The sequence below is a fragment of the Acidovorax sp. SUPP3334 genome, assembly GCF_030159055.1.
In the GTDB taxonomy this organism is placed as follows: Bacteria; Pseudomonadota; Gammaproteobacteria; order Burkholderiales; family Burkholderiaceae_C; genus Paracidovorax.
In genome coordinates this window covers 1-115,256 of the sequence record NZ_BQXQ01000014.1, presented here as the reverse complement: position 1 = coordinate 115,256, position 115,256 = coordinate 1, and the positions used below count along the sequence as shown (strand labels likewise).

The 115,256-nt window shown below is 67.5% G+C and carries 85 protein-coding genes, 6 pseudogenes and 1 riboswitch; of the genes and pseudogenes, 34 read left to right on the top strand and 57 right to left on the bottom strand.

What is annotated here, in order from left to right; all coding sequences use genetic code 11:
* The 6 genes and pseudogenes from AVHM3334_RS10285 to AVHM3334_RS10260 all read right to left on the bottom strand — a co-directional run.
* A pseudogene (locus AVHM3334_RS10285) lies at positions 1–106 on the bottom strand (IS630 family transposase); the annotation flags it as partial.
* A gap of 226 nt (positions 107–332) precedes the next feature.
* A complete protein-coding gene (locus AVHM3334_RS10280; RefSeq protein ID WP_284411969.1) occupies positions 333–2,009 on the bottom strand; it encodes a hypothetical protein in 1,677 nt (558 codons plus the stop codon).
* Entirely contained in the window at positions 2,009–3,016 is a 1,008-nt protein-coding gene (locus AVHM3334_RS10275) for a hypothetical protein (RefSeq protein WP_284411967.1), read from the bottom strand. Before AVHM3334_RS10275 ends, AVHM3334_RS10280 begins: the two co-directional genes overlap by 1 nt.
* Complete coding sequence (locus AVHM3334_RS10270; protein ID WP_284411965.1) at positions 3,013–3,375, bottom strand: DUF4150 domain-containing protein; 363 nt, start codon at positions 3,373–3,375, stop codon at positions 3,013–3,015. Before AVHM3334_RS10270 ends, AVHM3334_RS10275 begins: the two co-directional genes overlap by 4 nt.
* A gap of 33 nt (positions 3,376–3,408) precedes the next feature.
* Positions 3,409–4,698 (bottom strand): DUF2169 family type VI secretion system accessory protein, encoded by a 1,290-nt coding sequence (locus AVHM3334_RS10265; protein ID WP_284411963.1) that lies wholly within the window; start codon positions 4,696–4,698, stop codon positions 3,409–3,411.
* Between the two features lie 8 nt (positions 4,699–4,706).
* Positions 4,707–7,025 carry a type VI secretion system Vgr family protein gene (locus AVHM3334_RS10260; RefSeq protein WP_284411961.1) on the bottom strand — a complete coding sequence of 773 codons (2,319 nt, stop codon included), beginning with the start codon at positions 7,023–7,025 and terminating at the stop codon, positions 4,707–4,709.
* Positions 7,026–7,306: 281 nt separating this feature from the next.
* On the opposite strand from AVHM3334_RS10260, the gene AVHM3334_RS10255 reads away from it, so the two are divergent.
* Positions 7,307–8,356 (top strand): AP2/ERF family transcription factor, encoded by a 1,050-nt coding sequence (locus tag AVHM3334_RS10255; protein WP_284411959.1) that lies wholly within the window; start codon positions 7,307–7,309, stop codon positions 8,354–8,356.
* 27 nt (positions 8,357–8,383) lie between these two features.
* A complete protein-coding gene (locus AVHM3334_RS10250) occupies positions 8,384–8,878 on the top strand; it encodes a hypothetical protein (RefSeq protein ID WP_284411957.1) in 495 nt (164 codons plus the stop codon).
* A gap of 662 nt (positions 8,879–9,540) precedes the next feature.
* Here AVHM3334_RS10250 and AVHM3334_RS10245 read toward each other — a convergent pair.
* From AVHM3334_RS10245 to glnE, 9 genes are all read right to left on the bottom strand, one after another.
* The gene (locus tag AVHM3334_RS10245) at positions 9,541–10,347 is read right to left on the bottom strand and encodes an ABC transporter ATP-binding protein (protein WP_284411956.1); all 807 of its coding nucleotides are present in this window, start codon (positions 10,345–10,347) and stop codon (positions 9,541–9,543) included.
* 17 nt (positions 10,348–10,364) lie between these two features.
* A complete protein-coding gene (locus tag AVHM3334_RS10240) occupies positions 10,365–11,702 on the bottom strand; it encodes an acyl-CoA dehydrogenase family protein (RefSeq protein ID WP_284411954.1) in 1,338 nt (445 codons plus the stop codon).
* Between the two features lie 44 nt (positions 11,703–11,746).
* Positions 11,747–13,078 (bottom strand): ABC transporter substrate-binding protein, encoded by a 1,332-nt coding sequence (locus AVHM3334_RS10235; RefSeq protein WP_284411952.1) that lies wholly within the window; start codon positions 13,076–13,078, stop codon positions 11,747–11,749.
* A 64-nt stretch (positions 13,079–13,142) separates the two neighbouring features.
* Positions 13,143–14,213: a branched-chain amino acid ABC transporter permease gene (locus AVHM3334_RS10230; protein WP_284411950.1), complete on the bottom strand. Its 1,071-nt coding sequence runs from the start codon at positions 14,211–14,213 to the stop codon at positions 13,143–13,145.
* A 4-nt stretch (positions 14,214–14,217) separates the two neighbouring features.
* On the bottom strand, positions 14,218–15,114 hold the full coding sequence (locus AVHM3334_RS10225) for a branched-chain amino acid ABC transporter permease (RefSeq protein ID WP_284411949.1): 897 nt from the start codon (positions 15,112–15,114) through the stop codon (positions 14,218–14,220).
* Positions 15,114–16,100: an ABC transporter ATP-binding protein gene (locus AVHM3334_RS10220; RefSeq protein WP_284411947.1), complete on the bottom strand. Its 987-nt coding sequence runs from the start codon at positions 16,098–16,100 to the stop codon at positions 15,114–15,116. The genes AVHM3334_RS10225 and AVHM3334_RS10220 overlap by 1 nt, the downstream gene beginning before the upstream one ends.
* Before the next feature lie 116 nt (positions 16,101–16,216).
* Positions 16,217–17,380 carry a dimethylsulfone monooxygenase SfnG gene (sfnG, locus tag AVHM3334_RS10215; RefSeq protein WP_284411945.1) on the bottom strand — a complete coding sequence of 388 codons (1,164 nt, stop codon included), beginning with the start codon at positions 17,378–17,380 and terminating at the stop codon, positions 16,217–16,219.
* 52 nt (positions 17,381–17,432) lie between these two features.
* Positions 17,433–18,011, bottom strand: coding sequence for an FMN reductase (gene msuE / locus AVHM3334_RS10210; protein WP_284411943.1), 579 nt, complete (start codon positions 18,009–18,011; stop codon positions 17,433–17,435).
* A 417-nt stretch (positions 18,012–18,428) separates the two neighbouring features.
* A complete protein-coding gene (gene glnE / locus AVHM3334_RS10205; RefSeq protein ID WP_284411941.1) occupies positions 18,429–21,254 on the bottom strand; it encodes a bifunctional [glutamate--ammonia ligase]-adenylyl-L-tyrosine phosphorylase/[glutamate--ammonia-ligase] adenylyltransferase in 2,826 nt (941 codons plus the stop codon).
* Positions 21,255–21,356: 102 nt separating this feature from the next.
* On the opposite strand from glnE, the gene AVHM3334_RS10200 reads away from it, so the two are divergent.
* Genes AVHM3334_RS10200 through AVHM3334_RS10185 form a run of 4 tightly spaced genes read left to right on the top strand, consistent with a single transcriptional unit; the run spans position 21,357 to position 29,102 of the window.
* Positions 21,357–25,622 (top strand): YhdP family protein, encoded by a 4,266-nt coding sequence (locus tag AVHM3334_RS10200; protein ID WP_284411940.1) that lies wholly within the window; start codon positions 21,357–21,359, stop codon positions 25,620–25,622.
* Positions 25,619–26,434: a carbon-nitrogen hydrolase family protein gene (locus tag AVHM3334_RS10195; protein WP_284411938.1), complete on the top strand. Its 816-nt coding sequence runs from the start codon at positions 25,619–25,621 to the stop codon at positions 26,432–26,434. Before AVHM3334_RS10200 ends, AVHM3334_RS10195 begins: the two co-directional genes overlap by 4 nt.
* Entirely contained in the window at positions 26,431–28,473 is a 2,043-nt protein-coding gene (locus AVHM3334_RS10190) for a two-component system sensor histidine kinase NtrB (protein ID WP_284411936.1), read from the top strand. The genes AVHM3334_RS10195 and AVHM3334_RS10190 overlap by 4 nt, the downstream gene beginning before the upstream one ends.
* A complete protein-coding gene (locus tag AVHM3334_RS10185) occupies positions 28,473–29,102 on the top strand; it encodes a response regulator transcription factor (RefSeq protein WP_284411935.1) in 630 nt (209 codons plus the stop codon). The genes AVHM3334_RS10190 and AVHM3334_RS10185 overlap by 1 nt, the downstream gene beginning before the upstream one ends.
* 115 nt (positions 29,103–29,217) lie before the next feature.
* On the opposite strand, the gene AVHM3334_RS10180 is transcribed toward AVHM3334_RS10185, so the two are convergent.
* Together AVHM3334_RS10180 and AVHM3334_RS10175 are read right to left on the bottom strand one after the other, a co-directional pair.
* On the bottom strand, positions 29,218–29,865 hold the full coding sequence (locus AVHM3334_RS10180; RefSeq protein ID WP_284400730.1) for a YiaD family glycine zipper/OmpA-like lipoprotein: 648 nt from the start codon (positions 29,863–29,865) through the stop codon (positions 29,218–29,220).
* A 268-nt stretch (positions 29,866–30,133) separates the two neighbouring features.
* On the bottom strand, positions 30,134–30,280 hold the full coding sequence (locus tag AVHM3334_RS10175) for a hypothetical protein (RefSeq protein ID WP_284411933.1): 147 nt from the start codon (positions 30,278–30,280) through the stop codon (positions 30,134–30,136).
* Here AVHM3334_RS10175 and mltA point away from each other — a divergent pair.
* Both mltA and AVHM3334_RS10165 read left to right on the top strand, forming a co-directional pair.
* Entirely contained in the window at positions 30,213–31,439 is a 1,227-nt protein-coding gene (mltA, locus tag AVHM3334_RS10170) for a murein transglycosylase A (protein ID WP_284411973.1), read from the top strand. The two genes, AVHM3334_RS10175 and mltA, sit on opposite strands and share 68 nt — an antisense overlap.
* 155 nt (positions 31,440–31,594) lie before the next feature.
* Entirely contained in the window at positions 31,595–32,794 is a 1,200-nt protein-coding gene (locus tag AVHM3334_RS10165; protein WP_284411931.1) for a hypothetical protein, read from the top strand.
* Positions 32,795–32,808: 14 nt separating this feature from the next.
* Here the strand turns inward: AVHM3334_RS10165 and AVHM3334_RS10160 are convergent, their stop codons facing one another.
* The 3 genes and pseudogenes from AVHM3334_RS10160 to AVHM3334_RS10150 form a co-directional block, all read right to left on the bottom strand.
* Positions 32,809–34,167 (bottom strand): hypothetical protein, encoded by a 1,359-nt coding sequence (locus AVHM3334_RS10160; RefSeq protein ID WP_284411929.1) that lies wholly within the window; start codon positions 34,165–34,167, stop codon positions 32,809–32,811.
* 129 nt (positions 34,168–34,296) lie between these two features.
* Positions 34,297–35,297 (bottom strand): annotated as a pseudogene (locus tag AVHM3334_RS10155) (MFS transporter); the annotation flags it as partial.
* Between the two features lie 381 nt (positions 35,298–35,678).
* Entirely contained in the window at positions 35,679–36,176 is a 498-nt protein-coding gene (locus AVHM3334_RS10150; RefSeq protein WP_284411927.1) for an Lrp/AsnC family transcriptional regulator, read from the bottom strand.
* Between the two features lie 183 nt (positions 36,177–36,359).
* Between AVHM3334_RS10150 and AVHM3334_RS10145 the strand changes: the two genes are divergently transcribed.
* The 9 genes from AVHM3334_RS10145 (at position 36,360) to AVHM3334_RS10105 (ending at position 49,124) form a co-directional block, all read left to right on the top strand.
* A complete protein-coding gene (locus AVHM3334_RS10145) occupies positions 36,360–39,995 on the top strand; it encodes an indolepyruvate ferredoxin oxidoreductase family protein (protein WP_284411925.1) in 3,636 nt (1,211 codons plus the stop codon).
* 396 nt (positions 39,996–40,391) lie between these two features.
* Positions 40,392–40,988, top strand: coding sequence for a hypothetical protein (locus tag AVHM3334_RS10140; protein ID WP_284411923.1), 597 nt, complete (start codon positions 40,392–40,394; stop codon positions 40,986–40,988).
* Positions 40,989–41,111: 123 nt separating this feature from the next.
* The gene (locus AVHM3334_RS10135) at positions 41,112–41,705 is read left to right on the top strand and encodes a hypothetical protein (RefSeq protein ID WP_284411921.1); all 594 of its coding nucleotides are present in this window, start codon (positions 41,112–41,114) and stop codon (positions 41,703–41,705) included.
* A gap of 114 nt (positions 41,706–41,819) precedes the next feature.
* A complete protein-coding gene (locus AVHM3334_RS10130; RefSeq protein ID WP_284411920.1) occupies positions 41,820–42,401 on the top strand; it encodes a hypothetical protein in 582 nt (193 codons plus the stop codon).
* 42 nt (positions 42,402–42,443) lie between these two features.
* Complete coding sequence (locus AVHM3334_RS10125; protein WP_284411917.1) at positions 42,444–43,298, top strand: hypothetical protein; 855 nt, start codon at positions 42,444–42,446, stop codon at positions 43,296–43,298.
* Between the two features lie 215 nt (positions 43,299–43,513).
* The gene (gene yajC / locus AVHM3334_RS10120) at positions 43,514–43,849 is read left to right on the top strand and encodes a preprotein translocase subunit YajC (protein ID WP_092742652.1); all 336 of its coding nucleotides are present in this window, start codon (positions 43,514–43,516) and stop codon (positions 43,847–43,849) included.
* A gap of 91 nt (positions 43,850–43,940) precedes the next feature.
* Positions 43,941–45,839, top strand: coding sequence for a protein translocase subunit SecD (gene secD, locus AVHM3334_RS10115; RefSeq protein WP_284411914.1), 1,899 nt, complete (start codon positions 43,941–43,943; stop codon positions 45,837–45,839).
* A gap of 12 nt (positions 45,840–45,851) precedes the next feature.
* Positions 45,852–46,805 (top strand): protein translocase subunit SecF, encoded by a 954-nt coding sequence (secF, locus tag AVHM3334_RS10110; RefSeq protein ID WP_284411912.1) that lies wholly within the window; start codon positions 45,852–45,854, stop codon positions 46,803–46,805.
* Between the two features lie 36 nt (positions 46,806–46,841).
* Entirely contained in the window at positions 46,842–49,124 is a 2,283-nt protein-coding gene (locus AVHM3334_RS10105) for a DUF1631 family protein (RefSeq protein WP_284411910.1), read from the top strand.
* Between the two features lie 84 nt (positions 49,125–49,208).
* Here the strand turns inward: AVHM3334_RS10105 and recX are convergent, their stop codons facing one another.
* Positions 49,209–49,676 carry a recombination regulator RecX gene (gene recX / locus AVHM3334_RS10100; protein ID WP_284411909.1) on the bottom strand — a complete coding sequence of 156 codons (468 nt, stop codon included), beginning with the start codon at positions 49,674–49,676 and terminating at the stop codon, positions 49,209–49,211.
* 78 nt (positions 49,677–49,754) lie between these two features.
* Positions 49,755–50,858 carry a recombinase RecA gene (gene recA / locus AVHM3334_RS10095; RefSeq protein WP_284411907.1) on the bottom strand — a complete coding sequence of 368 codons (1,104 nt, stop codon included), beginning with the start codon at positions 50,856–50,858 and terminating at the stop codon, positions 49,755–49,757.
* 143 nt (positions 50,859–51,001) lie between these two features.
* Between recA and AVHM3334_RS10090 the strand changes: the two genes are divergently transcribed.
* The 4 genes from AVHM3334_RS10090 to AVHM3334_RS10075 all read left to right on the top strand — a co-directional run bounded on the left by AVHM3334_RS10090 (position 51,002) and on the right by AVHM3334_RS10075 (position 55,735).
* The gene (locus AVHM3334_RS10090; protein ID WP_284411905.1) at positions 51,002–51,529 is read left to right on the top strand and encodes a MarR family winged helix-turn-helix transcriptional regulator; all 528 of its coding nucleotides are present in this window, start codon (positions 51,002–51,004) and stop codon (positions 51,527–51,529) included.
* Between the two features lie 125 nt (positions 51,530–51,654).
* Positions 51,655–53,310: a methyl-accepting chemotaxis protein gene (locus AVHM3334_RS10085; protein ID WP_284411903.1), complete on the top strand. Its 1,656-nt coding sequence runs from the start codon at positions 51,655–51,657 to the stop codon at positions 53,308–53,310.
* A 211-nt stretch (positions 53,311–53,521) separates the two neighbouring features.
* Positions 53,522–54,196, top strand: coding sequence for a response regulator (locus tag AVHM3334_RS10080; protein ID WP_284411901.1), 675 nt, complete (start codon positions 53,522–53,524; stop codon positions 54,194–54,196).
* Positions 54,197–54,277: 81 nt separating this feature from the next.
* The gene (locus tag AVHM3334_RS10075; protein ID WP_284411899.1) at positions 54,278–55,735 is read left to right on the top strand and encodes a sensor histidine kinase; all 1,458 of its coding nucleotides are present in this window, start codon (positions 54,278–54,280) and stop codon (positions 55,733–55,735) included.
* Between the two features lie 53 nt (positions 55,736–55,788).
* Here AVHM3334_RS10075 and AVHM3334_RS10070 read toward each other — a convergent pair whose 3' ends face one another.
* Positions 55,789–56,115 (bottom strand): DUF4148 domain-containing protein, encoded by a 327-nt coding sequence (locus tag AVHM3334_RS10070; protein WP_284411897.1) that lies wholly within the window; start codon positions 56,113–56,115, stop codon positions 55,789–55,791.
* 227 nt (positions 56,116–56,342) lie between these two features.
* Positions 56,343–56,681 (bottom strand): DUF4148 domain-containing protein, encoded by a 339-nt coding sequence (locus tag AVHM3334_RS10065; RefSeq protein WP_092742669.1) that lies wholly within the window; start codon positions 56,679–56,681, stop codon positions 56,343–56,345.
* A 296-nt stretch (positions 56,682–56,977) separates the two neighbouring features.
* On the opposite strand from AVHM3334_RS10065, the pseudogene AVHM3334_RS10060 reads away from it, so the two are divergent.
* Positions 56,978–57,367 (top strand): annotated as a pseudogene (locus AVHM3334_RS10060) (transposase); the annotation flags it as partial.
* Here the strand turns inward: AVHM3334_RS10060 and AVHM3334_RS10055 are convergent.
* Positions 57,358–57,579, bottom strand: a pseudogene (locus AVHM3334_RS10055) (transposase); the annotation flags it as partial. The pseudogenes AVHM3334_RS10060 and AVHM3334_RS10055 sit on opposite strands and share 10 nt — an antisense overlap.
* A gap of 220 nt (positions 57,580–57,799) precedes the next feature.
* Between AVHM3334_RS10055 and AVHM3334_RS10050 the strand changes: the two are divergent.
* Together AVHM3334_RS10050 and AVHM3334_RS10045 are read left to right on the top strand one after the other, a co-directional pair.
* Entirely contained in the window at positions 57,800–58,954 is a 1,155-nt protein-coding gene (locus AVHM3334_RS10050; protein ID WP_284411971.1) for a GGDEF domain-containing protein, read from the top strand.
* Between the two features lie 54 nt (positions 58,955–59,008).
* Positions 59,009–59,830 (top strand): SOS response-associated peptidase, encoded by an 822-nt coding sequence (locus AVHM3334_RS10045; protein WP_284411894.1) that lies wholly within the window; start codon positions 59,009–59,011, stop codon positions 59,828–59,830.
* A 91-nt stretch (positions 59,831–59,921) separates the two neighbouring features.
* On the opposite strand, the gene AVHM3334_RS10040 is transcribed toward AVHM3334_RS10045, so the two are convergent.
* The 7 genes from AVHM3334_RS10040 to AVHM3334_RS10010 all read right to left on the bottom strand — a co-directional run bounded on the left by AVHM3334_RS10040 (position 59,922) and on the right by AVHM3334_RS10010 (position 68,603).
* Positions 59,922–60,845, bottom strand: coding sequence for an alpha/beta hydrolase (locus AVHM3334_RS10040; protein ID WP_284411892.1), 924 nt, complete (start codon positions 60,843–60,845; stop codon positions 59,922–59,924).
* A 29-nt stretch (positions 60,846–60,874) separates the two neighbouring features.
* Complete coding sequence (locus AVHM3334_RS10035) at positions 60,875–62,365, bottom strand: M20 family metallopeptidase (protein ID WP_284411890.1); 1,491 nt, start codon at positions 62,363–62,365, stop codon at positions 60,875–60,877.
* An 80-nt stretch (positions 62,366–62,445) separates the two neighbouring features.
* Positions 62,446–63,666 carry a GGDEF domain-containing protein gene (locus AVHM3334_RS10030; RefSeq protein ID WP_284411888.1) on the bottom strand — a complete coding sequence of 407 codons (1,221 nt, stop codon included), beginning with the start codon at positions 63,664–63,666 and terminating at the stop codon, positions 62,446–62,448.
* A gap of 182 nt (positions 63,667–63,848) precedes the next feature.
* Positions 63,849–65,816 carry a methyl-accepting chemotaxis protein gene (locus AVHM3334_RS10025; RefSeq protein ID WP_284411886.1) on the bottom strand — a complete coding sequence of 656 codons (1,968 nt, stop codon included), beginning with the start codon at positions 65,814–65,816 and terminating at the stop codon, positions 63,849–63,851.
* A 305-nt stretch (positions 65,817–66,121) separates the two neighbouring features.
* Positions 66,122–66,706: a methionine biosynthesis protein MetW gene (metW, locus tag AVHM3334_RS10020; RefSeq protein WP_092742452.1), complete on the bottom strand. Its 585-nt coding sequence runs from the start codon at positions 66,704–66,706 to the stop codon at positions 66,122–66,124.
* Positions 66,703–67,881: a homoserine O-succinyltransferase MetX gene (metX, locus tag AVHM3334_RS10015; RefSeq protein ID WP_284411884.1), complete on the bottom strand. Its 1,179-nt coding sequence runs from the start codon at positions 67,879–67,881 to the stop codon at positions 66,703–66,705. Before metX ends, metW begins: the two co-directional genes overlap by 4 nt.
* A 155-nt stretch (positions 67,882–68,036) precedes the next feature.
* Complete coding sequence (locus AVHM3334_RS10010) at positions 68,037–68,603, bottom strand: TMEM165/GDT1 family protein (protein ID WP_284411882.1); 567 nt, start codon at positions 68,601–68,603, stop codon at positions 68,037–68,039.
* An 8-nt stretch (positions 68,604–68,611) separates the two neighbouring features.
* Positions 68,612–68,803, bottom strand: a riboswitch (yybP-ykoY riboswitch).
* A 230-nt stretch (positions 68,804–69,033) separates the two neighbouring features.
* Between AVHM3334_RS10010 and rbp (AVHM3334_RS10005) the strand changes: the two genes are divergently transcribed.
* Positions 69,034–69,426 carry an RNA-binding regulator gene (gene rbp, locus AVHM3334_RS10005; RefSeq protein WP_284411881.1) on the top strand — a complete coding sequence of 131 codons (393 nt, stop codon included), beginning with the start codon at positions 69,034–69,036 and terminating at the stop codon, positions 69,424–69,426.
* 250 nt (positions 69,427–69,676) lie between these two features.
* Positions 69,677–70,234 carry an RNA-binding regulator gene (rbp, locus tag AVHM3334_RS10000; protein ID WP_284411879.1) on the top strand — a complete coding sequence of 186 codons (558 nt, stop codon included), beginning with the start codon at positions 69,677–69,679 and terminating at the stop codon, positions 70,232–70,234.
* A 115-nt stretch (positions 70,235–70,349) separates the two neighbouring features.
* On the opposite strand, the gene AVHM3334_RS09995 is transcribed toward rbp (AVHM3334_RS10000), so the two are convergent.
* Genes AVHM3334_RS09995 through AVHM3334_RS09980 form a run of 4 tightly spaced genes read right to left on the bottom strand, consistent with a single transcriptional unit; the run spans position 70,350 to position 73,387 of the window.
* Positions 70,350–71,144: an SDR family oxidoreductase gene (locus tag AVHM3334_RS09995; protein WP_284411877.1), complete on the bottom strand. Its 795-nt coding sequence runs from the start codon at positions 71,142–71,144 to the stop codon at positions 70,350–70,352.
* A gap of 52 nt (positions 71,145–71,196) precedes the next feature.
* On the bottom strand, positions 71,197–71,814 hold the full coding sequence (gene lptC / locus AVHM3334_RS09990) for an LPS export ABC transporter periplasmic protein LptC (protein WP_284411875.1): 618 nt from the start codon (positions 71,812–71,814) through the stop codon (positions 71,197–71,199).
* Positions 71,811–72,386 carry a KdsC family phosphatase gene (locus tag AVHM3334_RS09985; RefSeq protein WP_284411873.1) on the bottom strand — a complete coding sequence of 192 codons (576 nt, stop codon included), beginning with the start codon at positions 72,384–72,386 and terminating at the stop codon, positions 71,811–71,813. Before AVHM3334_RS09985 ends, lptC begins: the two co-directional genes overlap by 4 nt.
* Positions 72,386–73,387 carry a KpsF/GutQ family sugar-phosphate isomerase gene (locus tag AVHM3334_RS09980; protein WP_284411871.1) on the bottom strand — a complete coding sequence of 334 codons (1,002 nt, stop codon included), beginning with the start codon at positions 73,385–73,387 and terminating at the stop codon, positions 72,386–72,388. Before AVHM3334_RS09980 ends, AVHM3334_RS09985 begins: the two co-directional genes overlap by 1 nt.
* Before the next feature lie 58 nt (positions 73,388–73,445).
* Between AVHM3334_RS09980 and AVHM3334_RS09975 the strand changes: the two genes are divergently transcribed.
* The 3 genes from AVHM3334_RS09975 to AVHM3334_RS09965 all read left to right on the top strand — a co-directional run bounded on the left by AVHM3334_RS09975 (position 73,446) and on the right by AVHM3334_RS09965 (position 78,993).
* On the top strand, positions 73,446–75,431 hold the full coding sequence (locus AVHM3334_RS09975) for a monovalent cation:proton antiporter family protein (RefSeq protein WP_284411869.1): 1,986 nt from the start codon (positions 73,446–73,448) through the stop codon (positions 75,429–75,431).
* 135 nt (positions 75,432–75,566) lie between these two features.
* Positions 75,567–76,121, top strand: a complete 555-nt coding sequence (locus tag AVHM3334_RS09970) for an adenine phosphoribosyltransferase (RefSeq protein ID WP_284411868.1) — start codon at positions 75,567–75,569, stop codon at positions 76,119–76,121.
* A 166-nt stretch (positions 76,122–76,287) separates the two neighbouring features.
* Positions 76,288–78,993 carry a PepSY domain-containing protein gene (locus AVHM3334_RS09965; RefSeq protein WP_284411866.1) on the top strand — a complete coding sequence of 902 codons (2,706 nt, stop codon included), beginning with the start codon at positions 76,288–76,290 and terminating at the stop codon, positions 78,991–78,993.
* A 34-nt stretch (positions 78,994–79,027) separates the two neighbouring features.
* Here AVHM3334_RS09965 and AVHM3334_RS09960 read toward each other — a convergent pair whose 3' ends face one another.
* The 8 genes from AVHM3334_RS09960 to rpmH all read right to left on the bottom strand — a co-directional run bounded on the left by AVHM3334_RS09960 (position 79,028) and on the right by rpmH (position 86,655).
* The gene (locus AVHM3334_RS09960; protein WP_284411865.1) at positions 79,028–79,891 is read right to left on the bottom strand and encodes a hypothetical protein; all 864 of its coding nucleotides are present in this window, start codon (positions 79,889–79,891) and stop codon (positions 79,028–79,030) included.
* Positions 79,892–80,009: 118 nt separating this feature from the next.
* A complete protein-coding gene (locus AVHM3334_RS09955) occupies positions 80,010–80,504 on the bottom strand; it encodes a Crp/Fnr family transcriptional regulator (protein WP_284411863.1) in 495 nt (164 codons plus the stop codon).
* Between the two features lie 83 nt (positions 80,505–80,587).
* Positions 80,588–82,027: a tRNA uridine-5-carboxymethylaminomethyl(34) synthesis GTPase MnmE gene (gene mnmE / locus AVHM3334_RS09950; protein ID WP_284411861.1), complete on the bottom strand. Its 1,440-nt coding sequence runs from the start codon at positions 82,025–82,027 to the stop codon at positions 80,588–80,590.
* Between the two features lie 206 nt (positions 82,028–82,233).
* Positions 82,234–83,823 (bottom strand): ABC transporter substrate-binding protein, encoded by a 1,590-nt coding sequence (locus AVHM3334_RS09945; RefSeq protein WP_284411859.1) that lies wholly within the window; start codon positions 83,821–83,823, stop codon positions 82,234–82,236.
* Positions 83,824–83,965: 142 nt separating this feature from the next.
* Positions 83,966–85,672 (bottom strand): membrane protein insertase YidC, encoded by a 1,707-nt coding sequence (gene yidC, locus AVHM3334_RS09940; protein ID WP_284411858.1) that lies wholly within the window; start codon positions 85,670–85,672, stop codon positions 83,966–83,968.
* The gene (yidD, locus tag AVHM3334_RS09935) at positions 85,669–85,965 is read right to left on the bottom strand and encodes a membrane protein insertion efficiency factor YidD (RefSeq protein WP_284411856.1); all 297 of its coding nucleotides are present in this window, start codon (positions 85,963–85,965) and stop codon (positions 85,669–85,671) included. The genes yidC and yidD overlap by 4 nt, the downstream gene beginning before the upstream one ends.
* Positions 85,962–86,477: a ribonuclease P protein component gene (locus AVHM3334_RS09930; protein ID WP_284411854.1), complete on the bottom strand. Its 516-nt coding sequence runs from the start codon at positions 86,475–86,477 to the stop codon at positions 85,962–85,964. Before AVHM3334_RS09930 ends, yidD begins: the two co-directional genes overlap by 4 nt.
* 43 nt (positions 86,478–86,520) lie before the next feature.
* The gene (gene rpmH, locus AVHM3334_RS09925) at positions 86,521–86,655 is read right to left on the bottom strand and encodes a 50S ribosomal protein L34 (RefSeq protein ID WP_005798102.1); all 135 of its coding nucleotides are present in this window, start codon (positions 86,653–86,655) and stop codon (positions 86,521–86,523) included.
* A 308-nt stretch (positions 86,656–86,963) separates the two neighbouring features.
* Here rpmH and dnaA point away from each other — a divergent pair, with 308 nt between their 5' ends.
* From dnaA to AVHM3334_RS09905, 4 genes and pseudogenes are all read left to right on the top strand, one after another.
* The gene (dnaA, locus tag AVHM3334_RS09920; RefSeq protein ID WP_284411852.1) at positions 86,964–88,385 is read left to right on the top strand and encodes a chromosomal replication initiator protein DnaA; all 1,422 of its coding nucleotides are present in this window, start codon (positions 86,964–86,966) and stop codon (positions 88,383–88,385) included.
* A 131-nt stretch (positions 88,386–88,516) separates the two neighbouring features.
* Positions 88,517–89,635, top strand: a complete 1,119-nt coding sequence (gene dnaN, locus AVHM3334_RS09915) for a DNA polymerase III subunit beta (protein ID WP_284411850.1) — start codon at positions 88,517–88,519, stop codon at positions 89,633–89,635.
* A 138-nt stretch (positions 89,636–89,773) separates the two neighbouring features.
* A complete protein-coding gene (gyrB, locus tag AVHM3334_RS09910; protein ID WP_284411848.1) occupies positions 89,774–92,389 on the top strand; it encodes a DNA topoisomerase (ATP-hydrolyzing) subunit B in 2,616 nt (871 codons plus the stop codon).
* 180 nt (positions 92,390–92,569) lie between these two features.
* Positions 92,570–93,229: pseudogene (locus AVHM3334_RS09905) on the top strand (transposase); the annotation flags it as partial.
* A 55-nt stretch (positions 93,230–93,284) separates the two neighbouring features.
* Here the strand turns inward: AVHM3334_RS09905 and AVHM3334_RS09900 are convergent.
* The 8 genes from AVHM3334_RS09900 to AVHM3334_RS09865 all read right to left on the bottom strand — a co-directional run bounded on the left by AVHM3334_RS09900 (position 93,285) and on the right by AVHM3334_RS09865 (position 107,714).
* Positions 93,285–93,872, bottom strand: coding sequence for a glutathione peroxidase (locus tag AVHM3334_RS09900; protein WP_284411847.1), 588 nt, complete (start codon positions 93,870–93,872; stop codon positions 93,285–93,287).
* A 140-nt stretch (positions 93,873–94,012) separates the two neighbouring features.
* Positions 94,013–95,215 carry an HD-GYP domain-containing protein gene (locus AVHM3334_RS09895; RefSeq protein ID WP_284411845.1) on the bottom strand — a complete coding sequence of 401 codons (1,203 nt, stop codon included), beginning with the start codon at positions 95,213–95,215 and terminating at the stop codon, positions 94,013–94,015.
* Positions 95,216–95,366: 151 nt separating this feature from the next.
* Positions 95,367–100,445 carry a hypothetical protein gene (locus AVHM3334_RS09890; protein WP_284411843.1) on the bottom strand — a complete coding sequence of 1,693 codons (5,079 nt, stop codon included), beginning with the start codon at positions 100,443–100,445 and terminating at the stop codon, positions 95,367–95,369.
* A gap of 247 nt (positions 100,446–100,692) precedes the next feature.
* Complete coding sequence (locus AVHM3334_RS09885; protein WP_284411841.1) at positions 100,693–103,827, bottom strand: efflux RND transporter permease subunit; 3,135 nt, start codon at positions 103,825–103,827, stop codon at positions 100,693–100,695.
* A gap of 87 nt (positions 103,828–103,914) precedes the next feature.
* Positions 103,915–105,213, bottom strand: coding sequence for an efflux RND transporter periplasmic adaptor subunit (locus tag AVHM3334_RS09880; protein ID WP_284411839.1), 1,299 nt, complete (start codon positions 105,211–105,213; stop codon positions 103,915–103,917).
* A gap of 66 nt (positions 105,214–105,279) precedes the next feature.
* The gene (locus tag AVHM3334_RS09875; protein ID WP_284411837.1) at positions 105,280–106,770 is read right to left on the bottom strand and encodes an efflux transporter outer membrane subunit; all 1,491 of its coding nucleotides are present in this window, start codon (positions 106,768–106,770) and stop codon (positions 105,280–105,282) included.
* A 17-nt stretch (positions 106,771–106,787) separates the two neighbouring features.
* Positions 106,788–107,522: a CerR family C-terminal domain-containing protein gene (locus AVHM3334_RS09870; RefSeq protein WP_284411835.1), complete on the bottom strand. Its 735-nt coding sequence runs from the start codon at positions 107,520–107,522 to the stop codon at positions 106,788–106,790.
* A gap of 24 nt (positions 107,523–107,546) precedes the next feature.
* Complete coding sequence (locus AVHM3334_RS09865; RefSeq protein WP_284411833.1) at positions 107,547–107,714, bottom strand: hypothetical protein; 168 nt, start codon at positions 107,712–107,714, stop codon at positions 107,547–107,549.
* Between the two features lie 11 nt (positions 107,715–107,725).
* On the opposite strand from AVHM3334_RS09865, the gene AVHM3334_RS09860 reads away from it, so the two are divergent.
* A complete protein-coding gene (locus tag AVHM3334_RS09860) occupies positions 107,726–109,657 on the top strand; it encodes a methyl-accepting chemotaxis protein (RefSeq protein WP_284411831.1) in 1,932 nt (643 codons plus the stop codon).
* 157 nt (positions 109,658–109,814) lie between these two features.
* Here AVHM3334_RS09860 and ssuD read toward each other — a convergent pair whose 3' ends face one another.
* From ssuD to AVHM3334_RS09835, 5 genes and pseudogenes are all read right to left on the bottom strand, one after another.
* A complete protein-coding gene (ssuD, locus tag AVHM3334_RS09855; RefSeq protein ID WP_284411829.1) occupies positions 109,815–110,993 on the bottom strand; it encodes an FMNH2-dependent alkanesulfonate monooxygenase in 1,179 nt (392 codons plus the stop codon).
* Positions 110,990–112,204: a sigma-54 interaction domain-containing protein gene (locus tag AVHM3334_RS09850; protein ID WP_284411827.1), complete on the bottom strand. Its 1,215-nt coding sequence runs from the start codon at positions 112,202–112,204 to the stop codon at positions 110,990–110,992. The genes ssuD and AVHM3334_RS09850 overlap by 4 nt, the downstream gene beginning before the upstream one ends.
* Positions 112,205–112,263: 59 nt before the next feature.
* Entirely contained in the window at positions 112,264–113,484 is a 1,221-nt protein-coding gene (locus AVHM3334_RS09845; protein ID WP_284411825.1) for an acyl-CoA dehydrogenase family protein, read from the bottom strand.
* A gap of 601 nt (positions 113,485–114,085) precedes the next feature.
* Positions 114,086–114,630: pseudogene (locus AVHM3334_RS09840) on the bottom strand (acyl-CoA dehydrogenase family protein); the annotation flags it as partial.
* A gap of 227 nt (positions 114,631–114,857) precedes the next feature.
* Positions 114,858–115,256: transposase (locus AVHM3334_RS09835; RefSeq protein WP_284411821.1), on the bottom strand; the 399-nt coding region annotated here is incomplete at its 5' end.

The following is a 115,256-nucleotide window of genomic DNA, read 5'->3' as shown; positions in this document are numbered from 1 at the left end:
AAGCCGCCACCGCTGCTGGCGACTCTCCTTCGCGCATGCGCTGTACGGCCAGCATGCGCATTTCTTCCAACACATTGTGGGCCAGGGTGCGTCCGTCTCGTTTCATGCCGTCAATGAAAGCACCGATGGCCGCTCTGCGCAAGAGAGTGTTCTCTAAGTTGCTGACTTATGAGTAACTGACTGGCATTGGGACTTTAGCCGCGCTTGCATAGATGGAGCCAGTGTGCCCAGCCCTTGCCGAATCGTTTGCCCAAATGATGAAGCGCACTACATCGCCTTCATGCACAAACACAAGGGCTGGGCAAAGCGTCCGGGAAGCTGGGGCACGGATCTCATACGCTCGCCTGCCACGGCAAATACTCGCCCAAGTGCATGACTTTCAGATGCTTGAGGCGTTGCAACTGCGGGGTTAGCTCAAGCTCGATCACCCACTGCGCGCCGTAGCTGCCATCGACAAAGAAACTGGTATGCAAACCCTGGCTCGTGGTTTCGTGACCCCAGATCCCTCGTGCCTGCTCAAGGATTGCAGGCTGTGAAGGATCCAGTCCACCGGGCCAAGGACCGCTCCAAGGCCAATTGCCGACAGCCAGCAACGCGATCTCGGCCAAGGCCCAATGCGCTGGTTGGCCAATCGCCTGCTCCTGGCTTTGCTTGGGCCCTTTGTATTGCATGACGAGCGTCAGGCCCAGCTTGGGCAAACTGACGCTGTACCGTTGTTTGCGGTTGATCTGCAGCAACTCTGCAGGCTGTGCTCCATAAGGTTGTAGCAAATCCAGGATGCGCCCACCGACTCCACTATGACCCACCAGGGCCAGCAGCGCGGCGATGTCGGGCAGTCCGCGGGTTGCAGCACCGCCCTGCGCTTTGGGGGTCTGCTCCAGCCATGCGGGCAGTGCCAGTACGCTGGCCTGCGCAGCATTCTCTGTTTGCTGCTGCGCAAGCGCAACCGTGGAAGCTGCAGGACGCGCTTGCGCTTGCCCGATACGCGCATTGTCCGGATGGTGTACCCGCACCCAAAGACGGTTGCCATCCGCACTGTCCCAATAAGCCAAGTCCTTGTAGCCGAAACTCCATAGCACCCCATCCTTGGCCTCCAGCAAGTGGGCATCCTGCAGTTCAGGTTCTAGGCCTGTGGCAAATCTTTGCAGGCGCTGGCTTTGTGGCTCATAGGTAAAGATCCCCTTGTCCGTCGCTACGAACAGTCGATCATCGAACCATTCCAGCCCTGTAATGGTCGCGTTGTCGTCCAGATGGCTGATGTTTCGAAACCCCTCGCGCGCATTGCCCATGAACAGGTAGCCGTTGCTGCCCCCAATCAATACACGCTGGGCATCAAACACCTTGACGACGTGCATGGTCTCATTGATTACCGGCAGGGCAATGGGTCGCCAAACCTGCCCATCGAAGTGGGCTGTCTGGTCGCCAACTGCATAGATGTCCTGTTCGCTCGTACCCGCGATGTCGTTGAACATCACGATGTCTTTGTCAGCCCAGGCGCTGAACTCCGGCCCTTGCTGTGATGGTGCCTTGCCCAACGGGGGTTGGCGCATGGCGCCCGCTACATCAACGAATTGACCGGACAGCGGATTGCGCTCTCCAGGCTGATACCGATAAACCTGCCGGTTGGCCCCGCATACGTACAGGCCTTGGCCGATGGCGCGGATGCGGTTGACGTAGCCGTAGCCCGCCGCGCCGGGGCGAAAAACCCCAGCGTCTGGGATTTGGAACGTGCGGTCTGGCTTGCCGCCTGGGCCATAGATGTTGACTTGGCCTTCTTCGCTCAATATGCATCGAAAGTCCATATTGTCAAAATGCCAAATGCATGCACTACACATGTCCCAATTCTCAATTAATTGAGTGGTCCACGGCGCAGCTGGCTTCAGCAAAGGCGTAAAGGTAGAGACAACTCCGGAATGATCAAAATTGTCCAGAGACTCGACGATCAGCACGAACATTTGATCTACCAAAACTGCGGACTGCATGGTCCTGTGCAGGTCATTTTTATTCATCACATCTTTCCGCCATTTAGGATCTGTCTTATCTCATCAGTCACCTTGCGAGAGTCCTTCACTCCCCGCAACAAAGCGTCATCCGAAGTCTTCATTTTTCTATCAAGCTGCTTCTTGATGTTCTTGGGATTGCAACCAGACTTCTTGGCTGCCTCCGTCGCACTGATCTCCTTGGTCTTTCCAGCGCTGATGGTGCCGTTGGGGCTGGCAGCGCCTTGAATCTTCTGGTCCACCGTCTTGTGCAGTCCCCGATGCTCCTCGGCACTGATGCAGATGACCAGCCCATCGTCATAGCCGGGGGTTCCTGGAATACGGGTGCTGGGCTCATGCTTTTGCTTGGACGTTCCCGTGCGCAAGGTGTAGTCAGGCACCACATGGTGCTTTTCCCCCTTGCATAGCATGTCCTTGTATTTCAGCAGCTCACATTTGTGCTTGGGATATCGCGCTTTTCCTGTGCTGTAGAGCCCTCCGCCTCCATTGGCAGGGGCCGGCTTGGCGAGAGCCGAAGGCGGTGGGGGATGAGCAGGCGCAGGAGGTTTGGACGGCTGTGGCTTGGCAGGTGCCGTGCCCCTCGAACCGCCACGCCCGCCTTTTCCGCTGCCAAGTGCACCCAGGATCGTGCCGATGATTCCGCCGGCTTCACCGGCCACGTCGCCCAACGTCTTGGGCTCATCCATCACTTGGGCAATTTTGAGGTCAGCATCCTCCGCGGCCTTTTTGTCACCACGCTTCAAAGCGTCTTTACGCTCTTGTTCATGATGGGCGATATCGCGGTCGCGCTCAGCCTTTGTCCGCGGCTTCGCCTTGGCGGCTGCGCCTGCGGGGTTGGGCTCGGTTTTTGGAAGTATCTTCCCCGTGGTGTTGGCACTGGCAGGTGGCCGATCGTTGGCAGGTTTGACTTTTGCGGACTGCGTGGGTGCAGAGCTTGAAGTCTGCGCAACAGGCTCAGGTGACGACGTGGCAGGTTTGGGCGGCGCCCGTGGCTTTTGGGGCTTGGGTGGACTCATGGCTTGCGCGTGTTCATGTAAACCTTGTCTCCCGTGCGCACTGCAGGCTTGCCATTGACGAACACGCTGGGGCTGTGTTGCAGACTGTGGCTCACTTTCATGTTAACGCCGGTCACTACGCCACCCTTTGTGCCTGGCTCATCTCCTCGTACGTTGTCCACATAGCTGTTGGCATGCAAGTAAGCGGGTTTGCCTTCTACAAACACGTTCCTGGAACATTGCTGCGCCTGGTCCATGCTGTGCGCAATCGCATAGGGAATAGGAACAACCTTCTTGCCGATCGGTGTCCAACAGACATCGGGCGCCATGCACACGAGTACAAACTGTGAATCCTTGGCGGTAAATTTTTCGTCAGCCATTTGTTTGTGTGGCGGCACACGCCACCGTACTGGTCATATCTCAAGCGATGAAAGCTCATCAGGAGGCACGGCGTCGTAAGGTCTGCCAGCAGGCGAAACCCATGTCTCCAACCCTTCAATCTTTTGTTCCTGCAAGGCGGAATTTGCAATGGCGTGGCGGAAGGTGGCGTAGATCTTTTGACTGGCAAGGTCCACAACCAGCGTGTCCAGTGCCATGTCGGAGTCGTGGACAAGTCTTTCACCACCAATGCGCAGGGCAAGCCTCAGCGATAGCTGGTGGCTGGGCAAGCGACCTCCCCATGACTGAACCCAAGAGTTGCCCGCGTCGCTCACATCCCGCGGTGGATAAAGGTTCACCAGTGTCAACTGCGTACTTGGCGCGAGATAGTCCACTTGTTGATCCTGTGGTGCGCAATTCCAATACGCGTCGTCAAAGTCCAAAGGCGGTAGGGGCCACTGCTCCTTGAGCCAGGCCTCGTCGTACGTCCCCGCCAAAAGCCTTCGGGGAAGCCATGCCTTACCAAGCGCACTCAAGCCGACGGGGGGATAGTCATCCTGTCCAAATCCAGCGGTGTAATGCTGCTGCATCAACTCCAGTTGCGGTCCCGGCTGTCCCATAGCCTTGTTGAAACCTACGCCGACAGGATTGCGCTCATCGACGTCCCATCGGACGCTGCCTGCAGCTTTTTTCACACTTCCATCTGGGCGGATTTCGGCAGTGTGCGGGCGCTTGATCTGTCCGCCAAAGCCATTGCACCAGTCGATTGCTACTTCATCGGTATGCGCTGGAGCTGAAAGGCTGATCAACCCAAACTGTCGCGGACCGGTGACAGTAAGGCTCTTGCTCCAGGTTTGTTTTTCCCCATCATCACCTACCCACTGAAGTGCGATGCCGCAAGGCCAGCGCTCCGCGTCGAGATGTTCTGGTGGAGGGCGACTGACAGCGTTGACGACCAGCACGTCGCATTTGGGTTTGTAGGGTGCGAAGTCACTCTCCCATAAAGGACTGCTCTCGTTGACCGCACCAGACCACACATCTTGTGCTTCAAGTGGGGTCTGCGGCGCCGCATAGGCCAGACAGCCGTCCGGGAGTGTCCGGTGCATGTCGTAAGTCACACGCAGCACCACTACGTGAAAGACCTCGCCATGCTGATCCACGCTTTGAAAATACTGGCTTGGAAATGGCGTGTGATTGATGTGAACCGCCAGCGGTACATCAGGAATGGTGCGACCAGCCGTGCCTTGGGCGGCATCCTCAAAGTGCTTAGTGACGATGGCTGAATCGTGCACTGCAGGCGCATTTTCTTTATGGAGCAAACTCATCTCGCGTCTCAATTGATGTCAATGCGCTTGGACTCCAGTCCCATGTGTTCGCTGCCCACCACGTCCACGGTCTTGCCATTGATGGTGATGGTGCCGTCGGCCTTCATCACCATGACGCTTCGCCCCACCTGCAGGGTGATGCTTTCCGCCTCCATGGTGATGTTGGACTGGTTGCCGCCGCCCGCGCCATTTCCTTGGCCCCCGGATGGCGCCACGATATTCTTCGCCCCTCCTGCTCCCGCCGCACCACCACCAGCCCCGGCACCACCGCCGCCCCCGACGGTCAGTGTGTATTTCGTCCCCACCGTGGTGCTCTGGTCACTGCCGACCTTTGTGGTCTGCGTCTTGCCGACCAGCGTGGCCATGACTGCGCCCACGTTCAGGTTGTAGGCCACGCCCACGTTCTCCATACGCCCCACCCCCACGTTCTGCATGTAGGCGATGCCGATGGTCTCGGTCTTGAACTTGCCCACCTTGATGGACCAGTTGCTGCCGATCTTGTCCTTCTCGTTCTTGCCCACCGTCTTGGTGCGGTTGATACCGATCTTGAAGGTCTGGTTGTCGCCGATGTCTACGGCCTCGTTGTGATCCACGCGTTCCGCCCGGTTGCTGTGGACGGTGATGGTCTCGTCGCCATCGACTTCTTCCGTGCGCCAGCCGTGCACGGTGATCTTCTCGTTACGGTCCACGGTCTCGGTGCGGTCGCGCTGGATGTGGTTGGTCTCGTCCCGGTCGATGGTCTTTTCCCGGTCACGACCCACCCAGTGGGCTTCGTCATTTTCGACCTCGATGAGCTGATCCTTTTGCGCGTGCAGCCACAGTTGCTCCTGCCCTGCCTTGTCTTCAAACCGCAGGGCGTTGGCGTCGCCTGCACCGTTCTTCAGGCCAGGTCCAGCGGCCCCGCCTTTGCTTGATCGGGTCTTGATACCGCTTTGCGTGGCGTTGCCGGGCAGACTCCATGGGGGCATGTTGTCGGCGTTGTAGACCACGCCCACGATGATGGGCCGGTCAGGGTTGGCGTCGATGTGGTCCACCAGCACTTCCATGCGGATGCGCGGTATGGCAATGGCTCCGAAGTTCGACCCTGCCCAACTGCTGGAGAACCGCATCCAGCAACTGGAGTTCTCGTCCATGGCGCCGATGCGGTCCCAGTGGAACTGCACTTTGACGCGGCCGTACTTGTCACAATAGATTTCTTCCCCGGGCGGGCCGACCACCCAGGCCGTCTGCAAGCCCTGCGTGCGCGGCTTGGGCGTGATGCGCGCGGGCCTGAACGCCCGCGTGGTGGGCAATGCCTCGATGGCAAAGCGCTGTGTAGAACCGATGCTGGAATCGCTGACCTGCACGTTCTCCGTGAAGTGGTAGGTGACCGAGATCAGCAGGTGTTGCACGTTCTGGTCTTCTCGCGGGTAGTTGCGCAGCGTCATGAAGCAGCCTGTGGCGCCCACCAGGTTTCTGGCATTGCCCTGGCCTGCTACCCGCTCGTGCGCGGCGATGTGCTCTTCGACGCGGACCTTGGCGTAGTGCTCGCCTTCGGCGTATTCCGTGAATTGGCCTGGAAACTCGTAGGTCTCAAAACCGTCGTGCGCGTGGCCCGGTGGCATCTTGCGCGTGTGTGTCAGGTCGGCGCGGGGTTTTTTGAAGTCGAAGTCGTCCGTCGCGGCCTTCCCCGACTGCAATCCCTGCGTGAAGTCCCAATCGTCCAAGTTTTCTTCTCGGGCGACAGCCGCTTTCTCCGGGGGATAGAACGGCAGGCCACCCCCAGCCATGGGCTCGTGCGAGCCTACGGTGTCGTCGCAGAACACCAGGGTATGGCTGCCGTTCGTGTGTTTGAAGTGAAAATAGATGCCCAGGTCTTCGGCCAGTCGGCAGACCAGGTTGCAGTCGCTTTCGGAGTATTGGACGAGGTACTCCACCGACGGGTAGGACTTGGTTAGCCGAAACTCCATCGGCTCGCCGTATTTGCCAAGCACATCACGAATGATGTCGGGCACGGTCATGTTCTGGAATATCTTGAAATCCGTTTTGCGCGTAGCCAGCCACAGCCAGGGACGCATCTCCAAAAAATAGCTGTACTTGGATGCGTCCTGCCCACGCATTCCAAAGCGGCTAATCACGCCATTGAGATACCGTTTACCTCCGCCGTCCGTCTCCACCTCGACCGTTGCCGACTTGCCCAATAGCGCCTTGGGGTCCACCGTTTTGGAGTCGCTGATCACCTGCACGTTGAAAGCAAAGAGCCTGCTGAGTTCTTCCGTACCATGAAGTTGGCGCAGTTGCAGGGTTTCACCCAAAGGGGTGTTGATCTTGGTTCGGCGTTGGCTCATGGAAAAAGAGGGGCAAAAGTCGATGGAGCAGGCATAAGGAGGCGCGTGCTGGAATGGCGCCGGGGATGCTAGCAGCAGTAACTTGCTGTGCCACTGCGCGTGCCCGCGTATTTGTTGCAACTGTTCGCAACGGTATGGTGGCTGTGATGTTGTGCTTGCCTATTCATGTCAGTTTTCTGTATTCTCTCGGCCCGTGGCATTTGCCCGGTATTTTTTGGTCTTGTTGCTCAGGATTGCCAATTTCTTCTGACGCCTGTTATTTTTCGCATTAAAAACAGAAAATGTTTTCAGAATTCAATAATCAGCACGATTCTTTGATCGAGAGCCCTCAAAAAGCCAGGAATCGCTTTTACGGTATTTACCGCTCGTTATCTCCCGCTGGGGGTATCGCGTGGAGGGTTTCCATGATCCGGCGCGGGCGGTCATTTGCGCGAACGTTCTCGATCAAGCGCTACGGCAGCAATGAGGCCGCCATTGAGGCTGCCTTGGCCTATCGCAACCAGCTGATCAGTGAGCATGCGATGGTGAGCAGGCGAGAGAGCCATGTGATCTTGCGCGCCAACAGCCATTCGGGAATACCCGGTGTACGCCTGAATGACGATCGACCGCCCGGCCGCTGGGTTGCCAGCATCGTCCTGAATGGCCGCTCGATGTCCAACTCGTTCAGCGTCAAGCGCTATGGTTACGACCAGGCATTCGAGTTGGCACTGCAGGCTCGCAAGCAGATGCTGCGCTTGGTCGTGGACCGGAAAACCATACGCCCGCCATGCGACCCCGCTCTGGAACTGGCGCCCGAGCATGTGGTGACGGATGTGGTGGTGCCGCCCTCTGTGTTCGTGGCCGTGCTGAACCACAGCAGCGATGTGCCGGGGGTGTTTCGCTTCCTGTTTCGCAGACAACGCCCTGACGGCAGTTGGCTGGAGACGCCCACCTGGGGCGCGGAATACCGCTGGCCGGACAAGATGGTCGTGAGGCGCACCTATTCGGTCACGCGGTTCGGGGAAGACGGTGCCAGGCAAATGGCCTTTGACCAGCATGCCGCGTGGAGCCGCAGCCCGCCCGCCCGATTGGTCAGGGATGGGAAGAGGAAGAAACATAGTCAGAGCCGCAAGCCCATCTGCAGCGTGGAGCGCAAGATTCAGCACGCTCGCTCCGATGGGCGTCCTCTGGCCTACTGGCAGGTGATCTATCGCTTTCCCGACGACGGTCAGCAGCGCAGCGCCACCTACAGCGTGGCGCGGTATGGGGAGGATGGAGCACGCGCCCGCGCCGATGACAAATGCCTGGAGTGGCAGAGCGCACCGCCGGCCAGACTTCGCACAAATGCATGAGCTTCAGGGCAAGTCCGAACCACTGCCATGGCCGCCAACGCACTTGGACATCCATGGACGCATGCACAATTGCCCGCAAAGCGAGCTAGAAAAAACATGACCGAATTCCTGCGCCCAGGCCCGTTGGGTACCAATGAACATGACAGTGCTGGTGACTTCTCCAAGATGGGGCCGCACCAACCTTCCCATACCTTCATTGGCAAAGGGCATGCGCCTGTTCCATGGGGCACTCATGCATCCGAAGGGGAATCGCAGCGGCCTGCAAGAGGCTTTCCAGCGCCAGCGCGCAGCGTGTCGTCTGGTCAGAGAGCCAGCAACATCGCGCAGTTGACCTCCGCAGTCGGGATTTCTGCACCCTTGCAATCGCCCAGCAGCAGCCCCCATGGCGGCAATGGCCCGAGCGTCCAGCCCATCCTGCGCGTCGTCGATACCGACGAGCAGGTGAAAGCTTGGCTGCAGGCGGCGCTGTCCAACGCCAGAGACAACGAAGCTCCTGCAACAAGCGGGCTCAAAGAATCCTGACGCGCAGACGGTGTTCGGCAAAGCGAGAGACGGCAATGCTGAGTTCATCGAGAAATGGGGCCACCTTGGGAATTCTTACCACCAACTAGGAATGACCTCGCAAGCCGCCTGCGAGGCTGCGATGAAACACAGGTTCTCTCGCAAGTGACGCCGGTCCTGCTTCGTCGTTGGGCAAACCGCTTCGCTGGGTTTTGTTCGCGGCTCTAAATGACCGCAGCCTTGCGGCAATTACCTAGAAGACGGGGCCTCCCTGCAGTCTGCAGGTTTCTGCATGACTGCTCCCGGATCTATGCTTTACCCAACACTCCTTGCGGCATATGCCGCTCAGGATGTCGCGTTACTCATAAGACGGTAACTTGCCGAGCACGCCAAGACAAGAAAGCCAGCATTCATGCGGTTTTCGAGGCGATCAATGTTCCCCAAGTTACTGACTTCTCAGTAACTATCTGGACCCGCTGTGTGAGCTGACCACTTAAGACGGGCGTCGTTCAGCGACTGGGGTTGGCGCTTGCTGCCGTTTAGACTCTGGGCTGTAAGTGGCTCAGATCAGCCTTCAGCAGACTTCGAGGTGAACTGGGCTGCATTGATCTACCTGTTCACGCAGCCTGCCGCGCTGCTCCAGTCCACCTCCACGTAGGTAATGGCTGCGCCACCCGGCTCGGTCAGACGGCGGCGCGGGTGCCCCCGGCGCCGGGATGGCTGAGGTCCGTGTGATGCGCGTTCTCCCCAAAGTAAAACTGCCGAATATCATCCCGCTCCCGCAGCGCATCCGCCGGCCCCGACAGCACCGCCCGCCCCGCATCCAACACCGTAGCCCGGTCCGCATACTGCAGCGCCAACGCAGAGTTCTGCTCGGCCACCAGCAGCGTCAAACCTTCCTCGCGGTTCAGGCGCTTGAGCTGCGCGAAGATCTCCTGCACCACGCGCGGCGCCAGGCCCATCGAGGGTTCGTCCAGCACCAGCAGGCGCGGGCGTGACATCAGTGCGCGGCCGATGGCGGTCATCTGCTGCTCGCCGCCGGATGCAAGTCCGGCGGGCGTGCGGCGCTTGTCGCGCAGGCGCGGGAAGAGCGCGTACACCCGCTCCAGGTCGTGCGCGATCTCGCCGCGCCGCGCGCTGCGGCCGAGGGCGCCGGTGACGAGGTTGTCTTCCACCGACAGATTGGGAAAGCAGTGCCGGCCTTCCAGCACCGGCACCAGGCCGGCGCGCACCAGGGTGGCGGGGCTGGCCTGCGCCACGTCTTGGCCGCCGTAGGTGATGTGCCCGGCCGTGACCTGCCCGCGCTCGGCCGGCAGCAGGTGCGACACGGCCTTGAGCGTGGTGGACTTGCCGGCGCCGTTGGCGCCCAGCAGCGCGTGGATCTCGCCGGCACGCACCTCGAAGCCCACGCCGTGCAGGGCGGCGATGGCGCCCTTGTAGACGGCCTGCACCGCATCGACCGTGAGCAGTGCGGGGGCTGGGCTTGCCATGGCGTTCACTCACCCACTCAGGCCGCGCGGGCCAGGGGCCGCGCCTGCGCTGCATTGGCCGCGCCGGCATCGGTGGCCGGTGCGGGCGCCACCGCCGCGGGCCGGCCGGAGCCCGCGCCGATCTGCCACACATAGGGCGGCTCGGTGCCGTTGATGTGCCAGTCGCCCACGATGCGCGCCTTGTAGATCACCGGGTTGTGCGATGCCACGGTGCGCGCGTTGCGCCAGTGGCGGTCCAGCGACTGCGAGGTGCTGGCGGCCGAGGCGCCCAGGCCGTTGAAGAACTGGCTGGCCGCGCGCAGCACCAGGTCGGTGAGCGCCACCTGGCCCTGCGCGGATTCCAGCTCGGCCTCGATGTTGGCCTGGCGCTCTTCGTCGGCCGTGCCGTGCCAGTGCGCGTCGTAGGCGCGCTGGGCGGCGAAGGCGGCGCGCACGGCGGTGGCTTCGGCTGCATAGGCAATGGCCGAGACCTCGCCCACGACCTGCTGCACCTGCACGTCCTGCGCCACGCTGGGCGCGTTGCCGGTGCTGAAGATGCGCTTGCGGCCGCGCACCTGGGCGGCTGCGTCGCGCGTGATGGCGCGGGCAATGCCGGCCAGCGTGGCCAGGTGGAACAGCTGGTAGAAGGCCGTCTGGTACTTGAAGCGGTCGGCAAAGGCGAAGAGGTTCTCGGCCTCCACCGTGGCGTTGTCATACACCGAGGTGCCGCTGCCGGTGGTGCGCTGGCCAAAGCCGTCCCAGTCGTCGTGGTGCGTCACGCCGGGCTGGCGCGCGCGCACGGCGGCGATCACGTCCACGCCATCGCCGTCGCCCGGGCCGTCGCGGCGGGCGTACAGGTCGATCCAGTCGGCAAAGATGCTGCCGGTGCTGTAGAACTTGCGGCCGTTGACCACCCAGCGCCCGTCTTCCTTTCGCGTCACGCGCGTGATGACGTCGCCGATGGCCACGTTGCCCACTTCGGTCCAGGCGTTGCCGGCCAGGTCGCCTTCGGCAAAGCGCTGGAGCCACACGGCATTGGCGGCATCGCGCGGGGCGTTCAAGCGGTCTTCGACGAAGGCGAAGTGGCCGCGCAGCGCCTGCACGATGTTGGAGTCGGCCTCGGCCAGCTCCACCAGCAACTGAAAGAGCTGCGGCAGCGTGGCGCCGTCGCCGCCGTGCTCCAAGGGCACGCGCAGGGCGCCGAAGCGGGTGTCTTTCAGCCACTGGATGGCCTCGTGGCCCAGCTGGCGCTGCTGCTCGCGCTGCAGCGCGGTGGCCTGGATGCGCGAAAACACGGGGCGGTACTTGGCGGCGATGGCCTCGTAGGCGGGGCCGAGGATGGAGGGCGTGCGGTGGGTGTCGTGCAGGGCGGTCATGGCGTCGCTCCGGGTGGAATGAAAGAGAGGGGCCGGTGAGTCATTCAGTCGTCGATGCTGGTGCGCACCTTGACGTTCTTTTCCTTGGCATAGGCCAGGGACGACTTTTCGATGATCGGGCGCAGCAGCTTCCAGTCCGGCGCGATCCAGTCGGAGACGACCTTCCACTGCGTGCCGTCCCACTGCTGGAAGGCCACACGGCCGTCGCCTTCGTGGTTGTCCCAGGTCACGTGAATGGAGTGGAAAAGGCCCTTGGCGCCCAGCGCGGTGGCGTGGGCTTCGTCGATCTTGAGGTTCTCCAGGCCCCAGCGCACTTCGTCGCCGGTGAGGGTGCGCTTGCCGAACTTCGCCTGCGCGATGCGGATGGCCTCGACGTTCAAGATGCCGTTGAGCACGCCCAGGTTGTGATACACGCTGCCGATGCGTTTCTTGTCCTGCAGGTTGCCCTTGCCGGCGTCATAGACCGTCTTGACGATGTCTTGCAGCACGGGGTATTGCGTGCCGGGCGCCACCGAGGTGATGGCCACGTAGCCCTTGGCGGCGTCGCCCGCCGGGATCACGTCTTCTTCCGAGTTGGACCAGATGTTGCCCACGATGCGGTCGGCCGGAAAGCCGGTTTTCTGCGCGGTCTTGAGCGCCACCGGGTTCATCACGCCCCAGCCGCGCAGCACCACGAAGTCGGGCTTGGCGCGCCGAATGGTCAGCCATTGGGACTGCTGCTCGTTGCCCGGGTGCGGCACCTCGATCTGCTGCACGGTGAAGCCGTATTGCTTGGCCAGCAGCTCGTAGATCGGAATGGTTTCCTTGCCGTAGGGCGAGCCGTGGTACAGCACCACGATCTTCTTGCCCTTGAGTTTTTCCAGCCCGCCGGCTTTGGTGCCCAGGTAGTTCACGATGCCCGAGGTCTCGCTGTACGGGTTGACCAGCAGCGGGAAGATGTACTTGAACACGCGCCCGTCGGTGGTGTCGGTGCGGCCGTGGTTGATGGTGAGCAGCGGCACCTTGTCGGCCGTCACCCGGTCTATCAGCGCGTAGGCAATGCCCACCGACAGCGGGTTCCACGCGGCGATGCCGGGGCGGGTCTTGAGGCGCTCATACACCTCCACGCCGCGCTCCACCTCGTACTGCGTCTCGCCTTCTTCCCAGGTGAGCTTGACGCCGCCCACGCCGCCGTCGCGCGTGTTGACGAGGTTCAGGTAGTCGATGAAGCCGCCGAAGAACCCGGTGCCGCCGGCCGCATAGGGGCCGACGCGGTAGCTTTGCAGCGGAAAGAACTGCTCTTGCGGCTTGGCGGCCTGGGCCTGCGCGGCCTGCAGCCCGGTCAGGGCCAGCGCGGTGGCCAGCAAGGCGGTTTTCAGATGGCGGGTGAGAGACATGCGATGCGCTCCTGTGGAGAAAAGGGAGAGAGAAAGAGACGGAGAAAGAGGGGAAAGAAGCCGCTCAGGCGCTCTGCGGCGGCGGTGGCCGCGTGCGCTGCAGGCGTGCGGCGAGCCGCTCCCACAGCGCCGCCAGGCCGCGCGGCTCGGCGATGAGAAAGCCCACGATGAGGGCGCCCAGGGCGATGCGCTGGCACAGCTCCAGCACGCCCGAGTCGAACCACTGGCCCAGCAGCAGGCTGCCCAGGCGCGAGAGCAGCAGCGGGAACACGGCGATCAGCGCCGCGCCCAGGAAAGCGCCGCGCAGCGTGCCCAGGCCGCCGATGATGATGATGAAAAGAATCTGGAACGAGCGGTCGAGGTTGAAGCCCGCCGGCTCCACCGTGCGCAGATAGACGAAGCCCCACAGCACGCCCGCCACGCCGATCACGAACGACGACAGCGCGAATGCCAGCAGCTTGGCGCGCAGCACGGGCACGCCGATCACGCGCGCCGCCAGTTCGTTGTCGCGCACGGCGATGAAGTGGTGGCCGGTGGGCGTGCGCGTGACGCGCCAGACCAGCGCCGTGAGCACGGCCACCACGGTCAGCGCGAACAGGTAGCGGCCTGCGGGGGTGTCGAAGGCCACGCCCGCCACGCGGATGGGCGGCGCGTCGATCACGCCCGAGGGGTTGTGGTTGCTGAACCAGCCGAATTGGGTCAGCGCCCATTGCACGAAGAACTGCGCGGCCAGCGTGGAGACGGCCAGGTAGAAGCCCCGCAGCCGCAGGCTGGGCAGGCCGAACACCACGCCCACCAGCGTGGCGGCCACGCCGCCCAGCGCCATGGCCGCCAGCAGCGGCAGGCCGTCGATGCGCAGCTGAAAGTTGTAGGCCGCATAGGCGCCCACCGCCATGAAGGCGGCCGAGCCCAGCGAGAGCTGGCCCGCGTAGCCCGTGAGCAGGTTCAACCCCACGGCGGCCAGCGACAGCGCCAGAAAGGGAATCAGCAGCGCGTCGAACACGTAGTCGGACGCGACCAGCGGCACCAGGCCGTAGGCCAGCACCAGCGTGATGGCGGGCGTGGCCCAGAGGGGCCAGGGCGTGCGCCCGGTGGCGGTAGAGGCGGTGGATGCGGTGGGCGTGTGGGTTGCCATGGCGTCAGGCCCTTTCCACGGGGCGTTGCCCGAACAGGCCACCGGGCCGCACGAGCAGGAACAGCAGCGCCGCGGCATAGGCGAACCAGCTCTCGATGCCGCCGCCCACGTAGGGGCCCAGGTACACCTCGGCCAGCTTTTCCAGCGCGCCGATGAGCAAGCCGCCCACGATGGCGCCCAGGATGGAGTCGAACCCGCCCAGCACCAGCACCGGCAGCGCCTTCAGCACCACCAGCGACAGCGAGAACTGCACGCCCAGCCGCGCGCCCCACAGCAGCCCGGCCACCAGCGCGATCACGCCGGCGGCGGACCACACCGTGGCCCAGATCGCCGGCAGCCGCAGGCCCACGGCCAGCGCGGCGTAGGTGTCGTCGGCCACGGCGCGAAACGCCAGGCCCACGCGGGTGTAGCGAAAGAAGGCGGACAGCACCGCCACCATCACCGCCGCCACGCCGGCCGCGAACAGATCGAACGTGGAGATCAGCACGCCCGCGATTTCGATGGGTGCATCTTGAATGCCCAGCTCCAGCGAGTGCACCTGCGTGCCCCACGCCAGCTGGGCCACGCCCTCGATCACGTAAGACAGGCCCAGCGTGGCCATGAACAGCGTGATGGGCGGCTGGTTCACCAGCGGGCGCAGCACCACGCGCTCGATGGCCAGGCCGAGCGCCACCATGAGAGCGAAGGTGATGAGCAGGGCGAGGGCGAACGGCAGGCCGCGCTCGACCAGGCTCACGAAGGTGAGGGCGGCGAAGAGCAACTGCGCGCCCTGCGCGAAGTTGAGCACGCCCGAGGTCTTGTAGATCAGCACGAAGCCGATGGCCACGAGCGAATACATCACGCCGGACAGCAGCCCGCCGACCAGCACCTCGGCGAGGAATGCGAAGTCGAAGCCTTCCATCACAGCGCCCCCGTGAGTGATGCGGGCGCGGCAGGCGCTGCAGGCGAGGAATGCGATACAGGCGGCGCGTACGGCGCAGACGGCGCAGGGGCGTCGTCATCGTGCGCCACGCCCAGGTAGGCGTCGATCACGGCCGGGTCTTCGCGCACCTCGGCGGGGGTGCCGTCGGCGATCTTGCGGCCGTAGTCGAGCACCGCCACGCGGTCCGACAGGCCCAGCACGATGCCGATGTCGTGCTCGATCAGCACCACCGCCGCGCCCTGCCGGTCGCGCGTGGCGCGGATCAGCGCGGCCATCTCGCTCTTCTCGCCCGCGCTGGTGCCGGCCAGGGGTTCGTCCAGCACCAAGAGGCGCGGGCGGGCCACCAGCGCGCGCGCCAGCTCCACGCGCTTTTGCAGGCCGTAGGGCAGGCCGCCGGCCAGCCGGTCTTGCACGGCGCGCAGGCCCAGAAACTCGATGGCCTCGCGCGCTTCTTCGCGCGCATCGCGCCATTCGCGGCGTGCCCGGCCCCAGCCCAGCACCTGTTCGGCAAAGCTGGCGCGGCCCGCATGCACGCGGCCCAGGGCGATGTTGTCGCGCACGCTGAGGCCCTGGAAGAGCGCCAGGTTCTGAAAGGTGCGCGCCACGCCCAGGTGCGCCAGCCTTGGCGTGGGCACCTGCGCGAACGAGCGGCCGCCGATGGCCACGCGGCCGGCGTCGGGCCGGTACAGGCCGCTGATGATGTTGATGAGCGAGCTCTTGCCCGCGCCGTTGGGCCCGATGATGGCGCGCAGCTCGCCCGGCGCCACGCGCAGGTCGATGCCGCGCAGCGCATGCACGCCGCCGAAGGACAGGGCTATGCCTTGCAGCTCCAGCGCGGGCACGGCGGCCGGTGGGGCCGGTGAGGCGCTGCCTGCGACCGCGCCGGTGCGCTCGGCACTGCGGCGCGGTGCGGCGGGGGCCGTGGCGGGCGGCGCCAGGGTGCCGTCGAACAGGGTGCTGGACATGGTGGTGCGGGGCTTTGCGGGCAAGGCTGCGCCGGCGCCGCTGCGCACGGGCGAGCGGCGGGGGCGGCGCGGGCGCCGTGGTGGGTGGGGGAGCGAAGGGAGTGCGGCCGCGCGCGTCAGGCGGCCACGGCCTCGGCCGGCTCGGCAATGGTGGCTGGGGCGGCTGGAGCGTGCGCGCCCAGCCCCTGCGCTTCGAGTTCGCGCACCAGCGGCAGCACCTTGGCGCCGAAGTATTCGACCTCTTCGATGAAGTGCAGGAAGCCGGCCAGGATCAAGTCCACGCCCACGGCCTTGAGCGCCACGATGCGCTCGGCGATCTGGCGCGGCGTGCCGATCAGGTTGGTGCGAAAGCCGTCGTTGTATTGCACCAGGTCTTCGAAGGTGGATTGGGCCCAGTTGCCTTCGCCCTCGGGCGATGCCTTGCCCGCCTGCTTGGCCGCATCGCCAAACGCGTGTACGGCTTCCACGTGTGCGTGGTCGATGATGTCTTTGAGCGCGGCGCGCGCTTCTTCCTCGGTGTCGCGGGCGATGACGAAGGCGTTGATGCCGACGCGCACGCGGTGGCCCGTCTCGGCCGCCTTGGCGCGGATGTCGTCGATCTGCGCCTTCACGCCTTCGGGCGTGTTGCCGTTGGTGAAGTACCAGTCGGACACGCGCGAGGCCATGTCGCGCGCCGCGCGCGAGCTGCCGCCCTGGAAGATCTCCGGGTGCGGCTGCTGCACGGGCTTGGGGCTCAGCGTGTAGTCGTTGAAGCGGTAGAAATCGCCCTTGAAGGTGAAGTGGTCCTGCGTCCAGATGCCCTTGAGCGCGCGGATGAACTCTTCGGAGCGGCGGTAGCGCTCGTCATGCTCCAGCCACGGCTCGCCGATGGCCTGGAACTCGCCCTTGAACCAGCCGCTCACCACGTTGATGCCGATGCGCCCTTGCGAGATGTGGTCGATGGTGGCGATCTGCTTGGCCACCACGGCCGGGCTCCACGGCCCGGGCAGGATGGCGGCCAGCACCTTGAGCTTGGTGGTGGCGTGCAGCAGCGCCTGGCTGAACGACACCGACTCGTGCTGGTACTCGGCGCCGTAGCCGGCGGTGAAGCGGATCTGCGTCAGCGCGTAGTCGAAGCCCGCGCGCTCGGCCGCCAGGGCCAGGCGCTGGTTGTATTCCAGGCTCCAGTCGGTGCGCTGGGCGATGGTGCTGACCACCAGCCCGCCGCTGACGTTGGGCACCCAGTAGGCGAACCGGAGGCCTTCGGAAGAGGGCGCGGAAGAAGTCGTGTCGTGGCTCATGGCGATGCTCCTGGACGGTGGGTGAGGTTCGGTGGTTCGCTCGATCGCTCGATCAGGCGGCCTGCGCCAGCCGCAGCGCGGGCGTGGCCTGGGGCGCGATGCCGACCAGGGGCGCCGCGCGCTGCACCGCCAGAACGATGCGGTCGCGCAAGGCGCCGCTGGCGATCTCGTAGCCCTGGAAATCCTGCTCCGACGCATACACGCCCAGCGGCAGCGTGCGTGCCTGGAAGAAGCTGAACAGCGGGCGCAGCTGGTGGTCGATCACCAGCGCGTGGCGGTCGCTGCCGCCGGTGGCGGCCAGCAGCACGGGCACATCGACCAGCGCCTCGTGGTGTACGAAGTCGAACAGGTGCTTGAACAGGCCCGTGTACGAGCCGCGATAGACGGGGCTGGCCACGATCAGCAGGTCGGCCGATTCGATGGCGGCCAGCTCCGCTTCGACGGCGGCCGGCAACTGGCTGCGATAGACCGCGCCGCCGATCTGCGGGGCCAGCGGCCCCAGTTCGATGGTGCGGGCCTCGATGGGCAGCGCCTCGCTGAGCGCGGCGATCAACTCTTCCACCAGCACCAGCGTGCGCGAGGGGCGCTGCACGTTGCCGGAAACCGCCACTACCTTGAATTTGCGCGTCATGGGATCGAACCTTCCTGGGATGCCCGGCGCGACCATCGCGGCGGGGGTATGGGATGGATTGAAGACCCTGCGGCGCGCCAGCGCTGCAAAGGAATCGGCGCATGCTTATGCGGAATCCGAGCGTGTGGGTAAGTGGTTGATTGGTAAGGGAAAACCCGAAAATTCGGGCAAAGGGGCGGGCCGCGGCGCCGCGTGGCGGCTGCGCACCATGCCGGGCCCGGCTGCCCGCCCAGCGGCAAATTGCGCAGTTTGCCGCTGCACTTGGCCCCGATGTCGGCCCAGGTGCGGACCCTGGTGCGGGCGGTGGGGCCGCCGCGCGTTTTTGCTCAGTTTAGGTTAATTGCTATGTTTTATATAGCAATCAAGGCATGTTCGACTAGGGCATGAGGCCGAAAACGCTTCGAATGCCGGGCGGAATCAGACCGTGAACACCGCCCGCCACAGCGCCAGCACCGCGTCGCGCTCGGCCTGCAGGGTGGCGGGGTCCACACGGGTGGGCTGCTCGTTCAGGCGGGCCCGGTGCTGTACCTGCCGCAGGGTGCGGTAGGCCGTGGCGGCCGCTGCGCCCACGCCATCGGGCAGAAAGCCCGCCGCCTCGGCGCGCTGCAGCAGGGTGATGTTGCCCCGGTTCTCGCGCAGGCTGGGGTGGGTGGCGGACTGCGACAGCACCAGGTACTGGATGGCGAATTCGACATCGACCATGCCGCCCACGCTGTGCTTGACGTCGAACTGCCCGGCAGGCACCGGGTGGGCGGCGCGCACGCGGTTGCGCATGGTGACGATCTCTTCGCGCAGCGCGGCGGGATCGCGCGGCGCGGTGATGACGGCCTCGCGCACGGCGTCGAACCGGGCGCGCAGGTGGCGGCCGCTGCCGGTCAGCGATTGCGCATCCCCTTCGGGCACGGGCGGCAGCGCGCCGGGCGGGGCCAGGTCTTCGGTGCCCAGCAGAAAGCGCGCCCGGGTCATCGCCTGGTGCTCCCAGGTCCAGGCGGTGTTGCTGCCGCGCCGTTGCTGGTAGTTGGCGTAGGCGGTGAAGCTGGTCACCAGCAGGCCCGAGTTGCCGTTGGGCCGAAGGGCCGTGTCGATCTCGAACAGATCGCCCTCGGCGGTCTTCACCGTGAGCCAGTTGATGAGCTTGCGCACGAAGGCCGAATAGACCTCGGGCGCGCGGTCGTCGTCGTCGTCGAACACGAAGACGATGTCCAGGTCGCTGCCGTAGCCCAGCTCTTTGCCGCCCAGCTTGCCGTAGCCGATGATGGCGAACTGCGGCACCTCGCGGTGGCGGTTCTTCAGGCGGCTCCAGCACCATTGCGCGGTCACGCGCAGCACGCTGTCGGCCAGGGCCGAGAGGTCGTCGGCCACCTGTTCGACGGTGATGCGCCGTTCCACGTCGCGCGCCAGCGTGCGGAAGGTGTCGGCATGGTGGGCGCGGTGCAGCAGGTTCAGCAGCGTCTCGTCGTCGTCTTCGCCGGTGGACTGCAGCGAGGCGATGCGCAGCGCCAGTTCGCGTTCGAAATCTTCGGGCACGAAGCGCTCGGAGAGCAGGGCGTCGCCCGCCAGCTCGTCGATCACCCCGGGGTGCTGCAGCATGTAGCGCGCCGGCCATTGCGCAGCGCCCAGGAGGTGCAGCAGGTGTTCATGCACCGAGGGGCGCTCCAGCAGCAGCGCCAGGTAGATGTCGCGGCGCAGCAGCGATTCGAGCCAGCCGATCAGCCGCACCACGGCGTCTTCATTCACCTGGCCGTCGGCCAGCCAGCGCGCCGTGCGCTGCACCAGCCGCAGCAGCCGTTCGCGCGAGTCGTCGCTCAAACCCTGCACGCGCGGGTGGGTGCGCCATTCGGCCACCCGGGTGCGCACGTTGGGGGGCAGCTGTTCCAGTACGGCTTCCAGCTCGGGCGCCGCGGGGGCGCCGGCACGCGGGCCGCCGCAGCCGCCGCTGTGGCATTGCTTCTTGCCGGCGCCGCCCAGCAGCGTGTCGAACTCCTGCGCCACCAATTCGCGGTGCGCATCGAGCTGGTGCAGGAAGGCGCAGGTGCCCAGGCCGAGGGTCTGGGCGATCCAGGCGAGGTCGTCGTCGCGCGTGGGCAGCACATGGGTCTGCTGGTCGTCCAGGTACTGGATGCGGTGCTCCACCTGGCGCAGGAAGGTATAGGCCGAGGCCAGCGCGTCGGCCGTCTCCTGCGGCATGAGGCCGGCGCGGGCCAGGCGCTGCAGGGCCTCCAGCGTGGGACGGCAGCGCAGCTCGGGGAACTGCCCGCCGCGCACCACCTGCAGCAGCTGCACGATGAATTCGATCTCGCGGATGCCGCCGCGCGAGAGCTTCACGTCGTTGGCGCGCTCGGGGTGGCCGGCGCTGCGCTTGGCGGCATGGTCGCGGATCTGCCGGTGCAGCGAGCGCAGGGCGTCGAACACGCTGTAGTCCAGGTAGCGCCGGAAGACGAAGGGCAGCACCACGCCGCGCAGCGCCTGCACCGGCTCGCCGATCACCGCCTCGCGCGGCGCGACCACGCGGCTCTTGAGCCAGGCGAAGCGCTCCCACTCGCGGCCGTGCAACTGCAGGTATTCCTCCAGCGCGGCGAGCGACACGGCCGCCGGGCCGGAATTGCCGTTGGGCCGCAGCGCCAGATCGACCCGGAAGACGAAGCCGTGCTCGGTGGTGTCGCCCACCAGGCTGTAGATGGCCTTGACGGCATGGCCGAAGTATTCGTGGTTGGAGATGCGGTTGCGACCGTCGGCGTTGCCGGCGGTCTCTCCGTCGTGTTCGTACACGTAGATCAGGTCGATGTCGCTGGACACGTTCAGTTCGCGCGCGCCCAGCTTGCCCATGCCCACGATCCACAGTTCCACCGGCTGGCCGTCGGGACCGCGCGGGGCGCCGTGGCGGGCGTCGAGCCCTTCGCGCGCCTGCACGCAGGCCTGGTCCAGGGCCAGTTCGGCCAGCTCGGTGGTGGCCCGCGTGATGTCGGGCAGCGGCGCGCCTTGCTCGCAGTCGAGGCGCATCAACCGCTCCATGACCACCTGCCGCAGGATGCGCAAGGCCGCGCCGGTGTCGTGCCCGCGGGCGCGCAGTGCGGCTAGCGCATCGGCCATGGTGGCCCGCGTGGGGGCGCCGGGCGGCAGCACGGAAAACTCGTCGGCATAGCGCCGCTGGAGCCTCTGGTGGAAGCGGGAGTGGGACGCCGGCGAGCCGCTGGCTGCGGCGCCGGAATCGATTTCTGGAACGTCAGTGCAAGACAGCGGCATAGCAATGGCCCTGGGCCTGGAAACCGTACATAACGACACCGTTTGGTGCTGAACCCGCACAGCGGGCGCGGGTCATAATTCCTGTCACATCCCAACCCACCAATGATTGAACAGCCACCGCACCCCTCACGCCTGCTCCGATGCCTGGCAGGTCTTGCGCGGTGGTCACTGGGCTTGCTCATCGCCTTCTGGCTGCTGGTGGCCGTCGCCTGGGGGGTGCTCCACGGCTGGATTGTGCCGCGTATCGGCGACTTTCGTCCGCAATTGGAAACCCATGCCACACGCGCGCTGGGGGTACCGGTGCGCATCGGTGCGCTGTCGGCCCGCTCCGATGGGCTGGTGCCCACGTTCGAGCTGAACGACGTCGCCCTGCTAGACCCCGAAGGCCGTGTGGCCTTGAGCCTGCCGCGCATCGTCGGATCGCTGTCGCCGCGCTCGCTGCTGCGCATGGGGTTCGAGCAGCTCTATATCGAACGCCCCGAACTGGAGGTGCGCCGGATGGCGGACGGGCGCATCTTCATCGCTGGGCTGGCCTTTCGCCAGACCGAAGGGGGCGACAGCGCCGGTGCCGACTGGCTGTTTTCGCAAAGCGAAGTGGTGCTGCGCGGCGGCACGGTGCGCCTGACCGACGAGCAGGGCGAAGCGCCCCCGCTGGCGCTGGCGCAGGTGGACCTGCTGCTGCGCAACCGGGGCTGGGGCCACAACCTGCGCATCGAGGCCACGCCGCCCGAGCCATGGGGCGACCGGTTCAAGCTGACGGGGCAGTTCCGGCAGCCGTTCCTGACGACGCACGACGGCTCGTGGCGGCAATGGACGGGGCAGTTGTTCGCCGATTTTTCGCGCGTGGACGTCTCCCGGCTGCGCCACCATGTGCACATCGACGGCGTGCAGGTGGCCGAAGGGCGCGGCGCGTTGCGCGCGTGGATCGACTTTCAGCGCGGGCAGTTCGTGGGCGGCACGGCCGACCTGGCCCTGGCCGATGTGAATGCCCAGCTGGGTGCCAGGCTGGAGCCGCTGGCGCTGCGGTCGGTGGCCGGCCGCGTGGGTGGGCGGCGCCTGTCCGACGGGTTCGAGTTTTCCACCGAGGGCTTGCAGTTCACCACGCAGGACGCGCTGCGCTGGCCGGGCGGCAACCTCACCGTGCGGCACACGGGCCGCAACAGCAGCCGCGAGCAGGGCGAGCTGCGCGCCGACCGCCTCGATCTGGCGGCCCTCGCCCAGATCGCCAGCCGGCTTCCGCTGGACCCTGCGGTGCATGCGGCTTTGGCCGACTACGCGCCGCGCGGGCTGGTGGACGAGCTCAAGGCCAGCTGGCGCGGGCCCCTGGACCACATGCAGCAGTACCAGGCGCGTGGCAAGGTGACCGGGCTCGCCCTGGCCGACCAGCCACGGCCTGAAGGCGCAGCGGCCGGCGCGCCCGGCCTGCGCGGGGCGGATGTGGAGTTCGACCTGTCGCAGGCGGGCGGCAAGGCGTCGCTGGCCATGGCCGATGGCGCCCTGGTGCTGCCCAAGGTGTTCGAGGAGGGCACCGTGCCGGTGGACCGGCTTTCCGCCAAGGTGCGCTGGCAGATCGACGGCCAGCGCATCGCGGTGCAGGCGGACGATGTGCAGTTCGCCAACGCCGATGCGCAAGGCGAAGCGCGGCTCGCCTGGCACACCGGCGATGCCGAGCGCTCCGGCGCCCGCGCACGCTTTCCCGGAGTGCTGGACCTGTCCGGCGCGCTGCAGCGCGCCGACGGCACGCGCATGCACCGCTACCTGCCGCTGTCCATTCCGCAAGAGACACGCCACTACGTGCGCGATGCGGTCACGGCGGGCACCGCCAGCAACGTGCAGTTCCGCGTCAAGGGCGACCTGCACGACATTCCGTTCAACACGCCCGGTCAGGGCGAGTTCCATATCGCCGCGCGCGTGAAGGACGTGACCTATGCCTACGTGCCGCCACGCCTGCAGCACGCCAGCGACGCGCCGTGGCCCGCGCTCACCGAGCTTGCGGGGGAGCTGGTCTTCGACCGCTCCTCCATGGCGGTGAAGGGTGCGAGCGGCAGCTTTGCCGGCACCCCGAAGCTGCGTGTGAACAAGGTGGAGGCGCGCATTCCCGACCTCGCCCATTCGGTCGTCGCCGTCAACGCCGACGCGCGCGGGCCGCTGGCCGACATGCTGTCTTTCGTCACCACTTCGCCGCTGTCGCGCATTACCGGCAATGCGCTGGACAAGACCACGGCCAACGGCGACGCCGACCTGCAATTGGGCCTGTCGCTGCCCATCGGCCACATCGACCAGTCGAAGGTGCAGGGCCGCGTAACGCTGGCCGGCAACGACGTGCGCATCGCGCCCGATGCCCCGGCCATCGCCCGCGCCCGTGGGGCCGTGCAATTCACCGACACCGGTTTCACCCTGGCGGGCGTGCAAGGCCGCGCCCTGGGCGGCGACCTGCGGCTGGAGGGCGGCATGCGCGCGCTGCCGGCCGGTGTGCTGCCGGCCGAATCCGCCGTGCAGGTGCGTGCGCAGGGCGTGGCCACCGCCGAAGGCCTGCGCCAGGCCACGCAATGGCCCGGGCTGGTGCAACTGGCCCAGCGCGCCACGGGCAGCACGCCCTACGCGCTGGCGCTGGGCGTGCGCCGGGGCACGCCCGAAGTCCAGGTCACCACCCATTTGCAGGGCATGGCGTTCGACCTGCCGGCCCCGCTGGGCAAAACGGCCGAGGCCATGCTGCCCGTGCGGTTCGAAACGCAGCTCACCCGCGAGTCGCTGGCGGCAGGCGCCCCCCTGCACGAGCAGTTGGCACTGGACCTGGGCACGCTCGGCTCGGTGACGTATGTGCGCGATATCTCGTCGGCCGGCCAGCCGCGCGTGCTGCGCGGTGCGATCGCACTGGGGCTCGCGCCCGGCGAGGCTGCGCCCCTGCCCGAACGCGGCGTGGTGGCCAATGTGCAGATCGGCGAACTGGATGCCGACGCCTGGCACGCGGTGCTGCATGGCGGCAATGCCCCGCCGGCGTCCCCGGCGGCGCTGCCGGCCGCACCTTCCGCAGAGGCCGCATCGGCAGCCGCTGCGGCCGCAGCCACGCCCGCCAGCAACACACCGCCCGTCAATATGCCGCCCGCCAATACGCCGCCCGTCAATATGGCCGCCAAGGGCGCCCCTGAGGAGTCTTCGCCCATGCAGGAATACCTGCCCACGCAACTGGCCGTGCGGGCCCGGCAGGTGGACTTTCAGGGCCGCTCGCTGCACAGTGTGGTGATGGGCGGATCGCGCGAAGGCAACACCTGGCGCGCCAATGTGGACGCGCAGGAACTGAACGGGTACGTGGAATTCCGCCAGGGCGCGGGCAGCGGTGCCGACGGGAGTGCCGGCCGGGTGTTCGCGCGCCTGTCCCGTCTCGTGGTTCCGCAAAGCGATGCCAAGCAGGTGGATGCACTGCTGACCGAAGAGCCGGCGACCGGCGGCACCGGCACGCTGCCGTCGCTGGACATCGTGGTGGACGACTTCGAATTGCGCGGCCGCCGCCTGGGCCGCATCGAGATCGAGGCCCAAAACCGGGGCGGCGACGGCGCTCCGCGCGAGTGGCGCCTGGCCAGGTTCAACATCATCGCGCCCGAGGCGACGCTCACGGCCAACGGCAACTGGGCGCTGCTGGGCAGCGGCGAATCGGGTGCCGATGCCCGCCGCCGCACCGTGATGAATTTCAAGCTGGACATTCGGGACTCGGGCGACCTGCTCACCCGCTTCGGCATGGCCGACGTGGTGCGGCGCGGCAAGGGCCGCATGGAGGGGCAGGTCGCATGGATGGGGCCGCCGCTCACCCCGGATTACCGCACCATGTCGGGCCAGATGAACGTGAACGTCGAGTCGGGCCAATTCCTCAAGGCCGACCCCGGGCTGGCGAAGCTGCTGGGCGTGCTCAGCCTGCAGTCGCTGCCGCGCCGCCTGACGCTCGATTTCCGCGATGTGTTCAGCGAGGGCTTCGCCTTCGACTTCGTGCGCGGCGACGTGCGCATGGAGCAGGGCGTGGCCACCACCAACAACCTGCAGATGAAGGGCGTGAACGCCGCCGTGCTCATGGAGGGCAGCGCCGATCTGGACCGCGAAACGCAGGACCTGCACGTGGTGGTGGTGCCCGAGATCAACGCCATGACCGCTTCGCTCGTCGCCACGGCCATCAACCCCGTGGTGGGCCTGGGCAGCTTTCTGGCGCAGGTGTTTCTGCGCGGCCCGCTCATCCAGGCGGCGACGCAGGAGTTCCGCATCGACGGCACCTGGACCGACCCGCGCATCGAACGCGTGCCCCGGCGGAAACTGGGCAGCGCCGGCACGAAAGCCGGCCCGGCGCCGAACCCTGAGACGCCCAACGGAGACAAATCATGAAAGCTGCCGCATTGCAAATGGTGTCGGGACTGCACGTTTCCGCCAATCTGGAGCAGGCCCGCCACCTGATGGAGCAGGCCGCAGCCGACGGCGCGGAACTGGCCGTGCTGCCTGAATATTTTTGCGCCATGGGCGCGCGCGACACCGACAAGCTCGCATTGCGCGAGCCCTATGGGGATGGACCGATCCAGCGCTTTCTGGCCCAGGCGGCCCGAGAGCTGGGCCTGTGGGTGGTGGGCGGCACGCTGCCGCTGCGGTGCGGGTCGGAGCACCAGGTGCGCAATACCTCGCTGGTGTTTTCACCGCAAGGCGAGTGCGTGGCCCGCTACGACAAGATCCATCTCTTTCGCTTCGACAACGGTCGCGAGCGATTCGATGAAGCGGCGGTCATCGAGGCCGGCAACACGCCGGTGCGTTTCGACATGACGGCGCGCGACGGCACGCATTGGCGCGTCGGGCTGTCGGTGTGCTATGACCTGCGCTTTCCCGAGCTGTACCGCCAGCACGCTGCGGCCGGGGCCGATCTGTTGCTGGTGCCCAGTGCCTTCACCCACACCACGGGAGAGGCCCATTGGGAACTGCTGCTGCGCGCCCGTGCGGTGGAGAACCTGGCCTACGTGTTGGCCCCGGCCCAGGGCGGCGTGCATGAAAACGGCCGCCGCACCTGGGGCCACAGCATGGCGATCGATCCGTGGGGCGTGGTGCAGGCCCAGGTGCCCGAAGGCGCGGGCGTGGCCATGGGCCTTCTGGACAAGGCCCGGCTGCAGCAGGTGCGCCAACAGCTGCCCGCCCTCGACCACCGCGTTGTGTGAGCGACGGCACGCCGTTCCTGTGGCCGTGGCACCGCTGGCGCAGCGCGTGGAAGCGCTGGTCGCTGTGGGCGCTGCTCGTGCTGCTGGTGGCCGGCATGCTGGTCACCCAGGTATGGCTGGCCGGCCGCTACGAGGCGAGCGAAGTACAGAACCGCCTGGACCGCGACGCGGCCGATGCGGTGGCCGACATTCGCCAGGGCTTCGCCCACAACCTGCAGAACCTGCAGGCGCTGCACGGGGGCACGCCGGATCTGGCGAGCTGGGAGTCGCGCGCCGCCGCGCTGCTGAGCGTGCGCCGCGAACTGGTGCGCCTGGAGTGGCGCAGCCCGTCGCTGGAGGTGCGCGCCCACGTCGAAACCCCGTACCGCCCGGTGCAGTGGGACACCGAAATGCGCAGCGGCATGCATTCCAACATCGCGCTGGCCTGCGGCAATGCGCGCCGCGTGGCGGGGCCGTCGTATTCCGCCAGCTACTTTCAGCCGCAGGGCGACGGCCGTGGTTCCGAAATGATGGAGCTGTGCCTGCCCCTCATCCAGGACGGACGCAACGAAGGCTTCGTGGTGGCCACCTATTCGCTGCACAACGTGCTGATCGACCTGGTGGTGACCAGCCTCAAACGCGGGCAGGAGGTGTCGTTCACCGAAGCCGATGGCACCCGCCTGGCGATGGTGGGCGCCAGCCGGCGCGGTACGCGCCTGTTCAGCTCGCAGCAGCTGTTCGACCTGCCGGGCGCCACGCTGGTCCTGCGCATGGACAGCTGGCACAGCGCGCCCAGCGTGTTCCCCAACGTGCTCACCGCGCTGGTGACGGCCATGTCGATCGCGCTGGTCACCGTGCTGGTCGTGCTCGTGCGCGACAACCGTCGCCGGTTGCGTGCCGAGCGGGATCTGGGGGATGCGCTGGCCTTTCGCAAGGCGATGGAAGACTCGCTGGTGACCGGGCTGCGCGCCCGGGACCTGCAGGGGCGCATCACCTACGTGAACCCGGCCTTTTGCGAGATGGTCGGCTTCACCGCGCAAGAATTGCTGGGCCAGAGCGCCCCCGTGCCGTATTGGCCGCCCGAGTTCGCCGACGAGTACCGGCAGCGCCAGGCGATCCGCCTGTCCAGCCTGCATCCCCCGCCGCGCGAAGGGTACGAGTCCACCTTCATGCGCAAGGACGGCGTGCGGTTCCCGGTGCTCATCTTCGAGGCGCCGCTCATCAACGCCCAGGGCCTGCACACCGGCTGGATGAGCGCGTTCCTGGACGTGAGCGAGCAGCGCCGCGTCGAGGAGATGTCGCGCGCCTCGCAAGAGCGCCTGCAGGCCACGGCGCGGCTGGCCACGGTGGGCGAGATGGCCTCGCTGCTGAGCCATGAGCTGAACCAGCCGCTGGCCGCCATCGCCAGCTACGCCTCGGGCTCGCTCAACCTGCTGCCGCCGGACGGCGGACCGCCCCACGAGCCCTTGCACGACGTGCATGTGGCGCTGCAGCGGATCGCGCAGCAGGCCGAGCGCGCGGGCCGCGTGATCCGCAGCGTGCATGACTTCGTGCGCCGGCGCGACCAGTCGCGCGAAGTGGTGTCCGCCCACGACCTGCTGGACGCGGTGATGCCGCTCATTCGCCTGCAGGCCCGCAAGCTGGAGGTCTTCGTGAAGATCTCGGTGGATGCCGGCCTGCCGCCCGTGCTGTGCGATCGCACCATGGTCGAGCAGGTGCTGTTGAATCTGGCGCGCAATTCCATGCAGGCCATGGACGACCCCGCCACGCCGCAGCGCATTCTGGAGCTGCGCGTGCGCCGCGCCGCATCGAACGCCCAGAGCGCCCGGCTGGAGTTCATGGTGATCGACCGGGGCTGCGGCATCGCGCAGGACGTGGGCGAGAAGCTGTTCACCCCGTTCTTCACCACCCGGCCCGAAGGCATGGGCCTGGGGCTGAGCCTGTGCCGCACCGTGGTCGAGCAGCACGGCGGCTTTCTGGGGCACGCGCCCAACGAGCCGCGTGGTACGGTATTCACTTTCACCCTGCCTGTCGCCAGCGCGGACAGCATCCAACCCTGATGGAACCCGTCTCCAACGCCACCATATACATCGTTGACGACGACTCCGGCGTGCGCGAAGCGCTCGCCTGGCTGCTGCGATCGCGCCGGCTGCCCAGCGAGTCGTTCGACAGTGCCGAAGCCTTCGAAGCCATGCTGGACGAGCGCCCACCACCGCGCCAGCCCTGCTGCCTGCTGCTGGACGTGCGCATGCCCGGCATGAGCGGCCTGGCGCTGTTCGACCGGCTCGCCGAGCGCCGGCTGATCGAGGCGATGCCCGTCATCTTTCTCACCGGCCATGCCGACGTGCCTACGGCCGTGGCCACCGTCAAGCGCGGGGCGTTCGATTTTTGCGAAAAGCCGTTTTCCGACAACCTGCTTGTGGACCGCATCGAACAGGCCCTGGCCCAGTCAGCCCAATACATGGAACAGGTTCGCCAGCACAGCGACCTTCAGGTGCGGCTGTCGGAGCTGACCGAGCGCGAGCGCGACGTGATGCGCCTCGTGGTCGAGGGGTTGCCGAACAAGCTCATCGCCGACCAGTTGGACATCAGCGTGCGCACGGTGGAGGTGCACCGCGCGCGGGTGTTCGACAAGATGCAGGTCAAATCCGCCGTGGAGCTGGCCAACCTGCTGCGCGCCGCGCTGTGAAAAAAGCCACGGGGCGCCGAAGCGCCCCATGGCTTTGTGCCTGGTGGCCCAGCCCTTGGTGAAGGATCAGAAAGCTCCGACCCTGTTGCACCCAAGCGCCTGGAACCTGCGCCCGTCAGCCCGGCTGGCGCTCACCCACGAAGATTTCCACACGGCGGTTGCGCGCACGGCCGTCGTTCGTGTCGTTGGTGGCGATGGGCTGGTGCGAGCCGCGGCCCTCGACCTGGATGCGACCGCCGTTCACACCCCGGGTCGTCAGGAAATTGCGGGTGCTGGCCGCGCGGTCCATCGACAGCGGGTTGTTGATGGCATCGCTGCCGGTGGAGTCCGTGTGGCCCACGATGCGTACTTCGGTGTTGGGATTGTTCCGAAGCCCTTCCGCAAAGCGCTCCAGCACCGGGGCGAAGTTGGACTGGATGTCCGAGCGGTTCGTGGCGAACGAGATGTCGCTCGGAATGTCGAGCTTGAGCTGGTTGTCGGCGGTCTGCGTCACCACCACGCCCGTGCCCTGGGTGACCTGCTGCATGTCGCGCTTTTGCCGCTCCATGTGCTGCGACCAGATGTAGGTGCCCAGGGCCCCCACACCCGCACCAACGACCGCCCCCGTGCCCGCACGGCCCCCCGTGGCGGAGCCGATGACCGCCCCAGCCACCGCGCCGACGCCAGCGCCCGTCGCGGTACGCCGCTGGGTATCGTCCATGTTGGCACAGCCACTCACGAGCAGAACGGCGGCAGTGGCGCCAATGAGAATCTTGTTGCGCATGGGATCTTCCTTTTTTCCAAGTGATGGGCCGCCGTTCGCTGTCGAGACGGGGGCGAGCCCCTGGACTCATGCGCTGGCTGACGGACCTTGAGCGAAATTGACAGAGCGCTATTCTTGGCGCTCGCGGCCTCGCTCAGGGTAGGACCAGTTCGTCAGGGTCTTCGCTTAAACCGGCCTGGGTCTGGAAAGCCGGGCCATTGAACTGATGCACGTCATAAACCCCAGCGGCAAAAGCCATCGCGAAGTCCGGGAACGAGCGACGGGCACGCTATTTGTCCGCTTCGCCGTCACGTTCCTTGTTGTCATTAGGCGACGAAGGGGGTTCCCCGCCCTTGCGCCCCGCAAACATCGTCCACCAAACAATAGCGACCAGGACGACCAGCGCCAGCAATGCTTCAAGCAAAATCAGCCCCATGAAATTCCGTCTCCTGCGCCTTGTGACAACGGCGCTGATTGTAGGAACCCTGGTGGCCTGCTCCACCACGCCCCTGCCCCCTTCGTCTCCCTTGCCGCCCGGGGCTCCGCTGCCGGGCACGCCGGGTGGCGTTTTGCCGCCCGAGCCGCTGGGGCCGTTGCCGGGGCCGATGTCCCAGCCCAAGAGCCGCTGGATTCCGGTGCATTGGGCGGAGTTGCCCGGGTTTACCGAAGATTCGCTGCACGAGGCTTGGAATGCGTGGATCAAGAGCTGTGAGCGCCCTGCGCCGGCTTTCGCTCCGCTGTGCGGCGAGGTGCGTCGCCTGTCCATCGCCAGTCCCGAGGAGCAGCGCGCCTGGATGGTGGCGCGGCTGCAGCCGTATCGCATCGAGGCGTTCGATGGCGCGGTGGACGGCATGCTCACCGGCTATTACGAGCCGTACCTGGATGCGGCGCGCCAGCCGGGCAACGGTTTTACCGTGCCGCTGTACCGGTTGCCTGCGGGCTACGGGCAGCGCAAGCCCTGGTACACGCGCCAGCAGATCGACACGCTGCCCGAGGCGCAGGCGGCGCTTGCGGGCCGGGTCATCGCCTGGGTGCGCGATCCGGTCGAGGCGCTGGTGGTGCACATCCAGGGGTCGGGCCGGCTGCGGGTCCAGGAAGCCGATGGCGCGGTGACGCTGCTGCGCGTGGCGTTCGCCGGCACCAACGACCAGCCCTACCAGAGCGTGGGCCGCTGGCTGCTGGACCAGGGCCTGGTGCGCGATGCGACCTGGCCCGGCATCCGCGCCTGGACGCTGCAGAACCCGCAGCGCGTGCAGGAGATGCTGTGGGCCAATCCCCGCTACGTTTTCTTTCGCGAAGAGCCGCTCGATGCCATGGACGCCGGCTTCGGCCCCAAGGGGGCGCAGGGCGTGGCCCTCACGCCCGGCCGCTCGATCGCCGTGGACCGCCAGAGCATCCCCTATGGCACGCCGGTGTGGCTGGCCTCGACCGGCCCGCAGGTGCAGCTGCAGCGCCTGGTGATGGCGCAGGACACGGGCACGGCCATCGTGGGAGCGGTGCGTGCCGACTACTTCGCGGGCTGGGGGCAGGAGGCGGGCGAACTGGCCGGGCGGCTCAAGCAGGGCCTGCGGCTTTGGGCGCTCTGGCCGCGCTGAAGACGACACGTTCACGGCGCGTTCACGACGTTTCAGCACGTTTCAGCCGGCGCCGCGCGCCCGGCTGGGAAGGCACCCCACAATGGGGCTGGCAGGCCCTTGCGGGTCGGCCAGCAGGCCCTTCAACCCATGATCGATCCCCAAAGGAGAACCGCATGACCGCTGACCGATGGCTGCGCGCTGCCGCGCATGGCACCCTTCCTTTGCTGGCCGCCCTGCTGGGCGCCTGCGCCCCTTTGGGCACGACGCACGCCCAGGCCCCTGCCGGGCCCGACCTGCGCGCCGACACCGCGGCCCGCTTCCTGGCCTTCGCCCCGGCCCGCAACCCGGAGCCCCCGATGACCGATGCGCCCGCGCTGGCCTTCGGCGTGCGGGCGCCGGGTACGGCCACCGCGACGCCCTTCACGATGACCATGGACACCGGCTCCACCGGCGTCGTCGTTTCGGCCACCGACCTGCCCGGTTTCTCGGCGCAGGAGGCCGAGGCGGGTGAGAAAGGCTGGGAGTTCCTGTCCAGCAGCAAGCGGCTGTGGATCGGCCGCTGGGTGCCCCGGGAACTGGTCTTTCGCGATCCGGCCGGCGCCGAAGTGGTCGCGCGCGTGCCCGTGCTGGCGGTGCAGGAGGAGATCATCTGTCCCGGCTGGAGCGAAAAGGCCAACCTGCCCACGTGCGAAAAACCCGAGAAGGCCACGGCCCAGCCGCGCGGCATCGCCTACCTGGGCGTGGGCTTCGGGCGCGAGCACGACGGGCAGCCGCAAGGCACGCCGGACAAGAACCCGCTGCTGAACATCGTCTCCATCGACGGCCAGCCCGTGGCGCCCGGCAGCATGCGCAGCGGTTTCATCGTGACGGCCAAGGGCGTGCATGTGGGCCTCACGAGCGCCAACACCGCAGGCTTTTCGTACGTGAAGCTGCAGGGCCGCAGCCTGAACGCCGCAGGCCTGCCCGCCTCCAGCGATCCGCGCGACTGGCCCCAGGCGACGATGGCCGTCTCGGTGAACGGCGCACCCTCGCAGACCGGCGCGGTGCTGGTCGATACCGGCATCGCTCAGATGTACCTCACGGTGTCCAACCCATCGGCACTGCCGACCACGGCCATCCCCAATCCGAGCCGCAAGGGCGCGACCGCGACGGGCCTGGCGAACAGCACCGAGGTGCGGGTGTCGTTCCCCGACGATGCCGCGCCCGTGGCGCAGTACCGGTTCCAGGTGGGATCACCGCAGGCGCCCACGGCGGTGATCGTCACGCGTCCGTCGGAGCAAGCGTTCGTCAACACGGGCCGGCATCTGCTGCGCCAGCATGACGTGCTGTTCGATGCCGATGGCGGCTGGTTCGGGCTGCGCCGCGGCGGGTGACCTGAGGACGGGGCCTATGTCTGGCGCGGCCCGGGGTCGGCGGCAACTCGCTGCATGTCGAACCGCAGCGGAAATTCAGTCAGCCGGTTGCCGGACTCATCCTGGACTTCGTAGCGGACATTGGGGTTGCCGCTGAAGGGCACATCCCAGCGGTCTTCTTTGCCCTTCAGGTTATCGGTGATTGCACTATCGGCATAACGGAACTTCTCGGATTCGAACCGCTCTGCAATCGACGATTGTTCCTTGACCAGATTTTGGCGCCTCAGCGCCTCCGTGATGTCCAGGGCTGCGGAAACAGTGCCCGCGGGCTTGGTCTGCTGCACGCCCCTGCCTGCAGCGCCGAGGAGTTTCTGGTGCAGGGGAAGTGCGTCTTTCACAAGGGTCGGTGAGGCGAAGGGGGTCCATGGGTCCACCACAATGTCTTGGTCGGAGGTCTCTCCACGGATTACGACGAAAACATGATTTTCATCGGGGCGGCCATCCACCATATCGATCCTGGAGTCCTTGAGTGCGGGATTCTGTGAAAGAAGTTGATACGCCAAGCTGGCCTGACCATCGCAATAGCCGCCCTGGTACTGGATGGCGAGGTACGCCCGAGCCGCTGGGCTTGCCGTTAAACTGAACGACAGCGAGGATCGGAGATAGCTCTCCCCCCCGGTCGCCGCCATGTCCTTGATCTGATTGCCAGCTCCTCCGGGGAGCAGCGCCTTCACAAGATCGATCGCCTCCCGCGCTGCTGCCAGGTTGGCGGCCGTTGCGGGAGAGATCACGCGCAAGTGGGGCGCCATGTCAGGCATCTGCGTTTTGACGCCAGGATGCGTGGTGGATAGCGCATTGGCCTGATTCAACTGGTCTGGTGACAGTTCGATGAACTGGTCGGAGCGCAAGAGCCCTGGGAGCAGTTCCTTGGCTGGAACCAGGACGGCGTTCTGGGCCTCATCGAACGTGATGTAGGTATCGAGCCGGTGAGGTTCTGTCGAGAGAGCAGACACATTACCTACCTGCTTGAGCAATGGGTTCGCGCTGTCGAGCAGGCGTCTCCTGGCGGCTTTCGCTTCGGAAACGTTGCTGTCGAACCAAGCCTTGGGATCAGGCTCTGGTGCTGGCACTTTGCTGGATGAACCCCACCCCATGAATCCCCGCACGGTGCCGAGCATGGAGGAGTGCGATGCGGAAGACGGCTTGGACGGCAGGTTGTTGGTGCGGGGGCGAATGTCACCGCTGGAACTGGGATGGCGAGGAGACGCACCTGCCAAGGCGTGGGATGAGTTCCCGCTCGAAGACGAGCCGCGCTGCGACGTTTTGGGCGCTGCCTGTTCCTGCGCAGCCGCGCCTCGTGGGGACTTGGCATGTATCAGTTTGCTCAGCTTCATGTATCTCTTCCCTTGGCGATCCTGCCCGCCGTCAGTCAGCAGTTTGCAAGTGGGGCCAGCTTAGAGCGGACGCAGGAAACAGAAACTTGCCAGCCGAAGCGACTCCAGGGTGCGCGAACCGATCCGCCCTCAGCGCTCCAGTTCCACCAGGTAGCGCGACACCACCGGCGGCGCCTCGCCCGTGTGGAACGCCAGCTTGCGGTCGCGCAGCGCCACGTCGGCGGCGGTGACGCGGTCGAAGCGGCGCAGGTGTTCGGTCCACGATTCGTCCACGATGCGCTCCACCTAGCGCGAGGGGGCGGCGATGTCGTGCTGCAGCTGCCAGTCCAGCGCGCCCTGGCGCAGGCGGCTGCGGCGGCTTTCCTGCATCAGCGCCCTGAATTCGGCGGCCCGCGTGGGGTCGATGTGGTATTCGATGGTGACCACCACGTGGCCGCGTTCGGGCGTGGTGGGCGCCACCAGCAGCTTGAAGGCGGTCGAGGGGCTCAGGTCTTCTTCCATGGTGCGGTCCACCACCCAGCGCTGCACCAGCGCCATGGCGAGGGTGCCGGCCAGCGCGGCCAGCGCCAGGCTCATGTGCACGGTGGTGAGCGAGGCCAGGCCACCTGGCCCCACAGGGCCGCGCCCGCCGCCGTGGCGCCCATGATGGCCATCTGGTAGATCGACATGCCGCGCGCGCGCACCCAGTTGGGCAGCGCGAGCTGGGCCGACACGCTGAGCGAGTTGGCCGTGGTGATCCATGCCATGCCGCCCAGCACCATGGCGGGCACGGCCACGTACACGTTGGGCGCGACGGCGATCACCGCCGTGGAGGCGGCCTGCAGCAGCGCACCGCGCGAGACCAGCGTGTCGCGCGACATGGCCTGGCGCAGGCGCGGCAGGAACAGCGCGGCCGCGATGGCCCCGGCACCCATCGAGGCCAGCAGCAGGGTGAAGGTGCCGGCGCCGCCGCCTTCCAGGTCGCGGGCCACCAGGGGCAGCAGCGCCAGCAGCGCGGTGGCATGCGGGAAGAAGACCGAGATGCGCCACAGCACCGCGCGCATGCGGGGCGACTCGCGCACGAACTGCACGCCCACGCCCACGCCCACGCCCACGCCCATGGCGCTGGTCAGCCGCTCGCGCCCAGCGGGCTGGGCACTCCACATGCAGGTGTCGGCGGCCAGCCAGGTGAGCCAGAGCATTCGGAACACCGGCACCTGCAGCGGCGCGAACGGCGAGAGGCTGGCGCGCCGGGCGGCGTCCTGGTCGAGCTGGGCGGCGGCTGCGGCCTCGGCAGTGCGCGCGTCATCGGCTGCGGCAGTGGCCGCGCCCGGGCTGTCCAGGGTCGAAAAAGGGGTGGGGCGGGCTCTCGTGGGGCGGCAAAGGGGGCATGGTTGGCGTCGATTGTGCGCATGGCGGACCGGCAGCGCCCGGTGGCGCGCGGACGCCCCGGATGGCGGCGCGGAGAAGCGGTTTCAAGCGATCAGAGTGAAAAATGCCTCCAGCGCAATAAGCACTAGGGGGCATTGCTATTATTTTTGTAGCTTATTGCCAGGGGCCGGCAGGTGTGCCAGCGGCAACGCACCGCTGGCCTTGACCTCGCCCAGCGAAAAGCTGGTGTGCATGTCCTTCACGTTCGGCAGGTTCAGCAGCACGTTGCGCGCGAAGTGCGAAAAACTGTCCAGGTCGCGCGCCACCACCTGCAGCTCGAACGTGCCGGTGCCGCTGATGTAGTGGCAGGCCACCACCTCGGGGATCTGGGCGATGGCCGCCTCCATCTCCCGCGTGAGGCCGCCGGTGCTGCGGTCGGCGTCCAGCCGCACGAAGGCCAGCACGCCCAGCCCGATCTTGTGGCGGTCGATCTCCGCGTGGTAGCCCTTGATGTAGCCGCTTTCCTCCAGCGCCCGCACCCGGCGCCAGCACGGCGCGGCCGACAGGCCCACCCGCTGGGCCAGTTCGGCATTGGTCAGCCGTGCGTCGGCCTGCAGCTCACCGAGGATCGCCAGGTCGAATTTGTCCAAAGTGTTCATTCGGCGATTATTTTGCGAAAGATCCTTTCTAAAATGAGGGTAAACACGGCATGAAAACGAAAGGACATATCCGGCCGTCCTGCCTACACTGCCCTGACAAGGCGGTGCGTCCCCAGCCCAGGACCCTCCGCTGAACCCGCGCTCACGAGGCGACGGCCAACGACCCCACTGGAGATTCCCCCGATGAACGCCCCCCTGCCCGAGCACATCCGCCGCGCGATCGAAACGGTCACGCTCGATGACAAATACGCCCTGCCGGAGGGCCGTGCCTTCATGAGCGGTGTGCAGGCCCTCGTGCGCCTGCCCATGCTGCAGCGCCAGCGCGATGCGATCGCGGGCCTGAACACCGCCGGCTTCATCAGCGGCTACCGCGGCAGCCCGCTCGGCACCTACGACCAGGCGCTGTGGTCGGCCAAGAAGCACCTGACCGAAAACCACATCGTGTTCCAGCCCGGCGTGAACGAAGAGCTGGGCGCCACCGCCGTGTGGGGCACGCAGCAGCTCGACCTGTACCCGCAGACCAAGAAGTACGACGGCGTGTTCGGCATCTGGTACGGCAAGGGCCCGGGCGTGGACCGCTGCTCGGACGTGTTCAAGCACGCCAACATGGCGGGCACCTCCCGGCATGGCGGCGTGATCGCCATCGCGGGCGACGACCACATCAGCAAGAGCAGCACGGCGCCCCACCAGAGCGACCACATCTTCAAGGCCTGCGGCCTGCCGGTGTTCTTCCCCAGCAGCGTGCAGGACATTCTGGACATGGGCCTGCACGCCTTCGCCATGAGCCGCTTTTCCGGCGTGTGGTCGGGCATGAAGACCATCCAGGAAGTGGTGGAGTCGTCCGGCAGCATCTCGGTGGACCCGGACCGCGTGAAGATCGTCATGCCCGAAGACTTCGCCATGCCGCCCGACGGCCTGCACATCCGCTGGCCCGACGCGCCGCTGGAGCAGGAAGCGCGCCTGATGGACTACAAGTGGTACGCGGCGCTGGCGTACATCCGCGCCAACAGGCTGAACTACAACGTGATCCAGGGCCCGCAGGACCGCTTCGGCATCATTTCCAGCGGCAAGGCGTACAACGACACGCGCCAGGCGCTCATCGATCTGGGGCTGGACGACGAAGTCTGCCGCCAGCTGGGCATCCGCCTGCACAAGGTGAACGTGGTGTGGCCGCTGGAGGCCACCATCACCCGCGACTTCGCGCAAGGCCTGCAGGAGATCCTGGTGGTGGAGGAAAAGCGCCAGGTCATCGAATACCAGATCAAGGAAGAGCTCTACAACTGGCGCGCCGACGTGCGCCCCAACGTGCTGGGCAAGTTCGACGAAGTGCCGGGTGACAACTCCGGTGGCGAATGGAGCATGCCCAACCCCAGCCAGAACTGGCTGCTGCGCCCCAAGGCCGACCTGACGCCCGCGATCATCGCGCGCGCCATCGCCAAGCGGCTGAAGAAGCTGGGCGTGCCGCAGGACATCGCGGCCCGCATGGACGCGCGCCTGTCGGTCATCGATGCGCGCGAACGGGGCCTGGCCGAATCCAAGGTGGACACGGGCGACCGCACGCCGTGGTTCTGCAGCGGCTGCCCGCACAACACCAGCACCCGCGTGCCCGAGGGCTCGCGCGCGGTGGCCGGCATCGGCTGCCACTACATGGTCAACTGGATGCCCGACCGCAACACGTCCACCTTCACGCAGATGGGCGGCGAGGGCGTGACGTGGGTGGGCCAGCAGCCCTTCACCACCGAAAAGCACGTATTCGCCAACCTGGGCGACGGCACCTACTTTCACAGCGGCCTGCTGGCCATTCGCCAGAGCATCGCGGCGGGCACCAACATCACCTACAAGGTGCTCTACAACGACGCCGTGGCCATGACCGGCGGCCAGCTCGTGGGTGAGCGGCAAGGCTCCGAAGGAGACCTTTCGGTCTCGGGCCATTCGGTGCTGCAGATCATGGCCAGCCTGAAGGCCGAGGGCATCGCCAAGCTGGTCATCGTGACCGATGAGCCCGCCAAGTACGACGGCGTGGCGCTGGCCGACGGCGTGACGGTGCACCACCGCGACGAACTGGACAAGATCCAGCGCGAGTTCCGCGAAATCGCCGGCTGCACGGCCATCATCTACGACCAGACCTGCGCGACCGAAAAGCGCCGGCGCAGGAAGCGCGGCACCATGGCCGCGCCCACCAAGACCGTGGTCATCAACGAGCTGGTCTGCGAGGGCTGCGGCGACTGCTCGGTGCAATCGAACTGCCTGTCGGTCGAGCCGCTGGAGACCGAGTTCGGCCGCAAGCGCCGCATCAACCAGAGCACCTGCAACAAGGATTACTCGTGCGTGAAGGGCTTTTGCCCGAGCTTCGTCACCGTCGAGGGCGGCACGCTGAAAAAACCCAAGAAGGAAAAGAAGGGCGACCTGTCGGCCCTGCCGCCCATTCCCGAGCCGGTGCTGCCCGTGGCCGAAAGCGCCTGGGGCATCGTCGTGGCCGGCGTGGGGGGCACCGGTGTGATCACCATCGGCTCGCTGCTGGGCATGGCCGCGCACCTGGAGGGCAAGGGCGTCGTCACGCAGGATGCCGCGGGCCTGGCGCAAAAGGGCGGCGCGACCTGGAGCCACATCCAGATCGCCAACCGGCCCGATGCCATCTACACCACCAAGGTGGACACGGCCAAGGCCGATCTGGTCATCGGCTGCGACTCCATCGTCGCCTCCCACAAGACCACCCTGGCGGTAATGCAGCCGGGCCGCAGCTTCGTGGCGCTCAACACCCACCGCTCACCCACCGCGTCGTTCGTGCATGACCCCGACTGGCAGTTTCCGGGCACGAATTGCGATACCGCCATCGCCTCGGTCGTGGGCGAAGAGCTGCTGGGCAGCTTCGACGCCGAAGAGGTCGCCATGCAGATGCTGGGCGACAGCATCTACACCAACCCGCTGATGCTCGGCTACGCCTGGCAAAAAGGCCGCGTGCCGTTGTCGCATGCCGCGCTCATGCGTGCCATGGAGTTGAACGGCGTGCAGGTGGACAACAACAAGGCCGCCTTCGAGTGGGGCCGCCGCTGCGCGCATGACCTGGCCGCCGTGCAGGCCCTGTTCAAGGCCCCGGGAGCGGGAGAGCGACCGGACCCGGCCGCTCGGGTGATCCAGTTCGTGAAGAAGCCGGGCCTGGCCGAACTGGTGGCCAAGCGCGAGCGGTTCCTCACGGGCTACCAGAACGCGGCCTACGCGGCCGAGTACAAGGCCTTCGTGGAGAAGGTGCAGGCCGCCGAGGCGCGCACGGGCGGCAAGGGCGGCAAGGGCACGCGCCTGTCCGAGGCCGTGGCCCGCTACCTGTTCAAGCTCATGGCGTACAAGGACGAGTACGAGGTCGCGCGCCTGCACACCGACGCGGCGTTCACCGCCAAGATCGAAGGCATGTTCGAAGGCGACTACAAGCTGGTGCACCACCTGGCGCCACCGCTCACCGCCCGCAAGAACGACAAGGGCGAGTTGCTCAAGCAGCCGTTCGGCCCGTGGATGCGCAAGGCCTTCGGCGTGCTCGCCAAGCTCAAGGGCCTGCGCGGCACCGCGCTCGACCCGTTCGGCCGCACCGAAGAGCGCCGCACCGAGCGCGCCCTGATCGCCGAATACCGCGCCTGCATCGACGAGCTGCTGGCCGGCCTGACCGCCGACAACCTGTCGCTGGCGGCCGACATCGCGCGCATTCCCGAAGACATCCGCGGCTACGGCCACGTGAAGGAACGCCACCTGAAGGCCGCCCGCGCCAAGTGGGCGGGCCTGATGGAGCAGTGGCGCCACCCGCAGACGGCGGTGCGCCAGTCGGCCTGAGGGCGCTGGGAAAGGGGCGAGAGGGCCTCTTTCCGCCGCGCTTTGCTGGATAAGTTTGCTATTAAATATATAGCAATATGCCCTAGTGAATATTGCGCTGGACGGCTTTTTTATGCCTCATAAGAAGCCGGCCTCCGTGCAGGCCTTGCCACGCCAGGAACCCCGAATGCACGGGCTTTGGCATAGACTTTGTACGGCATGCTTCAGGCCGTGATCGACCCCGCATTCGCATGGTCATGGCGCGATTGCCAGGAGGATGCCCGGCCGTGCCACGCTGTGGGCGTCTTCGACCCCAATGAAGCGCCCATCGGCAGGTAGGCCCGTTCCGTTTTGGGCAGTGGACGCTGGATTGGCCCATCCCCTATAGTGCCGGTCGAATCCAGGAAGCGTCGGACCATGCCTGCCATTGCTAACCCCATTCTTGTCAGCCTCGCGCTGGCATTCGCCTTCATTTCCACATTCCCCGCGACTGCGGCCGGGTCTGCGCAAGCAGCCTCTGCCCCGCAACGCACGACGCACTATCCGGCGATCGACCCCGGGTTCTCCCGGCCGGATGCACGGCGCATGCCCAGTCGTGCCACGCTGCGGGCGTTTCTGACCGAACTGAAAAGTACCCGGCAGGCGAACACGTTCTGTTTCGTACAACGGCGACTGGATCGGCCGGAGACGGCCGAGCCAGGTCTGAGCGTGTTGTCAATGATCTGGCATGAAGGAAAAGCCATCTACCTTGTCAATCTCGTTGGGCCGGGAGAGCGCTATGAGCGTGACAACGCGCTGGACCCCGCAACTGAGGCGCAATCGCTGGCTTCCAGGCCAGGCACGGTGGATCTCGACACCAGTGTGGTTCCGACCGACGAGGATGTAGGCACCAGCACCTTTCTCGTCAGCCGTCCCTGGGTCGATCACATGTTGGCTCAGTGTCGGCGCGTGGGCACCCAAGTGCGGATTCCGGCGTTCAAGCCGCCAGCGCCACGCCCTGGCGGAGGCTCCTGAAAACATAGCAAGCTCCGCAGTGAAATCCACGGCGTGCCCGCTGAAAGCGCTGAAAGCCGACGCCCCATGGTTCCCTTGGAGGTCTGTCCTATAGTGCCGTTTTCATCGAAGAAGCGCCAGACCATGCCCACCATCGCACGCATCATCCCTGCCAGCCTGGCGCTGGCATTCGCCCTGGCTGCTGCATTGCCTGCGACTGCGGCCGTGCCGCCTGCGCCAGCGGTATCCGCTCCGCAACGCACGCCCTATCCCGTGATCGACCCTGCGTTCTCCCGGCCCGATGGCCGGCGGATGCCCAGCCGTGCAACGCTGCGAGCGTTTCTGACCGAATTGAAAAGTACCCGGCAGGTGAACACGTTCTGTTTCGTGCAGCGGAAGCTGGAGCGGCCCGATACCGCAGAGCCAGGTACGAGCGTGCTGTCCATGATCTGGTATGAGGGCGAGTCCATCCATCGAATCAATCGTTTGAGGGTTGGGCAAAGCTATGCGCCTGGAACGATGGACCCGGAGACTGAAGGACGGATGCTGGCCCACGCCACCGGCACCGTGGATATCAAGACCGATGTCGTTCCGACCGATGCGGATGTCGGTACCAGCACCTTTCTCGTGAGCCGCCCCTGGGTGGATCACATGTTGGCTCAGTGTCGGCGCGTGGGCACCCAAGTGCGGATTCCGGCGTTCAAGCCGCCCGTGCCACGCCCTGGCGGAGGCTCCTGAAAACAGGGCAAGCTCCGCAGTGAAATCCACGGCATGCCCGCTGAAAGCCGACGCCCCATGGTTCCCTTGGCGGTCTGTCCTATAGTGCCGTTTTCATCGAAGAAGCGCCAGACCATGCCCACCATCGCACGCCTCATCCCTGCCAGCCTGGCGCTGGCATTCGCCCTGGCTGCTGCATTGCCTGCGGCTGCGGCAGTGCCGCCTGCGCCAGCGGTATCCGCTCCGCAACGCACACCCTATCCCGTGATCGACCCTGCGTTCTCCCGGCCCGATGGCCAGCGGATGCCCAGCCGGGCCACGCTGCGGGCGTTTCTGGTCGAGTTGGAGCAAACCAAGCAGGTGAATGCTTTCTGCTTCGTTCAACAGTCATTCAAACCGCGTCCTGATGAAAAAGGTGAGAGCGTGGTGTGGATGATCTGGCATGAAGGGGCGACCATCCAGGATGTCAATACCGTGCGACACGGGCAACGCTATGAACCAGACCCTGCTCTGGATGACGCTACGAGAGGGCGTTCGATGGCGTCTGCCAGCGGCATAGTGAACCTCAAGACCGATGTCGTCCCGACCGACGAAGACATACACGGCAGCACTTCTCTTGTCAGCCGTCCCTGGGTTGATCGCTTGCTCATGCAGTGCAAGCGCGTAGGCACCCAGGTGCGGATTGCGGCGTTCAAGCCGCCAGTGCCATCGCAATAGTTCCTGAAAAACACAATCGGTCCCTAAAAAGGGAGGACTCACATGCCAAATGCCATCCTGAAATACACCCACGGTAATCCCGTGCCCGCGACGGTTGCCCTTGTCGAGGGGAACGTGTTGCGCGTCAAGCTTGAATCCATCGACAAGCGCTATACGCTGGTGGCCGTTAGTGACTACCCGAACGTGCTGGAAGTCACCGGTAATACGCACAACAGCCGGGCGGACTCCTGGGCCTTCGCTGTCACTGCGCGCAGCGCAGGCAATTCCAAACTGATGCTGAGATCAGACCGTGGCGAGGGGATGTCGGCACTGACGGTCACGCCTGCGCTGGTAAGCATCACAGTTCGCAAGGCCGTGAGTCTGCCCGATCCGGAGTCCGATGCTGGGCTGCTGGTGAGGCTTTTTCTCGCGGAAGTCAGAGGGCCGCAAGAATGGAAAGACGCCGGCATAAGCGGACCGGATGTCACCCTGGAGAGTATGCGGATGATGCGCCGCGTGATCGTCAACCGGCTTAATTCCGGCAGCGCCAAGGAGTTTATGGCGGCTGGGGCACGGGACATCCGTGGCATTGTGGCTGCAAGCGATCAAGGGAGCGTGCAATTCGCAGGTTTCGAGCATTACCCGAACATCGACGGAAAAAAATTAAAAACAATTAACGACAAAATGGCAGTCGTGAACGACGCCACCAACACGCACTGGCATGCGAAATATGCAGAGTTTTACGAGTCGGTACTCTTGGCTGCGACTGAGCCTTTACCGCCTGACCCCAGTTCTACAGGGCTGTTTGGCTGGAGAACTGCTGGCAAGGGATCACCGTCCCCCGAATTCATGGAATTCAAGACCCTGGGCAAAAACACGTTCTTCACCCACAAGCGCCTGCGCATCTCCGGCCGTTGAAGCTATCCTGCCGCGTTCTGGCGAAAGCCATGCAGGCATCGAACCGCTCCCGTGGCCCGGCTACGCCCCAAGCCAAGACCCAGGTCCGCGCGGGTCTTGGCTTGGGCGCGCTGAAAGGCGCCGCATACAATCGCCTGTTGCCCTCCCGGCTGGCGCCGCGTCGCGCCGTGGGCGGGTGTCTGAAACGACCATCCATTTGAATGGAGCCTGTTGCCGTGTTTATCTCTTCCGCTTTCGCCCAGACCGCCCCTGCCGCCGCTACCGGTGGCACGGACATCATGTCCTCCCTGACGGGCATGCTCCCGCTGGTGCTGATGTTCGTGGTCCTGTACTTCGTCATGATCCGCCCCCAGATGAAGCGCCAGAAAGAGCATCGCAACATGATCGAGGCCATCGCCAAGGGCGATGAGGTCGCCACCGCCGGCGGCATCGTCGGCAAGGTCACGCGCCTGTCCGAAGGTTTCCTGCACATCGAGATCGCCTCCGGCGTGGAAGTGCAGATCCAGCGCAGCGCCGTGGCGCAGGTCCTGCCCAAGGGCACGGTCAAGTAAGTCCAAGCGATGGCGCGAGCCGTTCCGATCTGGCGGCCGGCCCTTCTCGGGGCATGCGCCGCGACCTGAGAGTTAAGAGAAGAGCGCGATCATGAACCGTTACCCGGTCTGGAAGTACGCGATCCTCGTGATCGCGCTGCTGGTGGGGGCCCTGTACACCCTGCCCAATTTCTTTGGCGAGGCCCCTGCGGTGCAGGTGTCGTCCGCCAAGGCGACGTTGAAGGTCGATGCCGCCGTGCAGCGCCGCGTCGAAGAAGCCCTGAAGGCGGCGGGCGTCGTGCCCGACGCCGTGAGCTTCGACGGCAACTCGGTGCGCGCGCGCTTCGACTCCCCCGACAACCAGCTCAAGGCCAAGGACGCGATCCAGAAGGCCCTGGTGCCCGATCCGGCCGACCCGCCGTACATCGTCGCGCTGAACCTCGTCTCCCGCTCGCCCGAGTGGCTCACCGCGCTGCATGCGCGCCCCATGTACCTGGGCCTGGACCTGCGCGGCGGCGTGCATTTCATGCTGCAGGTGGACATGCAGGCGGCCCTCACCAAGAAGGCCGAATCGTTCGCCGGCGACCTGCGCACGCAGATGCGCGACAAGAACATCCGCCATGGCGGCATCAACCGCGACGGCCAGGCGGTGGACATCCGCCTGCGCGACGAGGCCACGGCCACCGCCGCGCGCAACCTCATCACCGACCAGTTCCCCGACCTGCTGGCCACCAGCAGCCCCGACGGGCAGGGCGTGCGCGTGCGCGCCACCATCAAGCCCGAGGCGCTGCGCAAGGTGCAGGACCAGGCGCTCAAGCAGAACATGACCACGCTGCACAACCGGATCAACGAACTCGGCGTGGCCGAGCCCGTGATCCAGCAGCAGGGCCTGGACCGCATCGTGGTGCAGCTGCCCGGCGTGCAGGACACCGCCAAGGCCAAGGACATCCTGGGCCGCACCGCCACGCTGGAAGTGCGCATGGTCGATGAAAGCGCCGAGGCGCGCTCGGCCGAACTGGGCTCCGGCCCGGTGCCGTTCGGCGACGAAAAGTACCTGGACCGCAATGGCCAGGCCATCATCGTCAAGAAGCAGGTCATCCTCACGGGCGAGAACCTGACCGACGCGCAGCCCGGCTTCGACGGCCAGACGCAGGAGCCCACGGTCAACCTCACGCTCGATGCCAAGGGCGCACGCCTGTTCAAGGACATCACCCGCGAGAACGTGGGCAAGCGCATGGCCATCGTCCTGTTCGAAAAGGGCAAGGGCGAAGTGGTCACGGCCCCCGTGATCCGCAGCGAGATCAGCGGCGGCCGGGTGCAGATCTCCGGCCGCATGACCACGGCCGAGGCCAACGACACGTCGCTGCTGCTGCGCGCCGGTTCGCTGGCCGCGCCGATGGAAATCATCGAGGAATACACCATCGGCCCGAGCCTGGGCGCCGACAACATCGAACGCGGTATCCACAGCGTGGTCTGGGGCATGGTCGCCATCGCCGCCTTCATGTGCGTGTACTACGCGCTGTTCGGCGTGTTCTCCACCGTGGCGCTGTCCGTGAACGTGCTCATGCTGCTGGCCATTCTGTCGATGCTGCAGGCCACCCTCACGCTGCCCGGCATCGCCGCCATGGCGCTGGCGCTGGGCGTGGCCATCGACTCCAACGTGCTGATCAACGAGCGCATCCGCGAAGAACTGCGCGCGGGCGTTTCGCCGCAGGCCGCCATCAACACGGGCTACGAGCGCGCCTGGGCGACGATTCTCGATTCGAACGTCACCACGCTGATCGCCGGCCTGGCGCTGCTCGCCTTCGGCTCCGGCCCGGTGCGCGGCTTCGCCGTGGTGCATTGCATCGGCATTCTGACCAGCATGTTCTCGGCCGTGTTCTTCTCGCGCGGCCTGGTCAACCTCTGGTATGGCCGCAAGAAAAAGCTCAAGAGCGTGTCGATCGGACAGGTCTGGAAGCCTGAGCCCGCCGCCGCTGCGTCCGTACCCGTCGTGACCAAGAACATCTAAGGAGGAAAGACCATGGAGTTTTTCCGCATCCGAAAAGACATTCCCTTCATGAAGCACGCGTTGATCTTCAACGCGATCTCCTTCCTGACCTTCGCGCTGGCCGTGTTCTTCCTGCTCACCCGCGGGCTGCACCTGTCGGTGGAGTTCACGGGCGGCACGGTCATGGAAGTGGCCTACAGCCAGCCGGCCGAACTCGGCAAGGTGCGCGAGAGCGTGGCCGCCCTCGGCTACCCCGACGTGCAGGTGCAGAACTTCGGCACCGCGCGCGACGTGATGATTCGCCTGCCCGTGCAAAAGGGCGTGACCTCCGCGCAGCAAAGCGATCAGGTCCTGGGCGCGCTCAAGGCCATCGATCCGGGTGTGACGCTTCGCCGCACCGAGTTCGTGGGGCCGCAGGTGGGCGAGGAACTGGTGCACGGCGGGCTCATGGCGCTGGCCATGGTGGTGATCGGCATCGTGGTGTACCTGGCGTTCCGCTTCGAATGGAAGTTCGGCGTCGCAGCCATCATCGCCAACCTGCACGACGTGGTGATCATTCTGGGCTTCTTCGCGTTCTTCCAGTGGGAGTTCTCGCTGTCGGTGCTGGCCGCCGTGCTGGCCGTGCTGGGCTATTCCGTGAACGAGTCGGTCGTGATCTTCGACCGGATTCGCGAAGCCTTCCGCAAGTACCGCAAGATGACCACGCACGAGGTCATCGACCATGCGATCACGAGCACGATGAGCCGCACGATCATCACCCACGCCTCCACCGAGGCCATGGTGCTGTCGATGTTCTTCTTCGGCGGCCCCAGCCTGCATTACTTCGCGCTGGCGCTGACCATCGGCATTCTGTTCGGCATCTATTCGTCGGTGTTCGTGGCCGCCGCCATCGCCATGTGGCTGGGCGTCAAGCGCGAAGACCTGATCAAGGCGCCGCCCAAGAAGGACGGCGACCCCAACGATCCGAACGCCGGCGCTGCCGTTTGACCGGGAACGCTGCGGGCGCCCCATAATCGACGGCGTATGGAAGCAAACCGTCCTCCCACTGCCGCCGCTCCGCGGCGCCTGGCCCGCCTGGCCCGGCAGCAGTTCGTGGAGGGTTTGGAAGCCGGGTTGTCCGGGCTGGACGAGGAACTCTTCGACTTCCTGACCCAGCTCATGGGCCTGACCGCCACGCAGCGCGAAATGCAGACGCGCCGCGACGTGTGGGCGCGCTACCAGCAGCGCCACAATGCCTGGATCGCCGGTTGCGGCCGTGCCCTCTCCGAAGCACTGGCGCCGCTTGCCAGCACCACCCGCAGTGCCCTGCCGGGCGCAGGCGGGTTCGAGCTGCTGAGCGACGATGTGGTGGAGAACAAGATCATCGCCTCGCGCATGGCGCTCACGGTGATGGAGCACACGGGCAACGCCTTCGACACCCTTCGGCAGTTCACCCAGGAGCTGGAAGGCCAGGAGCTGGACGACCGCGACATCCTGCGGCCCGAAACGGTGTGCCTGCTGTTCGTCGACCAGTGGGTGGAGGCCGGCCTGGAGCGCGGCGATCTGCAGACCGTGGTCGATCCCCTGCAGCGCCAGCTGGGCGATCTGGTCCTGCGGCAATACCAGGCCCTCAACACGTTTTTTGCCGAGCAAGGCATCAAGCCCGACGGCGACCTGCGCTCCAAGGTGCGCCGCACCGCAGGCGGGCAATCGGGGGCTGCAGGGCCCGCTTCCCAGGCCCTGCAGCAGTCTGCCCAGTCGTTCGCCCGCGACTCCGGCCAGTCCAGCGTGCACGCCATGCCCCCGCAGGGCATGCAGGCGTTCATGACGCCCCTGGCCCGTGCGCGCCAGCGCGCCCAGGGCGTGATGGGGCAGCTGCGCCGTCTGCTGGTGCAGCCCGCGACCGGCTTCGACATGGTCAATGCGCCACCGGCCTCCGCCGCGCTGGCCCAGGCACTGTCCGCCCACCGGGTCCAGGCGCAGACCCATTACAGCGGCGTGGCCACGCTGGTCGAGGATTACAGCCCCGCCGCCGTGGTGCAACTGGTGGGGACGGTGCGCGAGCGCTCGACCGAGTTCAAGGCCAAGGCCTCCACGCCCGGCGAAAAGGCCATCATCGAGGTGGTGGCGCTCATGTTCCAGAGCATCCTGAGCGAAGACCGCATTCCGCCCGCCGTGCGCGTCTGGTTCGCCCGGCTGCAGGTGCCCGTGCTGCGCGTGGCGCTGGCCGAGCCCGAGTTCTTCAGCGACATCGCCCACCCGGCGCGCCGCCTCATCGACCGCCTGGGCGGCGTGGTGATGGGCTTCGACGCCACGGCCATCAACGGCAGCGCGCTGGAGGGCGAGATCCGCCGCGTGGTGCAGGTGATCGAGCAATACCCTGAAACGGGGCAGCGCGTGTTCCAGCTCGTCTATGACGAGTTCGAGAAATTCCTCGCCAAGTTCCTCACCGCCAAGCAGGCCACCTCCAAGCTCGTGAGCGTGGCGCAGCAGGTCGAGCAGCGGGAGACGCTGGCGATCCAGTACACGATCGAATTGCGCACCATGCTGCGCGACATGTCGGTGCGCGATGAAATCCGCGAGTTCCTCTTCAAAAGCTGGGCGGAGGTGCTGGCCATGTCCGCCGTGCGCGACGGCGCGCAGCACCCGGACACCATCGCGTTCAAGCGCACCGCGGCCGACCTCGTCTGGGCTGCGAGCGCCAAGCCCCACCGCGCCGACCGCGCCAAGGTCATCCAGAGCCTGCCGCCGCTGCTGCTGCACCTGCGCCAGGGGCTGGCGCTGCTCGGCGTGACCGGGCCCGTGCAGGACGCGCAGGTGAAAGTGCTGACCGACACGCTGGCCGACGCCTTCCTGTCCAAGACGGCGTCCATTCCGCAGGCGCACATCGACGCGATGGCGCGGCGCCTGGCCAATCTGGAGGACTACATCAGCGACGAGACGCTGGGCGAAATGCCGCTCAATGCCGACAACATCGAGCTGATGCTGGGCATCGATGCCTCGTCCATCCATGTGATCGCCGACAACGGCGCGCCCGTGGATCCGGCCATGGTGGCCTGGGCGCAGGAGTTGCAGCCCGGCGCGTGGTTCACGCTGGACCACAACGGCGCTTCGGCGCAGGTGCAATACGTCTGGCAGAGCCAGCGCAAGCAACTGCACCTGTTCGCCGCACCGGACGGCAGCAGCTACCTGCTGCAGCTCAAGCGGCTGGGCACCTACCTGCAGTCCGGGCTGCTGGTCGCCCAGGAAGAGGAGGCGCTCACGCTGCGGGCCACGCGCGATGCGCTGGCCAAGATCGACGCCAACCCCGAACGCCTGCTGGACTGACGCCTGCGCCCCTGCAGTTCCGCTGATGGGCCTGCAGCGATCTGCGGATGCACGGACTGTCTGCTGTCTGCGAGCAGTGGCCGCTCAGCCCTCTCCATCCTCGCTGTCGTCGCCACCGCCCCGCACCACGCGGCGCACCACATCGCCCGCGAAACCCCGCGCTGCCATGAAGCGCATCTGCCGGGCGCGTTCCTGCGGCGTTTCGCCGGGCGTGCCGAAGCGCTGGCGCCATACGGCCTGCGCGCGCTCCAGTTCGGTGGCGCGAAGCCGCTCCGCCGTGGCGCGCACCAAGGCATCGTCCAGTCCCTTGCCGCGCAGCTCCTGCACCACGCGCTGCGTTCCCATGCGCGCGGCGCGGCGGTTCACCACCGAGTCGGCCACGCGCTGCGCGCTGATGAAGTCCTTGGCCTGCAGGTCGTCCAGCACGGCGTTCAGGTCTTCGCCTTCCTGGACGTGGCGTTTCAGCTTGGTGGCCAGTTCGGCGCGGGAGTGCTCGCGCTGTGCCAGCAGGCGCAGCGCCCGGCCCTTGAGCGATAACGTCGCAAATCCCATGGTGCTATGAAAATAAAAGCACCCAGTGCTTGCCAATCAAGCGCTGGATGCCGATTCCGCTGGCAATCAGCGGATGGTTTACTTCTCGGCCGCGTCCTTGGCCGTGTCCTTGCCCGATGTGGCCGCAGGCGCTTCGATGGCGGCGGGCAGCAGGGCGATGCCCAGGCTGTCGCGCACCTTGTTTTCGATCTCGCGGGCCAGATCGGCGTTCTCGCGCAGGAATTCGCGCGCGTTGTCGCGGCCCTGCCCGATCTTCTCGCCGTTGTAGGCGTACCAGGCGCCGGACTTCTCGACGATCTTGGCGTTCACGCCCATGTCGATGATCTCGCCCTCGCGGCTGATGCCCTCGCCGAACAGGATGTCGAACTCGGCCGTCTTGAAGGGTGGGCTCACCTTGTTCTTCACCACCTTGACCTTGGTTTCGTTGCCGATGGCTTCGTCGCCCTTCTTGATGGTGCCGGTGCGGCGGATGTCCAGGCGCACCGAGGCGTAGAACTTGAGCGCGTTGCCGCCGGTGGTGGTTTCGGGGCTGCCGAACATCACGCCGATCTTCATGCGGATCTGGTTGATGAAGATGACCATGCAATTGGTCTTCTTGATCGTGGCGGTGAGCTTGCGCAGCGCCTGGCTCATCAGGCGGGCCTGCAGGCCGGGCAGGGCGTCGCCCATTTCGCCTTCGATTTCGGCCTTGGGGGTGAGCGCGGCCACCGAGTCGATCACGATCAGGTCCACCGCGCCCGAACGCACCAGGCTGTCCACGATTTCCAGGGCCTGCTCGCCGGTATCGGGCTGGCTGATCAGCAGGTCGGACAGTTGGACGCCCAGCTTTTGTGCGTATTGCACGTCGAGCGCGTGTTCCGCATCGACGAAGGCGCATTGGCCGCCCTGCTTTTGCATTTCGGCGATGACCTGCAGCGTGAGCGTGGTCTTGCCGGAGCTTTCCGGGCCGTAGATTTCAACGACACGGCCGCGGGGCAGGCCGCCCACGCCCAGCGCGATGTCCAGGCCCAGCGAGCCGGTGGAGACGACCTGGATGTCTTCGATCACCTCGCCTTCGCCCAGGCGCATGATCGTGCCCTTGCCGAACTGCTTCTCGATCTGGGCCAGCGCGGCTTGCAGGGCCTTGGCTTTTTCGGTGTTGACGGGTTGGGCGGGATGGGTCCCTTTGACGGCGAAGTCCATGAAAATATCCTTAAAAAACAATGGGTTGGGTAATTCTGGGTCCAGCTGTCGGTAGTTACAGGCTGGATGCTTGAACAGTAGTTTATGCGAGCAGTCTCGCTGCGTAAACGCTCTTTTAAGTCAGTTTCCCTGACAATTCAGGCATGTCTGAATCCTCGTCAATCCCTACCGATGTGCCGCCCGCTTCACCTCTTTCGGACGACGGTTGGCGCCAGACCCATCTGGGCCGGTTGCTCGGCCACGCGATGCGCCGCTTCGATGCGCGGGTGCTGGAACTCATGGCCCACAACGTGGAGGTGCCGCTGGCGCTGTCCAACCTGGCCGCGCGGGACCAGGTCAGCGCGGCGCATGTCCACATCACGCGCCATCTCTCGCTGGGCGGTGACCGGCTGACCGACTTGGCACACCGGGCCGGCATGACCAAGCAATCCATGGCCGACCTCGTGGACCAGTGCGCCGCCTGGGGCCTGGTCACCCGCGAGCCCGACCCGCGCGATGCGCGTGCGCGCCTCGTTCGCTTCACTGCGTCGGGCCTGGGCTGGCTGCAAGCGTTTCGCGATGCGGTGGCGCAGGCCGAGGCCGAGTTCCGCAGCGAGGTCGGGAACGAGGTCGCGACGGTGGTGGCGATTGGCCTGGAGGCTTACGCCGGGGGCGACGGGTTGCCGGATTGACCGGTTGCGGCTGGTCGCCTGCGGCACACATCGATCACCCGTGCGATGGCGGAGCTCAATGGGTTTAAGACTGGTCTAAGGTGTCTAAATGTTAATAGAGATACCAAACGCAATAGGTGCTCATCATGAACCTGCACAACCTCCGTATCGGCGTGAAACTCGCGCTCGCCTTCAGCGTCACCACGCTGATCACCGTCGCCCTGGGATGGATGGCCTGGGGCCAGATGCTGCGCATCAATGCCAGCGCCGAAGACCTGGCGACCAATTGGCTGCCCAGCATCGAGGCGATCGCCAATGTCCGCATCGCCGCCAACCGCCTGCGGCGCACCGAAAGCGAAGCCTTCCTGTCCGCGAATTCCAACGGCCTGGACAAGCTGAAGGAAGAGATGGCGGTGCGGCGCCAGCAGCTCGCCGAGGCCGAGGCCGTCTATGCGCCGCTGGTGACTCCCGGCGAGGAGCGCAAGGGCTATGAGGCGTACCAGCTCCAGCGCGACAAGTACCTCGCGGTGCAGCGCAAATTGCTGGAGCAGCCGGCCCAGGCGCACGAAGAGATCCTGCGCATTTTCTTCAACGATTCCGAAAAGGCCTTTGAAGTGATGGCCTCCACGCTGGGCGAGCTGGCCCAGGTGAACCGGCGCGGCGGTGACGCCGCGCATGACGACGCGGTCGCCACGTTCCGCAACGCGCAGTTCACGCTGCTGGCCATGCTGGCGGCGGCCGTGCTGATCGCCTCCGTGCTGGCCTGGTGGATCACCCGCCACATCACGCGGCCGCTGGCGGCTGCCGTCCAGATAGCGCGCGGAGTGGCTGCGGGAGACCTGACCATGGACATCGCCGTGCATGGCAGGGACGAGTCCGCGCAGCTCATGCAGGCCTTGAGCGATATGCGCACCAGCCTGGCGGATGTGGTCGGCGCCGTCCACGGCAGCGCCGAGGGCGTCGCGACGGCCAGCGAGCAGATCGAGCAGGGCAACCACGACCTGTCGGCCCGCACCGAACAGCAGGCCTCCGCCCTGGAGGAAACCGCGGCGTCCATGGAGGAGCTGAGTTCCACCGTGCGCCAGAACGCCGATGGCGCCGAGAAGGCCCGCCTACTGGCGGCCGAGGCATCGAAGGTCGCGCAGCGCAGCGGCGACGCGGTCGAGGTGATGGTGGACACGATGAAGAGCATCGACTCGGCCTCCCAGCGCATCGCGGACATCATCGGCGTCGTGGACGGCATCGCGTTCCAGACCAACATCCTCGCGCTGAACGCTGCCGTGGAAGCCGCACGGGCCGGCGAGCAGGGCCGCGGCTTCGCGGTCGTCGCCTCCGAAGTGCGCACGCTGGCCCAGCGCAGCGCCGATGCGGCCAAGGAAATCAAGGGTCTGATCGCCACCAGCGTGGAGCGCGTGGGCGAGGGGTCGGCCCAGGCCAACCGGGCGGGCGACACCATGAAGGAAGTGGTGCAGTCCATCCAGCGGGTCGCCACCATCGTGGCGGAGATGAGCATCGCCACGCGCGAGCAGAGCGAAGGCATCGGCCAGGTGGGCGAGGCCGTGGCGCAGATGGACCAGGTCACCCAGCAGAACGCAGCGCTGGTCGAGGAAAGCGCCGCGGCGGCCTCCAGCCTCAAGTCGCAGGCCGAGCAGCTCGTCGATGCCGTGTCGGTCTTCAAGATCGCCGGCCTGCGCACAGCGGCGGGGACCGCACCGGCCGCCTCGGTGAAGCCGCGCGCCGTGGCGGCATCCCCTTCGGCAGGGCGCAGTGCGGCGCACCGCCCGATGTCGCTGGCCGCCTGACGCGTTGGGCGCGGCGTTGGGCCCGGCGTTGGGCAGGCGCTGGGCCCGGCACGCCCCAGCCGGGCCATCGCCTTTTTTGAACAGGCGCTGCGCCGGGCGGCGCGGCACGGGATTCCCCCAGTCGCGTTGCCTGCCGCACGGGGAGGGCACCCTCTAGAATCGATCTCCGAAGCGCCGGCCACCCCGCCGGCCGCGCCCCAGGAGACACCCCATGCGCATTCTCATTGCCGAAGACGACCAGGTGCTGGCGGATGGGCTGCTGCGCACGCTGCGCGGCTCCGGCGCAGCGGTCGATCACGTGGCCTGCGGCAGCGAAGCCGATGCGGCCCTGATGACCAAAAACGCCTTCGACCTGCTGATCCTGGACCTCGGCCTGCCGCGCGTGCATGGGCTGGAAGTGCTCAAACGCCTGCGCGGGCGCGGTTCGGCCCTGCCGGTGCTGATCCTCACCGCCGCCGACAGCGTGGAAGAGCGCGTGAAGGGCCTGGACTTCGGGGCGGACGACTACATGGCCAAGCCCTTCAGCCTGCAGGAACTCGAAGCGCGGGTGCGCGCCCTCACGCGGCGCGGCATGGGCGGCACCAGCAGCGCCATCCGCCACGGCCCGCTGGTGTACGACCAGGCCGGCCGCATGGCCACCATCGACGGCAAGCTGGTGGAGCTGTCCGCGCGCGAACTGGGCCTGCTGGAGGTGCTGCTGCAGCGCGCCGGCCGGCTGGTGTCCAAGGAGCAACTGGTCGAGCGCCTGTGCGAGTGGGGCGAAGAGGTGAGCAACAACGCCATCGAGGTGTACATCCACCGCCTGCGCAAGAAGATCGAGCGCGGCCCCATCCGGATCGCCACCGTGCGCGGGCTGGGCTACTGCCTTGAGAAGATCGCGGCCTGATGCTATTGATTCAGTAGCAATGTCCCCTAGTGATGATTGCGCTGCAGGCCTTTTTGGCTTAAAGCCTTCACGGCGGCCGTCTTGAAGATCTTCCAGCGCGAGCAGCGCTCCCTCTTCGGCGAGATCCTCGACTGGATGCTCACGCCGCTGCTGCTGCTGTGGCCCGTGAGCCTGGCGCTCACCTGGCTGGTGGCGCAGGGCCTGGCCAACAAGCCGTTCGACCGGGCGCTGGAATACAACGCCCATGCCCTGGCCCAACTGGTGACGGTGCAAGGCGGCAAGGCGCAATTCAACCTGCCGCAGCCGGCCAGCGAGATATTGCGCGCCGACGAATCCGACATCGTTTACTACCAGGTGGTGTCGCCCACGGGCGAGTTCCTCTCCGGCGAGCGCGACCTGCCCCGGCCGCCCGTGCCCGAGGACGAGCGCCCGCTCTCGGGCGAGGTGCGGCTGCGCGATGCCGAGCTGCGGGGCATCGAGATCCGCGTGGCGTCGATCTGGGTGCGCGTGCCGCTGCCCGGCACACCGGCGGCGCTGGTGCAGGTGGCCGAGACGCGCGAAAAGCGCAGCGTGCTGGCCAAGGAAATCATCAAGGGCGTGATGCTGCCGCAGTTCGTCATCCTGCCCCTGGCCGTGCTGCTGGTGTGGCTCGCGCTGGCGCGCGGCATCCAGCCCCTGAGCCTGCTGGAAGAACGCATCCGCGCCCGCAAGCCCGACGACCTTTCGCCCCTCGATCACAAGGCCGTGCCGCTGGAGGTGGCGCCGCTGGTGGATTCGGTGAACGATCTGCTGCGGCGGCTCAACGATTCGCTGGCGACGCAAAAGCGCTTTCTGGCCGATGCCGCGCACCAGCTCAAGACGCCGCTGGCCGGGCTTCGCATGCAAGCCGACCTGGCGCAGCGCGAGGGCACCAGCACGGAAGAACTCAAGCGTTCGCTGCAACAGATCGGACGATCCAGCATTCGTGCCACGCACACGGTGAACCAGCTGCTGGCGCTGGCTCGCGCCGAGGGCAGCGGCACCGCGCTGGCGCGCCAGCCGGTGGACCTGGCGCGGCTGGTGATCGAGGTCGTACACGATTCGGTCCCGCGCGCGCTGGAAAAACACGTGGACCTGGGCTACGAGGGCGCCCAGCCCGGCGCGCCCGGCGTGTGGATGGACGGCAACCCCACGCTGCTCAAGGAACTGGCGCGCAACCTGCTGGACAACGCCATCAACTACACGCCGTCCCGGCCCGAGGCGCCGGGCGTCATCACCGCGCGGGTGCTGGCCGACACGTTCGGCCACGTGCTGTTGCTGCAGGTCGAGGACTCGGGGCCGGGCGTGCCGGTCGCCGAGCGCGAACTGGTCTTTCGCCCGTTCTACCGCGTGCTGGGCAACGAGGCGGACGGCTCCGGTCTCGGCCTGCCGATCGTGCTGGAGATCGCACGCCAGCATGGCGCCACCGTGCAGCTGGAGGACGCGCGCCCCGGCCACGTTCCGCCGGGCGCACGCTTCAGCGTGCGGTTCCAGGCCCACCCGCCGGTGCCGCCGGCCTGACGAGGCCCGGCTTCAGGCACGCGGGGCGCCGGCCAGTGCCGGCCAGCCCTCGCTCATTGGCGGCTGACCGGGGCGGCACCGGCGGCGCGTCCCGCTTCGGCCTGCAGTGCGCTGCCGCCGCGCAAGCGCTGGTACTCGGCCAGGCGCTGGGGGTTCGCATCTTCCAGCGCCTCCGAGCGATCGCCTTCATTGACCTGGTTCAGGCCGGCGCGCTGCCACAGGCGCGTGTCGGCTTCCACGGCGGCGCGTGTGAGCGTGCTGCGGGTCGCCACCGGCTCGTCGCCCAAACGGTCTTCCTGCGAGGGCGCGGCGTGGGCGGCGGAGGCCGTGGCGCCGGCGAAGGCGATGGTGGCGATGGCGATCAGGTACTGGGTGTTCATGGCGTGCATTCCTTGGGTTCGATAGGTCTCGTGACGGGCAGTGCGAAGGTGCCTGCCTGGGTTCCAGTGTCCGACTTCCATCCCGCCGTGTATGTGCGTAAACGCACAGCCGGGCACCGATCGCCGACCCGGCCAGGCGCCCCGCGACCATGAAAAAAGCCCCGGTGCTTCACGCACGGGGGCTCGGTTGTTTGGCGCGCTGCGTGCGCGCCGGGATGCGGGGTGCATCAGTTCATCGTGGTGCTGGAGGCCATGCCGGCGACGTTGTGGCCGCCGCCCACGCGCTGGACTTCGGCCATGTATTCGGGGCCGCTGCGCAGGCGCTGGTACTCGGCCAGGCGCATCTGGTAGGCGGGATCGGCATCGGGCGTGCGGTCTGCTGCTTCGAACTGGTTCAGGCCGGCGCGGTTCCACAGGTTCAGATCGGCCACGACTTCAGCGCGCGTCAGCGGCTGGCCCTGCTCCACGGGCTGGGCGCCGAACTGGTCTTCCTGCGACACGGGGGCTGCGGAGGCGGCACCGGCGAAGGCGATGGCGGCGATGGCGATGAGATGCTTGCGGTTCATGGTGGTAGATCCTTCCTTGATCGAGATTTCAACTGGACTGCAGCGCAGGATTGCGTCTGCATGGAAGCCAGTTTGCGCCGCCGGCATCGCCATGTCTGTGCGAAAACGCACAGTTTTGTGTAGGCCTGTGACCTACCGGCCCGTGCGGCCCGGGGCGCCCTGACGTCCGACACCGCCGCGCTTCCGAGGGAGAAATGGTGCGCCGCAACATTGCGTTACGCAGTCCGTCCTGAACAACTCGCAAGTCGTTGATCTTGCTGCACACGTTGCCCGAAGCGGCCAAGGCCAAGGTGCAGGACCTGTTGCAGCGCACCGGCCGCATCCTCACCCAGCGCACCAAGGACAAGAACAAGCTGTACGCCCTGCACGCGCCCCAGGTGGAGTGCATCTCCAAGGGCAAGGCCAGGACACCGTACGAGTTCGGCGTGAAGGTCAGCATCGCCACCACGCTGAAGGAAGGCCTGGTGGTGGGCATGAGAAGCATGCCGGGCAACCCCTGCGACGGCCACACGCTGGCCCAGACGCTGGAGCAGGTGGGAATCCTCACCGGCACGGACAGGCCGCCGGCCACGGCCATCGTGGACAAGGGCTACCGGGGCGTGCAGATCGAAGGTGTGCGCATTCTGATGTCAGGCCAAAAGCGTGGCATCACCCGAACGCTCAAGGCCATGATCAAAAGGCGCAGCAAGCCCTGCACCAACCCCAGGCTCTGGCGCAGGGCCAGACCGAACAGGCACTCGATGCTCAGGCAAAACTCAATCGCCGCATCGCTGAAGATGGGCTGGCGACCGCGTTTGCCACTGGCCGGCGCGTACCACTGCATGTCCTTGTCCAGCCAGATCGTCAGCGATCCTCTCGCTTTGAGCGCGGCGTCGTACGCCGCCCAGTTCGTTGTCTTTTAGCGCTGCTTGGCGCCCCTTGGGTTCACTCATCGGCCTAGGCTAACCGTTCGACTGGCCGTGTTTGTGCGACAAAGCCGTGTAAACCCTCCCATGCCGGGTGGCCGTGCGGGCGACAGGACTCCTAGAATTCCGCAGGCACTGTCGTTGTGCCTGACCAGCGCCGCTGCGGGCCGCCCGTCGGCCGGCTTGGCCCGCGATCCATTCCAAGGAGATCCCTTGCCGCCACGGCTTGCGAGATGGCGCGACCGCGCCCTGTTCCGTACCCCCTCCCGCGTGATCGATAGGCTGCTGGGCGACGACCGGCACCTGCGCGTGCGCACGGCCATGGCCGGGTTGGCGGGGCTGCTGATGCTGTGCTGCGTGGCGGCGATGCACATCGTGGCGCGTGCGGGCATGGCCGATCAGGGGTGGGTCAATCTGTGGACGCTGTTTTGCGTGTCGGGCCTGGTGGGCGTGTTCGCGCTGATCCGCAGCGGCCGGTCGCGGCGCTTTCGCGATCCCTCGCTCACGCTGTTCCAGATGCTTTACGCCGTGGCCTGCAATGCCGCGGCCTTTGCGATCGCGGGGCCGGCGCGGGGCATCACGCTGCCGATCCTGGCGGTGATCCTGATGTTCGGCATTTTCGGGCTGTCCACCCGGCAGATGGTGGGCGTGCTGTTCTATTCGCTGGCCGCCTTCGGTGCGGGCGGCGTGCTGGCCGAGCTGCACGAAGACCTGCACCAGGGCCGGGCGATGGCCACGGCCTACGCGATCATGATTTTGGTGGTGCTGCTGGGCAGCACGTTTCTCACCACGCGCGTACAGGCCACGCGGCAGGTGCTGCGCCGGCAAAAGCACGATCTGGCCGCGGCGCTGGAGCACATCCGCGAGCTGGCCACGCACGATGAGCTGACCGGGCTGCTCAACCGCCGCCACATGCTGGAGCTGATGCGGCTGGAGCAGCGCCGCGTGGCGCGCAGCGGCCATCCGCTGGTGCTGGTGCAGCTGGACCTGGACCATTTCAAGGCCGTCAACGACACCCACGGCCACGCGGCGGGCGATCGGGCTCTGCAGGCCTTCGCCCATGCGGTGAAAGCCTGCGTGCGCGATTCCGACGTGCTCTCGCGCTGGGGCGGCGAGGAGTTCGTGCTCATGCTGTGCAACACCCGGCCGGACGATGCCAGTGCGCTGCTGGAGCGCGTGCGCCGTGCGGTGTCGGCACTGCGGGTCGAACTGCCCGGCTTGCAGCCCATCCACCTCACGGTGTCCATCGGCCTGGCGCTGTACGGGGCGGGCGAATCGGTCGAGCAGACGCTGGAGCGGGCTGATCGCGCGCTCTACACGGCCAAGGCCCAGGGCCGCGACCGGGTGGTGTGGGCGCCGCCCGCCTGATGCGACTGTGCGCCCGAGGCGATCGGGTGCGGCCGTGCAGTTACGATCCCCGCCATGACCACGCGCTACGAGACCCTGCCCCAGCCCACCACCTACCGCGAGGCGTTCGGGGTGGAACCCCCCGAAGCGCCGGGCGAGCGCTACGTGAAGCCCCGCAAGCCCGGCTTCTTCATTCGCGCCGTGGCGCCGCCACCCGGCGCTGCGGAGCCGGAGAACCCCGAGGCCCCGGCCCCCGATGCCACGGCAGATGCCGAGGCGGATGGGCAAGCCGATGGAGAAACCCTCGACGTCCTCGACGCCCTCGAAACCTCCGGCGCCCTGGTCCCATCGACCCCCGCGCTGGCCCGAGAACTGGTGCACGCCCAGTGGGGGCTGGTGCCGCATTGGGTGAAGTCGGCCTCGGACGGGCGGCTGCGGGCGCCCAAGCTGGTGAACGCGCGGTCGGAGACGGTCTCGACCGCCACGCCGTTTCGCGAGGCGTGGCTCAAGGGCCAGCGCTGCATCGTGCCGATGGCCGCGTTCTTCGAAGACGACTGGCGCAGCGGCAAGGCCGTGCCCACGCGCATCGCCCGCGTGGACGGCCAGCCGATGGGCGCGGCGGGGCTGTGGGCCCGCTGGACCGGGCCCGACGGCGAGGAACTGATCAGCTACACCGTGCTCACCGTGAACGCCAACAGCCATGCGCTCATCCACCGCTACCAGCCGCCCGGTAGCGAAAAGCGCATGCCGGCGCTGCTCAACGAAGGCGCCTACGGGGCATGGCTGTCGGCCCGACCGGCAAAGGCGCGCGAGTTCATGCGCCAGTACCCGGCCAACTGGCTGCTGGCGAACCCCGTGGAAAGCAAGGCCGACAAAGGGCCACGCGCGTTCCTCTGACGGGGCCCGCCTCCTGTGCGGGAGAGGCGGTTCGTGCCCCTTTCGGCGCAAGGCGCGCCGAGGGGCCGGAGCCTTTCCATATATTTGCTCACTAATTGATAGCGATATGCCGGCGTATTGATTGCGCTGGAGGCTGATTTGGCTCCAAGGTTCGGCGACCGGGGCAGCGCGAATCGAGCCATCGGCGCAGGGCCACGTGGGCCGGCACGGCGTGTTCGGGGCTTTCGTTGAACAGCTCGTGGTACGCCGATGGGTACCCCTTCGCCTGCACCACGGCCGGTGGAGCGGCGGCGGCGAAGGCGCGGCTGCCGGCGGGATCGACCAGGCGGTCGGCCCCGGCCCACAGCAGCAGCGTGGGCACCTGCCATTGCGCGGCGTGCGCCACCACGGCCGGGCCGCTGCGGGCGATGAAGCGCGCCAGCCGGGCGCTGATGCGGTCGTGGCAGCGCGGGTCGGCGCGGTAGGCCGCGGCCACGGCAGGGTCGTGCGACAGGTACGACGCGTCGAGCCCGCTGCCCAGGCGCAGGTCGGGCAGCAGGCGGGGCAGGGTGGCCACGAGCAGCTTCTGCCACGGGTTCAGGCCCGGATCGAGTGCGGGGGACGACAGCACCAGCGCCTGCACCGGACGCAGCGCCAGCGCGACGAAACGCGCGGCCACCAGCCCGCCCAGGCTGTGGCCCAGCAGCACCAGCGGCTGGCCGGCCGGCATGCGGGCCCGCGTGGCATCGACGATGTCGGCCAGGTCCACCAGCAGCCGGTCGGTGGTGGTCAGGCCGCCGCGCGGCCCGCCCGAATCGCCATGGCCGTACTGGTCGTAGCCGCGCACGGCCAGGCCCCAGGCGTTCAGCTGCCGGGCGAGCCGGTCGTAGCGGCCCACGTGCTCGCCCAGGCCGTGCACCAGCAGCACGGTGCCGCGGGCGGCCGCATGGGGCAGGGGCCAGTCCTGCACGGCCAGGTTCTCGCCGTCGGCCGCGGTGAAGGGGGACAGCGAGGACGGGGCGTCGGGCTCGAACATGCCGAAAAGCAGGGCGCTCGCGGGCGCGCTCAGGCGGCTTCGGCCGCGCCCTGCGCGTCGGCCGGCAGGCAGGCGATCACCTGGGCCACGGCGGCGGTGAGCTTCTTGGCGTAGGGCACGTGCAGGAACTCGTTGGGGCCGTGCGCGTTGCTCTTGGGGCCGAGCACGCCGCAGACCATCATCTGCGCCTTCGGGAAGCCCTGGCTCAGCATGTTCATGAGCGGAATGGTGCCGCCCTGGCCGATGTAGCCGCACGGCGCGCCGAAGTGCGCCTGGCTGGCGGCGTTCAGCGCGCCTTCGAACCATGGCGCCGTGTCGGGTGCGTTCCAGCCGCTGGCCGCGCCGCCGCCCTCGAAGGTGACCCTGGCCTGGTAGGGCGCGTTGTCCTCCAGGAGCGCTTTCATTTCCTGCACGCACTGCGCCGCGTCCACCAGCGGGGGCAGGCGCAGGCTGAGCTTGAAGGCGGTGTAGGGGCGCAGCACGTTGCCCGCGTCCTTGAGGGCCGGAAAGCCCTCGGCGCCGGTCACGCTCAGCGTCGGCTCCCACGTGCGCTTGAGCAGGGCCTGCACCGGGTCGGTGGTGGTGGGCAGCGCGAAGGTGGTGGAGCCGCCGCAGTCGTAGTGCGCCCAGGGAAAGCGCTTGTACACCTCTTCGCCCAGGATGGCGGCGGTGGCGCGGGCCTGTGCCAGGCGGTCGCCGGGCACGTCGCAGTGGAAGCTGGCGGGCAGCAGGCGGCCGGTGGCGCTGTCTTCCAGCCGGTCCAGCACCTGCCGCATGATGCGAAACGACGAGGGCACCAGGCCCGACGAGTCGCCCGAGTGGATGCCCTCGGTCAGGATCTCCACCTTGAGCGTGCCGCTGGCCATGCCGCGCAGGCTGGTGGTGAGCCACAGCTGGTCGTAGTTGCCGGCGCCGCTGTCCAGGCAGATCACCAGCGCCACGTCGCCCATGCTGGTGCGCAGCAGGTCGATGTAGGGCAGCAGGTCGCCCGAGCCGCTTTCCTCGCAGGTTTCGATCAGGCCGACGATGCGCGGGTGCGGCACGTTCTGGCGCTTGAGTTCCTGCACGGCGGCCACGCTGGCATACACCGCGTAGCCGTCGTCGGCGCCACCGCGGCCGTAGAGCTTGCCGTCCTCGTACTTGGGCGTCCAGGGGCCGAGGTCCTTGCGCCAGCCTTCGAACTCGGGCTGCTTGTCCAGGTGGCCGTACATGAGCACCGTCTGGCTCGACCGGGGCTGCGTGGCGGCCACTTCGAAGAACAGCACGGGCGTGCGGCCGGGCAGGCGCACGATTTCCAGCGTGAGGCCTTCCACCTTCTGGGCCTCGACCCAGCTGGCGGCATTGCGCAGCACGCGGTCCAGGTAGCCCAGCTGCTCCCAGTCGGGTGCGAAGCCGGGGGACTTGGCGGGGATTTCGATGTATTCGGTGAGCTGGCGCAGGATGTCGCCGTCCCATTGGCGGCTCACGTGGGCCAGGGCTTCGGCGGGTTGAAGGAGATCGGGGGCGGTGCGGGCGTTCATGGCGGTTCCTCGGGGGGCGTTCCAGGGAAAGATCCTGCCACCGGCCGCGGCATCCGGCTGTCGCGCCGGTGCGTGGCCGTTCACCGGTCCGGTGGAGGGAGGGTTTCCGGATTGTCGTGCAGTGCGGACAAGGGCACCACCCCGCGCAGATCGCCCGCGACGGCAACGCGGTTGCGCCCGCTGCGCTTGGCTTCGTACATCGCGCGGTCGGCCGCGGCGATCAGCATGTCCCAGCTGTCGTCTTCCTCGATGCGCCCGCCGAACACGCCGATGCTCAGGGTGACCGGCACGGTGTGCCCGCCGATCTCGAAGCGCGACTGCTCGACCGCGCGGCACAGGGCGATCGCCAGCTGCCGCGCGCCATGCAGCGGCGTGTCGGGCAGCAGCACCAGAAATTCCTCGCCGCCGTAGCGCCCGATCATGTCCTGCGCCCTCAGGCGCTCGCCCATCGCATCGACCACGCTGCACAGCACCTGGTCGCCCACGAGGTGGCCCAGCCCGTCGTTGATGCGCTTGAAGTGGTCGATGTCCACCATCATCAGCGACAGCGGCTCGCGCGTGCGGATGGCCCGGGACATGTCGCGGGCCAGGGCGTCGATGGTGGCGCGGCGGTTGGCCACCCCCGTGAGCGGGTCGCGCGCGGCCATGCGGCGGTTGGTTTCGTCCGCCCGGTCGCGGGCCATGAAAATGAAGCCGAACGACGATGCCTGCACGCTGATGAAGGTGGACAGGAACGTGGCGTGCTGCAGCCAGTTGCCCTCCAGCAGCCCGTTCAGCGGCATGGCGCCCGTCAGGGCCGCCGCGGCCCGCACCACCAGCACCGCCATCTGCAGCACGATGCCCGCCACGACCAGCATGGCGCCCCGCCCGGGGGAGGGAAAGCGCCGGAGCGTCCAGAGCACCATGGCCAGCTGCACGGGGTAGATCACGCCCGCGAGCACCAGGCGCATCTCGTAGTTCTGGATGAACGCGAGAAAGAGCGCCAGCGTGGCCCCGACCGGCCCCAGCAGCCAGGCCCAGGGCATCGGGCGGCGGTGGAACTGGCACACGGCGGCCAGCAGGCAGGCGAACACGCTGGACAGCAGGCCGTTGGCGACGACGATGGACACCGCATCCGGTACGCGGCCGCGCAGCGCGAGCAGCACGTAGGCCAGCGACTGCAGCACCAGGGCGGCGGCCCACAGGCCCAGCCCTTCGCGGCGGCGTTCATGGCCGACCAGCACCAGGCCGGCCGCCATGACGACGGAACCGATGACGGTCATCGCCAGCAGCGTGGGCAGATCGATGGCGAATTGGGGCATGGAAATCCGGTGGGCCAGCCGGCCGTGGCTCGGGGGCCGCAGCATAAACCACTGCCCGCGCTGCCGCGATCGCACCCGCGCCAGCCGCTGGAGCGATGGCCGTAAGCCCGCTGTCCCGCCGCGCCCCGCCGCCCCCCGCCGACGCCCGGTTCGGCCGCCTGCTGCTGGCGGCCGATCAGCGATCAGCCGGCCGCCAGGGCGGGCCGTGCCGCGAGCGCCGGCGACGCCCCGGTCAGGCGGAACACCTGCACGGCACTGGCCAGCTGCGCGGCCTGGTCGCGCAGGCTCTGCGCCGCGGCGGCCGATTCCTCCACCAGGGCGGCGTTCTGCTGCGTCATCTGGTCAAGCTGGTTCACGGCCGTGTTGACCGTGCCGATGCCTTCCGACTGCTCGGACGCGGCTGCGGTGATCTCCCCGATGATGTCGCCCACCCGCTGGACCGAGCCCACGATCTCACCCATGGTGCGCCCGGCATCTTCGACCAGCCGCGTGCCGGCCTCCACCCGTGCCACCGAGCTGCCGATGAGGGCCTTGATCTCCTTGGCCGCCTCGGCGCTGCGGCCGGCCAGACTGCGCACCTCGCTCGCCACCACGGCGAAGCCCCGGCCCTGCTCGCCGGCCCGGGCAGCCTCCACGGCGGCATTGAGGGCGAGGATGTTGGTCTGGAAGGCGATGCCGTCGATCACCCCGATGATGTCCGCGATCTTGCGCGAGCTGGCGTCGATGTCGGCCATGGTGGACACCACCTCGCCCACCACGCGCCCGCCGCGCTGCGCCACCTCGGCGGCCGATCCCGCCAGCTGGTTGGCCTGGCGTGCCGCGTCGGCCGACTGCCGCACCGTGCCGGTGAGCTGCTCCATGCTCTGCGCCGTCTGGGCGATGCTGCTGGCGGCGTTCTCGGTGCGTGCCGACAGGTCCTGGTTGCCGGTGGCGATCTCGGCGCTGGCGGTGGTGATGCTGTCCACCGCCGTGCGCACCTGCTGCAGCACCTGCAGGTAGCGCTGGCGCATGCCTTCCACCTCGCGCACCAGGGCGCCCATTTCGTCGGTGCGGCGGGTTTCGAACGCCTGCGTCAGGTCGCCCTGGGCCACCAGGGTCACCGCGCCGGTCAGCTCGCGCAGCGGCTCGCTCACGCCGCGGCGCACCATGAAGAAAATGCCCGCGCCCACCACGCCCACGGCCAGCGCCATCACCAGCCCTATCGCCGCCATGGCGCGCCGCTGCTCCGCCAGGGCCTCGTGGTCCGACACCTCGGCCACCACGTACCAGCCCGAGCCGGTCTTCATGCGCAGGGCCCAGGGGTCCGCGCCCTGGCCCGGCAAAAGGGCCAGGGCCTGATCGACCACGCCCTCGCCGCCGGCTCCCAGGGTGGCGAGAAAATCCCCGGCCTGCGGGTAGGCCTCCAGCACCTTCTTGCCCTGCGCCGTGGGGTGCACCACGAACAGCGCGTCCTGCGGACTGCGGCGCGGGTCGATCACGTACATGCCGCCGTGCTCGTAGAACTTCGTGCCGGCCACCTGCTTTTGCATCTGCTCCTGGAACGCGCCGAGGTCGTTGCCCACGAAGAGGATGGCGATCACCTTGCCAGCGGCGTCTTTGATCGGTGCGTAATGCGCCATGTAAGGCTTGCCGAACAGCGTGGTGCGCCCGGTATAGGGCTGCCCCGCCAGCATGGGCGGATAGGCGGGGCTGGTCCGGTCGAGCAACGTGCCCTGGGCGCGCTCGCCCTTCTCGTTCTTGACCGAGGTGGTGATGCGCACGAAATCGTCGCCTTTGCGCGCGAACACCGTGGCCACGCCGCCGGTGTCCTGGCTGAATTTGTCCACCGTTCCGTAGTCGTCATTCACGGCGATGCCGAAGCTGCTCAACTGGCCAGTGGCCTCGTTCAGCTGCATGCCGGGATCGAAGGCGCGCTGAAAGGCCAGGGCCGAGCGCTGCACCAGCTCGCGATTGGCCTCGTCCACCGCATCGAGCGACTGCGTCACCGCATCGACCGCGTCGCGCACGCCTTCGGCGATCTGGCTGCGCGCTGCGCGGTTGGTGACGACCGAGATGGCCAGGCTCACCGCCACGAGGGCCAGGGCCACCAGCCCGATGGCCAGCAGAGTGACGCGGCGGGCAACGGAGCGGGCCCGGACGGAAGGGGTCATGGCGAATCCTTGGACGGTCTCAGAGGAGGGGGCGGGTGAGATCGTCCCCATCGTAAGCAACCGTAACGCCGGCCGGATGAAGGCATTCCTTTAAGGGAATACCCTGGAGCGCGAAGCGATATCGAGCCCGTGCTGCTGGGGGGTTACCCATCGAATGGGCCTCCAGCGCATATTCATCTAGGGGGTATTGCTATTAATTTAGTAGCAATTGGACGAGGGCACGCCAGGCGTCCTCGCGCGCTTCGCTCCTGGTTGACCGGCCTCCTTCTGACCAGGCCGCACCGTCCCAGGCCTTGGCTGAACCCTCAGGCGTGCTCGAAGTGAAAGACCGCCGTTCCCGCCATCGCATTGGGCAGAAACCGCACCTCGCGCCCGTCCTGCAGGCCGAAGGCGTCGATCACGCGCAGGGCGTTCTTGTGCGCCAGCACCTCGAAGTCCTTGAACGTGCCCACCCGGATGTTGGGCGTGTCGTACCACTGGTAGGGCAGCCGGCGCGTGACGGGCATGCGCCCGCGCAGCACCGACAGCCGGTTGGGCCAGTGCGCGAAATTGGGAAACGCCACCACGCCCGCGCGCCCCACGCGCGCCGTCTCGCGCAGCATCACCTCGGTGTTGCGCAGGTGCTGCAGCGTGTCGATCTGCAGCACCAGGTCGAACGAGTTGTCGCCGAACATCGCGAGCCCCTCCTCCAGGTTGAGCTGCACCACGTTGACCCCGCGGCGCACGCACGCGAGCACGTTGGCATCGTCGATCTCGATGCCGTAGCCCGTGCAGCCGCGCTCGCGCTGCAGGTAAGACAGCATCGCGCCATCTCCGCAGCCCAGGTCCAGCACCCGCGCGCCGTGCGGCACCAGCCGGGAAATCGCATGCATGGTGGCTTTTTCGGTCATGCGAACTCCTTGGCGATGCTGTCGAAATACGAGCCGATGACGCCCATGTAGCGGGCGTCGTCGAGCAAAAAGGCGTCGTGCCCGTGCGGTGCGTCGATCTCGGCGTAGCTCACGTCGCGACGGTTGTCGAGCAGCGCCTTCACGATCTCGCGGCTGCGCGCGGGCGAAAAACGCCAGTCGGTGGTGAAGCTCACCAGCAGGAACCGGGCGGTGGCGCGCGCCAGGGCCCGCGTCAGATTGCCGCCATAGGCGAGCGCCGGGTCGAAGTAGTCGAGCGCGCGGGTGATCAGCAGGTAGGTGTTGGCGTCGAAATACTCGCTGAACTTGTCGCCTTGGTAGCGCAGGTAGCTCTCGATCTGGAACTCGATGTCCTGCGTGCTGTAGCGGTAGCCGGCTGCGGCCGGCGCAACGGCGGGCGTGCCTGCCGGCAGCGTTTCTTCCATCACCGTCTGGCGCAGCTGGCGGCCGAATTTCTCGTTCATCACGTCGTCCGACAGGTACGTGATGTGGCCGATCATCCGCGCGATGCGCAGGCCGCGCTGCGGGATCGCCCCGTGCCGGTAGAAATGCCCGCCGTGGAAGTCCGGGTCCGTCACGATGGCCCGGCGCGCCACCTCGTTGAAGGCGATGTTTTCCGCCGTGAGGTTGGGGGCGCTCGCCACCACCACCGCATGGCGCACCCGCTCCGGGTACTGCAGCGTCCACGAAAGCGCCTGCATGCCGCCCAGGCTGCCGCCCAGCACCGCCGCGAGCTGCTGCACGCCGATCCGGTCCAGCAGCCGCGCCTGCGCGTTCACCCAGTCTTCCACGGTGACCACGGGGAAGTCGGCGCCGTACACCTCGCCGGTGTCCGGGTGCGTGTCCATCGGCCCCGTGGAGCCGAAGCACGAGCCCAGGTTGTTGATGCCGATCACGAAAAAGCGGTTGGTGTCCACCGGCTTGCCCGGGCCGATCATGTTGTTCCACCAGCCCTCGCTCTTGGGCTGGCCCTCGTACACGCCCGCCACATGGTGCGACGCGTTGAGCGCGTGGCACACCAGCACCGCGTTGGATCGGTCGGCGTTGAGCGTGCCGTAGGTTTCGAAGGCGAGGGTGTAGTCGCGGATCGTGCCGCCGCCTTGCAAAGGCAGTGCGTCGGCGAAATGCAGGGACTGTGGCGTGGCGATGAAGGACATGAAAAAACCCGGCATCGCTAAAAACGAGGCCGGGTCGGTGTTTCTGTCACTTTGCGGACGGGTCTTTAGCGGTATTTATAAAGCGCCCGCAAGCTGTGGCAAATCGGCGCGAGGGTCACTATACCAAAGCCGAAGCCGCGGCGGCCGGGGATTTTTCAGGGCGCGGGCGCCAGCAGCGCGGCGACGCCCAGCCCCAGGAAAATCACCGCCGACACCACGTGCACCGCACGGATCGGCACCCGCCGCGTGATGCGGTCACCCAGCCACACCACGGGCGCGTTGGCCAGCATCATGCCCAGCGTCGTGCCGGCCACCACCCACCCGTACGCGGTGTAGCGCGCGGCCAGCATCACCGTGGCGACCTGTGTCTTGTCGCCCATCTCGGCGAGAAAAAACGCGATCAGCGTTGTGCCGAACACGCCAAAGCGCGGTGCGCCGCCCGCGTCGTCCTCGTCCAGCCGGTCGGGAATGAGCATCCACACCGCCATCGCGATGAACGACAGCCCCAGCCCCCATCGCAGCACCTGCGGGCCTACCACCGTGGTCACCCAGGCGCCCACCGCGCCCGCCAGCGCATGGTTGGCTAGCGTGGCCGCAAAAATGCCGAGCACGATCGGCCACGGCTTGCGGAAACGTGCCGCGAGAACGAGGGACAGGAGTTGGGTTTTGTCGCCCATCTCCGCGAGGGCGACGATGGCGGTCGAAACGAAAAAGGCTTCCATGGGGCTAGGAGTTGTCCGGCCGGACAGGTCGCAGAACATTGACTGCACCCCGACTCCGGCCTTTTGGATCGGTGCGCAGTCAATGGTCTCGCCCAGTTCGAATGAACCGCATGCACCACAGGCCGAGGAGGCCCGAGTTTGTTGATGCATGCCCCCGTGCGGTCTGTGCGCCGGGCGGGCTACTCCCCAAAGACGGGCCGATTGTAACGATCTGCTTCCTGTTGTTGGGGTAAATACCCACAAGAAACGTTGCAACTGCGCCAACTTTCGTGCTTAGACCACGAATAGATGGTTAATAATGGGCCTTGCCTTTCTGCCAAGCAGGAACGCAAGTAGCGGTGATTGGTCGGTTTCGCGTCTTTGAAGTCGTCACAGGTTTGTTGATTGCGTCGGGCTCCATCGCGTTTTCTTGTTTTTTTAGGAGTCCTTCATGGGCAACAAACTCTACGTGGGCAACCTGCCCTATTCTTTCCGCGACGACGACCTGCAACAAACGTTCAGCCAATACGGCGCCGTGCAAAGCGCCAAGGTCATGATGGAACGTGACACCGGCCGCTCCAAGGGTTTCGGCTTTGTCGAAATGGGCAGCGATGCCGAAGCACAAGCCGCCATTCAAGGCGCGCACGGTCAAAATTTCGGCGGCCGTGACCTCGTGGTCAACGAAGCTCGCCCCATGGAGCCACGTCCTCCCCGTAGCGGTGGCGGCGGCTTCGGTGGCGGCAACGGCGGTGGCGGCGGTTACGGCGGCGGTGGTGGCGGCGGCCGTAGCTTCGGCGGTGGTGGTGGTGGTGGTGGTTACGGCGGTGGCCGCAGCAGCTACTAAGCCAAGCTCCAGCAGCTTATCGAAAAGGGTTCTTCGGGACCCTTTTTTCATGGCTGAGCCAGAGTGATTCTCCCGACTTCAGTGCCTTGCTTTTTTGCGAAATTTATGGCCCATAATGCATCGGCGAGATTTTTTTCGCGTCGACGTTTGCGGGGATCCGTCAGTTTCGCGCATAGGACATCTTTGTGATTCACTGGCTGCGTTTTCGGGACTCCATCGCTTTATCAATGTGTTTTTGAGGAGTCCCGTAATGGGCAACAAACTGTACGTCGGCAATTTGCCGTACTCGGTGCGTGACAGTGACCTGGAGCAGGCTTTCGGCCAATTCGGAGCCGTGACCAGCGCCAAGGTCATGATGGAGCGCGATACTGGCCGCTCCAAAGGCTTCGGTTTCGTCGAGATGGGCAGCGACCCTGAAGCGCAAGCCGCTATCCAAGGCATGAATGGCCAACCGCTCGGCGGCCGCAGCATCGTTGTGAACGAAGCGCGTCCCATGGAGCCCCGTCCCCCACGCAGTGGTGGATTTGGCGGCGGCGGTGGTGGCGGAGGCTACGGCGGTGGCGGTGGTGGCCGCAGCGGTGGCGGAGGCTACGGCGGCGGTGGTGGCCGGGGTGACGGCGGAGGCGGAGGTTATGGTGGTGGCGGCGGCCGTGAAGGCGGCGGCGGATATGGCGGCGGTGGTGGTGGCCGCGGTGATGGCGGTTTCCGCAGCCCCTACGGCTCCGGCTCGCGCAACGGCGGCGGCGGTGGCCGCAGCGGTGGTGGCGGTGGCGGCTACGGTGGTGGTGGCGGCAGCAGCGGTTACTGAGATATTTCTTCAACGAGAGACAGACCCGGCACGGGTGGTCTCCCGGCAAAAAGGCTCCCTCGGGAGCCTTTCTTCGTTGCGGAGCGTACACCTCCCATAGCGGCCGTCATGCGGCTCAGTGCGGCGAGGCGCCGTCCTTTTGCCGGTGCTTGCGCGGCCGGCCGGCCAGCAGCCTGTCGAACAGCGCATTGGGCAGCACGCGCAGCAATTTGGCCACCACGCCCATTTGCCAGGGAATGACGCGGTAGCTGGCGCCGGCGCGGATCGCGGCAAAGGCCCGGTCGGCAAAATCCTGGGGTTGCATCAAGAAGGGCATGGCGTAGCGGTTCTGGCGGGTGAGCGGGGTGTCGATGTATCCCGGGCACAGCGTGACCACCCGCACGCCCGAGGCGCGCAGTTCTCCCCGCAGGCTTTCGCAGTAGCTGATGACGGCCGCCTTGCTGCCGCAATAGGCGCCATGGCCTGGCAGGCCTCGGATGCCGGCCACGCTGCCGATGCCGACCAGCGCTCCGCTGCCCCGCTGCACCATGCCGTCCACGAACGGCTGAAAGGTCGCCGCCATGCCGATGTTGTTGGTGGCGAAGGTGCGCGCCATGACCTCGATGTCTTCGCGCGCGGCGGTGTCCATGCCCACGCTGATGCCGGCATTGGCGATCACGACGTCGGGCAGTCCTTGCCGTGCGATGCAGTCCTGCCCTGCTGCGACGATGCTGTCAGGCCGTGCCACGTCGGCGCTATAAATTTCATAGCTATGTGCCGGGAGGTTGCTTGCGCTGGCCCACGATTGGGTCTCGGCCGTGCGGCGTGCGACCAGCGCCAGCCGGTAGCCCGCCTGGTGAAAGCGCAGGGCGAGCGCCTGGCCGATGCCGCTGGAGGCGCCGGTGATGAACACCAGTGGGGTGGACGTCATGGAAGCTCCTGAGGGGGTGTGGCCGCCCGCATGCACGGCGTTGTTTGCCACGTTACTTGCCGGCCGGCGGCATCAGCATGCCCTTCACGCGGCCTTGCAACTGCATGATCTGGCTGAGGTTGTTGTAGTCCATGGTGTCGGCAGTGAACTGGTCCTTGCCCCGCGTCAGGGTCACCGGCTGGTTCGATTGCACCCGTTCGTCGTTGAGCCATGCGTGAAGGAACTCCCCCCGGAACTGCAGGCGCGGCAGCGGCTCGCGGCCGGGCCGGGTGAGCGGTTCGCGGGTGACGATGGCGTTGCCGAACAGCTGCACTTCGGAGCCGTCCGCATTGGTGAGCCCGCGGTCGGCGGTGGCGATGGTCAGCCGGCCGTCTGGCGCCACCGAACGCATGTGGACCTTGTCGATCTCCAGCGTGTCGGTGTCCAGGTAATGGCGCGCCAGATCGCCGCGCACGTCGCTTTGCAGCCGGCCGGTGGCGTCGAAGCTTTTGACCGAAAAGGTCTTCATGAAATAGTCCGGCTCGTGCGTGGGCGGGCGTTCCTGCACGGGTTTGGTCGGTGTGGGGGCATTGCGCACCAGCCACCACGTGCCCAGCGCCATGAGCGCCATGAGCGCCACGGGCAGGTAGATGGACAGCCGGTCCCAGCCCCGGCGCAGCGTGGCGATCATTCGGCGTAGGCCTCCAGCAGTTGGGCGTAGCGCCCGCTGGCCACCAGCAGCAGGTCGCAGAATTCGCGCGCGGCCCCGGCACCGCCCGCTGCGGTCGTGATGTGGTGGGCCACGGCACGGGCTTCGATGTGGGCGTGGAAAGGGGCGCAGGCCAGGGCGCAGCGCCGCATCATGGGCAGATCGGGCCAGTCGTCGCCGATGGCGGCGGCCTGCGCCCAGTCCAGGCCCAGTTCCGCCAGGATCGATTCGGCGGCCGGGCGTTTGTCTTCGGTGCCGAAGCGGGCGTGCACCACGCCCAGGTTTTTCAGGCGCAGGCGCAGCGCGGGGGCATCGCGACCGGTCACGATGGCGGGTGTGATGCCGGCTTTTTGCAGCAGCTTGATGCCGTGGCCGTCCAGGGTGTGAAACCGCTTGAGCGTCTCGCCGGTTTCGCTGAAATACAGGCCGCCATCGGTCAGCACGCCGTCCACGTCGAAAAATGCCACGCGCACGCCTTGAGCGCGCAGCAGCAGTTGCGCATCGAAGCGCAGGGCGGGCCGAAGGGGCGGCAGCGGAGCGATGGGCGTCTCCATCAGATGACCTTGGCGCGCATCAGGTCGCCGATGTGCACCACGCCGATGAGGACGCCATCCGCGTCGGCCACGAGCACGCTGGTGATGGCATGGCGCTCCATCATCTCGGCGGCGTCCACAGCGAGGGCATCGGGGGCGATGGTGCGAGGCCCCGCGTGCATGACCTCGCCGGCCGTGGCGCCGCGCAGTTCGGCGCCGGCCTCGATGCGGCGGCGCAGGTCCCCGTCCGTGAAGATGCCGAGCACGTGGCCCGCCGCATCGACCACGGCCGAGGCGCCCAGGCGCTTGGCGCTCATCTCGCGCATCAGTTCGCTGAACGAGGCATCGGGCGCCACGCGCGCGATTTCGTCGCCGGAGCGCATGACATCGCTCACGTGCGTGAGCAGCTTGCGCCCCAGGGCACCGCCGGGGTGGGAGCGCGCGAAGTCTTCGGAGCGGAAGCCGCGAGCATCCAGCAGGGCGACGGCCAGCGCGTCGCCCATGGCCAGTTGCGCGGTGGTGCTGGCGGTCGGTGCCAGGTTCAGCGGGCAGGCTTCGCGGTCCACGCTGCAGTCCAGCACCAGATCGGCGTGGCGCGCCAGCGTGGATTCGAGACCGCCGGTCATGGCCACCAGGGGCACGCCCAGGCGCTTGAGCACAGGCAGCAGCACGGTGAGTTCGGCGCTTTCGCCGCTGTTGGAAATGCCCAGCACCAGATCGCCGGTGGTGACCATGCCCAGATCGCCATGGCTGGCTTCCGCCGGGTGGACGAAGAAGGCGGGAGTGCCGGTGGAGGCGAGCGTGGCGGCGATCTTGCGGCCGATGTGGCCGCTCTTGCCCATGCCCATGACCACCACGCGCCCGGTGGTCGCCAGCATGCGCTCGACGGCGCTGGCGAAGCTGGTGCCCACGCGGGCCGACAGTCCGGCCAGGGCAGCCGCTTCGATGTCGAAAGTTTCACGGGCCAGGCGCAGCGCCTGGTCGGCTTGGAAGGTCGCAGGCGCGGCAGGGGCGGAAAGCATGCGCGGATTCTATCGGCCGGGCCATGGACCTGCGCCGCGCCTGGGCTAGCATCCATGCATGTCGTCACTCGCCCTCACGTTGCTTTACCTGCTGGCCGCCGTATTGGGCGTGGTGGCCTGCCGCAGCCTGAAGCTGCCGCCGATGCTGGGCTATCTGGCGGCGGGCATCCTGATCGGGCCCCATGCGCTGGCGCTGGCCCAGAACTCCGAAGGCGTGCGCCACCTGGGCGAGTTCGGCGTGGTGTTCCTCATGTTCGCCATCGGCCTGGAGTTCAGCCTGTCCAAGCTGCGCGCCATGCGCAAATTCGTATTCGGCCTGGGGTTGATGCAGGTGGCGCTGACCATGGCGGCGGCCATGGCCGGCGTGCTGCTGCTGTCGCGCCACGTGGGCGGCATCTGGGACATGGGCTGGCAGACGGGGCTGGCGCTGGCCGGTACGCTGGTGATGAGCAGCACGGCCATCGTGGTCAAGCTGATGGCCGAGCGCGCGGAGCTGGAGAGCGAGCACGGCCGCCGCATCCTGGGCATTCTGCTGTTTCAGGACTTGGCCGTGGTGCCGCTGCTGGTGCTGATCCCCGCGCTGGGCTCCCGGCCGGACCAGCTGTTCGTCGCACTCGGGCTGGCGCTCCTCAAGGCCACGGTGCTGGTGGGCCTGCTGCTGGCGGGCGGTCAGCGGGTGATGCGCTGGTGGCTCACGCTGGTGGCGCGCCGCAAGAGCGACGAGCTGTTCATGCTGAACCTGCTGCTCATCACGCTGGGGCTGGCCTGGCTCACCGAAGTGGCAGGGCTGTCGCTGGCGCTGGGCGCCTTCATCGCGGGCGTGCTGGTGTCGGAAACCGAATACCGCCACCAGGTGGGCACGGACATCCGCCCGTTCCACGATGTGCTGCTGGGCCTGTTCTTCATCACCGTGGGGATGATGCTGGACTGGCATATTCTGCTGGAGCGCTGGGCGCTGGTGCTGCTGCTTCTGATCGTGCCGCTCCTGATCAAGATGGGCGTGATCCTGCTGCTGGCGCGCGGCATGGGGGCCACCACGGGCGTGTCGCTGCGCACGGGGCTGTATCTGGCGCAGGCGGGGGAGTTCGGCTTCGTGCTGCTGTCGCTCACGCAGGAGCATGGGCTGGTGCAGCCCGCGCTGATGAACCCCATCCTCGCCGCGATGGTGCTGTCCATGCTGGCGACGCCGTTCCTCATCCTGTACAGCAACCGCATCGTGATGAAGCTGGTCGCCAGCGACTGGCTGCAGCAATCGCTGCAGATGACCACCATTGCGCGCAAATCGATCAACACCAGCAAGCACGTGCTGATCTGCGGCTACGGCCGATGCGGCCAGAACCTGGCGCGCATGCTGGAGCGCGAAGGCATTCCCTACATGGCGCTGGACCTGGACCCCGACCGCGTACGCCAGGCCGCAGCCGCGGGCGATTCGGTGGTGTACGGCGATGCCACGCGGATGCAGGCGCTCATGGCCGCCGGCCTGGTGCGCGCCAGTGCCGTGGCTGTGACCTACCTCGACATTCCCGCCACGCTCAAGGTGCTGGCCAACACGCGCGAACACGCGCCGCAGGTGCCGGTGGTGGTGCGCACGCAGGACGACCAGTACCTGGACAAGCTCCAGGCCGCCGGCGCGACCGAGGTGGTGCCCGAAGCCATCGAAGGCTCGCTCATGCTGGCCAGCCATGCGCTCGCCCTGGTCGGCGTGCCCATGCGGCGGGTGCTGCGACTGGTGCAGGACCAGCGCGATGCGCGCTACAACCTGCTGCGTGGCTATTTCCATGGTGCGGACGACGACACCGTCTCCGAGCGCGACCAGGAGCGGCTGGCGTCCATCACGCTGCCTTCCGGCGTGCATCCGCTGGGTCAGGCGCTCGGGCAACTGGCGTTGCAGGCCATGGGCGTGCGGGTCGTGAACCTGCGCCACAAGGATGGGCGCATGTCCCAGCCGGACGATGCGGCCGTGCTGGCCGAAGGCGACACACTCGTGCTTTCGGGCCACCCTACGGCGCTGGCGCTGGCCGAGGACGCCCTGCTGCGGTCCTGACAGCAGTGCTGCCGGCGGTTCTGGCAGATGCCTGCGACTGCCGGCCGATACACTGCATGGCTCCTTCTTGTCCCGGCCGGGCGCCCCCTTCCTGTCCCGGCATGAGGCTTCTCCCTTTTCAGATTTTCCAGCGCCATGCAAGCCCTCAGCGTCAACGAATACCTTCGCCAGCACATCCGCACCGTGCCCGGCTGGCCCGCGCCGGGCGTGCAGTTCCGGGACATCACGCCGCTGCTGCAAGACCCCAAGGTGTTCCGCGTGCTCATCGATGCCTTCGTGCACCGCTACATGGACCGCGCCCTGCGCCCCGACGTGGTGGCCGGACTGGATGCGCGCGGCTTCATCCTGGGTGCGGTGGTGGCCTATGAATTGAACGTGGGCTTCGTGCCGATCCGCAAGAAGGGCAAGCTGCCCTTCACCACCGTGGAGGAAACCTATGAACTCGAATACGGCAGCGCCACGGTGGAACTGCATGCCGACGCGGTGAAGCCCGGCGACCGCGTGCTGCTGATCGACGACCTGATCGCCACCGGCGGCACGATGATGGCCGGCAAGAATCTGCTGGAGCGCCTGGGCGCGACGGTGACCGAAGGCGCCGCCATCGTGGATCTGCCCGAACTCGGGGGCTCGCAGCGCCTGCGGGACGCGGGCCTGCCGCTCTACACGCTGGTGGATTTCGCGGGGCACTGAACACCGGCCGAAGCCGGGACGGGTTGTAAAATAAAAATCATTCTCATCCATGCGATGGAGAGATCTTTCGCCCTGCCTTTTTCCCGCTTTCGTCCGCCATGTCCTGCCTTCTCCCCTTTTGCCTGCGCCGCCCTGATCTGCCGGATTCCGCGGTCGAGGTATTTCCATGAGCCGCGAAGGGGCCCGCAGCGCCCCTGCGCTGGCCATGGAGGCGCAATCCCTGGCTGCTGAAGGCGCTTCAGGCGTGCGGAGCGCCGATCGTTTCAAAGCGCGCTGGCCGGCGCTGCCATCGCTGCGGCAGTTGTGGTTCCAGGTCCATTGGTTTCTGGGCATCACCGCGGGCTCCGTTCTCGTAGTCATCGGCTTGAGCGGCGCCCTGCTGGCCTTTCACGAAGAAATCCTCGATGCGATCAACCCGGGCGTGCGCCAGGTCGCGCCGCAGGCCGGGCCCATGCTCACCCCGCAGCAGATCGTGGACGCCATCGCTCGCACCCACGGCGAACAGCGCATCACCACCCTGACCGTGCAATCGCAACCCGGCGCTGCCGCCCGCGTGATCTTCCAGGCAAAGCCTGCCGAGCGGCGGGGCGAGACGGTCTACGTGCACCCCTACACCGGAGCGCTGCAACCTGCGCTGAAGGGCCAGGACGCCTTCGAGTGGGTCGAGGCGCTGCACCGCTGGCTGTTGCTGCCGCGAGAACCCGGCCGCGTGGCGACGGGCGTGTTGGCGCTGTGCCTGCTCACGCTTTCCTTGTCGGGCCTGTACCTGCGCTGGCCGCGACGCCCCTTGCGCTGGCGCACCTGGCTCACGTTCGATACGGCTCTCACCGGGCGCTCGTTTCTGTGGGCGATGCATTCCGTAGTGGGCACCTGGGCCCTGGTCATGTACCTCGTGCTCACCGCCACCGGCCTCTACTGGGCGTTCGATGCGGTGCGCGACACGGTGGACGGCTGGGCAGGCCTGCAGCGCCCTGCGCGAGCGATGGCCGCCGCACCGGGCGGCGGTGCCAAGGCCCCGGCCGATCGCGCCGAAGCCGCACCGCTTGACCTCCAGCGGGTTTGGACCACGTTCGAGCGGCAGGCGGGGCCGTGGACCCAGGCCAGCCTGCGCATGCCTGCGCTGCCCACGCAGGCTGTCCAGTTGACCTGGCTGGCCGCGGACGCCGGGCACGACCGGGAGCGCAACCGCATGTCCATCGAGCCTTTGAGCGGCCAGGTGTCGGTGGACGACCGCCATGCCCGGCGCAGCGCTGCTGCCCGTGCCCTGGCCGCGATCTATCCCCTGCACATGGGCACGTACTTCGGGTTGCCGGGCCGCCTGGCGGTGATGTTCGCCAGCCTCGCCATGCCGCTCTTCGCCATCACCGGATGGATGCTCTACCTGGGCCGCCGCCGTCAACGCAGGGCCAGTACGGTCGCGCGCGCTGCGCAGGGCCATCCCCTGGTGCCGGCAGCAGGCGTGGATCAAGGTGCCGACACGCTGCTGGTGGCCTACGCCAGCCAGGCGGGCCAGGCGGAACGCATCGCGCTGCAAAGCGCAGGCGCCCTGCAACGCGCTGGCCTGCGGGTCGCCGTGCAGTCGATGCAGGCGATCACGCCGGAGCAACTGCGCATGCACCGCCGCGTGTTGCTGGTGGCCAGCAGCTTCGGCGAGGGCGAGCCCCCCGACAGCGCACGCCGCTTCGCGCGCCTGCTGGCCCGGTGCCCGCCTGCTTCGCTCCAGGGGGTGCGCTACGGCCTGCTGGCATTGGGTGACCGCCAGTACACCCGCTTTTGCGGCTTCGGCCATGCCCTGGACGAAGGCCTTCGCCAAGCGGGTGCCGAGCCCCTCTTTCCCCTGATCGAAGTGGACAATGCCGACCCCGCTGCGCTGGCGCGCTGGAGCGAGGCGCTGACCACATTGGAAGGTGCGGAGCACCTCGCGCTGGACGCCGCACTGGCGGACAACGGCGTGGCGCCGGTGTATGCGGCGTGGAGCCTGGCCCAGCGTGAATGCCTCAACCCTGGAAGCCTGGGCAATCCGTTGTTCGAGGTTTCGCTGACGCGGGCCGGCCCGCTCGAATGGCACCCGGGCGCCTTGGTCGAGGTGTTGCCGCGCCAAGCGCCCGCCGCAGTCACCGCCTGGCTGCAAATGGCTGGTGCCGACGGCGCCGCCCTGGTGCAGCACCGAGGTGCGACGACGTCGCTCGCCGAGGCGCTGGCCAGCAGCGTGCTGCCCTCTTCGCCGTTGGATTTCACCACTGCGCAAACGTTGGCCGATGGGCTGGTGCCCCTGGCTCCCCGCACCTATTCCGTGGCTTCCCTGCCGGGTGACGGCGTGCTGCAACTGCTGGTTCGCCAGGAGCGGCACGCGCAGGGCCTGGGGCTGGCCTCGGGTTGGCTCACCGCCCATGCTCCCTTGGGAACGGCCGTGGAGTTGCAACTCGTCGCCAATCCGCGTTTCGATGCGGTGCCCGGCGATGCGCCCTGCATTTTCATCGGCAACGGCTCAGGGCTGGCGGGTCTGCGTTCGCATCTGCGTGCCCGGGTACGGGCTGGATGCCGCCGCAACTGGCTGCTGTTCGGCGAGCGCCAGCGGGCGCATGACACCCTGTGCGCCGAAGAGATCGATGGCTGGCAGGAACAAGGCTTTCTGGAGCGATTGGACCGGGTGTTCTCGCGCGACGGCGACACCCATCGCCATGTGCAGGACCGGCTGCGCGACGCGTCCGCCGAGCTGTGCCAGTGGATCGCGCAAGGCGCCACCCTCTACGTGTGCGGCAGCGCAGAAGGCATGTCGGCCGGCGTGGATGCCGTGCTGGTGGAGGTGCTTGGCGCTGATGCGGTCGATGCGTTGATCGCCGACGGCCGCTACCGGCGCGACGTGTATTGAGCGCCTGGCGGGGCGCGCGGCGTGGCGGCCGCGGTCAGCGCAGGTCGCCGTACTGGGTGTTGCTGAGATCGGGGGCGGGCGCGTCGCTCCCCGGCATTTCCGTGTCTTCGAAGCCCGTGGGCGTGGATGGCAGCAACGGGCCGGAGCGTGTGCTTACCCCGGTGCGGGGTGCGGGTGCCGGCGGCTTGGCGGCCGCGGCGTTGTCCAGCGCCCGCTTGAAGGCGGCGACCTCGTCCGCTTCGATGGGGTCGAACGCCTTGGCGGGTGCGCGCGCTGGCGGCGCAGGGGGCACCAAAGGCGCGCTGCGCGGGGCCAGCAGCGGATCGATCGGCAAAGCGGCCACCGGTGCAGGTGCTGGCGCCTGAACGGGCGCTGGCGGACGGGCCGGGGCCGCAGGCACGTGCGGCACCGATGGCCCGGCGACGCCGTGGGGAGCAAGCCCCTTGCTGGGCATGCCGACGGCCACATGGTCGTTGATGCGCCAGTACACGGCCGTCACCAGGATGTCGAAGCGCGTCTTGGCGGTTTGCGCGATCAACGCTTCGATCTCGCTCAGGCGGACGGTTTCGCCGCCGTATTCACGGGCCAGGTCCATCATCACGAGAAACTGCCGGCCGCGCTGGTCAAGGGACAGCACTTTGAACTTGTAGCCCGCCGACAGCACGCCGGCCCGGACCATGGCGTCGCGCACCACGGTGTAGAGCAGTTCGCGCCGCTCCATGCGCTCGTTCTTGCGGTTGGCAGCGTGTTCGGCCGGGGGCTCTGCCAGGGGTTTGCCTGCGCCACGGCCGGGCACCAGGGGCACGGTGGCATCTGCGTTCAGCAGGCCGGACGGTTCCACCGCCGGACGCTGCCGTGGAGCAGGGGGTTTGCGGTTGAACCAACTGAAAAGTGACATGCCGTGCCTTCTTCGGATAGCGCCAAAAAGTCCGAAACGAGTGTAACGCGCACTCCGGCAACGAATGGCTTTCCGGCGTCTGCCGGCCCGGGCACGGGCTTGATAGAACGCTCAGGTGTCAGGTCGCTGCAACACGGCGGCGGCGGTTGCCCAGCCGTTTGGACAGCACCGACCCCATCGCCATCGCCAGGCTCAGCGCCACGGCAGGCTGGCGATTGGACAGTTCGGAAAACCGCAGCGCCGTCAGGTTCCACAGCTTGGAAGGCGCGCCCGCCTGGACGGTGGCCGTGCGCGGCTTGTGCGAGAAGAAAGCGCTCTCGCCCACCACGGAGCCGGGGCCTACGATGGCCAGGCGCAACCGGTCTTTTTCATCCTCGTAGTGCACGCTCAGGCTGCCGCTTTCCACGAAATACAGCGTCCGGTCGCTGGCGCCCTGGGTGAACAGGGTGTGCCCGGTGGTGAGCGACATGGGGAGCAGGTAGCCTGAAAGCAAGTCCCACTGCTCGGTCGTCAGGGGGTTCATCATGCTGTCTTCAGCCGGCGCCTGGGCGATGGCCTGCACGAGACCGGTCAGGTCCATTTTCTGGGGGTGGGAGAACAGCACAGCGTTCATAGTGGCGCGAAAGTTAAGGCGGATGCGCCCGGCGCACAAGCACTCTTTACCACTCCTTACAAAACGCAACCCGCGCAGCGCGGTCACTTGCCAATGCAAAAACTCGAAAAGATCACGCCCAGCAGGTCGTCGGACGTGAATTCGCCGGTGATCGCATTGAGCGCCTGTTGAGCGAGGCGCAGTTCTTCGGCAAGCAGATCGAGCGCCGGGCCGGGCGAGTGCAGTTGCGCCGCGGCTTCCATCAAATGCCCGTCCACGGCCTGCAGGGCCTGAACGTGCCTAGCCCGCGCGATGTAGACGCCTTCTGCGGCCGATTGCCATCCGGCCACCTCCAGCAGCACGCGGCGCAGCGCATCCAGCCCTTCGCCCGTGCGGGCCGAGAGATGGACTGCCGCATGGCTTGGCTCAGAAGGGCCGGGTGGGTGAGCCAAAGCGCCCGGGCTGGCAACCTGATCGGTCTTGTTCCACACATCGATCACCGGAACGTGCGCTGGCAGCCTTTGCGCGATGGTGCGGGCGATGTCGGCATCCGCGGCCTGGTAGTCGGCCAAGGACACGCGCGTGAGGTCGTGCAGGAACAGAACGGCATCGGCGGCTGCGATTTCTTCCCAGGCCCGCGCGATCCCGATCTTTTCCACTTCGTCATCGCTCTCGCGCAGACCCGCGGTGTCGATGACATGCAGCGGCACGCCTTCGATCTGGATGGTTTGCTGCACCTTGTCGCGCGTGGTCCCGGCAATGGGGGTGACGATGGCGAGTTCGGCACCGGCCAGTGCGTTCAGCAGCGAACTCTTGCCCGCGTTAGGCTGCCCGGCAATCACCACTTTGATGCCCTCGCGCAGCAGGGCACCCTGGCGCGTGCGCTGCATCACCGCCGCCAGGGTTTGCTGCAAATTCGATAGCTGACCACCGGCGTCGGACTTGCGCAGGAAGTCGATTTCTTCCTCAGGAAAATCGAGCGTGGCCTCCACCAGCATGCGCAGGTGGATGAGCGCGTCGCGAAGCTTGTGGATCTCCCCCGAGAACGCACCGGCCAGGGAGCGGCTGGCGCTGCGGGCGGCGGCTTCGGTGCTCGCGTCGATCAGGTCGGCAATGGCTTCGGCCTGGGCCAGATCGATCTTGTCGTTGAGAAAAGCCCGCTCGGTGAACTCGCCCGGCTGGGCCAGGCGCAGTCCGGGCAGGCGGGGCCTGCCATCGGGCACATCGGCCTGTGCGGCCGCTTCCAGGCAGCGCGCCAGCAGCAATTGCAGCACCACGGGCCCGCCGTGCGCCTGCAACTCCAGCACGTCTTCGCCGGTATAGCTGTGCGGGGCGGGAAAGAAGAGCGCCAGCCCCTGGTCGATGGACTGGCCAGTGGCGTCCCGAAAGGGCAGATAGGTGGCTTCGCGCGGTCGCAGCGAACGCCCGCACAGCGCTTCGGTCAGCGGTCCCAGGCCCCGGCCCGAAACACGCACGATGCCCACGGCGCCGCGCCCCGGTGCGGTGGCGATGGCGGTGATGGGTTCGGAATGGCGAGGCAGCATGCGGGCGATCGGAAGATAGGGCGGGGCGGGTGTGTGCCGGGTGTGGGACGGGTGTGGGAATGGGGCATGATAGCCGCGCCCTCTGCTCGATTTGCCTTGCCTTGCCGCCCTCGTCCCGGCGCACCACGGTCGCCCAGGGTGCTGCCGCCATCAACGACAAAGCCCGCCAGGGCGGGCTCTGCAGAAGGTCCGGACGATCGGGTGGGTTACTTGATCGTGGTCCAGTTGGGCATCGGGCGGTCATCGGCGCGGTGCAGCGTTTCCACGCCCTTGCGCATGGCCCAGGGGCGGATCTGGTGGTGCAGCGGCAGGTAGTAGTACTCGTCCTTCACCAGCTTGAGCGCGTCGGCGATCAGCGCGTCGCGCTTGGGCGCATCCATCTCCACCTTGATCTGGCTGATCATTTCGTCGAGCTTGGCATCGCTGAACCGGCCGCCGTTGTAGGTGCCGGCAGCGGTCTTGCCTGCCTTGGTGGCCATCAGCGAATCCAGCGAGTAGAGCGAGTCGAACGTCGCCACGCCCCAGCCGAACAGGTAGGCGCTCACGTCGTTGTTCATCACGCGGCTCACGAACTGGGCCATGGGCGCAGCCTGCAGCGTGGTCTTCACGCCGATGCGCGTCCACATGGCGGTGACGGCCTGGCAGATCGCTTCGTCGTTCACGTAGCGGTCATTGGGGCAGTCCAGCTTGAGCGAAAAGCCTTGCGGGTAGCCGGCATCGGCCAGCAGCTTCTTGGCGGCTTCGACGTCGTACTTGGCGGAGCGTTCATCCAGGCTCTTGCTCCAGCCGTGGACCATCGGCGCGACCATCGTGCCTGCGGGCACCGAAAGGTTGCGCATGGTGCGGCTGTGGATACCGGCCGAATCGATGGCCTGGTAGAGCGCCTGGCGCACGCGCTTGTCCTTGAGCGGGTTCTTGCCCGGCGTACCGGCACCCGGCAGTTCGTCGCGGAACTGGTCCAGGCCCAGGTAGATGGTGCGGTTCTCGGCACCTTCGATCAGCGTGATGTCGGGGCTGGACTTCATGCGCGCCAGATCCTGCGTGGGTGGATCGACGACGAAATCGACCTGGCCGGAAATGAGCGCGGCCGAGCGCGTGGCGGCGGATTTGATGGGGGTGAACACGACTTCGTCGATGTTGCCCTTGGGCTTGTCCCACCAGTCGGGGTTCTTCTTGAGCGTGACCTTCACGTCAGGCTGCCAGCCCACCATGATGAAGGGGCCCGTGCCGTTGGCGTTGCGCGATGCGAAGTTTTCTTCCTTGCCGGCGTAATCCTGGGCCTTGGTCGAGTTGTTCTTCTCGGCCCAGGCCTTGTTCATGATGCGGGCCTCGGTCAGCTCGCGCAGCAAAACGGGGTTGGGGCCCTTGAGGATCAGGTCGACGGTGAAGTCGTCCACCTTCTTCACTTCCTTGATGCTCTGCACGGCGGACTGCATGTTCGATGGCGGCGTCATCGCGCGCGTCAGCGAGAACACCACGTCGTCGGCCGTGAACGGTGCGCCGTCATGGAATTTCACGCCCTTGCGCAGCTCGAATCGCACCTGCGTGGGAGACACCTGTGTCCACTTCGTGCCGAGTGCGGGCTGGATCTGGTACTTCTCGTCGTAGCGCACCAGGCTTTCGTACACCTGCTGCAGGAATGCATGCGTGGTCTGGTGGTTCTGGGCGTGGGGGTCCACGGTCAGGATGTCATTGGCGCCCGCCCACCGCATCGTTGCGGCATGGGCCGATCCCGCTGCCAGCAGGACCGCGATGCCCAGTGCGCTCCATTGGAAAGTCTTACGCTGCTGCTTCATTGGCCAAGTCTCCTCGTCGGTTAACGAAAGTGGATGAAAGATGCCGCGGGGGCAAGCCAAGCATCGTACCCAATGAAAAACGGCCGCTGTGCAGCGGCCGTGGAATTTCTCGGGAATGCAGCGCGTCGGCGCTGCATGGAGGTCAGCGGAACTTCGGCAGATTGAACTGCGGCGGCACGCCCATGCGGGTGTTGATGATCCACTGCTGGGCGATCGACAGGATGTTGTTCGTCAACCAGTACAGTACGAGGCCGGCCGGGAAGAAGAAGAACATCACGCTGAAGATCAGCGGCATGAACCACATCATCTTGGCCTGCAGCGGATCGGGCGGCGCGGGGTTGAGCGCGGTCTGCAGCAGCGAGCTGGCGGTCATCAGCAGCGGCAGGATGAAGAACGGGTCGGGCGACGACAGATCCCTGATCCAGCCGATCCATGGCGCATTGCGCATTTCCACGCTCGACAGCAGCACCCAGTACAGCGCGATGAACACCGGGATCTGGATCATGATGGGGAAGCAGCCGCCCATCGGGTTGACCTTCTCCTCGCGGTAGATGCGCATCATCTCCTGCTGCATCTGCTGCGGCTTGTCCTTGAGGCGCTCGCGCATCTCCATGATCTTGGGGTTGATGGCCTTCATCTTGGCCATGCTGGCGTAGGCCTTCGCATTGAGCCAGTAGAAGGCGATCTTCAGCAGGAACACCAGCGCCACGATGGACCAGCCCCAGTTGTTCAGCACCTTGTGCAACTGGTCGAGCAGCCAGTACAGCGGCTTGGCCAGGATGGTGAGCCAACCGTAGTCCTTCACCAATTCGAGGCCGGGGGTGAGCGATTCCATCATCGTCTCGACCTGCGGACCTGCGAACAGGCGTGCGTCCACCGTCTTGGATTGGCCCGGCGCGATCTCGCCGACCGGGGTGATCATGCCGACCGAGTACAGGTTGGTGTCCACCTTGCGCACGAACAGGTCGCGCTGCACGCCATTGCCCAGCAGCCAGGCACTGGCGAAGTAATGCTGCACCATGGCCACGTAGCCGTTCGTGGACGACTTGTCGATCTCGGCCTTGCCGTTTTCGATGTCCTTGAACTCGACCTTGTGGTACTTCTTGGCTTCGGTATAGACCGCAGGGCCGGTGAAGGTGGAATAGAACGACGACTCGCCCGGCGGCTTGTTGCCGTCGCGCACCAGTTGCAGGTACAGCTGGGGCGACACGGGTGCGGTGCCGGTGTTCACGACTTCGTGCTTCACGGCCACGTCGTAGGCGCCGCGCTTCACCGTCCAGGTCTTGGCGAGCTTCACTCCGCCCAGGTCCGCGGATTCGAAACGCACGCTGATCTCGTTCTGGCCGTCCTGCAGGTCGCGGTTGCCGGCCACCACCGACATCGCCGTCTTGTGCGTGGGGTAGGTGCCGCCGATCAAACCGGTCTGCGCCACATAGACGCGTTGCGCGCTCTCATCGAGCAGCATGAACGGCTTGGACTTGTCCGCCATGTCGGGGTATTTGAGCAACTCGCCGTTCGTGAGCGAGCCGCCCTCGCTGTCGAACGTCAGGCGCAGCACGTCGGTCGTCAACGTGACGCGCTGGCGCGCAGCGGAAGGCGCCGCCTGCGGCACGCCGCCCGGCACCTGCTGGGCATTCGCGGGTGCGGCTGCGGCCGTCGGCGCCGGCACGGTGGACGCGCCAGCAGCACCGGAGGCGGCAGGCGCCTGCGACACGGGCGTCACGGCGGCAGGCGTGGCCCCTGGAAAGAAGGTGGCCTTGTGGCCGTTGTGCACTTGCCACTTGTCCCACAGCAGAACCATGGAAAAGCCAAATATCACCCACAGGATGGTGCGGCGAATGTCGTTCATGAAGACTTCTTCGTTGAGGATGGGGTGGAGGAGGCGGAAGGGGACAGGCGCGAGAACAGCCGCAACCCGCGGGGGAGTTCTTCGGGCACCGGATCATGCCCGCCATCGCACCAGGGATGGCACCGTGCCAGACGGTGCAGCGTGAGATAAGTTCCGGCCGCAGCGCCGTACCGGTCCAGCGCCTGCAGCGAATAGGCCGAACACGTGGGCTCGAAGCGGCAAGCCGATCCGAGCCAGGGGCTCAAAATCAGGCGGTAACCGCGCACCAGCGCCATCAGCAGCGCGCGCATCATGGCACAGGCGCCGGGGCGGGCTGGGGTTTTGGTGCAACGGCTGCTGCGGCAGTGCTGCCGCCACTGCGCCGCACGGCGTAGCCGAACAGCTGCAGCAATTCGGCGCGCACGGCCTGTTTGAGGGCATCGGACGTGGCGCTGGTGAATTGCTTGCGGTCGAACGTCGCTCGCAGGCGCACCACGTGCGCGGCCTGCGGCAACTGGGACTCAAACGAGGCGGCCACCGCATAGATCTGCCGCTTGATGCTGTTGCGGGTCACCGCTCGGCGAGCCCAACGCTTGGGCACCATGGCGCCCAGCCATACTGCCGGGGGCTCCACAACGCCAAACAGGGCCTGCGGCCCTTGCGCATCAGGCAAGGAACCGGGCCCTGTAGGAGGAGCGGGAGGCAACGCGGGCGCTGCGCCTGTGGGAGCCAGTCCCAATCGGTGCAGTGCGAAGTGAGCGGTACGGGAGACCGTTCCCCCGGCCATGGCGGCCTGGAACTGCGGACGGGTTTTCAACCGTTGCATGGGAGGGTTCCCGCCCGGAACCGGGCCGAGTGCCGTGGCGGCCTTAGACGGCCAGGCGCTTGCGGCCCTTGGCGCGGCGTGCGTTGATGACGGCACGGCCGCCGCGCGTCTTCATGCGCACGAGGAAACCGTGGGTGCGCGCACGGCGCGTCTTGGAAGGCTGGTAAGTACGTTTCATGGTCAATTCCTTGAGGGTTCGGTTCCGGGCGCAACTCGCAAGATGCGGGTTCCAGGCCCTCCGGATGCGGCACCTCGATAAGGATCGAAGCGCTTGGCCCGGGCGTTATTGCCCTGAACGCATTCAGGGAAACCGGCGATTATTGCAGGCTTGTCCGGGTGTGGCAATGGTCGGGCTGCGCTGGCGTGGCCTGCGGGGCTTTTCGGAGGGGCCTGGGCTTGCCCCTGCGCGGTTGTGGATAACCCTTTGAAAAGGTACAATCTGCGGCCTCGAATCGTTCCTCCTATCCACAACAAGAACCGCCATCAATGACCGAGGAACCCTCCAGCAGCCCCGACAACGACGCGGGCGCCGACGCCGGACAAGGCCTGTGGCAAGCCTGTGTAGAGCAGCTTGCGCAAGACCTGCCAGAGCAGCAGTTCAACACCTGGATCAAGCCGCTCACGGCCCAGGTCGCACCCGACTTCACCAAGGTCACCCTGTTGGTGGCCAACCGCTTCAAGCTCGACTGGATTCGCGCGCAATACGCCGGCCGCATCGCCGCATTGCTCGAAGGACTGTATGGCCAGCCGGTATCGCTTGAGTTAGCGCTCGCTCAGCGTGAAACCGTTGCCCGTACTTACGTTCGCTCCACGCCCGCCGGCCAGGTGGTGTCATCCGAGCCCACGCCTGCCGCCACTGCGAGCGACGAGCCGGTGGCCGGGGCGTTCCGCTCGCGCCTGAACGCCGCGCTCACGTTCGAGACGCTGGTGGAGGGCACGGCCAACCGCATGGCGCGCTCGGCGGCCATGCACGTGGCGGGTTCGCCCGGGCATCTGTACAACCCGCTTTTCATCTACGGCGGCGTGGGCCTGGGCAAGACCCATCTGGTCCACGCAGTGGGCAACAGGCTGCTCGCCGACAAGCCCGATGCCAAAGTTCTCTACATCCATGCCGAGCAGTTCGTGTCGGATGTGGTTAAGGCGTACCAACGGCGCACGTTCGACGAGTTCAAGGAGCATTACCACTCCCTCGATCTGCTGCTGATCGATGACGTGCAGTTCTTCGCCAACAAGGACCGCACGCAGGAAGAGTTCTTCAACGCGTTCGAGGCGCTGCTGGCCAAGAAGAGCCACATCGTGATGACCTCGGACACCTATCCGAAGGGCCTGGCCAACATCCACGAGCGGCTCGTCTCGCGCTTCGACTCGGGCCTCACGGTGACCATCGAGCCGCCCGAACTCGAAATGCGCGTGGCCATCCTGATCAACAAGGCCCGCGCAGAGAGCGCCGACATGCCCGAAGAGGTGGCCTTCTTCGTCGCCAAGAACGTGCGCAGCAACGTGCGCGAGCTGGAGGGCGCGCTGCGCAAGATCCTCGCGTATTCGCGCTTCAACCAGAAGGAAGTCTCGATCCAGCTCGCCCGCGAGGCGCTGCGCGATCTGCTGTCGATCCAGAACCGGCAGATCAGCGTCGAGAACATCCAGAAAACGGTGGCCGACTACTACAAGATCAAGGTCGCCGACATGTACAGCAAGAAGCGCCCCGCCAGCATCGCCCGGCCGCGCCAGATCGCCATGTACCTGGCCAAGGAACTCACGCAGAAAAGCCTGCCCGAGATCGGCGAGCTGTTCGGCGGGCGCGACCACACCACGGTGCTGCACGCGGTGCGCAAGATCGCCGGCGAGCGCCAGCAGCTCACCGAACTGAACCAGCAATTGCACGTGCTGGAGCAGACGCTCAAGGGTTGATGCCGAAGTGATCCTGCAACCCCACGGAGCGCGCCCGGTTCACGGGCAAAATGGCGTGCTGGACGGCATGAGGGGGCATGGCCCATGCCGCCGTCCTGGCACGTTTCCCAAAACCACCAAAGGTTGACGACATGATTGTCCTGAAGGCAACACAAGACAAGGTTCTCGCGGTCCTGCAATCGGTGTCCGGCATCGTCGAACGCCGGCACACCCTGCCCATCCTGGCGAACGTGCTGATCCGAAAGACAGGCAACGCGCTGCAGCTGACCACGAGCGACCTGGAAATCCAGATCCGCACGACCGCCGAGCTGGGCGGCGACACGGGCGACTTCACCACCACGGTGGGCGCGCGCAAGCTGATCGACATCCTGAAGACCATGCCCGGCGACCAGACCGTGAGCCTGGAGTCGAGTCAGTCCAAGCTGATCCTCAAGGGCGGCAAGAGCCGATTCACGCTGCAGTCGCTGCCGGCCGAAGACTATCCCCTGGTGCAGGAATCCGCCGCCTTCGGCCCCGCGTTCAGCGTGCCGCAGAAGGTGCTGAAAGACCTGCTGGGCCAGGTGTCGTTCGCCATGGCGGTGCAGGACATCCGCTACTACCTGAACGGCATCCTGTTCGTGGCCGAGGGCCAGCAGCTGAGCCTGGTCGCCACCGACGGCCATCGCCTGGCCTTCGCCAGCGCCACGCTGGATGTCGAAGTGCCCAAGCAGGAAGTCATCCTGCCGCGCAAGACCGTGCTGGAGCTGCAGCGCCTGCTGTCCGACGCGGGCGGCGAGAACCAGCCGCACATCGAGATGCAGTTTGCCAACAACCAGGCGAAGTTCACGTTCGGCGGCATGGAGTTCGTCACGAAGCTGGTCGAGGGCAAGTTCCCCGACTACAACCGCGTGATCCCCAAGAACCACAAGAACAGCGTCACCCTGGGCCGCGCTCCGCTGCTGGCCAGCCTGCAGCGCACGGCCATCATGACCAGCGACAAGTTCAAGGGCGTGCGCCTGAACCTGGAGCCCGGCACCCTGCGCGTGGCGTCCAACAACGCCGAGCAGGAAGAGGCCGTGGACGAACTCGACATCGACTACGGCGGCGACACCATCGAGATCGGCTTCAACGTCACCTACCTCATCGACGCCCTGGCCAACATGGGCCAGGACATGGTGAAGGTCGAACTGTCGGACGGCAACAGCTCGGCGCTGCTGACCATCCCCGAGAACGAGACCTTCAAGTACGTCGTGATGCCCATGCGCATCTGACGCACCTGCCTCCAGTGCATGGGTGGATGCTATGATATTTATAGCTAACTGCCTTAGAGGAATATGCGCTGGAGACCTGTTTGACTCTTATTGAACATTCAGGAAACCCACCGGTTTCCACGGACCCCAAGGCCATCCATGACCGCTGAGAACACCCTGCCCGAGCCTTCCACCGACGGCGCGGGCGAAGCACAGCCCTTCAAGATCGACACCCAGCAAGTGGGCGCCAGCGAAGGCTACGGCGAAGGCGCGATCCAGATCCTGGAAGGCCTGGAGGCCGTGCGCAAGCGCCCCGGCATGTACATCGGCGACACGTCCGACGGCACGGGCCTGCACCACCTCGTCTTCGAAGTGGTGGACAACTCCATCGACGAGGCGCTGGCCGGGCACTGCGACGACATCGTCGTCACCATCCACAGCGACAACTCCATCAGCGTGACCGACAACGGCCGCGGCATTCCCACCGGCGTGAAGATGGACGACAAGCACGAGCCCAAGCGCTCTGCCTCCGAGATCGCGCTGACTGAACTGCACGCGGGCGGCAAGTTCAACCAGAACAGCTACAAGGTCTCGGGCGGCCTGCACGGCGTGGGCGTCTCCTGCGTGAACGCGCTCAGCAAGATGCTGCGCCTGACGGTGCGCCGCGAGGGCAAGGTGCATGTGCTCGAGTTCAGCCAGGGCTTCGTGCAGAACCGAATCATCGAGACCGTGAACGGCGTCGAAGTCTCGCCCATGAAGGTCATCGGCGACACCGACAAGCGCGGCACCGAGGTGCACTTCCTGCCCGACACCGAGATCTTCAAAGAGAACCACGACTTCCATTACGAGATCCTGGCCAAGCGCCTGCGCGAGCTCTCGTTCCTGAACAACGGCGTGCGCATCCGCCTGAAGGACGAGCGCACCGGCAAGGAAGACGACTTTTCCGGCGCCGGCGGCGTGAAGGGCTTCGTCGGCTTCATCAACGCCAACAAGAAGGTGCTGCACCCCACCGCGTTCTACGCCACGGGCGCGCGCCCGGCCGAGACCTACGGCGGCATTCCCGGCACCGAGATCGGCGTCGAAGTGGCCATGCAGTGGAACGACGGCTACAGCGAACAGGTGCTGTGCTTCACCAACAACATCCCGCAGCGCGACGGCGGCACCCACCTGACCGGCCTGCGCGCCGCCATGACCCGCGTCATCGGCAAGTACATCGACGCGCACGAACTGGCCAAGAAGGCCAAGGTCGAGGTGAGCGGCGACGACATGCGCGAAGGCCTGTGCTGCGTGCTCAGCGTGAAGGTGCCCGAGCCCAAGTTCAGCAGCCAGACCAAGGACAAGCTGGTGTCCAGCGAAGTGCGCGCCCCGGTCGAAGACATCGTCGCCAAGACGCTGACCGACTACCTGGAAGAGCGCCCCAACGACGCCAAGATTCTGTGCGGCAAGATCATCGAAGCCGCCCGAGCCCGCGAAGCGGCCCGCAAGGCGCGCGAAATGACGCGCCGCAAGGGCGTGCTGGACGGCATGGGCCTGCCCGGCAAGCTGGCCGACTGCCAGGAAAAAGACCCCGCGCTGTGCGAGATCTACATCGTCGAGGGCGACTCCGCCGGCGGCTCCGCCAAGCAGGGCCGCGACCGCAAGTTCCAGGCCATCCTGCCGCTGCGCGGCAAGATCCTGAACGTGGAAAAGGCGCGCTACGAAAAGCTCTTGACCAGCAATGAAATCGTCACGCTCATCACCGCCCTGGGCACCGGCATCGGCAAGGCCGCGGTCGAATCCGGCAAGAGCGGCGTGGACGACTTCGACGCCGCCAAGCTGCGCTACCACCGCATCATCATCATGACCGACGCCGACGTGGACGGCGCCCACATCCGCACGCTGCTGCTCACCTTCTTCTACCGCCAGATGCCCGAGCTGGTCGAACGCGGCCACATCTACATCGCCCAGCCGCCGCTGTACAAGGTCAAGGCCGGCAAGGAAGAGCTGTACCTCAAGGACGCCCCCGCGCTCGACACCTTCCTGCTGCGCATCGCGCTCAAGGACGCCAGCGTGACCACCGGCGGCGCCAACGCGCAGACACTGACCGGCGACACCCTCACCGCCCTGGCGCAAAAGCACCAGCTGGCCGAGGCCGTCATCCACCGCCTGTCCGCCTTCATGGACAAGGAAGCCCTGCGCGCCATCGCCGACGGCGTGAGCCTGAACCTGGACACCGTGGCGGACGCCGAAGCCAGCGCCGTGCAGCTGCAGGCCAAGCTGCGCGAACTGACCACCAACGGCATCCCCGCCGAAGTGGCCGGCGAGTTCGACGTACGCACCGACAAGCCCATCCTGCGCATCAGCCGCCGCCACCACGGCAACGTGAAGAGCAGCCTGATCACGCAGGACTTCGTGCACGGCGCCGACTACGCCGCCCTGGCCGAAGCCGCCAATACGTTTCGCGGTCTCATCGGCGAAGGCGCCAAGGCCCTGCGTGGCGAGGGCGAGAAGCAGAAGGAAGAAAAGATCGGCGACTTCCGCCAGGCCATGGCCTGGCTCATCTCCGAAGCCGAACGCACCACCAGCCGCCAGCGCTACAAGGGCCTGGGCGAAATGAACCCCGAACAGCTCTGGGAAACCACGATGGACCCCGAAGTGCGCCGCCTGCTGCGCGTGCAGATCGACGACGCGATCGAGGCGGACCGCGTGTTCACCATGCTGATGGGGGATGAGGTGGAGCCGCGCCGGGAGTTCATCGAGACGAATGCGTTGCGGGCGGGGAATATCGACGTTTGAGGTTTGTCGGGTGACACGGAAAGTGAAAACTGTGCCAAGTAAGTGAAAAAGTAGTGACACAGAAAGTGAAAAAATCCGAGCTTTCGGATGACACAGACAGTGATGTTGTTTGACACAAAAAGTGCAAATCTCGACAAATTAATGAGTCCGTCCTGAACAACTCGCAAGTCGTTGATCTTGCTGCACACGTTGCCCGAAGCGGCCAAGGCCAAGGTGCAGGACCTGCTGCAGCGCACCGGCCGCATCCTCACCCAGCGCACCAAGGACAAGAACAAGCTGTACGCCCTGCACGCGCCCCAGGTGGAGTGCATCTCCAAGGGCAAGGCCAGGACACCGTACGAGTTCGGCGTGAAGGTCAGCATCGCCACCACGTTGAAGGAAGGCCTGGTGGTGGGCATGAGGAGCATGCCGGGCAACCCCTGCGACGGCCACACGCTGGCCCAGACGCTGGAGCAGGTGGGAATCCTCACCGGCACGGACAAGCCGCCGGCCACGGCCATCGTGGACAAGGGCTACCGGGGCGTGCAGATCGAAGGTGTGCGCATTCTGATGTCAGGCCAAAAGCGTGGCATCACCCGAACGCTCAAGGCCATGATCAAAAGGCGCAGTGCCATCGAGCCCGCCATTGGGCACATGAAGATGGATGGGCGACTTGCCCGCAACCCGCTCAAGGGCGCGCTGGGCGATGCGCTGCATGCGGTGATGTGCGGTGCCGGGCACGACCTGCGCCTGATCCTGGCCGCGCTGCGGCTTTTTTGCGCCCGATTCGGGCTGCCGATGCAGGCGCTCATCGCGGCATTGTTCGCCGCACACGGTGACCGTCGACCTGTCTGCAGTTGAGAACGGAATTGTTCAGAGCGGACTAATTACGTGTCAATGTACTAGGAGCGCTGGATCAGCGGCCAACCGTCAACTGCTGCTCGATCGCACGCACCAGCCTGGGATCGCCCGGCTCCACGGCGCTGGCGAAACTGCCCACCACCTTGCCGTCGCGGCCCACCAGGTATTTGTGGAAATTCCAGCGCGGCGATTCGCCGGATTGCGCTTTCAGTTCCAGGTAAAGCGGTGAGGCGTCGGCACCCTTGACGCGGCTCTTGGCGAACATCGGGAATTTGACCCCGAAGGTGCTCTCGCAAAAGTCCGCGATCTGCGCATTGCTGCCGCCTTCCTGGGAAAAGTCGTTGGAAGGAAACCCGAGCACCGTGAAACCCCGATCCTTGTAGCGCGTGTGCAGCGCCTCCAGCCCCTGGTACTGGCCCGTGAAGCCGCAATAGCTGGCGGTGTTGACGATCAATAGAACCCTGTTCCGGTACTGGCACAGCGGCTGGGGCAGCTCGTCCTGCAGGCGCAGCGGCGTGTGCCGCAACAGGGGCGGACAGGTCCCGTCTTCCGTTCCGACGGTCGGGCCGGCCGCTCGGGCAGGAAGGCTGGACAACGCCAGCGGAACGGCCGCGAGGGCAAGGCACACGAGTCGGCGCAACATGGGGAAATCCTCCTTATGGGTTCGCCACGGACGCGTGGCATCGGGCGCGATGAAACCGTTTTTGGAGGAGTTTGGCGCAATTCGGCCAAAAAGTCGCTAAGCCAAGGCTCTTGCGCCGCTCAAACCAGGCTAACCCCCAGCTAAACCAGGCTCAAAAGGCGATTGAGCTGAAGCTGCACGCGCACGTCGCGCTGGGCCACGGCGCCGGTCACTTTCCAGGCGGGCTGGGCCGTGTCCCGGGGAATGAGTTCTCCGGTCGGCATGCCGTTGCGGTTGAGCACCACGGCCACGCGGGGCGTGGTGGCGTTGCCCCCGCGGCGCAGGGTCACGCCGATTTCCTGGCTCACGAGCCGCACGAAGGCGCCGGGCGGATACACGCCGAGGGTTTTCACCAGGGCGGAGCCGGCTTCGTCCACCTGATGCGATTCATCGTAGTAGCTGGCCTGCATCGCGGCGGTGACCGGCATCGGCGCGCGGGAGGCCCGGGGCGCCAGGCGCGCTCCGAAAACGTCGGCGCGCTGGATGAGGCGGGCGATCTGCTGCGCCTCGCTCTTGTCGGCCAGCGGCCCCGGCGAACGGTGGTGGTGGCAGCGCACGGCTTCCAGCCACACCGGGTCGTGCACGCCCAGTTGGCGCAGCAGGGCCTCCGACCGGGCCGCATGGTTTTCCACTTCGGCGATCTGCTGCGAGGTGAGCGGCTGCGTCTGCACCGCCAGCTGGTCCTGCAGTGCGGTCATGGCGATGTTCATGGACAGCGCGGCGCGTCCGGTCTGCATCACGCGCTCGACCGGCCAGCGCAGTTGCTCGATCGCGACCAGCATGCACACGCAGGCGACGAGCATGGCGTGGGTGCCGCTGTACTGGCGGGTTTCGTGGCCCGACAGGTAGATGAGGGCCAGCAGCACCGCGTCCGGGTTCTGGCGGCAATGCAGGGCGAGATCGCGGTGCAGCGCATCGAAGCGGTCGGGGAAATCATGGGCCTGGGGTGCGCGCAGCAGTTGCGTGGCGCGCAGTTGCAGGCCGGGCCAGTCGGGCGGCCCGCCTTCGGGGCGGTCGCGCGAAGACTGGGCGCCGGCGCTGATCTTCATCGAGGCGATCTGGCCGAGCGAGGTGTCGGACATCAGCATCTGCTGCAGTTGCGCCAGGTAGGCGCGGTGGCTGTCGCCCGACTCGTCCGTGTCCACGCACAGCTGCAGGCCGCGCGACAGGAGCACGTCCAGCTCGTTGCGCGTGCGGATCACGTAGCCCTTTTGCGCCAGCAGCACGCCATCGGCCCCGCGCAGGATGAAGGGGAGCGGGGAGCCGAGCTGGATCGAGTCGATGTTCAGCGCAACAAGGTTCATGGTGGGTCGCCGCATTATGGGCGCACGGACGCAGGGTGTAAGCCCGCGTAACGGCGGGATTGCATCGTTTTTTCTCGGCTTCCGACCACCGCCGGGGCCTGCGGGCCTGGCGGCGGTCTTGCGGACGGCCTGCGCGGCGCTGCGGATCGCCTCAACGGACGGGCTTGGAGGGGCGCGGCCGCGATGCGTTGGTGCGCACTTGCTCCGGGGTGGGCAGGGTTTGGTTCTGCTGCGCTCCTGCCCGGACCGGGCGGCGTTCCTGCGGCCGGGAAGCCTGGATGGATTCCGGGGTCGGCAAGGGATAGGACCGGATCGGGGGCGGAGCAGTGCGCGCGGGCGGCAACGGAAGCGGATGGCTTTCGGCGGGTTCGCGTTCACGGTTGCGCGAGGATGGCGGGGGCGCCCCGTCGTCCACGGTGTTCTCCGAAGGCAGCCAGTCTTTGAGCGACGGGCTGTTGCTCAGCGGGGGCCTGGGAAGCGCGTGCTGCGGATGATTCGGTCCGAACGGGGCCTTGAACAGTTCACCCAGCGTCGGGCGCCTTGGCCGCACGGGCTGCTCGGGGACGACGCCCCCTTCTTGTTCCTGCGCCTGCGTCTTTTCCGGTTGCTTTTCCGGTTTCCCGGCCACTCCCTCGTTCGTTTTGGCGGCGAGGCTTTGCGCATGCTTTTGCGCCTGGGCCGACATCCTGCTCGCATGGGCCTCGGCCCTGGCACGCCAAAGCGCCTCGGGGCTGACCGCCTCGGCCGAGTCCGGGCCGGGCTCGGGTGATGGCTCGGGCAATGGCTCGGGAAGTGGGTCGGGAAGTGGGTCGCGCGCCACCGCAGGCAGCTTCGGCGACCAGCGGGCCGAATGGTCTTCGGGCGCGGCGGCATGCTGCATGGGGGTGCGGCCCACCTGCTGGGAGCCTGCGGGCAAGAATTCGTGCAGCCGGGTGGATTCCGACGCCGCCTTGCCTTGCAGGATGCCCAGGGCAGCGCTCTGCGACACCTCGTCCTTGGCCTTGGTCTTGAACTGCAGGTTGTTCGCGATCCAGGCGTCGTGGCTGTTCATCAGGTTGCGCACCTTGGCGCGGTAGCCGTCGGCCTTGGCCTGCTGTGCTTGCGCGATGGCCTGCTGCTGCGTGGCTTGCGCCTGCTGGTCTGTCGCGAGGGCCCGCAGCCGGGTCGCGTTCGCCTGCTGTGTGATCGCCTCAGTGGTCTGGCCTGCGGCTGCGGCCCGCCGAACTGCGGCGCTGGCCTGCTGGCTTTCCGTGGTGCTCCGCCGGGCGGCTTCGGCCGCCTGCTCCGCGGCTTTGGACGCCTTCAGGCCCGCATCGGCGGCCTGCTGTGCCAGGCCCTGCAGCTTGTCGCAGGCATCGGCGGCCTGGGGGCGCAGCTTGGTCACCACGGAAAACACCATGCCGGGCGTGCTGGCCTGGGCGGCCTGCACCAGCGTGTCCTGCAGCCGCAGCCAGGCCCGGCCGGTCTTTTCGGCCGCCGGGGCGTCGGGCACGCTGTCGCGTGCGGCCAGGATCGAGACGAACTCGTGCATGCGGGGTTCGAGCTCGGCCAGGAAGTCGTCCAGGTCTTCGAACTCCCGGATCATCTGGGTCTGGTCGGCCCAGGTTTCGCCGTGGCGGGTCGTCAGGCGAAGGGTGGTGTCCACACCGCTGTTGGCCAGCTGCTTGCGCACGTCCACGCCCGCCCCGCGGGCCTGGGCGGCCTTTTCCGGGTCGTGCCGGGAGGCCGGCATCAGCCCCAGGCTGGCATTGGCGCTCGCGCGGGTTTCGGCCCGGTGCTGGGCCGACAGCTTGTACTCTTCCACGTTCAGTCCGGAGCGGCTCTCGGTCTGCACCGACTGTGAGCGCTGGTTGCTGGTGGAAACCCCCGCCTGCACGCCGACGCCGACGGCGCGCCGGGTGGCCATGCGGTCGTCTTCGTCGCGGTCGAGGGATCCTCTTGCGCGCACCGTCGCATTGGCGCCGACGGCCAGCTCCGACGTGCGGCTGCGCCTGGTGTTGGACAGCTCCGCGACGGCGAGCGCGGGAAAGTGCTCCAGCAGATGGGCCAGCGGGTCCGCTCCGGTGCCGGCCTCGGGCGGCGGGCTGACTCCCCGGGTCATGGCGATGAGCGCGTCGGTGAATTGGCGCCGCAGGGTGTCCTCATGGGCCGCGGTGCGCTGCATGCGCAGGCTCACGCCCTGGGTCTGCGAGATTTCGCCGCCCGCTTCGAAGCGCATGTCGAACCGCAGCGCCATGCCCGCCTCGTCATCGCCCAGGTTGAACTCGTTGTCCTTGTGGCCCAGGCCGCCGCGCACGCCCAGGTTGAGCCCCACGTTGGCGTTCTTGGAGTCCGCCGTGGCGATCTGGAACTGCATGGCCGCGCCGACCATGTTCAGGTCCATCGATCGCTCGTGGCCCAGGCCGACGCCGGCGATCGGCATGACGAGTTCGGGGGTGGCCGTGGTGACCGACACGGCCTTGCCCAGCTCCAGCCGGGCCAGCCGCGCATCGCTGCTCTTGATCTTCTCGCTCAGGCTGATGCGCTGCGCCAGGGACTTCATGACTTCGGCGGCATCGGCCGGGCCGCGCAGGTCGTTGAACAGCGTCACCGTGTCGGCCACGCACAGTTCGAAGCGATTGACGTGCACGTCCCGCTGCAGGGCCTGCAGCGCAGGCGCTGCCTTCGCCACGGCATCGGCCACCGGGCGGGGCGCGTGGCTGGTGGACGCTGCGGCCGGGTCCGCCGAGGGGGCGGTCCACGGCACGTCGCTGGCGGCATCGACCAGCGTGCGCAGCAACCGGCCCGCGTCGTTGCCCGAGGCCTTCATCGTTTTCCAGTCGTTCTGCACCGACTCGGGCCAGCGCGCCTGAAGGGATTCGACGGCCTCGTGCCAAGGGGGCCGTTCTCCCTCGGGAAGGGTTGCCAGCCAGGCGGCTGCGAGCTGGTTTTCGATGGCCTCGAACGTTTCGACGCGCAGCGAGCGCAACGCGGCTGGCGGATTGACCTTGGCCAGCACGTCGGCCGATGCCTTCATCAGGTCGGCCAGCGCCTGTGCCTGCGCCGACTCGGCCGGGGCGGCGGCCTGGGCCACGCCGGCGATGTCCTTGAAGCTTTCGATGGCCTGGTGGGCGATGGCGTCGGTGCGCAGGCCGCGGGCGACCTGGGTGGGCGCCACGGTGGGCGAGTGCGTGCCATCGGCCAGGGCCCGCAGATCGATGTGTTCGCTCAACAGCCGCAAGAGGTGCCCGACGTTGGGGCGGCTGCCTTTCAGCGATTGCCAGTTCGCCGCGAGTTCCGGGGGCAGCCGGGCCATGCCCTCGGCCCCCAGGCGGGCCTCGACTTTCTGGAGAAAGCTTTTACCCAGGTGCTTGAGCGTGCTTTGCGAGGGCGGGCTCGAAAGGTTCCCGAGCTTGAGTTCATCGAGCACGCCGAGCATCAGGGTTTCGGCGGCCGCCGCCTGCGGACCGGCGCGCATCTGCAGTTGGGCGCGGATGTCGGTGGCCGTGCGGTGCAGCGCCGCCACGGCCTCGTCGCGGCGCGGCAGCATGCCGTTCTCGCTGGCGGCCTCGGTGAGCTTGCGCATGACCGACTTGCGCCACATCGTCGGCTGCGCACCGGGCAGCCACGACGCGATGGCCGGCAATGCCGGTGCCAGCAGCCCCTCCATGCCCGCCGAATTCTTGACGATGGCTTTCGGCAGCCCGCCGCTCAGCCAGTTCTGGAGCCGCCCCAGCCGCCCCGACGCGGCGCGTGCGTTTCGCTGGGCCGTCTGGTCCAGTGCGCCGTCGCTGAACTGCAGCAGCCGCTCGCGGACACGGTCGTAGCTGGAGCCTTTCTCCTTGGTCGTGAAGCCGTTTTGCAGGCACGCGAACGCATCGCGCTGCGCTGCGGCCTGCCCGGGCGGCGCGGCGGGGGCCTGCCCTGGATAGACCTGCTGCAGCGCATGTTCCACGGCTGCGCGCAGCAACCCGAGGTCCGCCTTCGCCTCGGTGGTGCGCGGGCCGGCCTGCTGCAGCGCCTGCGATTCCACCATCGCCCGTATCGCCACCCGCAACGCATCCTTGCGCGCGCCCATGGCGGGCGGATCGGTCAGCTTGTTCAGCAGCCGCTCGCCCCCTGGCGGCTGGGCGATGGCGACGGCCAGGCGCAGCAAGGGGTCCTGGGCCGGTGGCGTTGCCGCATCGGCCTGCGCATCCGCATCCGCCTTGAAGGCGTCGCCCACCAGGCCGACCAGGCGCGCCGGCGAGCTGTGCGCGAGGTCCTCCATGGCTTTCACCATGGCCTGCGGGTCACCGTCGAAGGTGTGGCGGGCGGCATTGATGAACAGCTCGACGCCCAGCACGTCCGGCACCTTGGCGCCCCGGTTCAACGCGGCGATCAAGGTGCCCGCAGCCGCCTGCAGGCGCTCTTGCAATGGCTCAGGCACGCTGTCCGCCAGCTCGGCCACCATGGCCGCGGTGGCCGCGGTGGCCTTGTCCTTCGAATGCAATTCGGCGGCCTTGCCGGCGTCGGTCAATCGCTGCAGCGCCTCTTGCGTGTTCACCCGTTCGCCGTCCGGCAGCGAGGCCTGCGTGGCCAGGTGGATGGTCGCCGTGGCCTTTTCCGCGTGGACCAGGCTCTCCAGATATCCCAGGACGATGGCCTCCGGCCCGGCCGAACCGCCCTGGCTCCCGTTCAGTCCCTGCACGCCGTAGAACATCGCCAGCGCGTCGCCGGGAACGCTGGCAGGGCCCTTGCCGAGCGCCAGCACCGAGAGCGCCTGCTGCGCCCAGTACTGCCCTGCGCCCGCAGCCTTCCCGGCCCAGCCAGGCGCCTGCGCATCGGGCGCCTGGCCCGTTTCCACCTGATGAAGGGCCTCCTGCACGGCCTGGGCCAGGCCGCTTTTGGTGGCGTTCGGCAGCGGCACCTTTCCGTCGGTATCGAACCGCGGTGCCTGCACCTGGTTCTGCCGCCCGATGGGGTGCTGGGTCTGGGTGCCAACGGCGAGCGGCCCCAGGTTGGCGTTGGCGGTGGTCTTGCCGGTTTTCCAGTAACTCTTCAGTTTGGATAACACCCCGCGCTCGGAGCGCTTCGCCATGTTGGCCGTGGTGTAGACCGCTTGCGCCCCCGTCTTTTCGCGGGCCTTCAAGCCGGTGGGCGCGTTCAGGCCCGTGCTGCCCCGGGCAGGGCTTTGCGGCGAAGCGGATGGCTGCGGGTCGGGCCACTCTGAGGTGACGTGCCGGATTTTCTCCGACTTGCTGGTGCGCATGGTGTTTGTCTCCCCCCTTGGATTTCTTGGATTTCTTGGATTTCTTGGATTTCTTGGATTCCATGGTTGTATACAAAGCAGTGCGCATTCCTGCGGGGTGCGAAGCGGGTGTTCGCCGTGCGAAGCGGCCGGGCCTGCGTCCCCGATGCCGCAGGAAGACTGTGGTAGGGGTTAACGAGGGTGGATGGCGCCTGCAGGCCCTGCGAAGCGGCATGCACGCCACCGCGCCGGGCTGCGGGCGGCCGCGTCACTGGGGCGGTGCGGGCTGCGCCGGTGCCACGGGGGGCGCCCCGTGCACGGGGCGCCGCATCACCTTGCGCTGGAACCACTGCGCGAAGTCGTCCACGTAGGTGAACACGGCCGGCACCACCAGCAGGCTGAGCACGGTCGAGGTGATGAGCCCGCCGATCACCGCCACCGCCATGGGCGAGCGAAAGCTCATGTCCGCGCTGCCCAGCGCCAGGGCGATGGGCATCATGCCGGCGCCCATGGCCAGCGTGGTCATGATGATGGGCCGCGCGCGCTTGTGGCAGGCGTCCAGCAGCGCATCCCAGCGGCTCATGCCGGGGACGGCGGGCCGGCCGTCGCTGCCGTCGTGCCCGCGGCGCGCCACGATGGCGTACTCCACCAGCAGGATGGAGTTCTTGGTGGCGATGCCCATCAGCATGATGAGCCCGATGAGCGAGGGCATCGAAAAGCTCTTGCCCGCCACCAGCAGCGCCACGAACGCCCCGCCCAGCGACAGCGGCAGCGCCGCCAGGATGGTCACCGGCTGCAGGAAGTCCTTGAACAGCAGCACCAGCACGAGGTAGATGCAGATCACGCCCGTCAGCATCGCCAGGCCGAAGCTGGCGAACAGCTCGCCCATCAACTCGGCGTCGCCCACGTCGATCAGGCGCACGCTGGCGGGCAGCTGGGTGACGGCGGGCAACTGCTTGACCGCTTCGGTCACCTCGCCCAGGCCGCGCGCGCCCAGCTCGATCTCGAAGTTGACGTTGCGCGAGCGGTCGTAGCGGCTGATGACGGCCGGCCCGCCCGCCACCTCCAGCGTGGCGACCTCGCCCAGGCGCACCGGCCCGCGCGCGCCGGGCACCGTGAGGCGCTCCAGCACCGACAGGTCTTCGCGCGCCGCGTTGTCCAGGCGCACGACGATGGGCACCTGCCGCTGCGCCAGGTTGAGCTTGGGCAGGTATTGGTCGTAGTCGCCCACCGTGGCCACGCGCAGCGTCTCGGCGATGGCGCTGCTGGTCACGCCCAGGTCGGCAGCGCGGGCGAAGTCCGGCCGCACGGCGATCTCGGGGCGCACCAGGCTGGCGGTGGAACTCACGCCGCCGATGCCGGGAATGGTGCGAATGCCGCGCTCCACCGCCTGCGCCGCGGCCGTCAGGGCTTGCGGGTCTTCGCTGGCCAGCGCCAGCACGTACTTGTCGTTGGAGCCGCCCAGGCCGATCTTCACGCGCACGCCGGGCAGGTCTTCCAGCGCGGCGCGCAGCTGCTGCTCGATGACCTGCTTGCGCGGGCGCTCGCCGCGCGGGTCCATGCGCAGCGTGAGCGTGGCCTTGCGCGGGTCACCCGCGCCGGCGCCGGCGAGCGGGTCGGAGCCGGCCGAGCCGCCGCCGATGGTGGTGTAGATGCTGGCCACATGGCCCACGCGCTGCACGCGCTCGGTGGCCTGCGCCACGGCGACGCGCGCATCGGCCAGCACGCTGCCGGGCGGCAGCTCCAGGTTGACCTGCGTCTGCGCGTTGTCGTCGGCCGGAATGAAGCCCGACTGCAGCAGCGGGATCAGCGCGATGGAGCCGGCGAAGAACAGCAGCGCCCCCAGCAGCGTGATCACGCGGTGCCGCAGGCACCAGGCCGAGGCACGCATGTAGGTGCCCAGCCAGCGCGGCTCCTTCTCCTGCGCCACCATGGGTTTCATGATGTAGGCGGCCATCATGGGCGTGAGCAGCCGCGCCACCACCAGCGAGGCGAACACCGCCAGCGCCGCCGTCCAGCCGAACTGCTTGAAAAAGCGCCCGGCGATGCCGCTCATGAACGCGGTGGGCAGAAACACCGCGATGAGCGTGAAGGTGGTGGCGATCACGGCGAGCCCGATCTCGTCGGCCGCCTCCATGGCGGCCTGGTAGGGCGACTTGCCCATGCGCAGGTGGCGCACGATGTTCTCCACCTCCACGATGGCGTCGTCCACCAGGATGCCCACCACCAGCGACAGCGCCAGGAGCGTGATGATGTTGATGGAAAAGCCCAGCAGGTGCATGCCGATGAAGGCCGGAATCACCGACAGCGGCAGCGCCACGGCCGAGACGATGGTGGCGCGCCAGTCGCGCAGGAAGAGCCACACCACGACCACGGCCAGGATGGCGCCCTCGTACAGGAGCCGCATGGAGCTGTCGTATTCGTCGCTGGCGATTTCCACGAAATCGACCGTGCGTGTGAGGTGCAGGTCGGGCCGCTCGGCCTGGAGCTTGTCCAGCGCCCGCTGCACGCCCGCGCCCACCTCGACCTCGCTGGCGCCGCGGCTGCGCGAGACCTCGAAGCCGATCACCGGCTTGCCGTCCAGCAGCGCGGCGGTGCGCTGCTCGGCGACCGTGTCGCTGATGGTGGCGACCTGGTCCAGGCGGACGTGGCGGCCATCGGTCAGCGGAATGTCCATGGCACCGATCTCCTGCGCCGTCTGCACGGTGGCGATGGTGCGCACCGGCTGCTCGGCGCCGCCGAGATCGACCCGGCCGCCCGCGCTTTCGATCTGCACCTGGCGCAGCTGGCGCGACACGTCCGACGCGGTGGCCCGCAGGGCCTGCAGCCGCAGCGGATCGAGTGACACCCGCACTTCGCGCGTGACGCCGCCCACGCGGTTCACGGCGCCCACGCCCGGCACGGCCAACAGGCGGCGCGTGAGCGTGTCGTCCACGAACCACGACAGCGCCTCGTCGTCCAGGCGGTCCGAGGCGATGGCGAAGGCCAGGATGGGCTGGGCCGAGAGTTCGAGCTTGGCGACGATGGGGTCGCGCAGGTCGGCCGGCAGGTCGGCGCGCACGCGGCTCACGGCCGAACGCACGTCGTCCACGGCTTCCTGCACGGGCTTTTCCAGCTGGAACTCGGCCGCGATGGTGGCCGTGCCGTCCACCAGCGTGGAGGTGATGTGCTTCAGGCCCTGCGTGGTGGCGATGGCGTTCTCGATCTTGCGCGCCACGTCGGTTTCCAGCTGGCCCGGCGCGGCACCGGGCAGCGACGCGGTGACCATGACCACGGGCAGGTCCATGTCGGGAAAGTTCTGCACCTTCATCGCGTGGAACGACAGCATGCCCGCGAACGAAAGCAGCACGAACAGCATCGCGGCCGGAATCGGGTTGCGGATGGACCAGGCGGACAGATTCATGGCAAGTCCTTGCGGGCGGCGGGGCCGCGGTGGCAAACGGGCAAAAGCATGTTTTGCTCCTTTATTAATAGCATGGTGCCCTAGTACTTATTGCGCTGGAGGCACTTTTGATGCAGAGGTGGCTGGAGCCGCTGGGGCCGCAGGAACAGCGGGGGCGGCCGTGGGGGCTTTGGCCGGCGCCGCGGCCTGCGCACGCACCAGGTCGCCGTCGTTCAGGAAGGCGCCGCCGCGCTCCACCACCGTCGCGCCCGGCTGCAGGCCCGAGACGATCTCCACGCGGTCGCCGGTGCGCTGGCCGGTCTGCACGCGGCGCATCACCACGCGGCTGCCTTCGCCCACCTCGAACACGCTGCTGAAGCCGTCGCGCACCACCACGGCCGACTGCGGCAAGCTCATGGCGTCGCGCTCGCCCAGCAGGAATTCGCCGCGCGCGAACATGCCCGGGAGCAAGACCCCCACGCTTGCCACTGCGTGTGCTTCGCTGCCCCCCGAGGGGGCGCTCGCCGCCTTGGGGCGGCCCGGCGGCGGCTCGGTCGGGATGCTGGGCAGGTCCACATAGACCAGGCCGTTGCGCGTCTGCGGATCGACCGTGGGGGCGATCATGCGCACGGTGCCCGGCACCTGCGCGCCGCTGGAGGCCGTCACGTTCACCTGGCTGCCGGGGCGGATGCGCGGCAGGTCGCTGGAAGTCACCTCGGCACGCCACTCCAGCCGCCCCTTGCGCACCATGCGGAACAGCTCCGTGCCGCCGCCCAGCACCGCGCCCACGGTGGCCGTGCGCGAAGAGATCACGCCGCTGTCGGGCGCCAGCACCTGCGCGTGCTTGAGCCGCAACTGCTGCGCGTTGAGCGCGGCCTGCGCGGCCTCCACGCGCGCCTGCGCCGTCTCGCCGGCGGTGGCGTATTGCTGGATCTGCTGCTGGCTCAAGGCGCCCGTGGCCTGCAGCGTGCGGGCGCGCTCGGCGTTGGCGGCGGCCTCGGCCGCGCTCGCGCGGGCCTCCAGCAGGCTGGCGCGGGCCTGGGCCACGTCGGCCTGCAGCGTCTCGGGCGCGAACGTGGCCAGCACCTGGCCGGCGCGCACGGTGTCGCCCACGTTCACGCGCACGTCGGTCAGGCGCAGGCCGCTGCTTTCGGTGCCGATGCTGGCCTCCTGCCACGCGGTGACGTTGCCGTTGGCCGGCAGGCGCAGCGCCAGCGAAGTGCGCGTGGGCTGCGTGGTGGTGACGGTGAGCGCCGGCCGGGGCTCATTGGCCTTGGCGTTCTTGGCGTCGTCCGCCGCGCGCGAGGGGCCGGCGGCCATCAGCGCGCCAGCGGCGGCGAGCACGCACACGGCCACCACGGCCAGAGCGGCAGAGAGGGAAGAGGGGGCGAATTTCAAGCGTTGCATGGAGGTTCCGTTCATGCGGTCAACGACGACTGAAGGCTGAAGAAAAAAGAAACGGGCGCGCGGGGGTCATCGCGCGGTGGATGCCGAGGTGGCCGGGGCAGCCGCGGCTGCGGTCGAAGGCGGCATCGGCGCCGCGGCGGCGGCCTGCGGGGTGGCTTCGGCCTCCCAGCCGCCGCCTGCGGCGCGGTACAGCCCGATCCACGCGGCCATGCGTTCCTGGCGCAGGTTGATCAGCGCCGACTCGGAAGCCAGCGCCGTGCGCCGCGAATCCTCCAGCTCGACCAGGCTGGCCAGCCCGCCGCGCCAGCGGGCTTCGGTGGCGGTGAACGAGGTGCGGTAGCCCTCGGCGGCGCGCTGCGCATCGGTGCTGCGCGCCGCGGTGCTGGCCAGGCGCACGAGGGCCTGTTCGACCTCGCTCACGGCCTGGCGCACGGTGCCGCGGTACTGCTGCACGGCCGCGTCGTACTGGGCTTCGGCCGAATCCACCTGCGCGGCGCGGCGGCCCGCATCGAAGATCGGCAGCGACAGCCCCACCGGCCCGATGGACCAGGTGTTGGCGTCGATCGTGGCGCCGCCCGTGCGCACCCAGCCTCGGCCCACCGAGCCGCTCAGCGTCAGGCGCGGCAGGCGCTGCGCGCGGGCGCTGCCCACGTCGGCGCTGGTGGCGGCCACCTCGCGCTCGGCGGCGTACACGTCCGGCCGCTGGGCCAGCACGCGGGCGGGCAGCGCATCGATGGCGAAGAGCGCATCGGGCACTGGCCCCAGCGGCGCTGCGGCGGCACGGGCGCGCAGCGCGGATTCGTCCTGGCCGGTGAGTGCCACCAGCGTTTTCAGGTCGATCTCGCAGGCCATGCGCTGCTGCTCGGCGCGCACCCGGCCTTCGGACTCGCTCGCCTGGGCGAGCGCCAGCGTGGCGGGCGCGGTGAAGCCGGCCTTCTCGCTCTGGCCCGACAGGCGCGCCGTCTGCGCGCGCGAGGCCGCATCGGACGCGGCCACCTCCGCCAGCGCGAGGCACTGGCGCCAGCTGCTGTATTGCGTGGCCACCTCGGCCGCCACCGACACGCGGGCCTCGTGCCACTGGGCCTGGGCTCCGGCCAGGCGCTGAAGGGCGGCCTCGTTCGCCGCGGCATTGCCACCGAACAGATCCACCTCCCAGCTCGCCTGCAGCGCCGCCTGGCCCGTGGTCGCCAGGCCGCCGACCTGCTCGTTCACGCTGCGGCTGGCGCTGGCCTGCCCGTCCAGCGACGGCAGCAGCGCCGCCCGTGCGCTCACCCGGGAGGCCCGTGCCTGCGCCAGCCGCCCACGGGCCTGCGCCACGCTGGGGCTGATGTCCTGCGCCGCGGCGACCAGCTCGGCCAGCAGCGGGTCGCCCGCGCGCTCCCACCAGCGGGCGATGTCGGCCACGCTGCCGTGGTGCGGCAGCGGCGCCTGCCAGCCGGCGGGGGCCGGGGCTTGCACGCGCGGCGCGGGGCTGGTCACGGCGCAGGCGGCCAGCCACAGGGGCAGGGTGAGCGCCAGCAGGGTGCGGGCGGTACGGTGCGAAGGGATGGTGTTCATGGTCAGGACGAGAAGGCTTAGCGCCGCCGGGGCGCGGGGCGCCGGGCCGGGGGACGGGTGGCGGGTGGGGCGGCGTCCGCCGTGCGCAGTGCCCGCTCGGCGGCCACCATGGCGAGCGCGTATTCGGTGAACCGCAGGGTCCAGGCGTCCACGGCGTCGGGCATGGCCAGCAGTTGCGGCTCCATCACGGCCAGGATCTCCTGCTGGCTCCAGATCTGAAAGGCCATGCCCGTGATGGCCAGTGCCAGGCGGTGCAGGCCGTCGTCCGGGGCCTGCACGCCCAGGTGCCGGCCCAGCAGCCGCACCATGGCGTCGTGGGGCTGGCGCACGTCCTGCGCGATCTCCTTTTCCCACTGGGCGGTGGGCTCCAGCATTTCGCGGATGTGCAAACGCATGTACTGGCGCGCCATCTCGCCGTTCTGCAAGGGCGCCAGCACGCCGCGGAAGTAGCGCTGCATCGCCTCGCGCAGGTCGATCCCCTCGCGGCTGAAGTCCGCCACCAGCGTCGGCATGTCGCCGAACGGCTCGGAAAACAGCGCGGCATACAGGGCCGCCTTGTCGCCGTAGTAGTAGCTCACCGCCGCCACATTGGCCTGGGCCGCCTGCGCGATGGCGCGGATCGACGTCTTGGCATAGCCGTGCTCGGCGAACAGGCGCAGCGCGGCGTGCAGCAGGCGCAGGCGGGCCGATGGGGCCGAAGGTGCGCCGGCCGTCGTTTCGGCCGCAGCGCGGGAGGGGTCTTGAACGGGCATCGCGGCGGATTAGACCACGGTAAATCAAACGTTTGTTTTAATTTTCCGGCTTGCGCCATCGCGGCCCGCCGTGGCGGGATGGCCCACCACCGAGAAATCGCCGGGTAGCCGACGGATTTCGTCGGCTTTTTCTGGCAGACTTTTTGTTGCAAATGGTGTGGGGTAGGGCCCGTCTTGGGCCGGTTCGATCAAGGGGCGCGCGCATGTTCAGGAATCTTTCCATCCGGGTGGCGTTGCTGCTCGTGCTGCTGTTCTTCACCGGCGCGCTGCTGGTGTCGGTGGGCGTGGGGTGGTTCGGCACGCGCGCCGGCGTGGTGGCCGGCGAGGTGCAGGACCGCACCACGCGCGACATGCTCGCGCTCAAGCAGGCGGAAATCCGCATGTGGGACAACCGCGTCGCCCTGGCGGTGGGCCACCGCAACGTGCTGCGCGGCGACCCGCCCGAGAGCGTGCGGTCGCAGACCACGCGCGCCGAGAAGTCCATGCAGGAGGCCCGCCCCATCCTGCAATCGGTGGCGCAGGGCCTGCCCGCCGACTGGTCGCAGGAGCGCCAATTGGCCGCCTCGATGATCACCGCCTTCGATGCCTACGCCGCGCTGGTGCAGCGCGGCGCCGTGGGCCTGGCCGGCGGCAACGAGGCCGAGTACAGCGGCAAGGAGATCGTCGCCCAGCGCAACAAGCTGCTGGCCGACATGGAAGGGCTGATGAAGCAGCTCTTCGATGCCGAAGGCCAGCGCGGCAATGCCCTGCAGGCCCAGTCGGTGCGCCTGCTGCAGATCGCCGAAGTGGCGGCCGGGGGGCTGATGGTCGTGGGCGTGGTGCTGGCGATCCTGTGCTGGGTGTTCATCCGCCGCAACGTGCTGGCGCCGCTGGACGCCGCCGGGGCGCTGCTGGAGAAGGTGGCCCAAGGCGACCTGACCACGCGCATCGACGTGCAGTCGTCCAACGAGATCGGCCGCCTGATGGGCGCCGCGCGCACCATGCAGGACGGCCTGGCCCGCATGGTCACGCAGGTGCGCCAGGGCGTGGACGAAATCCACACCGGCTCGCGCGAGATCGCGCTGGGCAACGGCGACCTGAGCGGGCGCACCGAGCAGCAGGCCGCGTCGCTGGAAGAAACCGCCGCCAGCATGGAGCAGCTGTCGTCCACCGTGAAGCAGAACGCCGACAGCGCCCGCCAGGCCAACCAGCTCGCGGCCAGCAGCATGGACGTGGCCCAGCGCGGCGGCGCGGCCGTGGGCGAAGTGGTGGCGACGATGCAGGCCATCTCGGACAGCTCGCGCCGCATCGCCGACATCGTCGCGGTGATCGACGGCATCGCCTTCCAGACCAACATCCTCGCGCTGAACGCGGCGGTGGAAGCCGCCCGCGCGGGCGAGCAGGGCCGGGGCTTCGCCGTGGTGGCCAGCGAGGTGCGGGCGCTGGCCCAGCGCAGCGCCAGCGCCGCCAAGGAAATCAAGGGCCTGATCGACGAGTCGGTCGGCAAGGTGGGCGCGGGCTCGGCCCAGGTGGAGCGCGCGGGCGCGACCATGCAGGAGATCGTGGCCTCGGTGCAGCGCGTGACGGACATCATGGGCGAGATCTCGGCCGCATCGACCGAGCAGTCCTCGGGCATCGACCAGGTGAACCAGGCCGTGGTGCAGATGGACCAGGCCACGCAGCAGAACGCCGCGCTGGTGGAAGAGTCGGCGGCGGCGGCCTCGTCGCTGCAAGAGCAGGCCAAGCGCCTGCGCGAAGCCGTGTCGCAGTTCCGCGTGGATGCGAATGCGGTGCCGCTGGCGGCCCTGTCCGCTGCGCCTGCCGCGTCGTTGCGCGCGGCGGCGCCCGTCGCGGCACCTGCCCGGTCGGCGGCCCGGCCTGCGCCGGCGCGCCCGGTCCTCACGGCCACGGGTTCGCCGGCATCGAAGCCTGCCGCCAAACCCGCCGCCAGAACTGCTGCAAGCCCTGCCGCGAAGTCGGCCACCCCATCCACCGCCGCCAGTGCTGGCCAATCCGCTGCCCGGCCCACCGCGAACCGGCCCGCGCTGTCCGCCCCGACGGCCAAGCCCAAGGCTGCGCCCACGCCGGCATCGGCCGCGCCACGCGCAGCGCCCGCATCGGCATCGCGGTCGGACGACGACTGGGAAACCTTCTGAGACTCCCCATGCAGTCGCTATTGAATCAATAGCTGCTCGCGCTGATGGAATAAGCGCTGGGGGCTGATTCGATGCGCATTGGCGAAGCGGCTGCGCACCCGGACGCGGCGGCAACACGGGTCGATCCCGCGCGGGGTGCGGGAGGCGGTGGCGGCGCTTACCGCACCGCTTCGGGTTCGGCCGCCGCCGTCGCCCGGCTGGCGCGAATGTCGAAGGCCCCGCCGGTCAGCGACTGGTCGCGCAGCGTCACCGCCTGCTTGCCCGGCAGCAGCGGAAACACCAGCTCGGCGAAGCGAATGGCTTCCTCCAGGTGCGGGTAGCCCGAGAGCACGAAGCGGTCCACGCCCACGTCCATGTATTCCTGCAGCCGCTCGGCCACTTCGTGCGCGTTGCCCACCAGCGAAGTGCCGGCGCCGCCACGCACCAGGCCCACGCCGGCCCACAGGTTGGGGCCCACCACCAGCCGGTCGCGCCGGCCGCCGTGCAGCGCGGCCATGCGCTGCTGGCCGTGCGAGTCCATGCGCGCGTAGTTCTGCTGGGCGCGGGCGATGTCGTCGTCGGTCAGGCGGCTGATGAGGCGGTCGGCATCGGCCCAGGCCTCTTCGCTCGTCTCGCGCACGATGACGTGCAGCCGCACGCCGAAGCGCAGCGGGTGCCGGTCGAGGTCGCGGCCTGCGGAGGCCGCGTGCGCGCGCACGTCGGCGATCTTTGCGGCCACGGCGGCGGGCGGCTCGCCCCAGGTCAGGTAGGCATCGACATGCCGGGCGGCCAGCGCGTGCGCGGCGGGCGAGGCGCCGCCGAAGTACAGCGGCGGGTAGGGCTGCGTGGCCGGCGCGAAGAAGTTCTGCGCGCCCTGCACCTGGAGGTGCCGGCCTTCGAAGTCCACCTTCTCGCCCTGCAGCAGGCGGCGCCAGACGGTCAGGAACTCGCCGCTGGCGGCGTAGCGTTCGTCATGGCTGTAGAACACGCCATCGGCCGCCAGCTCGGTCGCATCGCCGCCGGGCACCACGTTCAGCAGCAGGCGGCCCGGGCCCAGCGCCTGGTCGAGCGATGCCGCCTGCCGTGCCGATGCGGTCGGGTGGCCCAGCGAGGTGCGCAGCGCCACCAGCAGCTGGATGCGCTGGGTGACGGGCACCAGGCTGGCGGCGGTGACCCACGGGTCCAGGCACGAGCTGCCGGTGGGAATGAGCAGGCCGTCGTAGCCCAGTTGCTCGGAGGTCACCGCGATCTGGCGCAGGTAGGCATTGGTGGGCGCGCGGCCGAAGTCGGACGTGCCCAGGTAGCGCGTGTCGCCCGAGGTGGGCAGGAACCAGAAGATGTCGGGGGTCGGACTCATGGGGCAGGGCTTTCGGAATCGGTGGCGGAAGAAAACTCAGCGGCCGGCGCGCCCGCATCGGCCCCGGCGCGGCGCGGCGCGCCGACCTCGCCCAGGCGAATGAGCCGTGCGCGCACCACGTTGCGGCTCAGGCCCAGCACGCGCGCGGCCTCGCTCTGGCTGTAGTGGCACCAGCGAAACACTTCCAGCAGCACGGCGTCTTCCACCGTCTGGTAGAGCGCGGGCACATGCGCCTCGCACAGCTGGCGCACGGCCTGGCGCAGCAGCGGCAGGCCTGGGGGCGAGGGGCTGGCGGCCTGCGGGGGCGGCGCCGCGGCACCAGCAGCAGCGGCCGGTGCGTCGGGCTCGGCGCCCGCCCGCGCGGTGCCGGACAGGCGCAGGTCCTGCACATCCAGCGTGCGGCCTTCGCCCAGCAGCAGCGTGCGGTGGATGGTGTTCTCCAGCTCGCGCACATTGCCGGGCCAGGGCGCCTGCTGCAGCGCACGCTCGGCGGCCGGCGTGAGCTGCGGGCGCGGGTAGCCCAGCCGCCGGCTGTAGGCGTCGATGAAATGGCGCGCCAGCGGCACGATGTCGCCCCGGCGCTCGCGCAGCGTGTGCACCTCCAGGCTCACCACGTTCAGGCGGTAGTACAGGTCTTTGCGAAAGCGCTGCTGGCGCACCAGCTCCTGCAAGTCGACCGACGCGGCGGCCACGATGCGCACGTCGATGGGAATGGGCTGGCGCCCGCCCACGCGCACCACCTCGCGCTGCTGCAGCACGCGCAGCAGCTTGTTCTGCACGGCCAGGGGCAGATCGTTCACCTCGTCCAGAAAGATGGTGCCGCCGTGCGCCTCCTCGAACCAGCCGGGCTGCGCGCCGAAAGCGCCCGGAAAGGCGCCGTGCTCGTGCCCGAACAGCTCCGAATCGACCAGCGCCTCGGAGAACGCGCCGCAGCCCACCGCCACGAACGGCGCGGCGCTGCGCGGGCTGCGGCCGTGCAGGTAGCGCGCGATCAGCTCCTTGCCGGTGCCGCTCTCGCCGGTGATGAGCACGCCGGCGTCGCTGGGCGCCACCTGCTCCACCTCGGCCAGCAGCGCCTTGCTGCGCGGGTCTTCGAAGATCCAGGCCATGCCGGCTTCGGCGCTGGCGTGCGGGGTGGGCGCTGGGTGCGCCGTGGGCGCGGCCGGGGCTGCGCGCACCGGCGCGGCGGGCCATGCGGGAAGGTTCGACATGGGGCGTCAGCGTGGGGTTCGGAATCGGTGTCGCGGTCGCGATCGGTCGGGCCGGGCGATCAGGAGTAGAACGACGGCGGCGGCACCTTGCCGTGCAGCGCCCAGTCGCCCAGCTCCTGCAGCTTGTAGTCCACCGGGTCGTGCAGCGTCTGCGTGCGCAGGTTGCGCCAGAAGCGGTCCATGCGCAGCGCGCCGTGCGTGGCGCGCGCGCCGGTGGTCTCGAAGAGCCGGCTGGTCACGTCCAGCCCCACGCGGGTGGAGGCCACCTTGGCCGTCGCCACCGCCACGGCCACGCGGCCCCGGCCGGCGGCGTCCAGCGCGTCGCCTTCGTTCCAGGCCGCGTCGAACGTGGCCGCGGCGTGCGAGGCCAGCAGGCGCACGCTCTCCAGCCCCACGAAGAATTCGCCGTAGTGCGACTGGATGTACGGGTCTTCGCTGGCGCGCTCGGCCGGCGAGCGGAACCACGGGCGCGACTCGTTGAGCGTGTAGTGCCGCGCCAGCTCGAAAGCGCCTTCGGCCAAGCCCAGAAACACATGCACGAAGATCAGCTGCGCCAGCAGCGGCCGCAGCGACGAGCGCGGCGTGGTCAGCGGGCCGGGGTCGCGCAGCAGCTCGCTGGCTTCCACGCGCACGTTCTCGAACAGGGCGCTGCCGCTGTCGGTCTGGCGCTGGCCGATGCAGTTCCAGTCGCCATTGAGGGTGATGCCCGCGCGGGCCGTGGGAATGGCGGCGATCAGCAGTTGCCCGGTGGCCTCGTCGATGCCGGAGGCGACCAGCATCTCCGAATCCAGCGCGCCGGAGCAAAAGCCCTTCTTGCCCGAAAAGTCGTACCAGTCGCCGATGCGGCGCGCGGCAGTGCGCGTGTCCAGCGGGTTCAGCGCATTGCCCCAGAACCATTGCTTGCGCGCCGTCTGCTCCAGCCACGGCGCCCACTGGTCGGGCCGCGCGAACAGGCGCACGGTGGCCAGCAGCAGGTGGTGAAAGCCGTACACGTGGGCCAGCGAACTGTCGGCCTGGGCGATGGTGCGAATGGTCTGCAGCGTGGTCGCCCAGTCGGCGCCCTGGCCGCCGTGCGCGGTGGGAATGGAGAGCGACAGCAAACCGCTGGCACGCAGCGCATCGCGCTCGGCCTTTGGTGTGCCGCCGCGCGCATCGCGTTCGGCTGCGGTGGTGGCGAACCGGTCGGCCAGCGCCTGGGCGATTTGCGGGGGCGTGGCGGGCGTGCCCGGCGGCGTGCGCGGGGCTTCAGGCGGGTGCAGTTGGGGGTCGCGTGAGGACATGGTGGGCGTGCCGGCAAAAGGGTGGTGGCGGTGTCGCGGGGCAGGGTGTGCGTTGCCGCCAGAGTGCAGTGAGTGTGCTGACTCGCGCGGCCGGGCGACATGCGGATTTCGTGCGTGCTTATTCGGTTTGTGCCGCAGGGGCAGCCGGGCCCTTCTGCGCGGCCTGCCGGTGCCGGCCGCAGGCGTTCGGCGGCACGGTGGCCGGCACCCGGCCGGGCGCCGCTCCGCGACATCGGAAGCGGCCCGCTGCGCGATTCGTGCGCAATTTGCGCGTGCGCAGGCTGAGAGCGCTGCGGCACGCACACGCTTTCCGAACGCGGCAGGCCAAAGCGCGTGCGTCAATCAAATTGCTATGTTTTTAATAGCTATACCCCCTAGTGAATCATGCGCTGGAGGCCGATTTTGCTTGTAGCCTTCCATGAAGAAGGGCCGCAAAGGCGCGGCGCGCTCTTCCACGGTGCAGCGCCGCGCGGCGCCTCGGCCTACCGGCTGCGCAGCCAGCGCACCCACCGGTCGCCACCGAACTGCACCAGCGACACCAGCGCGATCAGCACGGCGATGACGATCAGCACACCTGCGTGTCGAAGCGCTGGTAGCCGTGGGGAATGCGGTGCGCAAACAGCGCCCCAGTGGAATAGAAACGCTTGCCCGTCAGCCGCAGGCCATGCGGCGTGGTGCGCAGGCGGGTGCCGCTTTGCAAGATGTTGGCTGCGCCATCCACCTTGCGCTCAGGCCCCGCATTGCCCAGCCGGCGACCGGCCAGCACCTCGCCGTAGAGGCGCTGTTTTTTTGCGCGGTGGTGCCGATTTCTCGCAGCACGCCCAGCACGCCGAAATGGTTCTGTGGAATCTGTCCGATGGACGGATCGGCCGCGTTCAGGATCACGAACACCTCGGCCAGCGTGGCGTACGACACCTGCGGGCCGCCATGAGCGCGGGGCACGGTGATGGCGCCCAGGCCGCTGGCGGACCAGCGTGTGAGTTTATCCCAGGGAAGGCGGCGATCGCGGTCGCGCTCGGAAGCGCTGGGCTCGAAGTCAGCCGCCAGCCGGTGTGCTGCGGCGATGGCGTCCGCATCGGTGGCGATTCGCGCCACGTCGGTGGGAATCTCGGGGAGGTGTTGTTGCAGTGCCGGTCTTGCAGTCATGCCCCGATTGGAGGGTGAGAGGCGGCTGCGTGGTGCCAAGGAATCGGCGCATCGATATGCGGGATTCGTTGTGGAGGTGCGCGCCGAAACGCGTCGACTTCACACTTCGCCAAAAAATTACGCCGTCGCATAGCCACTGCCAGGGTCGCCGGACTTCACAGACGCAGCATTTCGCCCGTTCTCCACTGAGTCGCCTAAGCTATTGAGCCGGCTGCAATGAACTTGAATCAAGCGGCATAACGAACGTGCTCATGTTCGAAGTAGCTCTTGATCCGCGCGGGTTGTCGCTGCACGCTGCGCAGGTGACGTGCGGTAGCCTTGACGAGTTGCAGCTTGGTTCGGGCCGGGGCGAGCTTCGTGACCGCCTGCTTGAGGTCGGCATTGGCCATCTCGTTGGGATTGAGCTCGGGGCTGTAGCTGGGCAGATAGAAGACTTCGATGGCGTGCTTGTGCTCGGCCAGCCACGCCTTTACAGGCTTGCTGTGATGCACCCGCAGGGTGTCCAAAATCAGGTATATCTTGCGGCCCGCGTCCTTTACGAGTCGGCGCAGGAAGTCGATCAGGATGTCGGAGTTGAGCGCGCCGTCGAACGCCTTGCAGCGCATCTGCCCCTTGTTGGTGACGGT

Bases quoted from the DNA above. Each gene is read 5' to 3' on its own strand.
- yidC (WP_284411858.1), bottom strand. From the start codon at position 85,672: ATGAACGACATTCGCCGCACCATCCTGTGGGTGATATTTGGCTTTTCC.
- AVHM3334_RS10175 (WP_284411933.1), bottom strand. From the start codon at position 30,280: ATGGGGCTGATTTTGCTTGAAGCATTGCTGGCGCTGGTCGTCCTGGTC.
- AVHM3334_RS10220 (WP_284411947.1), bottom strand. From the start codon at position 16,100: ATGTCCAGCACCCTGTTCGACGGCACCCTGGCGCCGCCCGCCACGGCC.
- AVHM3334_RS09975 (WP_284411869.1), top strand. From the start codon at position 73,446: ATGTCGTCACTCGCCCTCACGTTGCTTTACCTGCTGGCCGCCGTATTG.
- AVHM3334_RS10010 (WP_284411882.1), bottom strand. From the start codon at position 68,603: ATGGAAGCCTTTTTCGTTTCGACCGCCATCGTCGCCCTCGCGGAGATG.
- dnaN (WP_284411850.1), top strand. From the start codon at position 88,517: ATGATTGTCCTGAAGGCAACACAAGACAAGGTTCTCGCGGTCCTGCAA.
- gyrB (WP_284411848.1), top strand. From the start codon at position 89,774: ATGACCGCTGAGAACACCCTGCCCGAGCCTTCCACCGACGGCGCGGGC.
- AVHM3334_RS10160 (WP_284411929.1), bottom strand. From the start codon at position 34,167: ATGAAGCTGAGCAAACTGATACATGCCAAGTCCCCACGAGGCGCGGCT.
- AVHM3334_RS09930 (WP_284411854.1), bottom strand. From the start codon at position 86,477: ATGCAACGGTTGAAAACCCGTCCGCAGTTCCAGGCCGCCATGGCCGGG.
- AVHM3334_RS10255 (WP_284411959.1), top strand. From the start codon at position 7,307: ATGTTTTCAGAATTCAATAATCAGCACGATTCTTTGATCGAGAGCCCT.
- AVHM3334_RS10260 (WP_284411961.1), bottom strand. From the start codon at position 7,025: ATGAGCCAACGCCGAACCAAGATCAACACCCCTTTGGGTGAAACCCTG.
- AVHM3334_RS09985 (WP_284411873.1), bottom strand. From the start codon at position 72,386: ATGGAGACGCCCATCGCTCCGCTGCCGCCCCTTCGGCCCGCCCTGCGC.
- secD (WP_284411914.1), top strand. From the start codon at position 43,941: ATGAACCGTTACCCGGTCTGGAAGTACGCGATCCTCGTGATCGCGCTG.
- AVHM3334_RS10265 (WP_284411963.1), bottom strand. From the start codon at position 4,698: ATGAGTTTGCTCCATAAAGAAAATGCGCCTGCAGTGCACGATTCAGCC.
- AVHM3334_RS09980 (WP_284411871.1), bottom strand. From the start codon at position 73,387: ATGCTTTCCGCCCCTGCCGCGCCTGCGACCTTCCAAGCCGACCAGGCG.
- AVHM3334_RS10025 (WP_284411886.1), bottom strand. From the start codon at position 65,816: ATGACCCCTTCCGTCCGGGCCCGCTCCGTTGCCCGCCGCGTCACTCTG.
- AVHM3334_RS10275 (WP_284411967.1), bottom strand. From the start codon at position 3,016: ATGAGTCCACCCAAGCCCCAAAAGCCACGGGCGCCGCCCAAACCTGCC.
- AVHM3334_RS09885 (WP_284411841.1), bottom strand. From the start codon at position 103,827: ATGAATCTGTCCGCCTGGTCCATCCGCAACCCGATTCCGGCCGCGATG.
- msuE (WP_284411943.1), bottom strand. From the start codon at position 18,011: ATGACGCGCAAATTCAAGGTAGTGGCGGTTTCCGGCAACGTGCAGCGC.
- AVHM3334_RS10135 (WP_284411921.1), top strand. From the start codon at position 41,112: ATGCCCACCATCGCACGCATCATCCCTGCCAGCCTGGCGCTGGCATTC.
- AVHM3334_RS10045 (WP_284411894.1), top strand. From the start codon at position 59,009: ATGACCACGCGCTACGAGACCCTGCCCCAGCCCACCACCTACCGCGAG.
- AVHM3334_RS10070 (WP_284411897.1), bottom strand. From the start codon at position 56,115: ATGAACACCCAGTACCTGATCGCCATCGCCACCATCGCCTTCGCCGGC.
- AVHM3334_RS09960 (WP_284411865.1), bottom strand. From the start codon at position 79,891: ATGTCACTTTTCAGTTGGTTCAACCGCAAACCCCCTGCTCCACGGCAG.
- metX (WP_284411884.1), bottom strand. From the start codon at position 67,881: ATGTCCTTCATCGCCACGCCACAGTCCCTGCATTTCGCCGACGCACTG.
- AVHM3334_RS09880 (WP_284411839.1), bottom strand. From the start codon at position 105,213: ATGCAACGCTTGAAATTCGCCCCCTCTTCCCTCTCTGCCGCTCTGGCC.
- AVHM3334_RS09965 (WP_284411866.1), top strand. From the start codon at position 76,288: ATGAGCCGCGAAGGGGCCCGCAGCGCCCCTGCGCTGGCCATGGAGGCG.
- AVHM3334_RS10080 (WP_284411901.1), top strand. From the start codon at position 53,522: ATGCGCATTCTCATTGCCGAAGACGACCAGGTGCTGGCGGATGGGCTG.
- AVHM3334_RS10040 (WP_284411892.1), bottom strand. From the start codon at position 60,845: ATGTTCGAGCCCGACGCCCCGTCCTCGCTGTCCCCCTTCACCGCGGCC.
- AVHM3334_RS09875 (WP_284411837.1), bottom strand. From the start codon at position 106,770: ATGAACACCATCCCTTCGCACCGTACCGCCCGCACCCTGCTGGCGCTC.
- AVHM3334_RS10140 (WP_284411923.1), top strand. From the start codon at position 40,392: ATGCCTGCCATTGCTAACCCCATTCTTGTCAGCCTCGCGCTGGCATTC.
- mnmE (WP_284411861.1), bottom strand. From the start codon at position 82,027: ATGCTGCCTCGCCATTCCGAACCCATCACCGCCATCGCCACCGCACCG.
- sfnG (WP_284411945.1), bottom strand. From the start codon at position 17,380: ATGAGCCACGACACGACTTCTTCCGCGCCCTCTTCCGAAGGCCTCCGG.
- AVHM3334_RS10195 (WP_284411938.1), top strand. From the start codon at position 25,619: ATGAAAGCTGCCGCATTGCAAATGGTGTCGGGACTGCACGTTTCCGCC.
- AVHM3334_RS09895 (WP_284411845.1), bottom strand. From the start codon at position 95,215: ATGAACCTTGTTGCGCTGAACATCGACTCGATCCAGCTCGGCTCCCCG.
- AVHM3334_RS10125 (WP_284411917.1), top strand. From the start codon at position 42,444: ATGCCAAATGCCATCCTGAAATACACCCACGGTAATCCCGTGCCCGCG.
- AVHM3334_RS09995 (WP_284411877.1), bottom strand. From the start codon at position 71,144: ATGACGTCCACCCCACTGGTGTTCATCACCGGCGCCTCCAGCGGCATC.
- rbp (WP_284411881.1), top strand. From the start codon at position 69,034: ATGGGCAACAAACTCTACGTGGGCAACCTGCCCTATTCTTTCCGCGAC.
- AVHM3334_RS10280 (WP_284411969.1), bottom strand. From the start codon at position 2,009: ATGAATAAAAATGACCTGCACAGGACCATGCAGTCCGCAGTTTTGGTA.
- AVHM3334_RS10185 (WP_284411935.1), top strand. From the start codon at position 28,473: ATGGAACCCGTCTCCAACGCCACCATATACATCGTTGACGACGACTCC.
- AVHM3334_RS10085 (WP_284411903.1), top strand. From the start codon at position 51,655: ATGAACCTGCACAACCTCCGTATCGGCGTGAAACTCGCGCTCGCCTTC.
- AVHM3334_RS10180 (WP_284400730.1), bottom strand. From the start codon at position 29,865: ATGCGCAACAAGATTCTCATTGGCGCCACTGCCGCCGTTCTGCTCGTG.
- metW (WP_092742452.1), bottom strand. From the start codon at position 66,706: ATGACCGAAAAAGCCACCATGCATGCGATTTCCCGGCTGGTGCCGCAC.
- AVHM3334_RS09955 (WP_284411863.1), bottom strand. From the start codon at position 80,504: ATGAACGCTGTGCTGTTCTCCCACCCCCAGAAAATGGACCTGACCGGT.
- dnaA (WP_284411852.1), top strand. From the start codon at position 86,964: ATGACCGAGGAACCCTCCAGCAGCCCCGACAACGACGCGGGCGCCGAC.
- AVHM3334_RS09870 (WP_284411835.1), bottom strand. From the start codon at position 107,522: ATGCCCGTTCAAGACCCCTCCCGCGCTGCGGCCGAAACGACGGCCGGC.
- AVHM3334_RS10165 (WP_284411931.1), top strand. From the start codon at position 31,595: ATGACCGCTGACCGATGGCTGCGCGCTGCCGCGCATGGCACCCTTCCT.
- AVHM3334_RS09850 (WP_284411827.1), bottom strand. From the start codon at position 112,204: ATGTCGAACCTTCCCGCATGGCCCGCCGCGCCGGTGCGCGCAGCCCCG.
- AVHM3334_RS10065 (WP_092742669.1), bottom strand. From the start codon at position 56,681: ATGAACCGCAAGCATCTCATCGCCATCGCCGCCATCGCCTTCGCCGGT.
- yidD (WP_284411856.1), bottom strand. From the start codon at position 85,965: ATGATGCGCGCGCTGCTGATGGCGCTGGTGCGCGGTTACCGCCTGATT.
- AVHM3334_RS09970 (WP_284411868.1), top strand. From the start codon at position 75,567: ATGCAAGCCCTCAGCGTCAACGAATACCTTCGCCAGCACATCCGCACC.
- AVHM3334_RS10130 (WP_284411920.1), top strand. From the start codon at position 41,820: ATGCCCACCATCGCACGCCTCATCCCTGCCAGCCTGGCGCTGGCATTC.
- ssuD (WP_284411829.1), bottom strand. From the start codon at position 110,993: ATGAGTCCGACCCCCGACATCTTCTGGTTCCTGCCCACCTCGGGCGAC.
- AVHM3334_RS10225 (WP_284411949.1), bottom strand. From the start codon at position 15,114: ATGGAAGGCTTCGACTTCGCATTCCTCGCCGAGGTGCTGGTCGGCGGG.
- AVHM3334_RS09845 (WP_284411825.1), bottom strand. From the start codon at position 113,484: ATGTCCTCACGCGACCCCCAACTGCACCCGCCTGAAGCCCCGCGCACG.
- recA (WP_284411907.1), bottom strand. From the start codon at position 50,858: ATGGACTTCGCCGTCAAAGGGACCCATCCCGCCCAACCCGTCAACACC.
- AVHM3334_RS10030 (WP_284411888.1), bottom strand. From the start codon at position 63,666: ATGCCCCAATTCGCCATCGATCTGCCCACGCTGCTGGCGATGACCGTC.
- secF (WP_284411912.1), top strand. From the start codon at position 45,852: ATGGAGTTTTTCCGCATCCGAAAAGACATTCCCTTCATGAAGCACGCG.
- AVHM3334_RS10200 (WP_284411940.1), top strand. From the start codon at position 21,357: ATGATTGAACAGCCACCGCACCCCTCACGCCTGCTCCGATGCCTGGCA.
- AVHM3334_RS09860 (WP_284411831.1), top strand. From the start codon at position 107,726: ATGTTCAGGAATCTTTCCATCCGGGTGGCGTTGCTGCTCGTGCTGCTG.
- AVHM3334_RS10150 (WP_284411927.1), bottom strand. From the start codon at position 36,176: ATGAACACTTTGGACAAATTCGACCTGGCGATCCTCGGTGAGCTGCAG.
- AVHM3334_RS09900 (WP_284411847.1), bottom strand. From the start codon at position 93,872: ATGTTGCGCCGACTCGTGTGCCTTGCCCTCGCGGCCGTTCCGCTGGCG.
- glnE (WP_284411941.1), bottom strand. From the start codon at position 21,254: ATGCCGCTGTCTTGCACTGACGTTCCAGAAATCGATTCCGGCGCCGCA.
- rbp (WP_284411879.1), top strand. From the start codon at position 69,677: ATGGGCAACAAACTGTACGTCGGCAATTTGCCGTACTCGGTGCGTGAC.
- rpmH (WP_005798102.1), bottom strand. From the start codon at position 86,655: ATGAAACGTACTTACCAGCCTTCCAAGACGCGCCGTGCGCGCACCCAC.
- AVHM3334_RS10105 (WP_284411910.1), top strand. From the start codon at position 46,842: ATGGAAGCAAACCGTCCTCCCACTGCCGCCGCTCCGCGGCGCCTGGCC.
- AVHM3334_RS10145 (WP_284411925.1), top strand. From the start codon at position 36,360: ATGAACGCCCCCCTGCCCGAGCACATCCGCCGCGCGATCGAAACGGTC.
- AVHM3334_RS10270 (WP_284411965.1), bottom strand. From the start codon at position 3,375: ATGGCTGACGAAAAATTTACCGCCAAGGATTCACAGTTTGTACTCGTG.
- AVHM3334_RS10245 (WP_284411956.1), bottom strand. From the start codon at position 10,347: ATGGCAAGCCCAGCCCCCGCACTGCTCACGGTCGATGCGGTGCAGGCC.
- recX (WP_284411909.1), bottom strand. From the start codon at position 49,676: ATGGGATTTGCGACGTTATCGCTCAAGGGCCGGGCGCTGCGCCTGCTG.
- AVHM3334_RS10235 (WP_284411952.1), bottom strand. From the start codon at position 13,078: ATGTCTCTCACCCGCCATCTGAAAACCGCCTTGCTGGCCACCGCGCTG.
- AVHM3334_RS09945 (WP_284411859.1), bottom strand. From the start codon at position 83,823: ATGAAGCAGCAGCGTAAGACTTTCCAATGGAGCGCACTGGGCATCGCG.
- AVHM3334_RS10250 (WP_284411957.1), top strand. From the start codon at position 8,384: ATGGCCGCCAACGCACTTGGACATCCATGGACGCATGCACAATTGCCC.
- AVHM3334_RS10035 (WP_284411890.1), bottom strand. From the start codon at position 62,365: ATGAACGCCCGCACCGCCCCCGATCTCCTTCAACCCGCCGAAGCCCTG.
- AVHM3334_RS10090 (WP_284411905.1), top strand. From the start codon at position 51,002: ATGTCTGAATCCTCGTCAATCCCTACCGATGTGCCGCCCGCTTCACCT.
- lptC (WP_284411875.1), bottom strand. From the start codon at position 71,814: ATGATCGCCACGCTGCGCCGGGGCTGGGACCGGCTGTCCATCTACCTG.
- AVHM3334_RS10230 (WP_284411950.1), bottom strand. From the start codon at position 14,213: ATGGCAACCCACACGCCCACCGCATCCACCGCCTCTACCGCCACCGGG.
- AVHM3334_RS09890 (WP_284411843.1), bottom strand. From the start codon at position 100,445: ATGCGCACCAGCAAGTCGGAGAAAATCCGGCACGTCACCTCAGAGTGG.
- AVHM3334_RS10240 (WP_284411954.1), bottom strand. From the start codon at position 11,702: ATGACCGCCCTGCACGACACCCACCGCACGCCCTCCATCCTCGGCCCC.